The organism is Niabella digestorum (assembly GCF_036409055.1).
Taxonomy (GTDB): Bacteria; Bacteroidota; Bacteroidia; order Chitinophagales; family Chitinophagaceae; genus Niabella; species Niabella composti.
The window spans coordinates 115,344-230,686 of the sequence record NZ_JAZGLY010000005.1 but is presented as its reverse complement, the minus strand read 5'-3'; the positions used below and the strand labels follow the sequence as shown (position 1 = coordinate 230,686).

The 115,343-nt window shown below is 41.0% G+C and carries 87 protein-coding genes, 2 tRNA genes and 2 pseudogenes (2 of these 91 cut by a window edge); 45 read left to right on the top strand and 46 right to left on the bottom strand.

The window, feature by feature from the left end; translation table 11 throughout:
- Positions 1-404, top strand: the 3' end of a protein-coding gene (gene nagA / locus V2H41_RS10350; protein ID WP_330975080.1) for an N-acetylglucosamine-6-phosphate deacetylase. The gene continues 709 nt to the left of window position 1, outside the view; only the last 404 of its 1,113 coding nucleotides appear in the window; the start codon falls outside the window, past its left edge; its stop codon occupies positions 402-404.
- 90 nt (positions 405-494) lie between these two features.
- Entirely contained in the window at positions 495-839 is a 345-nt protein-coding gene (locus V2H41_RS10345; RefSeq protein ID WP_330975079.1) for a hypothetical protein, read from the top strand.
- Here the strand turns inward: V2H41_RS10345 and V2H41_RS10340 are convergent.
- Together V2H41_RS10340 and V2H41_RS10335 are read right to left on the bottom strand one after the other, a co-directional pair.
- Complete coding sequence (locus V2H41_RS10340; protein ID WP_330975078.1) at positions 836-1,894, bottom strand: response regulator; 1,059 nt, start codon at positions 1,892-1,894, stop codon at positions 836-838. The two genes, V2H41_RS10345 and V2H41_RS10340, sit on opposite strands and share 4 nt — an antisense overlap.
- Positions 1,895-1,933: 39 nt before the next feature.
- Positions 1,934-3,199 (bottom strand): PAS domain-containing sensor histidine kinase, encoded by a 1,266-nt coding sequence (locus tag V2H41_RS10335; RefSeq protein WP_330975077.1) that lies wholly within the window; start codon positions 3,197-3,199, stop codon positions 1,934-1,936.
- A gap of 375 nt (positions 3,200-3,574) precedes the next feature.
- Between V2H41_RS10335 and V2H41_RS10330 the strand changes: the two genes are divergently transcribed.
- Entirely contained in the window at positions 3,575-4,015 is a 441-nt protein-coding gene (locus tag V2H41_RS10330; RefSeq protein WP_330975076.1) for a SufE family protein, read from the top strand.
- A gap of 60 nt (positions 4,016-4,075) precedes the next feature.
- Here V2H41_RS10330 and V2H41_RS10325 read toward each other — a convergent pair whose 3' ends face one another.
- The 8 genes and pseudogenes from V2H41_RS10325 to V2H41_RS10300 all read right to left on the bottom strand — a co-directional run bounded on the left by V2H41_RS10325 (position 4,076) and on the right by V2H41_RS10300 (position 11,489).
- Positions 4,076-5,710, bottom strand: coding sequence for a sulfatase family protein (locus V2H41_RS10325; RefSeq protein WP_330975075.1), 1,635 nt, complete (start codon positions 5,708-5,710; stop codon positions 4,076-4,078).
- Positions 5,711-5,761: 51 nt separating this feature from the next.
- A pseudogene (locus V2H41_RS10320) lies at positions 5,762-7,185 on the bottom strand (sulfatase).
- 121 nt (positions 7,186-7,306) lie between these two features.
- Positions 7,307-7,456 (bottom strand): RagB/SusD family nutrient uptake outer membrane protein, encoded by a 150-nt coding sequence (locus V2H41_RS13965; protein WP_409966294.1) that lies wholly within the window; start codon positions 7,454-7,456, stop codon positions 7,307-7,309.
- Positions 7,438-7,746, bottom strand: a complete 309-nt coding sequence (locus V2H41_RS13960) for a RagB/SusD family nutrient uptake outer membrane protein (RefSeq protein WP_419784740.1) — start codon at positions 7,744-7,746, stop codon at positions 7,438-7,440. The genes V2H41_RS13965 and V2H41_RS13960 overlap by 19 nt, the downstream gene beginning before the upstream one ends.
- Before the next feature lie 289 nt (positions 7,747-8,035).
- A tRNA-Cys gene (locus V2H41_RS10315) sits at positions 8,036-8,106 on the bottom strand.
- A gap of 26 nt (positions 8,107-8,132) precedes the next feature.
- Entirely contained in the window at positions 8,133-8,954 is an 822-nt protein-coding gene (locus V2H41_RS10310; RefSeq protein ID WP_330975074.1) for an SDR family NAD(P)-dependent oxidoreductase, read from the bottom strand.
- Between the two features lie 61 nt (positions 8,955-9,015).
- Positions 9,016-9,882: a phytanoyl-CoA dioxygenase family protein gene (locus V2H41_RS10305; RefSeq protein ID WP_330975073.1), complete on the bottom strand. Its 867-nt coding sequence runs from the start codon at positions 9,880-9,882 to the stop codon at positions 9,016-9,018.
- 296 nt (positions 9,883-10,178) lie between these two features.
- Entirely contained in the window at positions 10,179-11,489 is a 1,311-nt protein-coding gene (locus V2H41_RS10300) for a TSUP family transporter (RefSeq protein WP_330975072.1), read from the bottom strand.
- A gap of 148 nt (positions 11,490-11,637) precedes the next feature.
- Between V2H41_RS10300 and V2H41_RS10295 the strand changes: the two genes are divergently transcribed.
- Positions 11,638-13,119 carry a sulfatase gene (locus V2H41_RS10295; protein ID WP_330975071.1) on the top strand — a complete coding sequence of 494 codons (1,482 nt, stop codon included), beginning with the start codon at positions 11,638-11,640 and terminating at the stop codon, positions 13,117-13,119.
- A gap of 42 nt (positions 13,120-13,161) precedes the next feature.
- Here the strand turns inward: V2H41_RS10295 and V2H41_RS10290 are convergent.
- The 3 genes from V2H41_RS10290 to V2H41_RS10280 form a co-directional block, all read right to left on the bottom strand.
- A tRNA-Pro gene (locus tag V2H41_RS10290) sits at positions 13,162-13,235 on the bottom strand.
- Positions 13,236-13,335: 100 nt separating this feature from the next.
- Positions 13,336-14,160 carry a TerC family protein gene (locus tag V2H41_RS10285; protein WP_330975070.1) on the bottom strand — a complete coding sequence of 275 codons (825 nt, stop codon included), beginning with the start codon at positions 14,158-14,160 and terminating at the stop codon, positions 13,336-13,338.
- Between the two features lie 8 nt (positions 14,161-14,168).
- On the bottom strand, positions 14,169-15,212 hold the full coding sequence (locus tag V2H41_RS10280; RefSeq protein WP_330975069.1) for a quinone-dependent dihydroorotate dehydrogenase: 1,044 nt from the start codon (positions 15,210-15,212) through the stop codon (positions 14,169-14,171).
- Between the two features lie 222 nt (positions 15,213-15,434).
- Between V2H41_RS10280 and V2H41_RS10275 the strand changes: the two genes are divergently transcribed.
- The 5 genes from V2H41_RS10275 to V2H41_RS10255 all read left to right on the top strand — a co-directional run bounded on the left by V2H41_RS10275 (position 15,435) and on the right by V2H41_RS10255 (position 22,345).
- Positions 15,435-16,610, top strand: a complete 1,176-nt coding sequence (locus V2H41_RS10275) for an acetyl-CoA C-acyltransferase (RefSeq protein ID WP_330975068.1) — start codon at positions 15,435-15,437, stop codon at positions 16,608-16,610.
- 52 nt (positions 16,611-16,662) lie between these two features.
- On the top strand, positions 16,663-18,468 hold the full coding sequence (locus V2H41_RS10270) for an ABC transporter ATP-binding protein (RefSeq protein WP_330975067.1): 1,806 nt from the start codon (positions 16,663-16,665) through the stop codon (positions 18,466-18,468).
- A gap of 525 nt (positions 18,469-18,993) precedes the next feature.
- Entirely contained in the window at positions 18,994-19,911 is a 918-nt protein-coding gene (locus tag V2H41_RS10265; RefSeq protein WP_330975066.1) for a sugar phosphate isomerase/epimerase family protein, read from the top strand.
- Positions 19,908-21,206, top strand: a complete 1,299-nt coding sequence (locus V2H41_RS10260; RefSeq protein ID WP_330975065.1) for a Gfo/Idh/MocA family protein — start codon at positions 19,908-19,910, stop codon at positions 21,204-21,206. Before V2H41_RS10265 ends, V2H41_RS10260 begins: the two co-directional genes overlap by 4 nt.
- Before the next feature lie 53 nt (positions 21,207-21,259).
- Positions 21,260-22,345 (top strand): metallophosphoesterase, encoded by a 1,086-nt coding sequence (locus tag V2H41_RS10255; RefSeq protein ID WP_330975064.1) that lies wholly within the window; start codon positions 21,260-21,262, stop codon positions 22,343-22,345.
- 94 nt (positions 22,346-22,439) lie between these two features.
- Here V2H41_RS10255 and V2H41_RS10250 read toward each other — a convergent pair whose 3' ends face one another.
- Together V2H41_RS10250 and V2H41_RS10245 are read right to left on the bottom strand one after the other, a co-directional pair.
- On the bottom strand, positions 22,440-23,066 hold the full coding sequence (locus tag V2H41_RS10250) for a 7-carboxy-7-deazaguanine synthase QueE (RefSeq protein WP_330975063.1): 627 nt from the start codon (positions 23,064-23,066) through the stop codon (positions 22,440-22,442).
- A gap of 75 nt (positions 23,067-23,141) precedes the next feature.
- Positions 23,142-24,020, bottom strand: coding sequence for a bifunctional 5,10-methylenetetrahydrofolate dehydrogenase/5,10-methenyltetrahydrofolate cyclohydrolase (locus tag V2H41_RS10245; protein ID WP_330975062.1), 879 nt, complete (start codon positions 24,018-24,020; stop codon positions 23,142-23,144).
- Positions 24,021-24,316: 296 nt separating this feature from the next.
- Between V2H41_RS10245 and V2H41_RS10240 the strand changes: the two genes are divergently transcribed.
- The 19 genes from V2H41_RS10240 to V2H41_RS10150 all read left to right on the top strand — a co-directional run bounded on the left by V2H41_RS10240 (position 24,317) and on the right by V2H41_RS10150 (position 59,233).
- On the top strand, positions 24,317-27,487 hold the full coding sequence (locus tag V2H41_RS10240) for a SusC/RagA family TonB-linked outer membrane protein (RefSeq protein WP_330975061.1): 3,171 nt from the start codon (positions 24,317-24,319) through the stop codon (positions 27,485-27,487).
- A gap of 15 nt (positions 27,488-27,502) precedes the next feature.
- Positions 27,503-28,993 carry a RagB/SusD family nutrient uptake outer membrane protein gene (locus tag V2H41_RS10235; RefSeq protein ID WP_330975060.1) on the top strand — a complete coding sequence of 497 codons (1,491 nt, stop codon included), beginning with the start codon at positions 27,503-27,505 and terminating at the stop codon, positions 28,991-28,993.
- Positions 28,994-29,752: 759 nt separating this feature from the next.
- The gene (locus V2H41_RS10230; RefSeq protein WP_330975059.1) at positions 29,753-32,905 is read left to right on the top strand and encodes a SusC/RagA family TonB-linked outer membrane protein; all 3,153 of its coding nucleotides are present in this window, start codon (positions 29,753-29,755) and stop codon (positions 32,903-32,905) included.
- A gap of 33 nt (positions 32,906-32,938) precedes the next feature.
- Positions 32,939-34,330: a SusD/RagB family nutrient-binding outer membrane lipoprotein gene (locus V2H41_RS10225; protein WP_330975058.1), complete on the top strand. Its 1,392-nt coding sequence runs from the start codon at positions 32,939-32,941 to the stop codon at positions 34,328-34,330.
- Between the two features lie 14 nt (positions 34,331-34,344).
- A complete protein-coding gene (locus V2H41_RS10220) occupies positions 34,345-35,067 on the top strand; it encodes a BT_2262 family domain-containing protein (RefSeq protein ID WP_330975057.1) in 723 nt (240 codons plus the stop codon).
- A gap of 42 nt (positions 35,068-35,109) precedes the next feature.
- Positions 35,110-35,568, top strand: a complete 459-nt coding sequence (locus tag V2H41_RS10215) for a lipid-binding protein (protein WP_330975056.1) — start codon at positions 35,110-35,112, stop codon at positions 35,566-35,568.
- Positions 35,569-35,791: 223 nt separating this feature from the next.
- The gene (locus V2H41_RS10210) at positions 35,792-36,097 is read left to right on the top strand and encodes a DUF3467 domain-containing protein (RefSeq protein WP_330975055.1); all 306 of its coding nucleotides are present in this window, start codon (positions 35,792-35,794) and stop codon (positions 36,095-36,097) included.
- A gap of 186 nt (positions 36,098-36,283) precedes the next feature.
- Positions 36,284-37,390 (top strand): glutamine-hydrolyzing carbamoyl-phosphate synthase small subunit, encoded by a 1,107-nt coding sequence (carA, locus tag V2H41_RS10205; protein ID WP_330975054.1) that lies wholly within the window; start codon positions 36,284-36,286, stop codon positions 37,388-37,390.
- Positions 37,391-37,607: 217 nt separating this feature from the next.
- The gene (locus tag V2H41_RS10200; RefSeq protein ID WP_330975053.1) at positions 37,608-38,357 is read left to right on the top strand and encodes a DeoR/GlpR family DNA-binding transcription regulator; all 750 of its coding nucleotides are present in this window, start codon (positions 37,608-37,610) and stop codon (positions 38,355-38,357) included.
- Positions 38,358-38,392: 35 nt separating this feature from the next.
- Entirely contained in the window at positions 38,393-41,809 is a 3,417-nt protein-coding gene (locus V2H41_RS10195; protein ID WP_330975052.1) for a SusC/RagA family TonB-linked outer membrane protein, read from the top strand.
- A 20-nt stretch (positions 41,810-41,829) separates the two neighbouring features.
- Positions 41,830-43,629, top strand: a complete 1,800-nt coding sequence (locus V2H41_RS10190) for a RagB/SusD family nutrient uptake outer membrane protein (protein ID WP_330975051.1) — start codon at positions 41,830-41,832, stop codon at positions 43,627-43,629.
- A gap of 26 nt (positions 43,630-43,655) precedes the next feature.
- Positions 43,656-45,083, top strand: a complete 1,428-nt coding sequence (locus V2H41_RS10185; RefSeq protein ID WP_330975050.1) for a DUF4623 domain-containing protein — start codon at positions 43,656-43,658, stop codon at positions 45,081-45,083.
- Between the two features lie 97 nt (positions 45,084-45,180).
- Positions 45,181-46,605, top strand: a complete 1,425-nt coding sequence (locus V2H41_RS10180) for a glycoside hydrolase family 10-like protein (RefSeq protein WP_330975049.1) — start codon at positions 45,181-45,183, stop codon at positions 46,603-46,605.
- A 177-nt stretch (positions 46,606-46,782) separates the two neighbouring features.
- The gene (locus tag V2H41_RS10175) at positions 46,783-47,532 is read left to right on the top strand and encodes a DeoR/GlpR family DNA-binding transcription regulator (RefSeq protein WP_330975048.1); all 750 of its coding nucleotides are present in this window, start codon (positions 46,783-46,785) and stop codon (positions 47,530-47,532) included.
- Positions 47,533-47,553: 21 nt separating this feature from the next.
- Positions 47,554-50,652 (top strand): SusC/RagA family TonB-linked outer membrane protein, encoded by a 3,099-nt coding sequence (locus tag V2H41_RS10170; RefSeq protein WP_330975047.1) that lies wholly within the window; start codon positions 47,554-47,556, stop codon positions 50,650-50,652.
- An 11-nt stretch (positions 50,653-50,663) separates the two neighbouring features.
- Complete coding sequence (locus tag V2H41_RS10165; protein ID WP_330975046.1) at positions 50,664-52,529, top strand: SusD/RagB family nutrient-binding outer membrane lipoprotein; 1,866 nt, start codon at positions 50,664-50,666, stop codon at positions 52,527-52,529.
- A gap of 31 nt (positions 52,530-52,560) precedes the next feature.
- Positions 52,561-53,427 carry a hypothetical protein gene (locus V2H41_RS10160; RefSeq protein WP_330975045.1) on the top strand — a complete coding sequence of 289 codons (867 nt, stop codon included), beginning with the start codon at positions 52,561-52,563 and terminating at the stop codon, positions 53,425-53,427.
- Positions 53,428-54,048: 621 nt separating this feature from the next.
- A complete protein-coding gene (locus tag V2H41_RS10155) occupies positions 54,049-57,216 on the top strand; it encodes a SusC/RagA family TonB-linked outer membrane protein (RefSeq protein WP_330975044.1) in 3,168 nt (1,055 codons plus the stop codon).
- A 19-nt stretch (positions 57,217-57,235) separates the two neighbouring features.
- Positions 57,236-59,233: a SusD/RagB family nutrient-binding outer membrane lipoprotein gene (locus V2H41_RS10150; protein WP_330975043.1), complete on the top strand. Its 1,998-nt coding sequence runs from the start codon at positions 57,236-57,238 to the stop codon at positions 59,231-59,233.
- Positions 59,234-59,390: 157 nt separating this feature from the next.
- Here V2H41_RS10150 and V2H41_RS10145 read toward each other — a convergent pair whose 3' ends face one another.
- The 7 genes and pseudogenes from V2H41_RS10145 to ispG form a co-directional block, all read right to left on the bottom strand.
- Complete coding sequence (locus V2H41_RS10145; RefSeq protein WP_330975042.1) at positions 59,391-59,768, bottom strand: nuclear transport factor 2 family protein; 378 nt, start codon at positions 59,766-59,768, stop codon at positions 59,391-59,393.
- Between the two features lie 3 nt (positions 59,769-59,771).
- Positions 59,772-60,173, bottom strand: a complete 402-nt coding sequence (locus tag V2H41_RS10140; protein WP_330975041.1) for a hypothetical protein — start codon at positions 60,171-60,173, stop codon at positions 59,772-59,774.
- A 27-nt stretch (positions 60,174-60,200) separates the two neighbouring features.
- Positions 60,201-60,974, bottom strand: a complete 774-nt coding sequence (locus V2H41_RS10135; protein WP_330975040.1) for an MBL fold metallo-hydrolase — start codon at positions 60,972-60,974, stop codon at positions 60,201-60,203.
- Between the two features lie 152 nt (positions 60,975-61,126).
- Positions 61,127-61,639: pseudogene (locus V2H41_RS10130) on the bottom strand (DUF4872 domain-containing protein).
- Positions 61,640-61,692: 53 nt separating this feature from the next.
- Positions 61,693-62,106 carry a BtrH N-terminal domain-containing protein gene (locus tag V2H41_RS10125; RefSeq protein WP_330975039.1) on the bottom strand — a complete coding sequence of 138 codons (414 nt, stop codon included), beginning with the start codon at positions 62,104-62,106 and terminating at the stop codon, positions 61,693-61,695.
- Positions 62,107-62,191: 85 nt separating this feature from the next.
- Positions 62,192-62,872 carry a lysoplasmalogenase gene (locus V2H41_RS10120; RefSeq protein ID WP_330975038.1) on the bottom strand — a complete coding sequence of 227 codons (681 nt, stop codon included), beginning with the start codon at positions 62,870-62,872 and terminating at the stop codon, positions 62,192-62,194.
- Between the two features lie 40 nt (positions 62,873-62,912).
- On the bottom strand, positions 62,913-64,943 hold the full coding sequence (gene ispG, locus V2H41_RS10115) for a (E)-4-hydroxy-3-methylbut-2-enyl-diphosphate synthase (protein ID WP_330975037.1): 2,031 nt from the start codon (positions 64,941-64,943) through the stop codon (positions 62,913-62,915).
- A 107-nt stretch (positions 64,944-65,050) separates the two neighbouring features.
- On the opposite strand from ispG, the gene V2H41_RS10110 reads away from it, so the two are divergent.
- The 6 genes from V2H41_RS10110 (at position 65,051) to V2H41_RS10085 (ending at position 68,251) form a co-directional block, all read left to right on the top strand.
- Entirely contained in the window at positions 65,051-65,623 is a 573-nt protein-coding gene (locus tag V2H41_RS10110) for a Crp/Fnr family transcriptional regulator (RefSeq protein WP_330975036.1), read from the top strand.
- 154 nt (positions 65,624-65,777) lie between these two features.
- Complete coding sequence (locus V2H41_RS10105; protein ID WP_330975035.1) at positions 65,778-66,167, top strand: VOC family protein; 390 nt, start codon at positions 65,778-65,780, stop codon at positions 66,165-66,167.
- 7 nt (positions 66,168-66,174) lie between these two features.
- On the top strand, positions 66,175-66,600 hold the full coding sequence (locus V2H41_RS10100; protein ID WP_330975034.1) for an SRPBCC domain-containing protein: 426 nt from the start codon (positions 66,175-66,177) through the stop codon (positions 66,598-66,600).
- Positions 66,601-66,630: 30 nt separating this feature from the next.
- Complete coding sequence (locus V2H41_RS10095) at positions 66,631-67,002, top strand: DoxX family membrane protein (protein WP_330975033.1); 372 nt, start codon at positions 66,631-66,633, stop codon at positions 67,000-67,002.
- 30 nt (positions 67,003-67,032) lie between these two features.
- Positions 67,033-67,461, top strand: a complete 429-nt coding sequence (locus V2H41_RS10090) for a VOC family protein (protein ID WP_330975032.1) — start codon at positions 67,033-67,035, stop codon at positions 67,459-67,461.
- 217 nt (positions 67,462-67,678) lie between these two features.
- A complete protein-coding gene (locus V2H41_RS10085) occupies positions 67,679-68,251 on the top strand; it encodes a dihydrofolate reductase family protein (RefSeq protein ID WP_330975031.1) in 573 nt (190 codons plus the stop codon).
- Positions 68,252-68,868: 617 nt separating this feature from the next.
- On the opposite strand, the gene mnhG is transcribed toward V2H41_RS10085, so the two are convergent.
- The 9 genes from mnhG to V2H41_RS10040 form a co-directional block, all read right to left on the bottom strand.
- A complete protein-coding gene (gene mnhG / locus V2H41_RS10080; protein ID WP_330975030.1) occupies positions 68,869-69,297 on the bottom strand; it encodes a monovalent cation/H(+) antiporter subunit G in 429 nt (142 codons plus the stop codon).
- Positions 69,290-69,562, bottom strand: a complete 273-nt coding sequence (locus V2H41_RS10075; RefSeq protein WP_330975029.1) for a monovalent cation/H+ antiporter complex subunit F — start codon at positions 69,560-69,562, stop codon at positions 69,290-69,292. The genes mnhG and V2H41_RS10075 overlap by 8 nt, the downstream gene beginning before the upstream one ends.
- Positions 69,559-70,038, bottom strand: coding sequence for a Na+/H+ antiporter subunit E (locus V2H41_RS10070; RefSeq protein ID WP_330975028.1), 480 nt, complete (start codon positions 70,036-70,038; stop codon positions 69,559-69,561). The genes V2H41_RS10075 and V2H41_RS10070 overlap by 4 nt, the downstream gene beginning before the upstream one ends.
- A gap of 11 nt (positions 70,039-70,049) precedes the next feature.
- Positions 70,050-71,552, bottom strand: a complete 1,503-nt coding sequence (locus V2H41_RS10065; protein WP_330975027.1) for a proton-conducting transporter transmembrane domain-containing protein — start codon at positions 71,550-71,552, stop codon at positions 70,050-70,052.
- Positions 71,549-71,902 (bottom strand): Na+/H+ antiporter subunit C, encoded by a 354-nt coding sequence (locus V2H41_RS10060; RefSeq protein ID WP_330975026.1) that lies wholly within the window; start codon positions 71,900-71,902, stop codon positions 71,549-71,551. The genes V2H41_RS10065 and V2H41_RS10060 overlap by 4 nt, the downstream gene beginning before the upstream one ends.
- Positions 71,903-71,904: 2 nt before the next feature.
- Entirely contained in the window at positions 71,905-72,318 is a 414-nt protein-coding gene (locus tag V2H41_RS10055; RefSeq protein WP_330975025.1) for a Na+/H+ antiporter subunit B, read from the bottom strand.
- 2 nt (positions 72,319-72,320) lie between these two features.
- Entirely contained in the window at positions 72,321-74,627 is a 2,307-nt protein-coding gene (locus V2H41_RS10050; RefSeq protein ID WP_330975024.1) for a putative monovalent cation/H+ antiporter subunit A, read from the bottom strand.
- Positions 74,628-74,716: 89 nt separating this feature from the next.
- The gene (locus tag V2H41_RS10045) at positions 74,717-76,630 is read right to left on the bottom strand and encodes a RecQ family ATP-dependent DNA helicase (RefSeq protein WP_330975023.1); all 1,914 of its coding nucleotides are present in this window, start codon (positions 76,628-76,630) and stop codon (positions 74,717-74,719) included.
- An 84-nt stretch (positions 76,631-76,714) separates the two neighbouring features.
- Entirely contained in the window at positions 76,715-77,566 is an 852-nt protein-coding gene (locus tag V2H41_RS10040; protein WP_330975022.1) for an AraC family transcriptional regulator, read from the bottom strand.
- A gap of 140 nt (positions 77,567-77,706) precedes the next feature.
- Between V2H41_RS10040 and V2H41_RS10035 the strand changes: the two genes are divergently transcribed.
- The 5 genes from V2H41_RS10035 (at position 77,707) to V2H41_RS10015 (ending at position 87,225) form a co-directional block, all read left to right on the top strand.
- The gene (locus tag V2H41_RS10035; RefSeq protein ID WP_330975021.1) at positions 77,707-79,224 is read left to right on the top strand and encodes a trehalase family glycosidase; all 1,518 of its coding nucleotides are present in this window, start codon (positions 77,707-77,709) and stop codon (positions 79,222-79,224) included.
- A 44-nt stretch (positions 79,225-79,268) separates the two neighbouring features.
- Complete coding sequence (locus V2H41_RS10030) at positions 79,269-82,289, top strand: SusC/RagA family TonB-linked outer membrane protein (RefSeq protein WP_330975020.1); 3,021 nt, start codon at positions 79,269-79,271, stop codon at positions 82,287-82,289.
- 11 nt (positions 82,290-82,300) lie between these two features.
- Positions 82,301-83,884 (top strand): RagB/SusD family nutrient uptake outer membrane protein, encoded by a 1,584-nt coding sequence (locus tag V2H41_RS10025; protein ID WP_330975019.1) that lies wholly within the window; start codon positions 82,301-82,303, stop codon positions 83,882-83,884.
- 68 nt (positions 83,885-83,952) lie between these two features.
- Positions 83,953-85,980, top strand: coding sequence for a kojibiose hydrolase (locus V2H41_RS10020; RefSeq protein WP_330975018.1), 2,028 nt, complete (start codon positions 83,953-83,955; stop codon positions 85,978-85,980).
- Positions 85,981-85,986: 6 nt separating this feature from the next.
- Entirely contained in the window at positions 85,987-87,225 is a 1,239-nt protein-coding gene (locus tag V2H41_RS10015) for an MFS transporter (RefSeq protein WP_330975017.1), read from the top strand.
- Positions 87,226-87,237: 12 nt separating this feature from the next.
- Here the strand turns inward: V2H41_RS10015 and V2H41_RS10010 are convergent, their stop codons facing one another.
- Entirely contained in the window at positions 87,238-89,379 is a 2,142-nt protein-coding gene (locus V2H41_RS10010; RefSeq protein ID WP_330975016.1) for a heavy metal translocating P-type ATPase, read from the bottom strand.
- A gap of 234 nt (positions 89,380-89,613) precedes the next feature.
- Between V2H41_RS10010 and fumC the strand changes: the two genes are divergently transcribed.
- Entirely contained in the window at positions 89,614-91,014 is a 1,401-nt protein-coding gene (fumC, locus tag V2H41_RS10005) for a class II fumarate hydratase (RefSeq protein WP_330975015.1), read from the top strand.
- A 62-nt stretch (positions 91,015-91,076) separates the two neighbouring features.
- Here fumC and trmD read toward each other — a convergent pair whose 3' ends face one another.
- Positions 91,077-91,757, bottom strand: a complete 681-nt coding sequence (gene trmD, locus V2H41_RS10000; protein ID WP_330975014.1) for a tRNA (guanosine(37)-N1)-methyltransferase TrmD — start codon at positions 91,755-91,757, stop codon at positions 91,077-91,079.
- 90 nt (positions 91,758-91,847) lie between these two features.
- On the bottom strand, positions 91,848-92,246 hold the full coding sequence (locus V2H41_RS09995; protein ID WP_330975013.1) for an RNA-binding S4 domain-containing protein: 399 nt from the start codon (positions 92,244-92,246) through the stop codon (positions 91,848-91,850).
- 203 nt (positions 92,247-92,449) lie between these two features.
- Between V2H41_RS09995 and V2H41_RS09990 the strand changes: the two genes are divergently transcribed.
- From V2H41_RS09990 to V2H41_RS09975, 4 genes are read left to right on the top strand one after another with little or no spacing between them, the layout of a single operon-like run.
- Positions 92,450-95,419, top strand: coding sequence for a TonB-dependent receptor (locus V2H41_RS09990; protein WP_330975012.1), 2,970 nt, complete (start codon positions 92,450-92,452; stop codon positions 95,417-95,419).
- Between the two features lie 23 nt (positions 95,420-95,442).
- Entirely contained in the window at positions 95,443-96,774 is a 1,332-nt protein-coding gene (locus V2H41_RS09985) for a DUF4876 domain-containing protein (protein WP_330975011.1), read from the top strand.
- Positions 96,775-96,780: 6 nt separating this feature from the next.
- Positions 96,781-98,382 carry a DUF6850 family outer membrane beta-barrel protein gene (locus V2H41_RS09980; protein WP_330975010.1) on the top strand — a complete coding sequence of 534 codons (1,602 nt, stop codon included), beginning with the start codon at positions 96,781-96,783 and terminating at the stop codon, positions 98,380-98,382.
- A gap of 17 nt (positions 98,383-98,399) precedes the next feature.
- On the top strand, positions 98,400-99,539 hold the full coding sequence (locus V2H41_RS09975) for a cytochrome-c peroxidase (protein ID WP_330975009.1): 1,140 nt from the start codon (positions 98,400-98,402) through the stop codon (positions 99,537-99,539).
- Between the two features lie 58 nt (positions 99,540-99,597).
- Here the strand turns inward: V2H41_RS09975 and V2H41_RS09970 are convergent, their stop codons facing one another.
- The 5 genes from V2H41_RS09970 to V2H41_RS09950 all read right to left on the bottom strand — a co-directional run bounded on the left by V2H41_RS09970 (position 99,598) and on the right by V2H41_RS09950 (position 104,636).
- On the bottom strand, positions 99,598-100,962 hold the full coding sequence (locus tag V2H41_RS09970; protein ID WP_330975008.1) for a dipeptidase: 1,365 nt from the start codon (positions 100,960-100,962) through the stop codon (positions 99,598-99,600).
- A 127-nt stretch (positions 100,963-101,089) separates the two neighbouring features.
- Positions 101,090-102,265, bottom strand: a complete 1,176-nt coding sequence (locus tag V2H41_RS09965) for an IscS subfamily cysteine desulfurase (RefSeq protein ID WP_330975007.1) — start codon at positions 102,263-102,265, stop codon at positions 101,090-101,092.
- Between the two features lie 30 nt (positions 102,266-102,295).
- Positions 102,296-103,012: a ribonuclease III gene (gene rnc, locus V2H41_RS09960; RefSeq protein ID WP_330975006.1), complete on the bottom strand. Its 717-nt coding sequence runs from the start codon at positions 103,010-103,012 to the stop codon at positions 102,296-102,298.
- A 4-nt stretch (positions 103,013-103,016) separates the two neighbouring features.
- A complete protein-coding gene (fabF, locus tag V2H41_RS09955) occupies positions 103,017-104,267 on the bottom strand; it encodes a beta-ketoacyl-ACP synthase II (RefSeq protein WP_330975005.1) in 1,251 nt (416 codons plus the stop codon).
- Between the two features lie 132 nt (positions 104,268-104,399).
- Positions 104,400-104,636, bottom strand: coding sequence for an acyl carrier protein (locus V2H41_RS09950; RefSeq protein WP_039135252.1), 237 nt, complete (start codon positions 104,634-104,636; stop codon positions 104,400-104,402).
- 150 nt (positions 104,637-104,786) lie between these two features.
- Here V2H41_RS09950 and V2H41_RS09945 point away from each other — a divergent pair, with 150 nt between their 5' ends.
- Complete coding sequence (locus V2H41_RS09945; protein ID WP_330975004.1) at positions 104,787-105,215, top strand: GNAT family N-acetyltransferase; 429 nt, start codon at positions 104,787-104,789, stop codon at positions 105,213-105,215.
- Between the two features lie 11 nt (positions 105,216-105,226).
- On the opposite strand, the gene V2H41_RS09940 is transcribed toward V2H41_RS09945, so the two are convergent.
- The 7 genes from V2H41_RS09940 to V2H41_RS09910 form a co-directional block, all read right to left on the bottom strand.
- On the bottom strand, positions 105,227-105,700 hold the full coding sequence (locus tag V2H41_RS09940) for a YcxB family protein (RefSeq protein ID WP_330975003.1): 474 nt from the start codon (positions 105,698-105,700) through the stop codon (positions 105,227-105,229).
- A 127-nt stretch (positions 105,701-105,827) separates the two neighbouring features.
- A complete protein-coding gene (locus V2H41_RS09935; RefSeq protein WP_330975002.1) occupies positions 105,828-106,688 on the bottom strand; it encodes a TraR/DksA family transcriptional regulator in 861 nt (286 codons plus the stop codon).
- A 5-nt stretch (positions 106,689-106,693) separates the two neighbouring features.
- The gene (gene ileS / locus V2H41_RS09930; RefSeq protein ID WP_330975001.1) at positions 106,694-110,056 is read right to left on the bottom strand and encodes an isoleucine--tRNA ligase; all 3,363 of its coding nucleotides are present in this window, start codon (positions 110,054-110,056) and stop codon (positions 106,694-106,696) included.
- A gap of 285 nt (positions 110,057-110,341) precedes the next feature.
- Entirely contained in the window at positions 110,342-112,051 is a 1,710-nt protein-coding gene (locus V2H41_RS09925; RefSeq protein WP_330975000.1) for a hypothetical protein, read from the bottom strand.
- Between the two features lie 50 nt (positions 112,052-112,101).
- Positions 112,102-113,352, bottom strand: coding sequence for an MFS transporter (locus V2H41_RS09920; RefSeq protein ID WP_330974999.1), 1,251 nt, complete (start codon positions 113,350-113,352; stop codon positions 112,102-112,104).
- Positions 113,353-113,356: 4 nt separating this feature from the next.
- Entirely contained in the window at positions 113,357-114,409 is a 1,053-nt protein-coding gene (locus V2H41_RS09915; RefSeq protein ID WP_330974998.1) for a glycoside hydrolase family 130 protein, read from the bottom strand.
- A 102-nt stretch (positions 114,410-114,511) separates the two neighbouring features.
- Positions 114,512-115,343, bottom strand: partial view of a RagB/SusD family nutrient uptake outer membrane protein gene (locus V2H41_RS09910; protein ID WP_330974997.1) — the 3' portion only. It continues 647 nt past the right edge of the window; the window shows 832 of its 1,479 coding nt (coding positions 648-1,479); the start codon falls outside the window, past its right edge; the stop codon is at positions 114,512-114,514.

Below are 115,343 nucleotides of genomic sequence, written 5' to 3'. Positions count from 1 at the left end.
TGTATGCGCCACTGATATTGGATGGAGGACATTGTCATTATGCAGCAGCTAGAATAGCATACAAACAAAAAGGCGACAAACTGATTTTGCTTTCTGATGCTTCTTTTCTGGGTAGAAAAAAACAACGCTTCGACTGGGAACATCTTAGTATCACCATGATTGATGGCTTTTATAGAGATGCCTATGGCAATCTGGGTGGCGCAGCAATATCCATGGTTGATGCTGTACGAAATGCCGTAACGCATTTGCATGTTACCATTCAAGAAGCTGTGGAAATGTCCAGTAGTCGCGTAGCTAAGGCTATACGCATGAATGATAAGCTGGGGTATATCAAACCCGGTTATCCGGCTAGGCTTGTGTGCTTTGACAACCATTTACAAAACTTTAAGACTATCATTTTATAGGGGCAGCCTGATGATAATCATTTCGTCAATTGATGATGATCATTACGTGCTTCTGGGCGGAGCAATAGTTTTACAGCAATATTGGTTATAATGAAGCTGTATATTGCAAAAGATATTAAGCCGGAAGAGATAAAGAAGCAGTTTTCAGCCTATTATCCCTATTTGCGAATAGAGCTGTACAAGCTCCTCGGTAATGATATAGGCAAGAAAGAAGCCCGTGCCATACTGCATTTTGCCAATCTTAAACAGGACGGTTATATAAACATTGGAAAATTGGTAACGGTATCCGAACTCGAAGCCCAATTTGCTAAGCTGGGTTTGAGAGCCGAAGTATTTCGACGTTGTGGGAATGTATGGGTAGAAACATCATTAACTAACAACTGGACACTGGAACAGCAAAATACTGCTGCGGAGGAGGTCAGCAATCACTTTTAATACGGGAGTTGCCGCAGTTTTTCTTCATTCAAAATTATAATAGTCGTTCCTTTTATATCGATGAGTTTTTCCGATTTGAAATCTGATAACGTGCGAATCAATGATTCGGTAGCAATGCCGGTAACCTGAGCCAATGTATCTCTCGATAATCTAATTTCATTAGTACCGGGTGTTTCACTTTTGAATTTATCCAGCATTACAGTGAGCTGGTAGGCGACTTTTTTTCGAAGTGTATTGTAAGCTAAGTTGAGCAGTGCTTCTTCCTTTTCCAGTACATTGCTACTCATCAAATGTATAAACTGCTGGGCTACCTGGATATTAGAAGAAATAAGCGATAAGAACTCTTCTTTAGGAATAATCATAATCTCCGCATCTTCTAATGTTTCGGCGGTTTCTTTGTAGGGCAAATTTTCGAGGATATAGGTATAACCCAGAAAATCGCCGGCGCCTAATATGTTGGTGATAAATTCCTTTCCGTCCTCATTGGTTTTATAAATCTTCACTTTCCCCGATTTGATATAATACACGGCTTTTGGACGCTGCCCTTCGTTATACAGGATTTGTTTCTTCCGATAATCGTAAGCTTCCCTGTTGCCGGAGATAAGCGGGTTTTCATTGGGGCTCGCTGTAGTTTTATTAAACGGTACATTGTTCGTATTCCCTGCTGAAAAGTGTTGTTTAGTCAGCTCTGCTTTTTGAAGGCGGGTTTCTACGGCTTTTAGTAATTCTATGCCCTCAAAAGGTTTGGTAATATAATCGTCCGCACCAAGTTCCATGCCTTTTCTGAAATCAGATTTTTCAGATTTAGCTGTAAGGAATATAAAGGGGATATGACGGGTTTCGGGCTGCTGATGCAACAAGTACACGACGCCGTAACCATCCAGCACGGGCATCATCACATCGCAAATGATAAGGTCTGGTTTTTCTTTTATAGCCATTTCGGCTCCCATCTTCCCATTGGCAGCAGTAACTACCTCATAGTTGGAAAGCTCCAGTATTTCGGCAATATTTTCTCTTACCTCTTCGTTATCTTCAATGACAAGAATTTTTTTCATTAGATTGATTTCAGTCTTTGAATTGTACTGCAAAAATATTTAAGATGATGGTAGTTGCGGAATAAAGACCGTGAATGTAGAGCCCTCATCTAATTTACTACTAAAGGTGATGCGTCCGTTCATCAGTTCCAAATACTTGACGATGATATGTAATCCCAAGCCTGTACCTTGAATATTGACGGCATTTCTGGCACGGAAAAATCTTTCAAATAAATGCTGCTGATCCTCTTCAGAAATGCCGATGCCGTTATCTTCTACCGACACAGAAAGCTCGTGCGGCTGAATGCGACAATGCACTTTTATAATCCCATTTTCTTGGGAAAATTTGATAGCGTTAGAAATCAGGTTGATGCAGATATTTTTTAAAAGACGATCATCAACATAGATATCATTATTGCCTTCGTGCGTAAACTCGATGATCTGACCGGGTTTACAATTGATTTGCATATCCTGAATGATGTCGGCAATTTCTTCAATGCATTTTTTTGCCGTGAGATGTATGGGATAACATTGTACCACCCCTTCATCTAGTTTATCAAGCGAAAGAAAATCATCCAAAATCATTTTCATGTCATTCGCAGCGTTTTTAATGCGATTGATATGCTTGATACGCTTCGCAGGCTCGTTTGATTCGTTGTATTGTTCTAATAAATAGGCAGAAGATAAAATGGTGCTGAGGGGTGTTTTAAATTCGTGCGAAGCCATCGATACAAATTTGGACTTTAACTCGCCTAAATCTTTTTCAGCTTTAAGAGCTTCGCTTAATTCGGCTTTAGACTGCTCCAGAGCAGACAGGGTTTCGCGCAGCATACGCGTACGGTCGTCAATCTTTTTTTCGAGTGTGGCATTAAGTGTTTTGATTTCTTCAGTAACACGTTCCAATTCTTCCTTCTGCTGCACTAAAGTTATTTCCTGCTTTTTACGTACCGTAATGTCTATTACAAAAGCAATAACATAAATTTTGTTTTCGATATAATAATGGCTGAGGCTTACTTCCACAGGGAAAACGCTACCATCTTTTCGCTGTCCGTACAAATCCCGTCCGTGCCCCATATTACGAGGGGAAGGTTTATGATAGAATTCTTGTCGGTAGGAAATATGTTTTTCTCGAGCTCCCGGAGGAAGTAGAATTTCAATAGGTTGATGGATAATTTCTTCCTTGCTATAACCAAAATATTTTTCCGCCTGTCGATTGAAATTGGTGATTTCCCCTTTTTCATTAGTAACGATTATTCCAATAGTGGCATAATCAAACATTGCCTTAAACCATTGAGATTCATCCTGAGTATGTTCCACTGAAGCCATAAAATGCAGTAATTACCTAAAGGTATAAAACTTTGTAATTGGGCAAAAGGTAAATTAGAATAGTTGCAACAAATTTTCTTATATTTAATAGTTCTAACGCAGCCCTAATAGGTGAAGATTGTTGCAGTTGCAGCTGCAATGGAGGCGATTATTTAACGTTAATTTTTTATAATAAAATTACAATCGCTGATGCACTAAAAAGAGTGCATTGTACGTTTATAATACAGTTTGTTGCTGACCCAAGCCTTCTGAATAATTAGAGTATTTATCACAGAATTGAAGAGACTTCGAACGGATATCATTGCTTGCGCTGATATACAATATTTTAGAAGATAGCATGTTCCGATCATTTCTTAACGTTCAAATCTTTTAGCTATGCATTTGAATAAAGCTCAGGACATTATCATTGAGGAGTTTGAAGCCCTCTTTGACAATTTGAAGAACAAGCGGCAATATTTCCGCTATCTGGCTGATTTAGGTGCACAGCTGCCTACGGATACGTCCATTCGCACAGATGAAAAACTTATTCATCTGTCCAAGTCCAGGATATGGCTGGATGCAGAATGTCGCGACGGAAAAGTATATTACAGCGGCGATAGTGACAACAGCATCATGAGGGGAATTTTATTCTTATTCCTGAAAGTTTTTTCAGGAAGAACACCTCAAGAAATCATTGATTCTGATATTTATTTTACTAATGAAATTGAGCTGTTTGAAAATCTTTCGCCTGAAAGACGTAAAGAAGTTTCGTCTATACTGGTACGTATACGGTCGTTGGCAGCGGGGCTCCAGGCCCATATGTTGAAGAGCGCCTGATTAGTCTTTGTCAAAAAATTAATGCCTGCTGATTCAAGAAGATGCAGCAGGCATTTTTCATTAGATGGGTGTGTTGAAAATGTCTAGAGCCTCTTTATCGTCATAATGTATGATGAGTTCTTTTAGTCTGGATTTTAACTGAGCGATAATGGGTGCGTATTCTTTCTGGTTATAAACATTGTACAGTTGCTTTGGATCTTTCTTCAGATCAAAAAACTCCCATCCTTCTACTCCTTTATAGAATCGTATTAACAGATAATCCTTCGTTCTTATGCCAAGATGAGGTGATACGTGATGCGGCTGTGGATATTCGTAATAGTGGTAATAAATGTCTTTCTTCCAGTTGTGAGGTGTTTGTTGTTTTAGTATAGGAAGAAAGGAGGCTCCCTGCATTTCGGAAGGGGTTTTAATTCCTGCGATATCGAGAAGAGTAGGAGCCCAGTCTACATTGGAAACAAATTCTTTAATGCGTGTGCCGGGTTTAATAACACCGGGATAACGGATTACAAAAGCAGTTTTTAAAGACTGATCATAAATAAATCTTTTATCGAACCAACCATGTTCACCCAAATAAAAACCCTGGTCGGATGCGTAGATAACTACTGTGTTTTTGCTAAGACCGGTGCTGTCCAGATAGCTCAAAATTCTTCCGATATTCCGATCCATGGAGCGAGCTGTTGCATAATAGTCTTTGAGATAACGTTGAAACTTCCATTTAGCAAGATCTTTACCATTTAATTTTTGAGCCTCGAATTTTTTGGTGATCTCTCCGTAATACTTTTGGTAAGCTGCTGCTTGCTCTGCATCTAGTGAGCTGTAGTCGCTATTGCGGGCAAAGTTTCGCAACTCTTTATCGGTAAATTTTTTGTTGGGATAATATTCTTTTAAGCGTTTACGAATTTCATTTAAGTCTGTATTTCGGTTAATGCCGAAGATCTGACCGATTTTCAGATCTTCTTTAAGTCGCATTGTTTTATCAATAGTCATGTCTTGTTGTTGGGCCGCAGGTCTACTTTCATAATTGTCAAAAAAGTCGTCGGGAAGCGGAAAATCAATAGCGTCATATGCTCCTAAGTCGGGTAAGTCTGGCAGCCATGACCTATGCGTAGCTTTTTCCCCAATTACAGCAAAAAAAGGTTTGTTGGGATCGCGCTGCTCCATCCATTCAAAGAAGAAATCGGTGATGAGGTTGGTAACATAGCCTTTGTATGTCGAAGTATCATTATTGATGTTTACAAATGTTGGATTAAAATAATGTCCTTGTCCTCCCGCACTGGCTAATACGTTCAGATAGTTGAAGCCTTTAGGTAACGCGTTCAAATGCATTTTGCCAATCCATGCAGTTTGATATCCGTTTTGTTGCAACAGTTGAGGAAATACGAGCTGTGCAGTATTGAATGGCGTCCCGCCATTATCGTAATAACCATTTTTATGACTATATTTTCCTGTAAGCAATGTAGCACGGCTGGGGCCACAAATAGAGTTAGTTACAAAATTGTTTTCCAGTAGTGCCCCTTCTTTTGCGATGCGATCGATATGAGGTGTTTGTACCAGGTTGTTGCCGTATGCGCTTATAGCTTGATACGCATGATCATCAGAAAAGATGAGAATAATATTGGGATGTTGTTGATGTTGTGCATTGATAATGGCTGTACCTATGAACAAGCCAAGTAAAAGTAATTTTATTTTTTTCATAACTAGATGAAGTTTGTTGAGTCAAAAAGTGGAATCACTTCAGTAAGCTTATTATTCAGCATCTGCCGGATAAGGAAGGGGTTTACCCGAAACTTTATCTTTAGGCATTGGTGCATTATAAGCTTTCAACAATTTGCCCAATAGAGCTACCAGTTCTTTTGTTTTATGAGGATAAATGGTCGAGAGGTCTTTCTGCTCGCCAATATCCGTCGAAAGGTCATATAATTCTGCATTTCTAGTCTGTTGGTTATAAACTAATTTCCAATTATGCTGGCGTAGGGCACTGTGATAATTGGTGCCTGGAAAATTGCTCGGTCTCCAATAATTGGGATAATGCCATAATAGAATTCTAGACGTATCCGCAAGAGAGGGTTCTTTCAATTGTGGAACTAAAGATCTGCCGTCGATTTTTTGAATAGTCTTGTAATTTTTCATGCCTGTAATATCAAGCAATGTAGGGAAAAGATCTTCTGTGATTATGGGGGTATGGGATACCTGACCTTTTTTGACAAGCTTCGGATAGCTTACAATAAACGGGATTCTAATACCTCCTTCATACACTGATCCTTTTCCTGCTTTTAAAGGGGCGTTGTGCGTTAAAGGTTTATCGCCTCTTGGAGGTAAAGACAGACCACCGTTATCGGATAGGAAAAAGATTACGGTATTGTTCTTAATTCCTTTTTGCTCGATAAAATCTATAACATCGCCCAGACTTTTATCCATTCCTTCGATAAGCGATGCGTATTTTGCCTCGGCGGAGTCTAATCCACGGTCTAAATACTTTTGAAAGTACCGAACGTCTGCCATAAGTGGTGTGTGTACTGCATAATGAGCGAAATGAAGAAAGAACGGTTGTTTTTTGGCACGGGGTACTCCAGACTTTTTAAAGCTTCTCGTGTAAGTGCTTCTGTGAGGAATGTACCGGTTTGATAATATTCTTCTAAGTCCGGAACCGCTTGTGCAGCTACTTTTGAGCCAGGTATATTTCCATAGTTGTCTTCGGAAAGATAGCTCTGCGGATGACCTGCCGCATGTCCTGCTACATTTACAATAAATCCAAGATTATATGGATTCGCTCCGGGAGTACCTTGTGCACCCCAGTGAGCTTTTCCTACGTGAATCGTAAAGTATCCGGCGGCTTTTAATAACTGAGGTAATGCCGTAGCATGAACTGTTTTTTCTATGCCAGCTATGGGACTAAAGCCATTAATGTTCCAGTCGGCATAATCGTAGGGAGGATTTTTGGCATCGGCGACAGTGTTCTTAAGAGGATGTGTCCAGTTGGTTACATGATGGTGGGCAACATTCATGCCTGTCATCAAGCTTACACGCGAGGGGGTACAAACCGGTGCTGCATAGGCGTCGGTAAAGATCATCCCCTCTTTAGCCAGTCGTTCCATATTGGGAGTATGATGCTTCTTGTTATTAGCTGTAACACTTCCCGCAAAAGGAACCGAAGTGTCGAGCCACCCCATATCGTCCACAATAAAAACAATAATATTGGGTGCATTAGGAGATTGCGCACGCGACACGATTGTCAATAGAAGTATTGAGGCAATCAATAATAGTCTGCCATACACGTGTTTCGATGTTAAGTTAATATCCATCATTTTGTTTAAGATTTGGATTTTTATCTATTTCTTCTTGTGGAATCGGGAAAAGAACCTGATAATGTTGAGCATTATGTCCTCTTTGTCGAGCTTCACCGATAAAAGTACCTTTTATTATTAGATCCTGCCGATGCATTTCTTCTGCATGAAGCTCCCACACTCTTTCTTGAAATATCGCATGGCGCTACGATTCTGCACTCGGCATGCAGATAGCTGTAAAGATGTAATACCTGCTTTTGCCCTCACTTCATTTACTAAGTTAATACTTGTTGCATTAGGATCGTAGTGTTTGATTAGTGCTTCTGCAGATGCGAGGATTATATCAGCATGTCTAATAACAGGCAAATCGTTTCCTCTATTAGCTACAGTAGCGATTAAATCTACCTTGAATTTCAAATTGCATATATTATCTACTCCTAATTGCACTAATGCACCGCAGGTGTTATAAATAATAATGTGTTATGAATGCATGCTGCGGGTATCATTTTGAGCAAATGAATTATAGAAACTGGTGTATGTTTTGAATTGTTTCGTATAAATAGTGTGAGAAAAAAGGGAGGATTTAATGGTGGTGAGTGCTTGTTTGTAGAAAAGCTTAATCGTAATGAGGGGAAACGACCAATAATTGATTATCTCTGATATGTTGCCAATCCTCCCTTTATGGTAGTTGCGATGTAAAACTATACGGAGTACAATACAATATTTAATTTCGTTGACGCCACGGAAGGATTCGAACCTTCGTAGTAGGTTTTGCAGACCTCTGCCTATCCACTCGGCCACGTGGCTTTAAGGTGTAAGGTATGGTTGATGGGTTAGTATTGTAGTGCTACTGCTTTTTTATCTTCCTGCTCTCCGGGTCGGGGTTTGTAGATCTGTGCCGCTACATGCTCTACAATACGCGGAGGCACAAATTTTGTAACGACCGCATTGAGCTTATTGATAAAGCCTGGAACGATTTCGGCCTTACCTTTAAACAATCCTTTAACGGCCACTTGTGCTACTTCTTGCGGTGTCATATTAAACTTTGCTGCGGTTTTTAAAGTATGTGTTTTCATGCCTGCTCTTTCTACGAAAGCGGTATCGGTAGGACCTGGTATCAAACAGCTAACCGATACAGTGCTGTCTTTTAATTCATATCTCAAGCTGCGCGTAAAGGAGCGCACGAACGCTTTCGACGCTGCATATACTGATAAATAGGGCACGGATTGATAACAGGTAGTACTTCCTACATTCAGCAGATACGATTCTGAGAATCGTTTTAAAACAGGAACGAAAGTATGAACAATGCGTAATTGCGCTTTTACATTTACATCAATGATATTCAGCTGATCGTCTAATGAGCCTTCGGTAAAAGGAGTATTTAAGCCGAAGCCTGCATTGTTGACTACAATATTCAAATACAGATGATACCATTTTGTTTTTTCAAAAATTTGCTGTGCGGCATCCGGTTGTGATAGATCCTGTACTATAGGAAACACGTCTCCATAGTATTTATCTTGAATGTATTGAGCTACTTCGTGTAAGGATCTTTCATCCACATCTACTAGAATAAGCCCTTTTTTGAGTTTTGCCAACTCTATGGCTATTGCTGCGCCTATACCTTTTGCTGCGCCTGTAACAAGTGCGTATGACATATTCAGTTTATTGTTTTCTTTTTTAAAAAGTTTTGAATAATTGATAGGATCAATAGTGGGATCATATTGTTGGATTTAACTGCGGTTCGTATTGCGGCACTTTTTTCTTTGCTTGTTTTTTAAATACCAGCGAAGCCAGTCTGTGATATAGCGGTGTTTTGCTATCGGCTGTTTTGGGCTGATAAGCGCCCGTTATTACCGGTATATACATCACACGACGTCTACTTTTTTCTCCGATATAAGGAGATTGCTGCACACGATGCCATAAACGTCCGTCGTGTATGGTAAGATCTCCGGCCTGAATATCCAATCCCACTTCATTTTGATCGGGCTCGTGATCGATGAAATATTTCTTCTTAAAGAAAAGGGTGAAAAATCCTTTATTATGGGTACCGGGCAATACTCTTAACCCTCCGTTGCTTTGAGGGCAATCGTCTAAATGTAGTCCTACATTCAGCATAGGCTTGATTCTTGATCCTAGAAAAAGATCTCTGGGACTATCCGTATGCCAGCCCAGTCTTGTAAAGGAACTGTCACTGGTATTCAGATAGTGATTTACTACTAGCCCATCTTTTTCCAATTCTCCTATGCGTCCTTCGTAAGGCGTGAGTAATTTAGTCAATTCCTGCACCTGATCACTTTTCAAAAAATTACTGAGTGTACTGCTGAACAACGAAGCAAAGGCTATGCGTTGAATAAGCGGAGCGCCATCCACATTATAACCAAACTTTAAAGGAATGCCATTGACTTGTTGAATGCCTTTGTTTAATAAATGCTGCTCCACTTGATAGATTTCGTACAAAAACTCTTTTACGGTATGATAAGATATAAATTGTTTAAAGTGGATAATGCCATGTTGTTTCAAATGTTCAATATGTAAAGATGTTATCTGACCATTGAAGTGAAATTGCTGTGTGGGTGTGCTCATGTGATTACAGTATTTAGTGGTGAAGAAATGTAAAGAGTATCCGGTATTGCTATAGCGAAAAGCAATGTAAGCTAGCGGCAACACATGACAGGTATGTGTATGCAACAACACATGTCGGAAATGTAGAAGTAATATGTTGCAGAATGCCTCATAGGTTATATTCTGATGCAAACATATAAAGTACTTATTAGTCTACCAAATGAGTAGACTAATAAATTGTAAAATTTTTTTTAAAGCAAAAAGCTCACTGTAAATAGTGAGCTTTTTTTATAGATAGCAATTATGAAGAAGTAATTTTATAAAAGCTTTATCAATATTCGAATGCTCCAAATAATTACTAATACACCTACTAATATGAATGCTGTTTTTCTGGGAAGTCTACCGGCGAGTTTAGCTGCTATCGGAGCTGCTATCAGTCCACCTAAAATCAGACCCAGTATGGTTTGCCAGTGACTTACACCTAGCAATATAAAAAATGTAAAGGCGCTGGATAGGGTAACAAAGAACTCGGTAATACTTACAGAGCCTATTACGTATCTGGGGCTACGGCCTTTGGTTATTAATGTAGTAGTAACGATAGGCCCCCATCCACCTCCACCGAATGAATCAAAGAACCCCCCGGCACCGGCTAATAGTCTGTAATGTTTGAATTTCTTTTTTCTAATTTGCTTTTTGAAAGCGTTGTATAAAATCTTTATTCCTAGGAAAAGCGTGTAGCAAGCCAATAGAGGACGTACCCAGTCACTATATTGTTTTCCTAGCCATACTAACAATATTGCACCACCAATAGCACCAATTACCCCAGGAATCAGTAATGTTTTAAACAATTTTTTGTTGACATTGCCGAATTTGTAGTGGCTGTAACCCGATGCACCACTAGCGAACATTTCAGCAGTATGTATACTACCACTAATAGCAGCAGGGTTTACACCGGCAGACAATAATATAGTGGCGCTGGTTACACCATAACCCATACCCAGCGCTCCATCCACCAGCTGTGCAGCAAATCCTGCAGCCAGCATGATCAAGAAGGAGCTTCCCAGCGAGTCGTAAAGTGTTACTAGCTGTTGCTTAATTGCATCAAAGGGCCAGAAAGAAAAAATAATATGACCAATGAGCATTAAAGCAAAAACACCCAATGCGTAGGAAGCAATTTTTTTATAGGAAAGCTTTTTACGTTTTGTATTTCCATTGAGCGGCACGCCGCGATTTGCAAAAATATTCATAGGGGCATCTCCTTGCAGAATATGCACATCGGTTAATCCCAGTTGGGAGGCATCCAGCTGTATACGTTGCATCAATTGTTGCTGATTCCCCGCAATAATAACCAAATTGGCATTTTCCAAATCCTTTTTTTCATAGGGTCTTTCTTCTACAGTTACATAATCAAACTCGCTTTCGAGCTGTCGTATCGATTCGTCTATTTTTTCAGCCTGAATTCTTATAGTAGCTTGGGGTAAATTTTTTAATAAAGTTTTTAGTAGTACTACCTCTCTATCTCGAGCTCCTACAATGAGCACATCCATCTCCTCTGTTTTGAGAAACACAGGAAAACCCTTTGTTACTACCTCCGTGCCACTATCAAATTTTGATAAAACTTCACTCATAAAATACACACAACGATTAAAAATATTCGCGAAGATAGGCTTTTTACATTTATCCTACTAAATTAGTGGACTATCAATTAAACCATTGGTTCGCAAATGATGTCTTAATTTTAATGCGTTAACATTGCTCGACACAATAAAGATTTGCATGATAAAGAGAGGAATACTGTTTTTTCTAGGAATCTGGTCTACTTTTTTAGTTACAGCCCAATCTTCTTCTAACAAGTGGAACGTATTATTTATAGCAGTGGATGATCTGCGTCCCGAGCTGGGTTGTTATGGTAATAAATACGTTTATTCACCCAATATCGATGCTCTAGCTTCGGGCGGTGTGGTATTTATGAATCATTATGTAACTGTGCCTACTTGCGGTGCTTCCAGAGCTAGCATACTTACCGGAAAATTACCTCGTACTGTGCAGGACCTGAGTAACGAAGCGATGGAACACAAATTGAAAGGAGTGCCCTCCGATTTTAACCCGGAAACTTTTGTGCATGCATTCAGGCTAAACGGCTATTACACGGTAGGTATTGGAAAAATCAGCCATGCACCAGATGGATATATTTATAAGTATCAGGAGCCCAAAAGCAATCGGCTGGAGCTGCCCCAAAGCTGGGACGAAATGTTGTTTAACGCTGGCAAATGGGGTACTGGCTGGAATGCATTTTTCGGGTATACTGATGGAACAAACAGAAATGCGCTAAATGGTGAAGTAAAACCTTATGAAGCAGCCCATGTTTCGGATGATGCATATCCTGATGGGTTGACCGCAGCATTGGCAGTGCAAAAACTGCAGGAGCTTGCCAGCCGCAATCAGCCATTCTTTTTGGCCGTGGGCTTTTTTAAACCGCATCTTCCGTTCAATGCCCCTAAAAAATATTGGGATCTTTATGAAGAAGAGCAAATACCTCTTGCACCGTTTTCCGATATTCCTGAGGGCGTGAATGAGGCAAGCCTGCACAACAGTGCAGAGTTTAATGGGTATAAGAAAGGCGAAGAAAAGGCATCGCTCCGGCAAGCTGTATCCGATGCCTATGCGCTAAAACTCCGACATGCTTATTTAGCTGGGGTTAGCTATGTAGATGCTCAGATAGGTAAAGTACTAGATGCTCTGAAAAAATTGCATCTTGAAGAAAACACGATTGTCATTGTGTGGGGGGATCATGGCTGGCATCTAGGCGACCAAAGAGTATGGGGAAAACATACACTATCGGAATGGTCCTTAAGAAGCCCGTTAATCATCAAAGTACCAAGTGTTACAAAAGCCTATTCTTGTAAGAAGATTGTAAGCAGCGTAGATATTTATCCTACATTAACGGAGTTGTGCGATGTTAAAGTAAAACATCAATCTGATGGTCGAAGCTTAATTCCGTTATTAAAGAATCTTAAGGATAAAAATTGGGAAAATGTGGCGTACAGTTATTTTAGGCGCGGCATTAGTATGCGTACGGAACGATACAGACTCACCAAATATTTCAGAACCGAAACACCGACAGTTGAATTATTCGATTATGACAGCGACCCTTTTGAAAGAAAGAATATGGCAGCAGAACACCCCGAAATTGTAGAACGTTTGACGAAATTGTGGGAGAAAGGTAATACAGGAATATGGAAAGCCAAGGGCGGGTAAAGCTATCCGAAACAGTTTTCTAATGCATCAGAGAAAGTAAAGTCGGGATGACTGGATTCGAACCAGCGACCTCTTCGTCCCGAACGAAGCGCGCTACCGGGCTGCGCTACATCCCGTGTGATATTACCCCGTTTTTTTGGGGGGGTAAAAATATAGCTTTTGCATCAAGCTGCTAAAATTTTGCAGAAAAAAATTTATAAGCAGCTGCCATGTTGTTTAAATGGTCTCAGACGTTTCATCACGCTCTTTCTTCAATCGGGGTGCATTTAGTTGTACTACTCGTTTATCGGTTCGTTTGCGCATAATCATATTCAGCACTTCCACCACAAAGGAAAAGGCCATGGCAAAGTAGATGTAGTTTTTCAGGTGTAGCTCGTGGGCTTTTTCGGAGTTCCAACCCTCTACTATCAGGCTTACGCCTATCATTACTAGAAACGAAAGAGCCAGTATTTTCAGTGTAGGATGCTTTTCAATAAAATCCGCAATCTTCGGACTGAAGGTAAACATCACAATCATCGCCACAATTACTGCCGCTATCATAATTTCCAGATGTTTGGCCGTACCTCCGGCAGTAATTACACTATCGAACGAGAACACCGCATCGATAAGCAAAATCTGTGCAATGGCTACACCAAAGGTTAAGGTTTTACGGTTTTGTGGATTCGCCATGGGGTCTTCTCCCTCTAGCTTATGATGGATTTCTTTTACCGATTTATATATCAAAAAAATGCCTCCCGCCAGCATTACTAAGCTGGCCAGGTCAAATCCTTTTCCAAACCAGCTATCAGGGATAATATATTTGCCTTTTTGTGACAACAGCCAGCTGAGTGCGGCCAATAACAAACAGCGGCTGATGATGCCGGTAATCATCCATGTAACACGCCCTCTCTTCTGTAAATTACGGGGAAGGCGGCTCAAGATAATGCTTACGAAAATTACATTATCGATACCCAATACGATTTCCAGTATTGCGAGTATGATGAAGCTTACCAGCGAATCGAAGGTAAAAAGCTCCGGTGCGGAGATAAATAATGTTTCCATGTCAGGGTTTATAAAGCGTCGCAAATTTGCTTAACGATGGTAGGTCCCTGATAAATAAACCCTGTCCATACCTGCACCAAAGTGGCGCCTGCAGCCAATTTTTCCCGGGCATCTACCGCGCTAAAGATGCCTCCCGAACCGATAATGGGAATGCATCCTTGTGTTTGTTTATGCACATACTCTATAATGGCCGTACTTCTGGCTCTTACGGGTTTTCCGCTTAAGCCTCCATTTCCAATTTTTTCTAGTTCTGTTACGGGTGTTACCAATCCGTTACGGTCAATAGTGGTATTGCTGATGACCAACCCATCCAGTTTTACTTCATCGGCCAGCTCAATCACATCATCAATCTGCGCCTGGTTCAGGTCGGGTGCTATTTTTAACAGTATAGGTTTGGCTACGGCCTTACCATTGTTAATCATGGCAAGGTTCCAAATAATTTTTCTAAGCGATTCTTTATCCTGCAATGCGCGTAGGCCGGGTGTGTTCGGACTGCTCACATTCACCACAAAATAATCTACATAATGATGCAGTTTGTTAAAGCAGGTGGCATAGTCTTTCCACGCATCTTCGTTAGGCGTTACTTTGTTTTTACCAATGTTACCACCAATAATGAGCGGATATTTTTCTTTGACGGCAGCTTTTTTTTCTCTCCATTGCCGAAGTCGCTCTGCAATTGCATCTGCACCGTCGTTGTTAAAGCCCATTCGATTGATTAAAGCCCTATCGGCCGGCAATCTGAATAGGCGTGGTTGCGGATTGCCGGATTGCGGTAATGGGGTAACGGTGCCTATTTCCACAAATCCAAATCCCAATGCTTCCAGTTCGTTCAGAAATACGGCATTCTTATCAAAACCGGCAGCTAGTCCCACCGGATTTTTGAATACCATATTCAGAAAACGCGTCTCAATGGTTTTAGAAGGTGCTGTAATGGCACTTACCAGCTTCTTGCCGGCCTGTGTAGCCGTAAGCAGGTGTAAGTGGCTCATTGCCATATAATGAGCCCTCTCCGCAGGAAACAAAAAGTATAATCTTCTCAGTAGGGAATACATCGATTGCAAATATAGGTGATGTTAAGGTTGTATAATGATGTTTATGTTACTGGCTGTGGTACGGTTACGCATCGCTCTTGTGTCACTCACTTGTACTGCGGTGCATAGCTCGTCATTTATTGATGGCAGACAAATCCATGGTTCATGCAATTTTCGTAAGTTTGAAATACACGGTTGCTTATGCAACTATTTAATCATTTTTCCAGTTTAAATTCTATGCTCATGACAGAAGCATATATCGTAGCCGGATATCGAACTGCAGTGGCCAAAGCCAAGCGCGGCGGTTTTCGCTTTTATCGTCCGGATGATTTGGCCATCGAAGTTATAAAAGGATTAATGGCGAGTGTGCCACAACTAGAGCCCGCTTTGATAGATGATGTAATTGTGGGCAATGCCGTACCCGAAGCGGAGCAGGGCCTACAAATGGGACGTATTATCGCTGCGCGTGCATTAGGTATCGAAACACCCGGGGTTACGGTCAACCGCTATTGTGCTTCGGGATTGGAAACCATCGCCATCGCCACTGCTAAAATTAGATGTGGCATGGCCGATTGTATTATCGCAGGCGGAACCGAGAGTATGAGTATGGTGCCTGCTTCCGGATGGAAAACCGTTCCTTCTTACAATATTGCCAGCGATGCCCCCGATTATTATTTGAATATGGGCCTCACAGCCGAAGCTGTGGCTAAGGAATACCATATCAGTCGCGATGACCAAGATGAGTATAGCTACCATTCGCATCAAAAGGCATTAGCTGCTATAAAAAACGGTGTGTTCAAAGACGGAATCTTACCCATAACCGTGGAGCAAGTTTATCTGGATGAAAAAGGAAAAAAACAAAAGCGCACTTATGTGGTGGATACGGATGAGGGACCACGTGCGGACACTTCTATAGAAGCGCTGCGCAAGCTGAAACCGGTATTTGCTGCCAATGGTACTGTTACGGCGGGGAATGCTTCTCAAACCAGCGACGGAGCCGCCTTTGTGATTGTGATGAGCGAGAAGCTTATGAATCAACTCCAACTGCAACCAATAGGTAGACTTGTGGTATCGGCAGTAGCAGGAGTGGAGCCCCGAATTATGGGTATTGGCCCTGTAGCTGCTATTCCAAAGGCTTTAAAGCAAGCAGGTATGAACTTAGCTGATATTGATTTGATAGAACTAAATGAAGCTTTTGCTTCACAGACATTGGCTGTTATACGCGAAGCCGGTTTGGATGCTACCAAAGTAAATATCAACGGGGGTGCTATTGCCTTAGGACACCCATTGGGTTGTACCGGTACCAAGCTCACCGTGCAAATCTTAAACGACTTGAAAAGACTAAACAAAAAGTACGGCATGGTCACCGCTTGTGTGGGTGGTGGACAGGGGATTGCAGGCATCATCGAAAGGTTGTAATGTATATCCATTAGTTATAACAGATCATCTCTCCAACCCAGAATAAATTCGAATGGCCAAACCATTTTCCAAAACACTTAACCTCGTCAATATTGTAAAGCAGCTTTGGCCTTTCGTAAAGCCTTATCGTACCATGGTGATGGGCACTCTCACGCTCACACTCATTGGTGCAATGGCGGCACAGGTCAATCCGTTAATCCTCAAGTATACAGTGGATCATGTGGATGTGCTATTGCATCATCCCGACCCCATGAAAGAGGGTGTAAAATTGCTGGGTGTTATTTCCGCCATATTATTTGCTAAAGAATTATTGAATATTTTCATTCAGTTCGGGCAGAAATACTACGGCGAAAAGATCCGCATCAATGTCAGTAACACACTAGCACAAAAAGCCATCAGCCGTATTCTTACTTATCGCATGCATTTTTTTGCATTGCCCGAAAATCAATCTGGTAAATTACAGACGCGTATTGATCGAGGTGTGGAAAGTCTTACACGACTGGTACAAAACTTTTTCATCGATATATTACCATTATTCTGTAATGCGATACTGGCATTGGTAATCATGTTTACGGCCAATGTATATGTAGGCTTAATAGCGATAACTATATTGCCGGCTTATTTTCTGGTAAGTGCCAAGCAGGCTAAGAAACTGCAGGGGGTGAGGCGACAGCTTAGATCGGGACGAGAGAATAAAAGTAACGGATTATTGAATCTTATTGATTCCATTACGGTTATCAAAAGCTTTGTTAGAGAAGATATTGAAGAAAAAAAACAATTAGCTATCCAGCAGGAGCTTACGGATAATCAGCTATACACTCGTAAAACGAATTTTACTTACGATGGTGTTAAAAGCTTTATCGAACAGATTGGGGTAGTATTGATTATCATTTTAACCGCCTATCTGGTGTTGAACCATCAAATTAGTATCGGTGCTATTATGTTGCACATCATGCTGTTTAATAATGTGTCCGCTCCGATACGGCAACTGCACAGGATCTACGATGAAATTAACGATGCCTTTATCTATGCCGAAGCCTATTTTCAAATTATCGAAGATGATGAGGAAATTGAGGCTAATGGTGGATATGTGGTTACTGAAGCAGAGGGCACTTTCGAGATGCGCGATGTAAGCTTTACTTACCCCAATGGCACCAAGGCGTTACATAATGTAAGTCTGAAAATTCAAAAAGGTAAAACTACAGCCCTTGTAGGTCTCAGCGGTGCGGGCAAAAGTACTATACTCAATCTCCTCAATAAATTTTATGAGCCCGATAGTGGTACCATTTTACTGGATGGTGTTGATTTGAAAGAATATGATAATAGTTCATTGCGTAGCGAGATAGGATTGGTATTGCAACGTAATCACATTTTCAAAGGAACTATTGAAGAAAATATTCGGTATGGTAAAATTGATGCTACGGAAGCGGAAATTGTTGAAGCGGCTAAAAAAGCTTATCTGCACGATCAGATTATGGATCTTCCGTTGCGATATAAAAGTGATGCACAGCTCTTAAGTGGTGGCCAGCAACAACGTATTGCGATTGCTAGGTTATTTTTAAAAGATCCACCTATTATCTTTTTGGATGAACCCACAGCGAGCCTAGATGCTATCGCCACCGAGCAAATTAAAAACAGTATTGATGCCATCAAGCAAAACCGTACTGTAGTGATTATTTCGCATTCCATCTCACAGATTGTAGATGCAGATGTGATTTATGTGCTGAAACAGGGACGTCTGGTAGAGAGCGGCAAGCATGAAGAGCTGATTAAACGTGAGGGGGTGTACAAGGAAATCTTCGAAGCCTCGGCTCGTAGCTTAAATATTGCTAGATTGGCCCAAACTTTTAAGAGCTAATACTTCCTATTTTCCGCATTTCGCAAATGCTTTTTCCCGATTTCGATAATAAAGTAATACGGCATGCTTATACTTTTGTTATCACAAAAGCCTGTGGCTCCTTTGGCTTTTGCTTACTGAGTAAGTTTTTCTGAAAGGTGCCAACAATTTTGCCTTCACATCTTTCCTAAAAGCAGATAGTTTTCGAGAATTACACCATTTATGTCTATAAGTGGTGTTTTTTTTATGCGGGTACACTTCAGTGGCGCTTCCTGAAGGCATCTCTAATAAACTGATAAAAAAGAATTAATACAGAAATAGTTGGAACTTATTAAATTTGAGGAACGTGTAATGGGGAAGATTCGGAACGTGGTAAGGATGTTATTTCTTGAATGTGATGAGATTGCTCTAAGCACTTGGTGTTTTAAAGGTCAATAGCTTTTTTACGATTGCTTATTTGGTTTTTATAACGGGATGCTTGCATATTGATATTTCTGAAATTGGATAAGGATTCTATTAGGAGTTTACTGCATAAATTATAATACCATGTCAACAATATCTCGTAGGGAATGGTGTAAGATATCTTTGGCCGGAATGACTGGCATGTTGATATCGCCTTCGCTACAACACTTTTCTTTAATCGAAGAACAATATAAGGAGGTGATTATAGGTGTGCAAAGCTACAGCTTTCGCGACCGGAATTTGGACGAGGCTATCGCAGCCATGCAACAGTTAGGATTTACGAGTTGTGAATTATGGACAGGCCATGTAGAACCCCGCGAGTTTATGTGGAAGCGTGATGCCACCCCGGAGGAACGGAAGCGCAATGCCGAAGGATTAAAACGATGGCGCGAAACAGTAACAATGGATCAGATTGAAGCGATTGCCGAAAAATTTAAAAAAGCCGGTATTCGTATTCAGGCGTTCAACGGTACGTTTAATAAAAGAGATTCAGAAAAGGAGTTTGAACTGGTATTCAAAATAGCAAAAACATTGGGAACCGATACGATTACCACTTCCACCACAGTAGATCAGATGGGCAGAATAGATGTGTTGGCCCGAAAATATCAGATAAAAGTGGGGATGCATAATCACTCCCATGTAGAGGATCCCAATCAATTCGCCACGCCTGAAAGTTTTATGCGTGGTATGGAGGGTAAGTCGGACTTTATACGCATTAATTTAGATATCGGGCACTTCACTGCTGCGAATTATGATCCTGTAGATTTTATTAAAAAGTATCACGATAAAATTGTTTGTCTTCATATTAAAGACCGCAAAAAGAATCAAGGACGTGTGGTGCCTTTTGGACAAGGCGACACACCTATTGTGGATGTATTGCAATTGATAAGAGATAAAGGCTGGCCGATTCCTTGTAATATCGAATATGAATATGCTGCAACTGACGCACTCACCGAAATAAAAAAATGTATTGATTATTGTAAAAACGCACTCAAAGCATGAACAAAAAAAACGTTATTTCTCGCAGAAAATTTCTTGCCCAATCGGCCATATTGTCGTCTGTTTTTATTGTACCGCGTCGTGTATTGGGTAGAGGCTATACGCCCCCCAGCGATATGATTAATTTCGGCTTTATTGGAACCGGAAGACAAGCTTTTTATCTAAAACAATCTTTCTTAAATACCGGTGAGGCACAAATTGCAGCAGCTTGTGATGTATACAAACGAAAAGTAGATACTTTTGTTAGGGAAGTAAACGAGTATTACGCAAAATTCACCGGTAAATCATCCTATAACGGTTGTGTAGCCTATAGCAATTTCACAGAACTGCTCCAACGAAAAGATATAGACGCCGTAGTGATCGCTACTCCCGATGCTTGGCATGCAACTATGACTGTAATGGCAGCCAAAGCCGGAAAAGATATTTACTGTGAAAAACCACTGTCGCTTACTGTGACCGAAGGACGCGCTATGGTGAATGCGGTAAAAAAATACAAGAGAGTATTTCAAACCGGTAGTATGCAGCGTTCCTGGCCAGAGTTCAGGCAGGCGGTGGAATTGGTACGTAACGGCTATCTTGGTGAAATTACCAAGGTGCAGGTAAGTGTGGGAGCTCCCCCCGTTCCTTATGATTTACCCGAAGAGCAGTTGCCTGCAGATCTGGATTGGAATATGTGGTTAGGCCCCAATACGGAATATGTGCATTATAACAATTTGCTGAATCCGGCCTTAGATAATCCAGTATGGGCTAAATGGCGCAATTATAAAGGTCTTGGTGGCGGTGATATGACAGATTGGGGGGCACACATGTTTGATATTGCACAATGGGCGCTAGATATGGACAGAAGCGGTCCCGTAGACATTACACCACCAGGCGTAAATGGTGCTACCGCTTTAACCTATCGCTATGCTAATGGTATTGTGATGACCAAAGAAAACTTTGGAAAAAATCATGCCGTAAGATTTATCGGTACTAAAGGCACTTTGGACGTACAAAGAAGAAAGCTAGAAACCAATCCCGAACAGTTGCGCGATCATAAAATAGGCTCCAATGAAAAAAGAGTGTATTATAGTGAAGATCATTATAAAGATTTCATAAATGCTATGCGTATGCGTACAGAACCGGTGGCAGATATTGAAACAGGCCATCGTACCGCTACGGTGTGCAATATTGGTAACATTGCATTCGAAGTAAAAGAATATCTAAAGTGGGATCCTGTAAAAGAACGATTCACCAATAATGAGACAGCCAATCAATTATTAACGAGACCCATGAAGAAGGAGTGGTCTGTTTTCTAGAAGGAAAAGAACGAAAGACTTAGGTCTAAATTCACTTAAAAGAAAATATAATCATGAATAAATACTTTCGTCAATTCTGGTTATTTGCGTTATTGATTGTTTGCTTTAAGTTAGCTGTTCATGCTCAGCAGAAGCAATATGAACCTCCGGCTTTATCGGACCCAAATTCCTGGACTATGATTTTACTGCCGGATCCTCAGACTTATCAGAAGTTTGAACGTAATCAGCCCATCTTTGAACTTATGACGGCATGGATTAGTGAAAATATCGATAAGCTGAATATTAAACTGGTAATGTGTACAGGAGATTTGGTGGAGCAAAACGAAATTATCAATCCTAATGGTGTTTCGGTAAATCAGCCCAGTAAGAAGCAATGGGAAGCTGTTGCAAGAGGATTTAGCAGGTTGGATGGTAAGGTACCTTATATGCTTGCAGCCGGCAATCATGATTATGGTTATAGCAATATTAGTGTTCGCCGCACGCAATACAATAAGTATTTTCCGGTGGATAAAAACTTCTTAACTCAGAAAGGTATTCGTGAGGTGGCGCTCAACGCCGAGGGGGTACCCACGCTGGAAAATGCAGTATTTGAATTTACATCACCGCAGGGTAGAAAGTTTTTGCTGATGACATTGGAGTTTGCTCCACGCGACACTATCTTAAGCTGGGCCAAACACACGCTAGCGCAGGATAAATACAAAGACCATACGGCTATTATTCTTACGCATTCTTATCTCAATTCCAAAAATGAGCATATTGAGAAAGAGAACTATAAAATCAGCGAAGGCAATTATGGTGCTGCTATCTGGCGTAAACTGGTACAGCCATCTTCCAATATTCAGCTGGTATTTTCCGGACATATCGGCGCTCCTGATAATGTAAAGGCGCATGTAGGTTTCAGGCAGGATAAAAATGCAGCCGGAAAGAATGTAAGTCAGATGGTGTTTAATGCCCAAGCTTTAGGAGGTGGCTGGCATGGCAACGGTGGCGATGGGTGGTTGCGGATATTGGAGTTTTTACCCGATAAGAAAACAGTGAAAGTGAAAACCTTTTCACCCTTGTTTGCGATTTCCCCTTCAACCCAACATCTAGCATGGAGAACCGAATCGTACGATCAGTTTGAGTTCAGCATTGATTAAAGGATAGATCCGTCTAATCCTATGCTTTTAGAATTTTAGAAGCACGCTGTTTTATTTTTAAGCAGTGTGCTTTTTTATTGAGTATAAAAAGTTGTTATGGAACATTAATGTACTTATGAATTTGCAGACTAAGCTCCCATTTGGGATTTTTCTTGATGTAGTCGACAATAAGAGGTGTAACCTGTGCGGCCTTACTCCATTCGGGTTGCAAGTATAATTTGCAGGTAGGGCTTACTTGTGCGGCAAATTGCTCCCCCCATTCAAAATCACTCTTATTATATACAATGATTTTGAGTTCATGGGCCAAGGGTAGTATTTCGGGGAGGGGTTGTTTAAACTTTTTGGGTGAAAGGCAGATCCAGTTCCAGTAACCACTTAGCGGGGAGGAACCCGATGTTTCGATATTGGTTTGGATACCTTCTTTTTGAATCGCTGTAGTAAGCTCGTTTAAGTTATGTAGCAGCGGCTCTCCACCGGTGATCACGGCAATAGGAGCTCCGGACTGTTTTATATGCGATACAATTGTTTCTATGGACAGCAGAGGATGTCCTTCAAAAGCCCAGCTTTCTTTTACATCGCACCATACGCAGCCCACGTCACATCCTCCAAGACGTACAAAATAAGCGGCACGTCCTTGATGGAAGCCTTCTCCTTGCAAGGTATAAAAGTGCTCCATCACGGGTAAATATGTTTCGGCTTGTAAAGAAGGGGTGTTAGACATACGCTACAGAGTCGGGCATTGCTAGATAAAAGCAGGTAACGGAAACACTCTGTTACCTGCTGTACCATCAGGTTATTAATCTTTTTGTGTACAGGATTTGTAAGTATTCTTCATCAACGCGGCGATGGTCATAGGGCCCACTCCTCCTGGCACTGGGGTGATGTAAGAGCACTTGGGCGCCACATTAGCAAAATCAACATCTCCCACCAGACGATAACCGGATTTTTTAGAAGCATCCGGGAGGCGTGTAATTCCCACATCTATTACCACAGCACCTTCTTTTACCATGTCTGCTTTAAGAAATTCAGGCTGACCAATAGCTGCCACAATAATATCGGCTTGCAGGCAGACGTCCTTCAGATTTTGAGTTTTTGAGTGACACACAGTAACGGTACAGTTACCGGGCTGTGTATTATTACTCAACAGGATGCTCATAGGGCGTCCTACTATATGGCTGCGGCCGAGCACTACAGCATGCTTGCCTTTAGTCTGGATATTATAGTGCTCCAACAACAACATGATGCCGTAAGGGGTTGCCGGTATAAAAGCCTCCTCTTCACCCATAATCAACCTACCCATATTCTCGGGATGAAACCCGTCAACGTCCTTTTGAACTGCAATAGCTTCAATGACTTTTTTCTCGGATATATGAGCGGGTAAGGGAAGCTGCACCAGAATCCCGTCTACCGAGTAATCTTCATTCAGTTCTTCTATTTTTTCGAGAAGTTTTACCTCGCTGATGTCTTCTTCGTATTGGATAAGGGTCGATATAAAACCAATTTGGTTACAGGTTTTGACCTTAGAATTGACATAGGTTTGGCTGGCACCATTATTTCCTACCAAAATTGCAGCCAGATGAGGTATCTTTTTGCCCGCTGCTGCACGTTGTGCTACGCCTAGTTTCAGTTCATTTAAAATTGTTTGGGCTGTATTCTTTCCGTCTAGTAATTGCATGTGCAAATATGCGTTAATTTTTCTAGACTAAAGCAAACACATGAATAACAAAGTAATAATTAATATAATTGATTTCAATCAATATTCTGATTTTGCATTAGGTCATTTCTAATATATAACTAATAAAAATTTCAATTATTTATCAGATCTACATGGGTTTTTTCTTAAAAATTGGTAAAGACCAAGTCAATTTTTTGTTAAAAAATTATAACTTAGCGCTAACTGCTAAAGTACCCTGACACCCAGTATCACAGGAAATTTAGCTGCTTTATTGTTTAAAATACAAATAGTTTTACATGAGAAAAATTCTATTGCTCTTTGCAATGCTAATGGGCTTATTAAGCTCTGCTTTGGCACAAACGAAGACGGTTACAGGGCGGGTTGTTGACGAGACAGGAGCTCCTGTACCTTATGCTACTGTAGTTGTAAAAGGCACTGTAAGTGGGGTTGCTGCTGATGAAGATGGTGTTTTTTCTATCACTTTTGTCGGTAATCGCCAACTAGAAATTAGTGCTACTAATTTTGAAACAGTAACTATAACTCCTGTTGTTGGTGAAAATGTAGTTACTCTTAAACATCTGGGAGCTGCAATTGATGAAGTAGTGATAACAGCTTATGGGACTGCTAAAAAATCGTCCTATACTGGCTCTATAGCAACCATCGATGCTTCCAAAATTGGTAAGTTTCAGGCTCCGGATGTGGCTAAAGCTTTAGAGGGTGCTGTTGCAGGTTTAACTGTTGTTAATACAACAGGTCAGCCTGGTTCTTCCTCAACTTTAAGAATTAGAGGTATTGGTTCCATTAATGCTTCGAGCGCTCCCTTAATTATATTAGATGGAGTACCTTACAGTGGTTCTATCAATTCTATTAATCCATACGACATTCAGTCGGTAAACGTATTGAAAGATGCGGCATCCGCAGCCTTATATGGAGCACGAGGTGCAAACGGAGTGATTATTATTACTACTAAAAAAGGTAAAGCCGGCGCACCTAACATCTCTGTAGATATTAAAGGTGGTGTAAACTCCCGAGCAATACCTGATTATGATCGAATAACTGATGTAGGTCAGTATTATGAAACTTTCTGGCTCGCATTATATAATAGTGCGCTTTTCAGCTTATTGAAATCTGATGGTACACGTTATACTGAAGCAGAGGCGAGAGCGTATGCATCAAGAAATCTTTACACAGTATTAGGATATAACGCTTATAAGGTTCCTAACGATCAAATTGTGCTGGAAAACGGTAAATTGAATCCTGATGCAGTTATAAAATATAAAGACAAAGATTGGAATAATTGGGATAAAGCATTATTTAAGCCTTCTGCTCGTCAGGAGTATAATATCACATTGAATGAGGTAAATGATAAATCCAAGTTCTATTTATCATTAGGATATCTGGACGATCAGGGCTATGCGAAAAACTCCTATTTCAAGAGATTTTCCTCCAGAATGGGTTATGATTCTAAGCTTTTCCCCTGGCTGGATTTTGGAGCCGGAGTGCAATACTCAAATACTAAGTCCAATTGGTTGTCTTCAGGATCAGCCTATTCTAACCCATTTCAGTGGGTGCGTTCTATTTCGCCAATCTATCCTATTTATAAAACAGATGCTGATGGAAATACACTGTATGATCAAAACGGCAACCCAATTTATGACTTTGGTGAAGCTGTGGCTGGTGTAAATGGAGGTCGTGCATATGGAGCACAAACCAACCCTGTGGCAACTCAGCTTCATGATCTGGAATTGTACAAAAATGATTTCTTTATAGGCAATACGAGATTTGACGTAGCTTTGCCGTTTAATCTAACTTTCAATACCAATTTTGCCCTTACCGGAATATGGGGTCAAGCGGATGATTTTATTACTCCATTAGGAGGTTCAGGGGCTACCTATAACGGTATTGGGTCTAAAAGCCGTGAAAATAGTAAGGCTATCACTTGGAACCAGATTTTGAAATGGGATAAAAGCTTTAATCTCGTAACCCTCCAGGCAATGATTGGTCATGAAACTTACAATTATAAGTATAACTATCTATATGGTCAGAAGCAAAACTTTCTTGATCCGGAGAATATAGAGTTTGCTAATGCAGCTCAGATTACCGAGCTGACCTCTTATACTAGAGATTATCTGCTGGAAGGTTATTTCGGACAAGTAACTTCTGATATTGCTAAAAAATACTTCTTTTCTGCAAGTATTCGTAGAGATGGCTCATCCGTATTCCATCCAGATCACAGATGGGGAACCTTCTGGTCAGTGGGCGCATCATGGTTGTTAAATAAGGAATCGTTCTTAGCCTCTTCTACTATAGTAGATGTATTAAAACTGAAAGCCAGCTATGGATTACAGGGTAATGATTATCTGTATTTGCCAAATTCAACCACCAGAAGTTATACTCCCTATCATACCCTGTTTCAGATTACCAGTGATGGAACAAATGCAGGTTTAAGCCCCCGTTATAAAGGACGTAAAGAGGTGACTTGGGAGAAGAACTACAATTTCAATGTGGGTATTGAATTCTCTTTACTGCGTGGTGTAGTATCAGGAGAAATAGAATACTTTCAAAGACGAACAAAAGATCTTTTGTTTAATTTGCCGGTGTCTACAGCTACCGGGTTCACAACAGAACCATGGAATATTGGTGATATGAGAAACCGTGGTATTGAAGTTACTCTGAGCTCTGATATTATTAATCGTGCGGATGTATTGTGGAATGTATCTGTAAATGCTACTCATTACAAAAACAAAGTTACTTATCTACCTGAGCAGTTTAGAGAAAACGGTATTACGAGAGGAAGCCAGATTATTAAAGTAGGAGGTAGTATCTACGATTTCTATTTGATAAAATACAGAGGGGTAAACCCCACTAATGGTGCAGCTATTTATCAGTTGAAAAATACTGCTGGTCAGTTTGTGGATAGCACTCTTACTGGTACTATCGATGCTTCTTCTAACAGACAATATGCCGGATCTGCATTGCCTAAGCTTGCAGGAGGGTTTTCTACCAACTTCCGTTACAAAACATTTGATGCCAGCGTGACATTCTCATATCAGATTGGCGGTAAAATTTTGGACCAACAATATGCCAATCTGATGAATGTGAACAATAATGACGGTAGAAGTTGGAGTCCTGATATTTTAAACACCTGGACTCCTACTAACACAAACACTAGCGTTCCAAGAATAGAATATAACAACCAGTACATGGTTCCTTCTTTCTCTGACAGATTTTTAACTGACGCATCATTCCTTTCATTAAGAAATGTGAATGTGGGATACAATTTTGGTTCTAAATTCTTCGGGGGCAGAATCGTTAAGAATGCTAGACTGTACATTGCTGCTGATAATGTATGGCTAGGTTCTAAACGCAAGGGCCTAGACCCCAGAACTAATTTGGATGGTTTGAATAACGGTGCATTATACAGTGCTATAAGAACAGTGGTGGCGGGCTTAACCATTAACTTATAATTAAAAATCATTAAGATGAAGAACAAGTTTAATATATTATTTCTTCTGGCTTTAACAGTAGGGTTACTGTTTAGCTCTGGTTGTAAGAAGGATTATCTTGATGCTGATGTTGATCAGTATTTAACTCAGCAACGTCTCGAAGAACTGTTGCGCACTAATCCTGCAGCTGCAGCCCGTCTGGTCGAGTCTTCATTGAGCGGTATTTACAATGTGCTCGTTCAGTTCAACTTTAACGGAAATACTGCTCATGACTATTTTGGTCTAAAATCAATACATCTAGCGTTGGATCTTACCGGTGAGGATATGGTGCAGGAAGTACATCATCACTTCGGTTTCGATTACAACATGGATAACCGGGAAGCCACATATAGAAGAACCACATTAATGTGGCAGCTATTTTATAGAATTATTAGTTCTGCAAACCTTACTCTCGATCAGTTTTTTAAGGAAGAGCCTGCCGACGCCAATTTGAAAGCTCTTAAGGCCAAAACCCTTGGCCTTAGAGGGGTTGCTTACTACTATTTGATTAATCTGTATCAACATACTTATAAAGGGAACGAAACAGCATTAGGAGTCCCTTTAGTACTTACACCACTCGATGAGAATATGCCTCGTGTGCCTGTAAAGGATGTGTATGAGAGAATTATTGCCGATCTGCAATATAGCGTAGAGAACGGTGTAGTAACTGCTGATAAGGGTGATGTAGATAAAAGGGTAGCAGCTGCCTATTTAGCAAAGACTTATGCTACAATGGAAGTTTGGGATAAAACCGAGGAGTATGCAAAAATAGCTTTTGACGGTGTTGCATTACTGGATGGTCAGACTTTATTAAACGGTATGGGAGACATCTCAAGCTCAGAGTGGCTTTGGGGATACGACATTAATGCTCAGACATCTACATTGTATGCATCTTTCTATTCTCATGCAGACAATACAATTGATGGTTATACAGGTGCATTGGGCGTGTATAAAAGCATTCACAATAAGCTTTATGAAAAAATTCCTGCTGATGATAGCAGAAGAAGAATGTTTGTGAACTTTACTGATTATCCTGATATCGCAGCAAAATTTCCTAAAATCAATAAAAACTATGTAGGGTTAAAATATCAAACTCCGGGTGATTTCAGTGGTGATTATTGCTTCCTTCGTGCAGAGGATCCTTATTTGCTGTATGTAGAAGCACTAGTTGAGCAAAACAAATTGTCGGAAGCGAGAACTGCTCTGAATAATTTTGTGAAAACTAGACAACCCTCTTATAATGCTGATGCATTCACTACTCAGGCAGCATTGAGAGAAGAAGTGCGCTTCCAGAGAAGAATTGAACTTTGGTGTGAAGGCACTACCTTCTTTGACTTTAAGCGTTGGAAACTGGGTGTGAATCGGGCTCAGCCAGGAACGAATCACCGTGTAATTTTGACCTTCCCTGCTGGGGATAAAATATTTGTTTATCAGGTTCCTCAGTCCGAAGTTGATGCTAATCCTAACTTAGGTGGTCAGAACCCTTAAGGATAGTGTACATTTAAAAAAAAGAGGATATGTCTTAACCGATATATCCTCTTTTTTATTTTTTATACAAGCATTATTGAATTCAACCCTAAGAATGTCTATATCAATAATTACCCTAGGTAAATTATGATACAATTAGATATAAAATCAATGGTGATTTCATTCCAGAATTAGATTCTTTAGCCTCCTGATTCGGAGGAGTTTATAAGGGCCCCTTAGTTAATATTCTTAAATCTCGATCACTCTAAAAAATGTGGGTTATATAAATCGGCAAATTGACACTTTTTTTAAACTTCTGTCAAACCCAGATACAAATCAGGTGTAAAATTTTTGAATTTGCTGATCTATATGCATAATTGAATGATTAAATAGATGGTCCTAATAAATACTCTTTATAAAAAGGCATTGTTAACTTTTTCATTATTGGTTTGAATTTTTCTAATTAGCAGCATTTTTTCTGACTGTTTTTCAACATTTTTTAATAAAAGCGGTGATTCCTAAATATGATTTAAATCAATATTTTTTAAACATATTTTATTTTTTTATATTTCATAAACGGGTGTTGTACACTTATAAATCATTATTTTCAAAAGTAAAGCTCCATTTTAGTATTTTAACGAAAAAATAAAAAAAACACCCCCTTTTGTTAAAAAAAATCTAACTTGCCCTTTCCTTGTCAGAAAAGGAGAGTGTGATCTGTACTGATTTCCGTACTAATCCGTAAGTCAATTATTAATTTTTTTAACAAAAAGGTTTTAAATGAGACAGGTTTTATTGCTCTTTGCAATGTTTTTAGGTTTCTCGTTCCTGGCATTTTCACAAACAGGTACGATAACCGGGACAGTCCTTGATGAATCTGCTGCCCCAGTGCCCTTTGCTACTATCAGTGTCAAGGGGACCAATGTCGCTGTATCGGCGAATGCCGAGGGTAGCTTCAGCGTACAAGCTGCTCCTGGAAATGTTTTAGTAGTTTCTGCAACCGGCTACACCTCTAAAGAAGTAAAAGTAGAGGGAACTACGGTTACTGTTGTACTTGCCAGAGGCGAGGCACAGATGATCGAGGAAGTGGTGGTAACTGCGGTTGGTGTTAAAAGATCTGAGCGCTCGCTAGGTTATGCTGCTACTCAGATTAATGCCGAAGATATTACTGCTACCGGTAACAGAAGTGCTTTTAATGCATTACAGGGTAAAGTTCCTGGTGTGGATATCACCTCTGCGTCTGGTGCTCCCGGTGCTTCTACCCGTATTATCATGCGTGGTTTTACTTCCTTGGGAGGATCTAACCAACCTCTGTATGTAGTAGACGGTGTTCCCATTAGTAATGGACAAATCGGCTCTACTGATTTGAACGGCGGTTTGGATTTTGGTAATAGAGGAAATGATATCAATCCTAATGATATAGAATCTATCACTATTCTCCAAGGTGGTTCTGCTACTGCTCTATACGGTTCTAGAGCTGCATCTGGTGTTATCGTAATTACTACAAAGAACGGTTCTAGATCTAATAATAAAGTATCTGTTGATATCGTATCCACTACAACATTTGAAACTCCTCTGAGATTGCCATTCATGCAAAATGAATTTGGTCAGGGATGGTACAACCGCACTACAGAAGATGGCGGTGACTTACAGGAAAATGGTAGCTGGGGTCCCAAATTTGATGGAGTGCTTCGTAAATGGGGTTTTGTTGTAGATAACCAACAACTCATTAAACCTTATGTGGCTTTAAAAAATAACGTAAGAGACTTTTTTGAGGTAGGCAAAACATTAAATAATTCTATTGCGATTAAAAATGGAGATGAAAATAAGAGTTATTATCTCTCCTATGGTAATATCTTGGCCGATGGAATTATGCCTACCGATGCCGATTCCTATAAGAGACATAATATCGCGGCAAGAGGGAATGCTAAATTTTTAAAGATTTTTAATGCTTCTGCTAATATTAACTATATTAGAAAGAGCTCAAAGTATGTTCTTACCGGTCAGGATCAATCAGTGCTTGACGGTTTGTGGCAAGCCCCTAGAGATATCAGTTTTGTTGATCAGAAGGATTATAATAATAAGTTCTATAACGTAGATAACTACTATACTTACTACGCACAAAACCCTTACTATGTGCTTCAAGAGCATGGTAATAGGTTTAATGAGAACCGTATGTTTGGTAGTGTATCTCTCGATGCAAAAATTGCTTCTTGGCTGAGTGCCACTTTCCGCGCCGGTAGCGATGTATCAAACAGTACAGCTAAAAGCTGGAGAGCAATTACCAAGTCTGCTCGCGCAAGCTATAATGATGATGTAGGTAGAGTAACTGAAGCATCATATTATTCTTCCGAGTTCAATACGGATTTCTTCTTTAACATTAATCCAAAAATTAGTAGTGATTTCTCCTTAAATGCTATTGTAGGTCATAACTTTAACCAAAGAGATGCACGCACTCAATCAACAACAGTTATAGGACTGGATATTCCAGGATACTATAATCTGTCTAATAGTTCTGCAACGCCTACCGCAACTGCTACCTTGTCTAAGCGCAGATTAGTAGGTGTGTATGCTAGTGCTGACCTAGGTTATAGAAACTTATTGTATTTGACTTTAACAGGAAGAAATGACTGGTCTTCCACTCTGCCAGCATCCAATCGCTCATTCTTTTATCCAAGTGCTAGCTTAAGCTTTATATTCTCTGAGCTGCTCTCATCCAAAGATGTGCTTTCATTTGGTAAACTTAGAATGGGTGTTGCTAGAACCGGTAAAGATGCTGACCCTTATCAGGTTTTTGCAGTACTCACCCAAACATCATTAACCGATGGATACCGTGGGTTTGACTTCCCATTAGCTGGAGGCGTAAATGGTTTTACCGTTTCTAATCTTATTGGAAACCAAAAACTAAAACCAGAGCTTTCTACAGACTATGAAATCGGTACTGATTTGAAATTCTTCAGAAACAGAATTGGTATCAATTTTACAGCTTACAATAAGATTATTACTAATTTAATTTGGACTTCAACCATACCATCTACTACAGGATTTACAGCACAAACTCAAAACCTTGGAAAGATTACCAATAAAGGTATTGAAGTGGCTTTAAATGTAGTTCCTGTAGAAACTACCGATTGGAGATGGGAAGTGTTTGCTAACTACTCTACTAACAAAAACAAACTCGTCGAGTTAGTAGAAGGGTTAGATCAAATATCTCTTGGAGGAACTAGCACTATCGGTTTTGTAGCTCGTCCGGGATATCCTCTAGGATTATTTGAAGGAACCGTTGTTGCAACCGATCCTCAGGGTAGAGTAATAGTGAACGCTCAAGGTTTGCCCACCTTTAAAGATCAAAAAGAAATTTTAGGTTCCTCTCAAAACAAATACAGAATTGGAGGTGGTACCAGTATTTCTTATAAGAACTTGAACTTAAAAGTTGTGGGTGATTATAGGCATGGTGGTTTGATGTACTCTCGTACTGCTGAACTCATGTATTTTACTGGTAATGCTATTCAAACTACTTACAACGATCGTCAACCCTTTATTATCCCTAATTCAGTACAGAAGATTGGAGATAATTATGTTGAGAATACTGTGCCTATTGCAGGTTTCGATCATAATCTCAATCTGTATTATAATCAAACATATAATGCAGGAAAGGGTTCCGCTTATGCATTAGTACCTAAAACTTTCTTTAAACTCAGGGAAGTTAGCTTGTACTATTCTTTACCATCCAAGTTGCTTTCTCGTTCGCAAATTCGTTCTATAGACGTAGGGCTGGTGGGTACCAACCTGCTTTTATGGACTCCAGTAGCTAATTCGTTTACTGATCCAGAGCAAACAACCTTTGGTAATGATTTGGAAGCTGATTATGGTGATTTTGGAGCTACTCCTACTACTAGAGGTTTTGGATTTAGCATTAGACTTGGATTTTAAGAGACGTTTATTACTGATAAAATCATAAATAAAATGAATATAAGAAATTATTTGTTAATTTTTATAACTGTAGCGCTGCTGGCTTCCGGTTGTAAAAAAGGCTTTTTTGATATCAATGTAAGCCCCAATAATCCTTCAGAAGCGACCCCCGCTCTTGTACTACCCAGCGGAATAGCAGGATCTGCTTTTGTTTTGGGCGGTTATTATCATGCTCTCGGTTCATTCTGGGCACAGCATTACGCGCAAGCTGCTGCTGCTTCTCAGTGGGCTGAGTGGGAATCTTATAACTTAACCGACAATGACTTTAACCGTCAATTTACTCTTTTATATGCGGGAGCGTTGTATGATTATAAATATGTAAAAGATAAAGCCAGCGCTACCAACAATTGGAAGTATTATGCCATTGCTACTTTAATGCAAGCGTATACCTTCCACGTACTTGCTGATCTGTATGATAAAATACCTTTTACAGAGGCGTTGATGGGTACAGAGGTAATTCAGCCAAAGTATGATGATGGGCAAACTGTATATGAAGGGTTGCTGAATATGATTGATGATGCAATGTCTAAAGATTTCTCCTCTTCTTCTGCAGAAGATCCAGGAACGGCTGATGTAATTTTTCAGGGAGATATGGAGAAATGGCAAAGGTTTGCTAATACTTTAAAGTTGAAAATCTATTTGCGCTATGTAAACGTTGATCCCAATAAATATAGATCACAAATTTTGGCTCTATTGGATGAAAATAAATTGTTGACCACTGCGGATGCAAAATTCTCATCCTTTAAAGCAGAGCAAACAGGAGCCAATCCATTTTATAACACATTCGTAGATAGGTTAAGTGGTAACGTAATCGCTAATACCACTTTGATGTCCAGACTCACCGACAATAATGATCCTAGAAGAGAAAAACTGTTTGAACCATCAGAGATTGGAGGTTTATGGGCTTCTTTAAGTACAGGTGAAAGTCGTACTACTGTAGGAGCTACCATTAAAAACTACGCTACACCCAAAATTGATGAATTATATCCAGTATATTTTTTCACAAAAGAAGAAGTATACTTCCTCATTGCTGAAGCAGAAGCCAGATATGGTAGTGCTTCTCGCGCAGAAACTGCATACAATAATGGAATCAGAGAATCATTGCTTAGCTTAGGATTAAGTGGTGATGCTATAACTTATCCATACAATGGAATAAAGTCCATAATAGAGCAGAAGTGGTTTGCCGCTACTAATAAAAGAGCATTGGAAGCCTTCTTCGATTATAACAGAACAGGATATCCTGACTTTTTTACAAAGTCTCTTTCCTCTGTTCTGACAGGAGACAACAGGCCGAAACGTTTGCTTTATCCGTCAAGTGAGCGTACTTCCAATATAAATACACCTGCTTTGGTAAGCATTGATGTGCCAGTTTGGTGGGCTAAATAATTAAAACGAATACTATGAAGAAGATATTATCGATATTATCCATTTTTACATTGTCTATCCTGACAATGACATCCTGTAAAAAAGATTCCAAAGGTGTATCTTTCATTACTACTTACGCCGATATGGAATTAGAAGGACCCAGTACACTTTTCTGGCAGCTGAACGAGCCTTATGTAGACCCGGGATGTACTGCTATGGAAGGTGATATTGATCTTACTGATCAAATTACTGTAAAGTCAAATGTGAATACAGCAAAAGGCGGTGTTTATACCGTAACTTACTCGGTGAATAATAGCGACGGCTTCCCTGCATCAGTGAGCCGTACTGTGGTGGTATGTGACAAAAACGCACCTTTAAATGGGTATTACGAGTCTCGCATCACACGCGATTATAACGGTGCTTCTGCAAACAGAGGCCCATACACCTTGTTGGTTTTTGGAGTAGGTGGGGATGATTATTATGTGCAAGATTTATTAGGTCGCTGGTATGATGTAGGAAGTGGTTATGGTGCTGCATATGCCGGTCCGGGTGTGATTAGATTGAAAGGTGATAACACTTTTGAGCTGATCTCTTCTGAAAACTTAGGTTTCTCTGGCGAATCAGCACCGGTGTTCTTCGATGAGTCCACTTACGATCCGGCTACAAAAACTATAAAACTTAATACCATCATGGGGGATACTCCGGATATGTTCTTTAAAGTTACTTTATCCAATCCCTCTCCACTTTTTGAAGAGTAATTTCTAAATTTAATTAGAGTGAATATTACAAAACATTATACAATGAAAAGAATACTTTACTGCATAGCAATTATTTTGGGTGTAGTGATAGCCCTATCTTCTTGTCAGAAAAAGATAGAGAAAGAATATAATTGGGCATACCCGGTTGCAGGAGATTGGAAGCTTAAAGCTTATATAGACGGTGATGAAATATATGGCCCATTTGAAATTAAAATCTATAACACTTCATTTGGACAGGATTCTGTTTGGATAGATGACTACAATGGAAATTTCTGGGATATGAAATTTAAAGCCAAAGTAGATATGTCTACCCTCACATTTCAAACAGCAGGCTCTGTAAATGCTATTCCCGGGTATGACATTACTATTAAGGTGACCGATGGGAAGATTATCAACAAAGACAGCATCTACTTTAACATGGAATTTGAGGATGATCCCGGTACTATATACACTTTAGCTGGTCACAGAGCTGTAGGATATGACGATTATATGCAGGATTAATTACAAGATGGCAAATACACCCAATCGTCGTATTTGTATAATGTAATATGATTTTCTGTTACAAGTTTATCAAAATGCCCCACGATTATCGTGGGGCATTTTGATAATAAGTCCAAGGGCAAAATCATTTAGCAATGCTGCTTGTAGCAATATTTTATAATAGAGGATGACTGCTGCCGGTGGCTTTTTTATTACCTTCGCTTCATAAATAAAAAAGAGGCATATGGAACAACAACCGAATCAAATCAATATTGAAATATCCGAAGAAATTGCAGAAGGAACTTATGCAAATCTGGCAGTGATTACTCACTCTCATGCAGAATTTGTAATTGATTTTGTAAACATTATGCCGGGAACGCCTAAAAGTAAGGTGAAGTCCAGAATTATCTTTACGCCTCAGCATGCCAAACGCTTTATGAAAGCGTTGAAAGAAAATATCGAGAAGTTTGAGGCTGTTCACGGACCCATCAAAGATTTGGACGAGTTGCAAATACCGGTGAACTTTGGAGGACCGGCAGCTCAGGCCTAGTAGGGGACCGTTGTCGAATGCCTAAGTATGTGTGAGTTTTTCACCGTTGTGAAAAATCCTGAAATATATCCGGATTTATCCTTTTGAATCTGAAATTTTGCCCTATTTTTGCGCGATTTTGTTGTGAACTCGCCTCATAACGGTGGAGCCGACATGCACATAAGCTGGTAAATAAAAGGAAATTAAATGTCTGATACACAAGCCCGCGCTATTTTATTATTGCAAGATGGTACTATCGCCGAAGGTTTTGCTTTCGGAGCTATTGGCACTACTAGTGGTGAAATCTGTTTTAATACCGGAATGACCGGTTATCAAGAAGTTTTCACCGATCCCAGTTATTATGGTCAGATCGTTATCATGAATGCCGTACACGTGGGTAACTATGGTGTGGTGCCTGAAGATGTGGAGAGTGATAGCGTGAAAGTACTAGGAGTTATTGCCAAAAACCTCAATGAAAACTACTCTAGAAGTAAAGCCACGGAATCGCTGGATGCCTATTTAAAGAAGAATAATATTGTATCCATCCATGGTGTGGATACCAGAGCGCTGGTGGCCCACATTCGTACCAAGGGCGCAATGAACTGCATCATTTCTTCTGAGATTTTTGATATTGAAGAATTGAAGCGTCGCTTGGCCGAAACACCCGATATGAGCGGGCAGGAATTGGCTTCAAAAGTTTCTACAAAAAAGCCGTATGAGCTGGGCGATCCCAATGCTGATATAAAAATTGCCGTGTTGGATTATGGTACTAAGCAGAATATTTTAAAATGCATGACCGAGCGCGGCGCTTTTGTAAAAGTATTTCCCGCAAAAACTCCTTTAGCGAAAATTAAAAGCTTTAATCCCGACGGTTACTTTATTTCTAATGGTCCTGGCGATCCTGCCGCTATGGATTATGCCATTGATACCGTGAAGGAAATTATGAACGAGAACAAACCGATGTTTGGTATATGCCTAGGACATCAGTTGCTCGCTTTGGCTAATGGTATCAAGACCTTTAAAATGCATCACGGTCACAGAGGATTAAACCACCCGGTAAAAAATATCATTACCGGTAGATCTGAAATTACTACTCAAAACCATGGATTTGGCGTAGATCCCGAGTCTGTCAAGGCTTCCGACAAAGTGGAGATAACACATGTGAACCTCAACGACCATTCTATTGAAGGTATAAGGGTGAAAGGGAAACCGGCTTTTTCGGTACAGTATCACCCCGAAAGTACTCCAGGGCCACATGATTCGCGATACCTCTTCGATGATTTTATCGCTATGATAAAAGAGCACAGACAATAAATTTTTATTGATACACTATATGAAAATCCGGTTTGTTTGGAATAAACGAACCGGATTTTTTTATATATAATTCGTTGTTATGCATGTTTTTGCGTATTTGCTTTCTGAATATTTCAAAAATAATGCAGATTTTATTCTGATTTTTGCGGTTTTTTGCGGAAAAACACCTTAACTTTATTATAACATTTTCGCCGAAACAGAGAAAGTGATTGTTGCCATGCTTAAAAAGGAAAGACACGCATACATACTACACCAACTCAATCTGCATAACAAAGTTCTGAGTGTAGACCTGTGTAATGAGATGGCGGTATCGGAAGATACGATTCGTAGAGACCTTCAAGAACTTTCAGACGCAGGACAACTTATTCGGGTGCACGGTGGCGCATTGTCAATGGCTTTTAACGAAGTGCGGTTTGACTCGGCAAATGTGTATTCACAGGCACATAAAAAGCTAATCGCGAATAAGGCACTGGGACTGATAAAGAGCGGAATGTTTATCCTCACAACTGGAGGTACTACCATATTGGAGATGATTCGGTCTTTGCCACATCATTTGAAAATTACGGTGATGACCGGTAGCATACCGGTGGTAAATGCATGCATGGCTCATCCCAATGTAGAAGTAGTGGTAATAGGCGATAAACTGCTGAAGGATTCCAAAATAACTGTAGGGGTAAATGCTATAGAGAAAATTAACCATGTAAATGCCGATATATGCTTCCTAGGTACGAATGCCATAGATGTACAACATGGATATACCGATAACGACTGGGATGTAGTTCAGGTGAAAAAAGCAATGGTCAATTCTGCTGCACAAGTAGTATGCATGACTATTTCGGAAAAGCTGGGAACTTATCAGCCCATCAGCGTGTGCAGCCTTGATAAAATAGACTATCTGATTACGGAACTCGAGACTACAGACGAGATCTTGAAGCCTTTTATAGACGCAGGCGTGAGAGTGATATAACTCAGCATCCAACTTTTATTTATAAATCACATATTATGAGGAAAGCAATTGTAAGTACTGTTTTGCTGTGGTTGCTATGCTGCATGATTCCTGGCGTAGCATTTACCCAGACCCGTACAATAACGGGTACCGTTACTGATGATGGCGGAAATGCCATTCAAGGAGCTACTGTTTCCGTGAAGGGAACAGCTAGAGCCACCTCTACAAATCAAGAAGGAGCTTTTTCCATTATGGCTCATACGGGCGACGTATTGGAAGTTACTATGGTGGGGTATGGAACGCAAAGTGTAGTGGTGGGTAGCTCGGATTATGTGACTGTTGTACTGAAGCTTGCAGATTCTAATCTCGACGAAGTAGTGGTTGTAGGTTACGGTACACAAAAGAAAAGTAATATTACCGGCGCCATTACCAATGTGGATGTAGACAAGGTGTTGGGGAGTCGTCCTATTCCGGATGTGGGTAGGGGCTTACAAGGTGCAGTGCCCGGTTTATCAGTTCGTATTCCTAGTGGTGAAGTAGGGTCCGATCCTTTAATCCGTATCAGAGGCTTTGTGGGATCCATACAAGGATCCAGTGCTCCATTAATACTGGTGGACAACGTGGAAGTTCCCAGTATCCAACTCATCAACCCCAATGATGTGGAAAGCATCTCAATTCTAAAAGATGCTTCTGCTGCATCTATATATGGTGCCAAAGCAGCATTTGGGGTAATTCTTATTACCACTAAAAAGGGCTCAAAAAAAGAAGGAGCTGATCTTACTTATTCGAATAACTTCTCTTGGCAAATGCCCTTTAAAAAATTGGAGCTGGCTGGGATAGATGGTTTGCAATACACACTGGATGCTCATAATAATATGGGTAGCTCCGGTCCTGCAGGTGGCTTCTGGCGTATCGATAGTGCCAGTCTTGAAAAAGCAAAAGAATGGCAACGTTTATACGGCAAAACAGTAAAACCAACCGATCCTGTGGTGTATGGTCGTGACTGGTATTGGGATGGTATTCAAAAATTCGGTTACCGAATTTATGATCCCATCAGCGTAATGATTAAGGATTATACTTTCACTCAGAATCACAACCTATCTTTAAACGGTAGATCTAACAAAACACTTTACAATATAGGCTTTGGTTATCTGAACCAAACCGGTATGATGAAGCCGGCTAAGCATGATGATTTCAACAGATTTACTGCCAACTTTAAAGTATCTAATCAGGTTAACGACTTCATTTCGGTGAGAGCCGGAGGCTTATACTCCGATCGTCTCAAACGATATCCCAACTCTACCAATTCTTCCGGCTTTGCTGCTGACCCGTGGTTGTATTTATATCGCTGGAGTCTGTTGTTCCCAACCGGTGTGAAGGAGCTGGGAGAAGAAATCCGCGACCCTTACTGGGATACAAAAAACACCAATACTGTTTATGACCAAAGAAGATATTTGAACCTCACTTTCGGAACTACTATCGATCTTACCAAAAACTGGCAAATCATTGCTGATTACACGTATGATTTCCGCAATGAAACATTGAACTCTTCTTTGCCTGAAATTACCCTGAGAGAACATTGGTATTCTGCCATTCCCTGGGTAGATGAAAATGGAGATCGGGTATATGTGGACAGTGCAGGAAATATTGTAGACGTAGGCGGTATGCCGGGATGGCGTTTTCCATTGTCTAACTATGTAACTAAAGAAAACAGTTATGTATACCAATCTTCTTGGAATGCATTCAGACACACTGTAAACGCCTATTCTACTTATAACTGGCGCCCGGGATTAAAGAACGCATTTAAGTTTACCCTTGGGACAAATATTGTAGCGAATAGATGGAAAAGTCATTCGTCCAAAAAAACACAATTGTTTAATAAAGACAATCCACAGTTCAACTTTGCTGACGGTATAGAAACCGTAACCGGAGGAGAGAACTGGGATTCACAGTTAGGTTATTTTGGTCGTATTAACTACGCTTATGCCGATAAGTACCTGTTCGAGGGTAATCTGCGGTATGATGCTACTTCTATTTTCCCTGCACACATGCGCTGGAAATGGTATCCTTCTTTCTCTGCCGGTTGGGTACTCACCGAAGAGCAGTTTATGGAAGGTGTTCGTCCGGTGCTGAGCTATGCTAAGCTGCGGGGTTCTTGGGGTACTATTGGAGATCAGTCTGTAGCTAACAGTTTGTATATCTCTACCATGAACTACTCTAAGAACAGCTGGTTGAATAGTAACGGTGAGCAGTCGCTACAATTGGGTACTCCTGCTCCTGTTTCAGCTAACCTAACTTGGCAAGATATCGAAACACTGGATTTGGGTACCGATTTACGTTTCTTTAAAAACAAATTCGGTATTGTGTTTGACTGGTATCAGCGTAAAACCAAAAACATGATCATCCCTGGGTTAGCACTGCCTGCCACATTCGGCGCTTCTGCTCCTCAAGGTAACTACGGAAACTTAAGAACAAGAGGATGGGAAGTGGCTGTTGACTTTAATCATAGATTCGAAAGCGGCCTGGGCATTAACGTAATGGCTAATCTCTCCGATGCGGTTACCTATGTTACAAAAGGTCCTGATTGGAATATTCCCTGGGAGGACAGGAATGTGGATGGAACTTTTACTACCGGAAAACGCTATGGAGATGTGTATGGTTATGTAACAGACCGACTTTTCCAGAAAGACGATTTTGTGTATGACGCCAACGGCAACTTTGTATACGAATACATCATCTTCCAAGGAACTACCAAACGAGTACATAAACTGGCCGGCAATAACCCGGTATATCAAACAATTTTTGAAGATGGTGCAGTTCGTATGATTAGCCCCGGTGATGTAAAGTTTGTAGATATAGATGGAGATGGTTATATCACTCCGGGTAGAGGTACATTCGGTGATCCGGGCGACCGCGTAGTGATCGGTAACGTACTGCCTCGTTATGAATACGGATTCCGTATCGGACTCGACTACAAATCATTTGATTTCTCCGTAATGGGACAAGGTGTAGGAAAACGAGCCATATGGGGTTCGGGTCAGTTGGCTATTCCTGGCTATTATGCTAAGGAAGGTGCTATGCCACAGGCGATCGCTGGTAATTATTGGAGACCTGATCGTACTGATGCTTTCTATCCTAGAGCATGGGACTTAGGTGGTGCCAACTCAGGATTTACCATGGTGCCGCAAACGCGCTATATGCTGAATATGGCTTATTTCCGCATCAAAAATATTACCCTAGGATACAATGTGGCGCCCAACATTCTGCAAAGAATAAAGATGAAGAAAGCCAGACTGTATGTGTCGTTTGAAAACTTCATCACATTTGATAAGCTGCGTGGTTTGCCGATCGATCCTGAGGCTATTTCAGGAGAATCCATGTTGCTGACCAACGGTAACTATAACCTGGGACGCACTGGTACCAACAACCCAACATTTAAAATTGCGTCCTTCGGAATGAACATCACATTGTAGAACTTAAACTTACCATTGTTATGAAACATTCATTATATACCTTATTGATCGCATTGGTGGCGTTCGGCTTCCAGGGTTGTAAAAAGTTCCTGGACAGACCACCGCTGACCTCAGAAAATGATGAAACGGCTTGGTCGTCAGAGAATAATCTGAGACTCTATGCCAATAAGTTTTATCCTACATTTTTTACGGGATATGGAACAAACTTTAGTAATGAGGCCGATGCTGCTATGTTAGGCTTTCAGTTTAGCGATGATGTGTTGCTGAGAGGTAACCAAGGAAATTTTACACGCTCTGTGCCTAACAGTAGTATTTGGAGCTATACTACCATTCGGTCCATCAACATTATGTTGGACAGAATTGAAAATAGAATGAAAGGCATTTTGGATGAGGGGGCCTATCGTCATTGGACAGGTATAGGTCGATTCTTCCGTGCGATGGAGTATTCCAATATTGTAACCTCATTTGGGGATGTGCCTTACTATGATTATGTGCCATTGGATACCGATCTGGATGATTTGTACAAACCTCGTACACCACGCAATACCGTTATGGATGCAGTGTACGACGATTTGGTTTATGCCTTGGAAAATGTGAGATTGAATGATGGAAGCCAGCAGGTAAACAGATATGTAGTAGCAGGCTTCGTTACCAGAATTGCATTGAGGGAAGGCTCTTGGCAAAAGTATTACTACAATAACATTCAGCGTGCAAATAAATTCTTCCAACTCGCTGTAACTGCTGGTGACATGCTCATTAGTAGTGGTAAGTATGATATTGTTACCGATTTCCGTTCGCTGTTTGCATCCAATTCTTTAGAAGGTAATAAGGATGTAATTCTCTATCGTCATTACGATCCGGCGGTCGGAGTGACTCATGCCGTTGCTACCTATAATAACCTTTCCGAGTCTATAGCTTTTGGTCCTACTACAGACCTTATAAAAGCATTCATTTGTGTGGATGGCTTGCCTTATCAGCAGTCTACCGTCCCCAATGCTACAAGCTTTAATCTGTCAAACATGATTAAAACCCGGGACTCCAGACTGGAGGCAACTTTTTACGACAAGCCTACACCAAAAAATGTGGCTAGCTACTGGTATATCAACAAGTTTATACCTCGTAGTGTGATTGCTCAGGTAGAAGCTGGTGGCACTCCGCCTACAGAGTTCTCCAGCAGTCGCAACCATACCGATTATCCTGTTTTCAGATATGCTGAAGCTTTGCTCAACTGGATTGAAGCAAAAGCCGAACTAGGAACCGTAACTCAGGGTGATATTGATGTTTCTATCAACAAAATAAGAAACAGACCTCTTGCACCAGAAGCTATAGCTAAAGGGGTACAGAAGACAGCACCGATGGATTTGGGAGCATTACCCAACGATCCGGCAAGAGATCCTTCTGTGAATCCATTATTGTGGGAGATTCGAAGAGAAAGACGTATGGAGTTTGCGTTTGAGTATTCACGTTTCCAAGATTTGAAACGCTGGAAAAAACTCGAGTATATGGATACCGATGCACGTCCGGACCTGCTAACAGGAGGATATGTGGATTTCCCTGCAGAGTCACCTAGCAGTCTTACTGCCTCTAATGCGGGTCAGATTGCAGTGGTAAATGATGGAGTGGTAACTGTGTACAATGGTACCAACAATGCATCAATGCGCGGTTTCTTCCGTACTACCAACACCAATGGTCGTCAACCATTCTTGGGATTGCCTAATGTGAATCCTTATCTGACTCCAGTAGGTAGAAACCAGATGGAAGATTATAGGAAGAATGGTTATGTGCTGGCGCAAACCGAAGGTTGGCCTGAATATGAATAACTGAATAACTCCTAAAAATATTTAACATGAAACGCATTTTGCAATACAAGATAATATTTGTCATACTGGCAGCAGTGCTGTTTGCAACGTCCTGTCAGAAGAAATATCCGGGAAATGTCGACTCCCCCTATGAAGTGGTTTTAAAAGCAATTAAGATCGTCAATGCAGGACCCGGTGGAAATCAGGTTGTGGAGGGTGTGGTGGATGAGGTCACCAAAACCGTATGGTTTCCGCGTATCGATCCGGCAACGGATTTCAGTGCTATCAAGTTTGAGGCCGAAATGTCTGAAGGTGCACAGCTGGATAAAGAAAGCTATGCATTTGAGTTTGAAGAGGGTGAATCGGCAAAATCCATCATTATAAAAGTGGTGAATCAAAAACGCTTCAGAGAGTATTTGGTGACGTTGCGTTTGCTAGTGCCGGTATTTGGTGCCGATTTCGATAAGCCTACCCTTTATGACTTCAGTAATAATGCAACTAAGTATCCTGACTTTACCAGTCAGTTGACTAGATGGACAGGCTTTGACGGAGAATATGTGCTAATTGTTTCCAGAGCCGCTACAGGTCCGCATTTGCTGAAGGTATCCGATTTGAAAAATAATGTTATCAATCCTATTCCACTGAACCTTACCGGTGTGAGTGGCGGTACTTTCGCTTATAGCAGCGGAGCACAAATAAACGGACATACCTATATCTGTAATCTCGCCGGTTCGGCTACTGCCCAGCTGAAAATTTATCATTGGACCGATCCTTCGCAGCCACCAACACTTATCGGAAACATTACACCTGCTGATCATGGAGTTGCCGGCGGAAGATATGGTGATAATATGTCGATGGATCTTGATGAGAATGGAAACGGATACATGTTCTTTGGCGATAATAATGGTGGTGCTGTAAACCCAAGAGATATTCTTCGTGTGAAAGTGACTAATTATACTACATTGTCTGAGCCTACCTCTATTCCAGCTCAGGCAGGTATTACCGCATGGATGACCATGACCAGAGTACCGGGTACTGGCGATTATATTCAGACAGGATATGCGGCTCCTATCAGACTAGTGAATGAAGCCGGTGTAGTAGACTATGCATTAAGCAATACGGCAGTACCGCTCAACGGTGCAGATGCAAGAGTGTTTACATTCAATCAGGAGCGCTATTTGATTATGACAGGTGCAGCTCGTGCAGCATCAGATGCTACAGACTTCTATGTGTACGATATTACCCAGGGAAGTAATACCAAGGAAGCACTGGAAATCTTTAACGAAAAAGCTAGTAAGCCGCAGCTGTACAAATTCTCGTTAAAGGGAGCTAGCAATGCCGCACCAGGTACACAGTCCGGTTTCTTTATTACCAAGGATGGAAGCGGTAATGACGAAAAACTTACTTTGTTTGCGGCTTCTACCGATGCTGGATTTATCATTGTTGAGTTTCCCAAAAAGACACTGGAGGATTAATACTACGCCCTTCAATTGACAGGTATATGTGATAGTAGTCTCCGCCATGTTATCGGGCAGGCGGAGACACTTTTCTTGAATCCTAAAAATATTGCCCATGAAAAAGACGCTTTATGTAATAATTTTTCTACTATTTGTAATACTATTACAAGCATGTAGTAAAGGGGAGGGTGTAGGAAAAGATCCAGGTCCCGACCCTAGCCCCAATCCTAATCCTTCTCCTGAAGGACAAATGATCTTGCCTAAAAAACAGCTTAGAGGTGTATGGATAGTAACTGCTTGGGGATTAGACTGGCCTATTGGTGACTATAATACTGCTAGTCAAAAACAGAAGTATATCAATTATCTGGAAAAGTTTAAGCAGCTAAATATAAATGCTGTTTTTGTTCAAGTGCGAGGCATGGGCGATGCCTTTTATAATTCACCTTACGAACCATGGAGTGCAGCTATTACGGGTACCAGAGGTCAAGATCCGGGATATGATGTATTAAAGTTTATGATTGATGAAGCACATGCACGCGGTTTAGAATTTCATGCATGGATCAATCCTTATCGCATTGCAACCCGTGCTAACAGCTCCACACCTTTCCCGGCCTTGCATCCTTCAGTGAATCCCGATTGGGTGGTGAGTCATGAGCTGATGCAAATTTATAACCCAGCCATTCCGGAAGTGCGTCAGCGACTAGTAGATATCATTAAGGATATCATTACCAAATATGATGTAGATGGTATTCACTTCGATGACTATTTCTATCCTTACCCTTCACAGGCCGGACAAATGGTATCCGACCAAAATGATTATCAGACCTACAAAACCGGTAACGAAAGCATTGAGGATTTCAGGAGATCGAATGTGGACAAGGCTATAAAGGGCGTTAGGGATATGATTGCGGCTACCAAACCCGAAGTGGTATTTTCTATTTCGCCGGGTGCAGATTTTACTACCAACAGAAACACTTTGTATGCCGATATTGAAAAATGGGCAAGAGAGGGGTGGATGGATGTAGTAATTCCGCAGCTCTATAATAATGATGCATTTGCCAATAAGTTAACAGAGTGGGATCGATTTAATAATCTTCCTCCGCTGATGATTGGACACGGCTTTTACTTAATGACGAATAGTTCTCAATTGTCGAATCAGCTAATACTTGCTAAAAACAAGAAAGCTGTGATGGGTAATTTGTTGTATAGCGCAAGATATCTGTATGATAAACCTGATCTTACCAATAAACTTGCAGAACTATGGAGTACTCCTGCTGTCATTCCTTTCCTAGGTCGTGCGGTGGCACCTGATCCGGCTGCACCACAAAATGTAAGGATAGAAGGGAATACCCTTAAATGGAGCTCCAGTGGAAATGTAAGATCGGTAGTGTATTATACATCGAGCTTACAGCAAGAGGGTAAAGTGCTCGCTATTACCCCGTCCAACGAGTTAGCCATTTCGCAAAGCGGGTTTTATGCGGTTTCTACATTAAATGCAGATAATAAGGAAAGTGCCGTTTCAAAACCCATAAAAAAATAACTCATCTTTCCAGCTAATACACATAGCGCCTTCGGGCGCTTTTTTATTTATAGCATATGAGCGCCTGCTATCATTAATTTTTAATTGGTTAGAAGTTATTTAAAAAAAAATATTTGTTTTTGCGGGAATTTGCAGGATTTGTCATTAATTTTAAGTTGTTGTTAAAACACCTGAAAATTGCTTAAGAAAGAAAGACAGGCTTATATTCTTCATCAGCTCAATCTTCATAATAAGGTGTTGAACGTGGATTTGTGCAATGCTATGGGAGTGTCGGAAGACACCATCCGCAGAGATTTACAGGAATTATCAGATGCAGGAAAATTAATAAAGGTACATGGGGGAGCACTTTCTATAGCATTTAGCGAAGTTCAGTTCGAGCCTGGAAATGTTTATTCGCAAAAGCAAAAAAAGATAATCGCTGAAAAAGCACAGAGGCTAATTAAAAGCGGGATGTTCATTCTCACTAGTGGAGGAACAACCATATTGGAAATGGTTAGGGCTTTGCCACCGCAGTTGAAACTCACCATCATGACCGGCAGTATCCCCGTAGTAAATGCTTGTATGTCGCATCCTCATGTGGATGTATTAGTAATCGGCGATAAACTATCGAAAGACTCCAAAATAACCGTTGGTCCAGAAGCAATCGAAAAGATAAGCCATGTTAATGCTGACTTATGTTTTTTAGGCACTAATGCCCTAGACATAAAACATGGACATACAGACAATGATTGGGACGTTGTGCAAGTAAAAAAGGCTATGGTAAATTCAGCTTCGAAAGTTGTGTGCATGACAATTTCCGAAAAGCTTGGGACGTACCAACCGATTAGAGTATGCGGGATAGAGAGAATTGACTATCTGGTTACAGAGTTGGACCCCGAGGATGAACAATTACAGCCCTTTGTGAAAGCAGGAATTAACGTTTTATAATTCTTTCTAAAATACATCGTTATGAGAAAAGCAATTGCAAAAGCCGTTGTGCTTTGGCTGTTGTATTGTTTAGTACCCCATATGGTATTAGGGCAAACCAGGACAATTACGGGAACTGTAACTACACAGGATGGGAAGGCATTACAAGGTGTTACCGTAACAGTAAGGGGGACGTCAACTGCTACAGCCACAGGATCTACGGGAAATTATTCCATTCAAGCTTCTACAGGAGATGTTCTAGAGTTTACTTTTATCGGTTATGAAACAGTATCGGTGACCATAGGTACGGGAAATGTTGTTAATGTTACTATGGTTGAAGGGGTAGGCAAACAAGAGGAGGAGGTAGTAGTAACTACCGAGTTCGGTATGAAGCGTATTGGTCGAGCAGTAGGTTCATCTGTGCAACAAATAGATGGCGCTACTATAGCCGAATCGGGAAGAGATGCATTTATTACGGCCTTACAAGGTAGGGTGCCCGGCTTAAACGTAACGTCGACCAGCGGTGCACCGGGAGCCTCCACCACGGTAATACTCCGAAACATTACCTCTATTTCGGGTAACAATCAGCCTTTGTATGTGGTGGATGGTGTACCTATGAACAACTCTACATTCGATCCTATCGGAATGGCCGGAGCTGAAGTGTATTCCGTTCGAAACCAAGATTATGCTTCGAGAGGAAATGATTTCAATCCAGAGGATATAGAATCTATTACAGTTTTGAAAGGAGCGGCAGCTGCGGCGCTCTATGGTTCCGATGCATCCAATGGTGCAATTATCATTACTACTAAAAAAGGGCGTGTAAGCCGAGGTAGGGTGAGTTATAGCAACTTCTTCCGTTGGGATAAGGCCTATGGCTATCCGGATATGCAAACCAAATATGCTAACGGAGCCTATGGAACTACTAACTATTATTACACTTCTCAGTATGGGAATTTGTTTACAGATAATGTAAAGTTGTACGATAATATTGCTGCCGTATTACAAACTGGATTTTCTCATAGACACAATGTGTCGGTTGAAGCGGGTTCGGAGAAAGCAACCATTAGAGCCGGCTTTTCCTATCTGAATCAGGAGGGAGTGGTTAAAACAACCGATTTCGATCGAGCCAATATCAGCTTATCGGGTCAAGCCACTATTACTCAATGGTTGAAGTTTGAAGGTTCTATGCAATACACTAAAACAGAAAATCATAAAGTGTTGCGTGGAACAGATGGTCCTTTGTATCGAGCTATGTTATGGCCTCAGGCTGATAATATGTTGGAGTATTTGGCATCGGATGGCCTACATATGAAATACCCTTCTTATTATATAGATAGGGACCTGCTTAACCCGCTTTTTGCGATGTATAAAAATAAAAACTACGATCGCTCCAATAGGTTTCTGACAAATGTAGCCTTAACATTGACGCCTATCAAGAATACCTTTTTGAGAGGTCAAATAGGCTGGGATGTGGGTATGCAAACTTTTGAAACATCTTGGCATCCCTATTACGCTGCAAATAATAGTCGTGGTGATGGCGGCCGTTACGATTTGGTACATTCGAACTTTTCTGATCCCACAATCAATATTATAGCAGGGTATAACAACAAATTTTTAGATAATAAACTTTCATTTGGTGCACAGGTTGGTTACCACCAACAGGAAAATGGGGTTATTCGGCAAGCCACCAGTGGTACTAGGTTTATTATTCCCGACTTTCAATCCATCAATAATACAGACCCTTTAACCATTGTTTCCTCTCAGAGAAATACAAAGCGTCGTATTCAGGCTATCTCCGCGCAGTTTGAATTTGGGTACAACAATATGGCGTTTATTACACTGAGAGGTCGTAACGACTGGTCCTCCACTTTGCCTATAAATAATAATCGTTATTTCTATCCGGCTATAGAGGGATCTTTAATCTTAACGGATCTGTTGAAAATTGAAAGTGATGTTGTCAACTTCATCAAGTTGAGAGGTTCTATAGCCAGAGTAGGTAAGGATGCCGGTCCTTTGGAAATCTATCCACAGTTGGAGCCCACTAACTTATCCGGAGGAGGCTTTAAATATGGATTTACCGGACCTAACCCGAATCTTAAACCCGAAATGACTACTGCTCGTGAAGTGGGCTTTGATGCACGCTTGTTTAACAACCGTGTAAATGCCATATTCACAGTGTTTGGAACAAGACACGAAGATCAGATTGTAAAATCATTCCGTTTAAGCTATGCAACCGGTTTTGTATTAAATACCATGAACGTGGGTACGTTCAAGACTTGGGGTTGGGAAGGTCTTATCAATGCTGATATTATTAAAACCGGATCTTTTACTTGGAATTTGGGTGTTAATGCTTCTCGCGGTAGATCAAAAGTGCTTTATTTACCGGAGAATGTTACAGAATACTACAACCCATATACCTGGAACTCAGGAAATATACGGAATGGTATATCTGTGGGTAATCCTATTACAACCATATCTGGTAGAGCATATGCACGTAATAAAAACGGGGATATCTTAATTGACCCCAGTACCGGAATTCCTATCGTAAGTGATGAATGGAGTATTTTGGGCGATAGAGAACCCAAACTGCGTTTTGGTATTACTACTGGATTACAGTATAACAACTGGCGTCTATCGGGAGTATTTGCAGGAAGGTATAAAGCTACTGTGGTTAACGGTACCAAACGCTCTATGATGGAAAGAGGAACCAGCTGGGAGTCAGTAGCATTGAGAGAAGGTCCTCCGGTAGTATTTAAAGGGGTGCTGAGAGATGGTAAGGAAAATTCCGATAATCCAACGATTAACAATATTTCAGTTAATTACGACCTATACAGTTCTAGCATATTTGCAGGTGGTGACGAAGACTGGATTGAAAAAGATGTCAATTACCTACGTCTTCAGGAATTGAGATTGTCTTATTCCCTACCGAAAAAGTTTCTTAGCAAAACCAAGATTATTTCTGGGCTCGACTTCTTTGTTGTAGGAAATGATTTATTTACTCTGACCAATTATTCGGGCATCGATGCTGTTGGAAATACCGTGTCAGCAGCGGCAGGTGGTACTGGTGGAGAAGGTTATGATGTATGGTCATTACCTAACCCTCGAGGCATAACAATTGGTCTTAATTTAACCTTGAACTAAATAAGATTATTATGAGAAAGATAATTATACTCATACTTCCTGTTTTTATGCTGGCTGCAGGGTGTAAAAAATATCTGGATGTCAATCGAAATATTGACGCCCCTGATTATGTGGAAGACTACTTATATCTTGCCGGTATATTACAGCAATATCAGGGTATCTATTGGGATATCCGGGCGATTGGTCCATTAACCCAAATGATGGGAACTACCAGTTATACTTCGTTTGCCAATCATTATTACACTGTGGGTAGTGATGCGGGGGGAGAAATTTGGCGTATGGTGTATTGGTTGCAAGGGATGAATCTGGAAAATATGATTAATCAGGCTATGGAGGCAGAACACTGGACCTTAGCCGGTATGGGATATGCCATAAAAGCTTTCTCATGGGACTTGCTTACAAAGGTACATGCAGACTTGCCCATGAAACAGGCTTTTGTACCGGGGCTCTTATCTCACGACTACGATTATCAAGACGAAATATATCCGCAGGTGAGAGAGTGGGCATATAAAGCAATTGAACTTCTGGAGAGAACGGATAATACCGATTACGGCAATAAGATTACTGCAAACGATTTTATGTATGGAGGGGATAAGTCGAAATGGATCAAGTTTGCTTATGCTGTCATTGTACGTAATTTGGCTTCATTGTCGAATAAGCAAAACTTTACTAGCGAATATGCACAGGAGCTCATCAATGCGGCGAATAAATCTTTTCAGAGCTCGAGTGATGATGCTACCATACGTGTGAATGGAGGTTCGCAGCAGGCTGCATATAGTGAATACAATAACTTCTGGGGTACCGCTAGAGGTAATCTCAGTCGTGCTTATTTTCAGCATGAATACGCTGTTCAGGTCTTTACCGGAACTGTGCCGGAATATGATCCATTGACCGGTGATAAAATTCGTGTAGACGGTAATGATTATTATCCCTTTAAGTTGGCTGAGAAACAAATTATCACGGATACACTTATTAATGTACCAGGGCATTTCGATCCTCGCGTAGTTGCTAAATTAGGTACTGCAAGTAATCCCAACTACTTGTACCTAGATGTTGCTGATAGTGTAAAAAAGTACAGATATTACGGAGGTTCATTTACCTCAGTAACTGGGCCTATTGGAAGTGCTCCGTCTTTCTATGGTAGAAACGCTAATTCATTAGTAAGTGGCAGCGTTCATGATGGAATAGGTCGATGGTTGTATAGAGATAATGCACCTTATATCCTAACTACTTGTGCCGAAATAAAATTCTGTCTGGCCGAAGCTTATTGGAAGTTAGGGCAAAAAGATTTGGCTTTTCAGGCGTTTAAGGAAGGGGTGAGAGCCGATATGGAGTTTACAGTAAAATATCTGACTCCGGGAGCTAATGGAAGTCCGACTGGTGGTGATAAGATTACTCCTGCAGTGTTTAATACTTTGGCAGAGGAATATTTAGCGGGCCCTTATGTAGCAGGTTTGAGCATGTCCGATTTTTCTTTATCGCACATCATGATGCAAAAATGGGTAGCATTGTATCCATGGGGAGCTCCTGAGGCATGGGTGGATATGCGTAAATATCATTATGATATTGATTATTCAGGAGAATATCCTTCTAATGGTAATGGATGGAATCTGACTATCCTCAATCAAAAATGGGATACAGATCCTAATAAAGTATATAAAGGCCTTTATTTGCAACCTGCACAGGTACAGAATCGAAAAGGAACATTTAATGTACAAAATGAAGGCTCTCCATGCTATCGCATCAGGCCCAGATATAATTCGGAGTATATGTGGAATAGAAACTCTTTAGATGCATTGAAACCTATATCAGGTCTGGCAGATAATTATCATACTTCAATACCTTGGTTTGCATATCCTAAGGATATGCCCAGATAATTAAATTATTAAACAGCAAATCGTTTAAAGTATGGAAAAGTTAAAAGCGCTTATATTGCTGATTGTTGTTGCCAGTTTGGGGGTGGCTTGTAAAAAGCATGTTATCGAGTTTAAGTCAGAACCCTTGGCGCCTAATGCAGCAGAGTTTCAGCTACATTACTTTGTTCCGGTAGTAGCAGGCGCAGCCAATAATATTACCAAAATTGATCTTAACGGAGTCACTATTTTGGAAGATGCAACTACCTTATCTACGTACAACGCAGTTCCCAGTGGGGGAGTAGGAAGGTTTTATGCAACCAATCCTGGTGTGGCAAACCTTAAACTTTACCGTGGTCCTTCTAAGGAACTGGTATATGATCAGGATATAACTTTTAGGGAGGGTAAGCAAAATATCTTTGTGTATGATTTTAGTAAACCTCCTATCATCATTGATAACGGTTATCCCTATCCTGGTGTAGTTACTGACACTACTGCCAAATCTTCTTGGATTCGGTTTTATAACTTTCTTTTTGAAAGTGGTAATACACCTACTCCTTTACGCCTGCAATATCAGTATCAATACAACATGGATCCGGGCGTAACAGATCAGCGAAGCGAATGGCTTAATGTAGGCAATCCGGTGGCTTTTGGAGAAGCTACTGATTGGATAGAGGTGCCGGTAATTAAACATCCTAATAATTATATTTCTGGCGGTACCGAGCGCATCGATTACCGAATAAGAGTGATAGGTGCTGACGGAACTGATTTAGGACCTTTGCAAGTATTGAACTCTTCCAATGTGATGGTTGACTATAGTGATTGGTGGAATGCAACAATTGGCAGATGTGCGCACCACATATTGGGAGGCTATAGGGTGACTACTCCGATATCTTCTGTACGATTATTCTACGCACGATAGGAAGGGGTAGCCTTCAATTTATCTAAAATAATTTATTCTGTAATACCCGCTAAACACCATAGTTTAGTGGGTATTATAATATGTGTGTAGAGGAACTAGCGAAGTGAATTTCTTTAAAGCGACTAATAGAATAAATCAATATTTTTTTTTGTAATTTATGCAAAAATTTACATTACCTTTAGGGTGTTCCGGTATTAGTAATGGATTGTAATATGCTTAAACCCCTAATATTATATCAACTCATTTTATCAATGAAGAATCATACTAAATCTAACATATCCGGTGCTTACTCTTTATATGAATGTGTTGTGCAAGCTCGTTAACCCTCGAAAACTAAGGGCAACATGATCGTTCTATAATGTGGATTTATGTTGTCAAGAAAAGGAGCCTTCGTGGTGCTAAAACTAAAACTCTTTCAGGTTTTATGGATTGGATATAGGGATGTTGAAATAAGTCGTGTTCTTTGGATGATGCAATGACTAGTCGAAATAACGGGTTATTAGTACAGCTCTGATGAGAGTTAAAAAATATGCCTGGTATTTACCGGTCATTACAAGTTATCATCGCCGACTTCCAACTTACCATCTCAAATGAACATTTATATTTTTAAATACACATAATATGAGAAGGACAATTCTAAGTATGCTTTTGTTTGGGATGGCCTTTTGTTGTCTTCCAAACATTGTATGGGCTCAATCAAGAATCATAACTGGTACGGTAAAAAACCAGGCAGGTGAACCTGTTCCGGGTGCTACTATTGAGCAGCAGGGAACACAAAATGCAACCTCTAGTAATGAAGACGGTAATTTTACATTAAATGCAACAGGATCGGATCCTATTACGCTTGTTGTGACCTCTGTGGGCTACCAGCGTTCGGTAGTGCAAGTGAGCGGCAATACTGCTTCCATTATTATGACACCTGATGCAGATAATGTGATGGGCGAAGTAGTGGTAACCGCCTTGGGTATTAAGAAGGAAAGAAAGGCACTGGGATACTCTGTATCCGAGTTGAATGCCGCTGAGCTTATGAAGAATAAAAACACCAATGTTATCAATTCGCTCGTAGGTAAAGTACCCGGTGTAAATATTACACAATTTAGTGGTGCTGCCGGTGCCGGAGCTTCTATTACCATTCGTGGTGGTAACTCTACATCCGAAAGTAGACAGAATCAGCCTTTGTTTGTGGTTGATGGAGTAATTTATGATAACTCCACTACTGTTACCGGTAATACAGGAACGGATGGTATGAGTCGTAGCAATACTACTTTTTCCAACCGTGTAATGGATATCAACCCTGAAGATATCGAAAGCCTTTCTGTACTGAAAGGTGCGGCTGCTGCAGCATTGTACGGCTCTCGTGCTGCGGATGGTGTGGTAATTATTACTACAAAAAAAGGTTCTGAAGGATCGGCGAGAGTGAATGTGACCAGTAAAATCAGTACTTCATGGGCTAATAAACTTCCCGAAGCACAAACTACATTTGGGCCGGGTACCTACTCCGTAAATGGAATTTTAAATACTCAAAATGTTTATCAGTCTTGGGGTGCCAGAATTACTGATGCGGATACTTTATATGATAATATAGGTGAGTTCTTCCAACATGGTATTATTTACGATAATAATGTAAACGTTTCAGGCGGTTCTAAAAACGGTTCTTTCTATTTGTCGGGATCTAACTTTAATCAGACCGGTATAGTTCCCAAGACCGGATTTCGCAAGACAACTTTCCGTTTTAATGGCGAGCAACGTTATGGTAATCTTACTTTAAATGCTAACGTAGCATACTCTATTGCCGATATCGATAGAACATTAACAACGGCAGGTTTGTATAGTGGTGGCGGTAATGGTACTATGGGAGCGGTATACGGCTGGCCGCAGACTTTCGATATGAAACGTTATATCAACCCTGATGGCTCTCAATACAGAAGATTTGCAGGTACTCTTGCTCTGGAAGATGACATGGATAATCCTTATTGGATTATCAATATGGATAAACTCACTTCTAGAACCCGACGTATCACCGGAGGTATCAGCGGTAATTATAAAGTTACAGACTGGTGGGATGTAGTTGCACGTTTGGGATATGATCAATATATTACCAACGATTATACCTACATCGCTCCGGGTTCTGCTGTTGCCGCTTTATATCAAAATGGGCGCTTAAGTAAACCGTTGTATGATTATACTTATATCTCCACAACCGTAATGACAAATTTCCATAAAACTTTTGGAGATTTTGAAACACGCCTTATGTTAGGTACTACATCGGAAGATACCAAGACGAATAGTCAGAATCATTGGGGATATAATTTCGTAACAGCAGGAACTATCAGTTTTAATAATATCAATAATGATAACAAATTCTTTACTGATGGTACCAGCCGCAAAAGATTGGTAGGAGCTTATGGAGAAATAGGCGTTTCTTATAAGAATATTGCTTTCCTTACTGCCACAGGACGCAATGACTGGTCTTCCACATTACCTATTGAAAACAGATCCTATTTCTATCCTTCATTAAGCGGTTCATTTGTGTTCAGTGAATTATTATCTAGCAACAATGTGCTTTCTTTTGGTAAGTTAAGAGCCAGCTGGGCTCAGGTAGGTAAGGATGCTAACCCTTATGCAACTAATACCTACGTAAACCCACCTTACATGATAGGATCCTATATTTTAGTAGGTAATCAATGGGCGGCCGGTAACCCTAACATCAAACCCGAAATTCAAACTTCATGGGAAGTGGGTGGTGAATTCAGATTCTTAAGAGGACGTATAGGGCTGGATTATACCTATTATCACAGCCAAACCAAAAACCAGATTGCACAACCTCGTTTAGCTCAGTCTGGTGGCTTTATCTTCAGCTCGCTGAATACCGGATCGGTGATCAACAAGGGTATGGAAATTGCCCTTACAGGAAAGCCTATTGCGCAGAAAGATTTTAGCTGGGATGTAACACTGAACTTCTCTTATAATAAAGGTCGTTTGGGTGAATTCCTACCGGGTGTAGCTTATTTCTACCCAACCGATGCTCAGTTTGGAACTGTTAAGGCTGCTTCCATTCCTAACGGAGGGTACTTTCTGGGTATGACCGGTCAGTCTTATCTACGTGAAACTGATGCTGAAGGTAATGAACTGCCCAATGGTCGCTATCTGATCGATCCTAATACAGGTCTATACAAGCTCAATACAACCAACCCTGTAGTAGGTAACAGAGAGCCAGACTTCTTAGGCGGTTTGAACAATTCACTGCGCTTTAAAAATCTGTCAGTGGCCATATTGCTCGACTTCCGTAAAGGAGGTGATGTGTTTAATGGTACAGAATACGCGATGGTGCTAAACGGGTTGAGTAAAAAGACACTGTTGAACGATCGTCAATCGGTAACTGTATCGGGAGTAAACAGTGAGACCGGCGAGCCATATACACAGACTTACGAAGCTGATAAAACTTATACCATTGGAGGTACCACTTATGCCGGTACTAATATGATTCAACGTTATTGGCAGAACTATGCGGCCAACTCTTATCATTTTATTACCTCAGTAAACTGGTTAAAGCTGCGTTCTCTTACCTTATCATATGACTTTTCAGATATGATTAAAAACAAGAGAGTCATAAAAGGTTTGTCCGCAACAGCAGTAGGAACAAACTTGTTTACATGGACCAATTACGATGGTATGGATCCTGAAGTGAGTGCAGCAGGAGGTACAGGAGGTTCCGGATCTACTGGTATCGATTATCTAGGTGTTCCAGCTGTAGCCAGCTTCACATTTGGTATTAACATTACATTTTAATCAGCGAAAAAAGTAAGTTATGAAAAGATTAATATACTTAGTATTGGGGTGTACGCTTCTTTTAGGTGCATCTTCCTGTAAAAAATGGTTAGATATTAACGTTGACCCCGATAATCCTAACAATCAAAGCGTGTTGATTCAAAATCGCTTGCCCTGGATTGAACACTTCTATATGTACTCGGCAGGTGTATCTAACTATCGTACAGCTTTACAGGCGGGCGTATATTATACCACCAACGCCAATGGTAACACATTCAGTACCACATGGGCTCCGTCTAACGGAAACTCTACTACCCCTTACCAAACATGGTTTGTGGCTACTTCGTCGAATGTAGTGGACATGTATAACACGGCAGCAAAGCAAGGGGCTTATCATTACATGGCTGCTGCTAATGTATTCCATGCATTAGGTTTTATGCAAATGCTGGATATCTATGGTGAAATGCCTTATCATGAAGCTGCAACCGGAAATCCCAGTCCAAAGCCTGATGATGGAAAGACTATCTACTACGGTTGTATGGATAAACTGAATGAGGCTATTAGGCTCTTCAGTATGCAACAGGAAGTGGGAGCTCCCGATTTAGCAGCCGGCGACTTTATGAATCAAGGTAATGTGGATAAATGGATTAAGCTGTGTTGGGGACTAAAGGCTCGTTATATGCTGAAGATTTCCAAAAAAGCAGATTTGTTTAATGCCGATTCCGTACTTTACTGTTTATCCAAAGGACCGCAATCTAATGCAGATAATACAGTAGTGCCTTGTTTTAATAATAGTACTGTTACTGATTATCTATTGGGTGATCCTATTGTTACCAACGGTAACTATAACTACGCAGCTTATGGTAGTACACAGCGTATCTCTAAGTACTATTATGATATGCTTACCAACTTGCGTGGTTCGGGCGTAATAGATCCGCGTATGCCTAAAATTGTACCGGCTTCAATGGCTAATGTAAAGCTTGATGCGAATGGTAAGGTGTCTTCTTATACATGGAATCGTTCAATAGGAGTGGATTCTTATGGTCCCGCTACAAGGTTAGTAAAAGGTGGAGGGCCTGCTACTATTGCAACTGCAAGTTATGCAGCTTCCAATACAACCATCAATTACACTATTAATGATGCTACAGAGCGCGCCAATTTTATAGCAGCTCAAGTAGCTGCAGGACGGCAGCATGAGGTGGACGGCAATGTTGTAAAAGTTACTTACCCCGCCGGGTCTATTTATATCAACAGTAATAACTACGTACTTGCTGGAGATACCGTATACGTAAATCTACGCAGTACTTCATTAGCAACCGCAGGAAGTATTCCTCAGCCTGCTACAGACTTGAACTGGTATCCTTCACTGGCTGCCTATAATGCCGGTGTGGTAGGTTCTACTGGTTCTTTCCAGGTACGTCCTGTTTCTGATCATGAAATATTAACCTACCACGAAATGTGCTTTATCAAAGCAGAAGTGTATATGAGAAAAGGAGATAAAGCAAATGCATTCACTGCTTACAAGGAAGGCATTAGAGCGCATATGCAGATGATGCAGGCTAAACTTACCGAGTGGCAAGCCTCAGGTTATACTGCTACCAACCCTGATATGGCACCTATGGATCCCGCGGCCATTGAGGCCTATCTGTCCAGTGCAGCAGTATGTCAAAACGCTGGCGAATTAACCATGTCGGATATCATGTTGCAAAAATATATTGCAATGGGTTGTAGCATTGAAAACTGGAATGATATGCGCCGCTTTAACTTCAGTGCAGGTAATGTAGGCGGGTTTGGTGTAGTATATCCTGGATATCAAAGAGGTGCTTTGTTCTCAGGCGCTTCACAATTAACAGGAGCTTCCCCTACCGACCCTCGCTATTGGATGCGTCGTTGGCAACTACCTCCAGTATATGAGATCAACTATAACTCCGTTAATACATTAGCATTAAATCCGCATGCAGCGGACCCCAATATCTGGAGTATGCCTGTGTGGTGGGATTGTGCTTCAGACGAGGAGTATTATGGATATCTGAAATAGTAATACCGGATTTTATATATAGATACGGGCAGATCACTGCCCGTATTTTTTTATGTATTACACTGCTAATGATATCATATAGTCTCAAACTAAGATCTGATAGCATTCCTATAACCCCCTTTGTACTTAACACAATGATAATGGATAATAATGCACTCTATACAGGAATGATAAAAGAGGTGATGGACGCAATAATGTTTGTTCCTGCACTTTTAAACCTAAACACTTCACAAAATGTGTTTTTTGAACGTTTTGCAGACAATAACTGACCACTTACGGCAGCCTCACGTCCGTGGGTGATAATCGCATCTATTGTTATTTCTTTAGCATTCCAAATGGGGTGTTCAGGAAAGCGCTGTATACAATCAGCCTTTCCTATAATAGATTTTTTCCCTGGAATACACCAGTGCACTTGGTCCGCAATATGATTAGCAATAAAGGTTGCATCACTGCTGGCCAATGCGCTATACCACTCCTTCAAGAACAATTTTTTGGGGGCATTTCCGCAATCGGCCGGCAGGATGATTTTTCCCATAGGTTATTTTGTTTTTACACAATAGGAATATAAAGAAGCAATGGTGTTGTCTTCATTAAAAATATAAATATCGCAAGATGCTACTTCGGAGATAACTACATCTTCTCTTATAAAAGTTGCTGTACCATTCACCACTACCGAATTGTCATTTTCCAATACATGCAGGATTCTGAAATCGGTGGTAATGCTATCGAAATAATCTCTTATTTTTTCACAAAATGGAACAATTTCCGAAGCCCCTTTTAAAGTTTGCTGTCCAGGGGTGTCCCAAACCGTTGCATCGGAAAGATATGGGTAACAGGGTTTAAAATTTCCGGTCGAAAAAGATCTAGCGATTGCCGCTTTTTCCATCGTCTTAGTTTTTGCAGTAAAAATACTTTGTGGAATCACTTCTTGACTTGTCATAAGGCAATAACTTTTGAGTTTGGGCTATTAAAGGTTAATGGGTGTTTTCATTACATTATTGTATTCATGCAGCACTTGTTTAAAGGCCTCTTGTATATTTCCTCTAAACCTGCCACCATGATAGCAAATCAATTCCGCAATTTCATATTGGCTTAGTAAGGCTACCGAATGTACCGCCTGTTCCAAATCTAGGCAATACTGAGGGTTGGCAATATTTAGTTTATTATTTTCAACTACTATAGCATCAGCTGCAATAAGTATCTTTTGGGAGGGAATATATAATGATATATGTCCGGGAGTATGACCAGGTGTGGGTACTACTTGAATAGTACTCCACAAAGTATCACTCATTTGCAGCTTTTTATCTACTTGTACCGGTACTACCGATTGCAAAAACTTAATAAACTGTAGTGCGAATGGTTTTTGCTCTTCATTTAAATACTTTAATGACGCTTCTGCTTGAATTAAGCGTAATGATTTGCGTTTGCCACTGATGTAAGGGGCTTCGATAACGGGGGCCATGACCTGAATGTTGGGATATTTTTGCTTCAGTTCAGCGGCAGCACCCACGTGGTCTATATCATGATGGGTGAGAATCAGGCCTGTGAGATATTGCAAATCAATTCCCTGTTCGCGGGCAGCTTTTTCCAGCAGCTCCAGCTGACCAGGATACCCACAATCGACAAGTATATATTCTTGACCATGCTGAATGATAACCGGCCACAAAGTATCTGCCTTACCGTTAGTGGTAAACGGTATTTCCAGTAGATAGATATTCGTATTTTTTATAGCAGGCGACATTGTCGATTAATGTTGGCTGGACACATTAACTCCACATTACTCTATGATAACGTGCTATTTGACATTTATGCTGCAATCAGATATAAAAAAAAAATTAACAATAACGGACATGAGAAATAATACCCCCACTTTCGTGGATATATAGCTATTCTTTATAGAGAAGACAGCAATTTCATTGCCATTTTTTCTTTCTCTGAAATAGCTTTCATCACAGCCGAAGCTTGTTCTATATAGGCGATGTCTTTGCTTTCGCTCACCTTTTCAAAGCATGCTGATACAGTATTCCACATGTTGGCAATCTCAGTAAACTGTTCATATGCGTCATTTAGTGGTTTCAATCCTAGTAATTCGTAGCTTTCTTTTAAAAAATCGCGATACAGGTTTCTGAATAGAGCTCCTCCGGTTCCGCCTTTTTCCATCAGTCTTGCTGTATGCCTGAACTCTTGTTCAATGTTCTTACTACTATGAAACTATTCAAAAATAGCCTTCGCCGCTTTGAAAATACCTTTATAACCTATATTGGTAATGGGAGGATTGAGATAAGTCTTTGCATTATTACTGATAGCGGTGAGGATGATTTTATTCAAATTATAGGATTGTTGCGTCTTTTGTAAGGTATAATACAAATTTTTTGAAGCCATAGGCCCCTTCTCTGCACGCGCCATTGCTAGGCTTTCCAGACTGGTTTTTACGAGACATCCCTGTTGTTGGGTGTCTACTATAGGTATGCGTAGGTATCATCGTAACCATAGATTGTGGCATAATGTCCGGCAAAATGAAATGGCCTGGAAAAATATTGCAGGTGATAACAGTCTAGCTTTAATCCTACCGGCTGTCCATCATCGATAAGCTGTTTGACACCATCCCAAGCTTTTTGTTTGGAAGAGGTTTCTTTTACGATAAGCTCCAGCTGCAGGTGGTGGGCAATATTTTGTGTGAGTAGATCAGTTTTGATACGTCCTCCCAGAAAAGGATATTCCATCGTTTTCATCTTCCAATAAATAAATCCCAACCCCTCACCAATGCCAAAGAGCATAGGTTCTGATAGCTCTATGCCAATGTGCTTTAGTAAAGTTCCGGTAGCAGTAGTTTCACAATGCTGTCCTTTAAAAGGCGTAATATTAATTATCATAAATGTATTTTTTATGTAAAGATGAGCGCGGATGATGACAAGGGTATGTCAGGAAGATATTTTAGGATTAGGTAAAAGCTAAGTTTTAAACAGCTGCTTTATTATTGATATATCTTATACATCCTCTTACCAATAGCCATTGTGCCAGAATGTAAGTGCTCATAATGATCCAGGAGTTCCACCAGTGTGTTAGATAAAATTTGTTAACAGCCAGTACAGAGTCAGACACCACAAATAAAATGGCTCCCGTAAGAATATGTCGAGCAGTGATGTTATCCTTCAGATCGTAAAGATGCATGGCCAGTAGTAGCATAAAACTGATGACCAGACCGTATATGATAACGGGATATTTCATAGTGCCTAAGTGCGGCATCAGAAAGCCAAGGATCATCAAATAATATACACTAACAATAATACCTATGTACCATTTTCCGCAAATCGCTTCTTGTGTACGAATTGAATGAAAGGTGATGATATAGCAAATATGCGCTATCAGAAAAGCAATCAGTCCGGCTAAAAAATATATTTCGCTTTGTGAGCTGAACAACAGCAGGGTATCTCCGGTTATTGAGCCGAGTAATGCACCAATCATCCATTTCTTTAAGTGAGAACGAACGTCTGATGTTGATTTGAGAAAGTACCCTAGCAAGCTGGTTATCAACAAGGGTTTAAATAGGAAGAGTAATAGGGTATGGTTAAGTGCCAAGCCCAGAAAATAAAAACAGGTTACGGCAATAAAAAGATATCCCCAATATTTTGGTTTCATATGACAAGTTAAGCATCTGTTCTACATAACCGATGTTCTGCTATGGGTCAACCCACACATTATTTTCCTTGAGCAGGTTTATGAGTTCTTCCACTGCTATTTCGCTGTTGACGTTTCGTTTTACAACTTCTTTCCCTTTGTATAAAGTGATTTTTCCTGGCCCGCTTCCTACATATCCAAAATCTGCATCAGCCATTTCTCCAGGACCATTTACGATACAACCCATAATGGCAATCTTCACTCCTTTCAGGTGATGGGTTACGGAACGTATTTTGGTTGTGGTTTCTTGCAGGTCAAATAAAGTGCGACCACAAGAGGGGCAGGAAATGTATTCTGTTTTCGAAATACGCATGCGTGCAGCCTGCAATATGCTGAAGGCGGTATTGTTCAAGAAAGCCTCTGCACGGGCATTTTCTAATGCTGGTGTACTATAACGGCGTCCACTTAATTCAGTATGGGCAAAACCTTCGTAGGCTTCACGACTCATACGAAGGAAGATACCCTCACCAAACCCGTCTAGAAACAGAGCTCCCGTTTCGGTAGCGTAGTGAATGAGGTGTTCGTCTGCCGTGTGCCAGTTGCTTTCGGTAACGAAAATAATCGGAGTTTTAATTTTTTTATAAGCCAGCTTTATACAAAATGCACGTAAGGTTTGAACAGCATTTTGTTGGGTACTACTTAGGCATAACACTACATTAGGCTTGGAAACGATGGCATCAATGTGCGATGCATCTTCCGGACATTGAATTTGTACAAAATGAATATCGCTATTCCGAATAGCGGCGTTTATGAATTCGGTAGCCGTATATATTGGGAAAAATTTCTTTTCACCACTATCGACAGTGTGTGTTTGTAACGTTTTCCATCTTTCGTACGGCAGTATCACCTTTAGCGTTCCGGGCAATGCAAAGTCGATATCGCCTTCGCCGATATAGATATAATCCGCTGCTGCATCGGCAATATTCCACTTATCGTCGGCTTCGTTATAAGCGTAGCCAATACTTTGCAATGTAGCCGGAGTGATTTTTTTCATCTTACTCATGTCTGCAATCACTACCGGAACTTGGCCGCCTCCAATATTGTTTACAGCAACCGTTTCGTGCCGCATTAACTGAAAAGGACTATATGTATGTATAGGCAGTGATTGATGAGAAGATGACGTGGTGTTATATTCTGGTTGTGTAGTAGCAAGAGTGTAACGTTTTACAATATCTCGGCATACAGGAATTTCTAATTCCGGGTCCTCGGTCAGCGAAACGCGAATGGTATCGCCAATGCCGTCTTCCATGAGGGTGCCGATACCTACAGCAGACTTAATGCGGCCTTCCTCGCCGTCACCAGCCTCGGTAACGCCCAAGTGTAGCGGATAAATTTCGCCAAACTCTTCATACATCTGTTTAATCAGTAAGCGATAGGCCTGTACCATCACCTGCGGATTGCTGGCTTTCATGCTCAGTACAATCTGGTGATAATTCTCATCACGTGCGATACGTAAAAACTCCATCGCACTTTCTACCATGCCTATGGGGGTATCGCCATACCGACTCATGATACGGTCGCTAAGGCTACCATGATTCGTACCGATACGCATGGCGGTCCCATATTCTTTGCAGATTTTTACCAGTGGGGTAAATCTTTCGCGGATGCGCTCGATTTCTTCGGCATATTCCACGTCGGTATATTCGATTTTTTCAAATTTTTTCTTATCGGCATAATTACCTGGGTTCACACGAACCTTTTCCACAATACGCGCCGCAATTTCGGCAGCATTGGGGGTAAAATGTATATCTGCCACCAGTGGCGTAAAATATCCGCGTTTGTTTAGTTCTTTTTTGATATTAAGGAGATTTTCCGCTTCTTTTTTAGAAGGAGCCGTAATACGTACCAGTTCTGCACCTGCTTCTATGCAACGAATAGTTTGTTCTACTGTAGCAATGGTGTCCATCGTATCGGTGGTAGTCATCGTTTGTAACCGAATGGGATGAAAATTGCCCAGTAGTAAATCTCCAATTCTTACCTCTTTGGTTTTTAATCTTTTATATTGAGTAAGCGATTCCGCAAATAATTCCATGCTGCAAAGGTAAGCTGATAAGTTGAATGGTGGTTTTCAGAATGAAGAAAGGGGGGCATCAGATGAATTTGACTGAATTCAGTATTTTAGATGTTTAAATCCGCTATATGGAAGAGGTTTTTCAAAAAGTATATCGCCATCCACTGCTTACTGAGGCTGATTTGAAAACACTTGCAGATGCACACGAGCCTGTAGAGGTGCCCAAAGGCACCGTTCTTTTGAGGGAAGGAAAAATTGCTAACGAGTATTACATCTTGCAAAGTGGCATCGCACGTGCCTATGTATACGATTATAATGGGAACGAAATTACCACAGAGTTTTTTTCGGAGAATGAAGTGGTGATTTCTACATCCTCGCTATTTCAGCGTATACCATCACAAGAGAATATTCAAGCTGTAACGGACTGCATTTTATGGAAGTTGAACTTTGAAGTTTTTCAGCCACTGTTTCACAGCATGCCCGGATTTAGAGAGTGGGGACGGTTATGGTTTACCACTCAGCTGTTTTTTATTAAACAACGCTCTCTGGATATGATACGCGAAACCGCAACTGCACGCTACCTAAAATTACTTCAGGAGAAGCCGGAGATTATTCAGTATGTACCTCTCAAACAAATTGCTTCTTACTTAGGTGTTACTGATACCTCTCTCAGTAGGATTCGAAAAGAGATCTCGGCATAATTCCCTATGCTAATGAGCTGCTGAAGACTTACCAGTTACAATAATATTTTATCCAAAACCTGCATGTTTTCTTATCATATGACAAGTGAATTCTTGCCATATGATAAGTGATGTGTTACTCACGTCGTACTACTTTTGAGTAAAAGTCAATGTCATGGCGAATTTAAAATTCAATCCTGTCGTATGGTTTGAAATTTATGTTGAAGACATAGACCGGGCGACGAGGTTTTATGAAAACGTCTTGAGCATTAGGCTGGAAGATGCCTCTGACCCTACTAACGAGGAAACTCAAATGCGATTTTTCCCGGGGAATATGGAATGGCATGGAACGGGTGGAGCCTTGGTTAAAATGAAAGGCGTAAAAGCAGGTGGTGGAAATGTATTGGTTTATTTCGCGTGTGAAGACTGTGGTGTGGAGGAAGGTAGAGTAGAAGCGGCTGGTGGTAAAATCATCCAACCTAAAACCTCAATAGGAGAACATGGATTTTGCGCCATAGTGCAGGATACGGAAGGTAATGTTTTTGGACTGCACTCCATGAAATAAGCGTTTTATGGAAGTAAAAAGCATTGTTGCGGTAACATTAATTGAACGTCCTGTGAACGTAGTGTGGGAATACTTTATCAATCCATCCGATATCCAAAAATGGTTGATAAATGCGCAGGGTTACTGCTGTATAGATGCTGTCAATGATGTGCGGGAAAATGGAGTGTATCATTTTCAAATGCAACATCCGCAAACCCAAGCGTTGTTTGAAATAAAAGGAACGTATGTCCAGGTAATTCCGCAGCAAATTTTAGTAGCTACTACGGAGCAGGGAAAGAAGATTACTACAGAGTTTCAGCAAATAGATGAGAATACAATTGTGAGAGAGACTTCTGCACTCCAGGATGGGGCATCGCATTCAGTGTTAAAAGAGGAGCGCGAATACATACTGAATAGCTTTAAAAAATATGTCGAATCGCAGCCAATTGTTTAAATCGGAACTAATATTATAAAATCCCTTTTTATGAAAATCGTTAAAAATATCTTATGTGTACTATTTGCTCTGATGTTCATTAATGCGGGGCTGGATAAGTTTTTTCATTATATGCCTGTACCACCGGCGGATGAAGCTACTACTAAATTATATGAAGCAATTGGCACCATCAGTTGGTTAATGCCACTGGTAGGAACGGTTGAAGTAGTGGGAGGTTTGTTGTTCCTCTTCCCCAAAACACGTGCACTGGCCGCATTGATAATTCTTCCTGTGATGGTAGGTATTCTGGTACATACCGCTACTTTCTTTCCCTCAGGACTTTTGATTGTCATCTTAATGTTTGTTGTTCTTTTATGGGTAATTGCAAGTAACTGGAATAGATACAAAATTTTGATAAACTAATTTTTTTATAAAATTCAAAAACCTACAAGTATGCCGAAGCTAAATCCCTATCTGAATTTTGACGGTAAAGCCGAAGAGGCTTTTAACTTTTATAAGTCTGTTTTTGGAGGAGAATTTCTAGGACCTGTTACACGTATGAGTGAGCTCCCAGGGACCGAAAATCTTCCTGAAAATGAAAAAAACCGAATTGTACATATAGCTCTGCCTATCGGTAATGACATACTGATGGCTTCTGATATACTTCCTTCTGCAGGACATAAGTTAATTGAAGGCAATAATAATTATATCTCTATTTTCCCTGATTCCAGAGAAGAGGCCGATCGTTTATTCAATGCGCTTTCTGAGGGAGGTGTTGTAGAAATGCCTATGGCAGATCAATTTTGGGGAGCCTATTACGGCAGCTTCACTGATAAGTTCGGTGTAAGATGGATGATTAACTATTCAACCAATCCCCAGTAATTAAAAGTACATATCTTTTATACAGCACAGCCGAGGAAGCCTTTAAGAAAATAAGGTGGTGCTGACTCATAAATGATCTATAATGAACGCACTGATGATGCTAATAGGGAATAAATTATCAGTGCGTTCGTATGGATCGGATGATTAAGCCAAAGATTTGCTACAACCCATCAATTAATAGAGCAACAGATATGACGATGAATCAATCCCTAACAATATGAGGAAGATAATTTCTTTCATGCACATGACATTGGACGGATTTGTTGCAGGACCGCAGGGAGAACTTCAGTGGGCTCAAGTGGATGAGGAGCTTTTTGATTATATAGGCAAGCGCATCCAAACTGGCGATACAGCCCTTTATGGACGCAAAACTTATCAAATGATGGAAGACTATTGGCCTACAGCTGGTGAAAAACCCAATGCTACTAAGCATGAGGTAGAACATTCTACCTGGTATAAGAATGTGCATAAAGTGGTATTGTCAAAATCATTGCAGGGAGCCAATTTGAAAAATACGACTATCATTAGCGATAACTTAGCTGATGAATTAGCCAAAGTGAAACAACAAGCAGGATCAGATATCTTATTGTTTGGGAGCCCAACAGCTACACATTGTTTAATAGAACAAAATTTAATTGACGGTTTTTGGCTCTTCTTAAACCCTATTATTTTGGGACAAGGCATCCCTTTATTTAAAAATATTGAGAATAAAATAAATCTGCAACTGTTACCTACTACTAGACAGTTTAGTAACGGTGTGACAGAATTGAATTACGAAGTAGTGCGATAAATTATAATTGTAAGAACTAAGACCTGTGAGGAAGAATTGCTAACTGCCCCTATAATGATGTTGAATCGTTTTCTGCCCACTGGTGTGCATTTGGTAAAATCTTAGAATAGAGTCAGCATTTAGTTGCATCTTTTCTTTATATCATTGGACATTGTTAAAGATGGCTGCTTGATGATATTGACTTCTTGAACCAGATTTTAGTAAGATTTGGCAGTAGTTATAAACATTGTGAATCGTTGGTTGTAGTAATTATTAGAGTAAAATAAATGGTATAAGCTAGTTGATAGAGTAATACAGTGTATACGGCGAAAATATCAACATCTCAATTCAAAAGCCCAAAGAGTTGGAGGATGATGATGCTTCCCATCTCGATAACTTTCCGGAATGAGTAGGCTTTATCAAATTGGTAGCAGCTTCTACCGAGCAAAGAATTTGAATGCAATTCTTCTTAGAAACCTGTTACCGATAGTATTATTGGGGAGATTTTCTTGACAGTTTTCTTATGGCTAGTAATAACCGTTTCATTCTCGAAAATATTGCATTTAGGATGCAATAACAAGAACACAGCAACGGCAGCCTTCGGGCTGCCATTTTTTGTAAATGATATTTACCTATTATTATTTTGTCTCTTCTTCAGTATCGGCAATTTGGTCATTGTATGGGGAGGTAGATTTATCAATAGCATCTTTTGGGTCACTAAGTAGTTCGTGAGTTTCTTTATTATACATGCCATCTAACTCATCTACTACAGTGCCTTTCCATAAAGGGGTACCTGTGAAATAGGCGGTTCTGCCAATCATATGTGCTGCTATGGGTGCCGTAATGATTAAGAAGAACAGGATGGCAATCGATTTTGTAGTAACCGAAGCGTCTCCAGGGAACATGATGGCTGCACATATTAGAAACAAACCTACTCCCAAACTGGATGCTTTTACCGTAACGGACAACCGTAAATAAAAATCGGGCATTCTTAAGATACCTATCGAGGCAAATAATATCGCTAAAGCGCCCACAGTACTGAGTATGGCTAAAATTACGTTAATCATCTTTTTGTTTTTCTATATAGTAAGAAAATGCAATAGTTCCTAAAAATGCAATAAGCGCCAAGATGATGGCCACATCCAATAGAATCTTCTGATTCTCTCTGATGCTGTAAACCGTAATAATACCAATACCTATGGTAATAATAAGGTCCAATGCTATTACGCGGTCTACTATCGCTGGCCCTTTTATTAGGCGCAAGAATACCAATATGACGGAAATCGTCAGTATCGGCATTATTACAAAGTCAAAATAATTGGCTAGTGTCATCTTAATATCTCTAATAAACGTTTTTCAATACCAGTTTTCACCGAATGAACAAATTGCTCAGGGCTTTTGATATACATTACATGAATGTACAAGGCTTTTTTATCTTCACTTACATCAAGGATCAATGTGCCGGGTGTAAGCGAAATGAATGTAGATAGTACATTGATTTCAAAATCGGACATGTCATCGCTGAGCGGATAACGTACCACGCCAGGAGTAAAAAAATATTTTGGGGTAATAACATCATACGCCACCTGAACGTTTGCCTTCAGCAACAGATACAAGAAATAAAAGAAAAAGCTAAATATTTTCGGAAGACGATAAAAATACCGCCGGTCTTCTTCGTGCCGGTTCATGATCCATAGTACGAAGAAGCCCAGTATAAATCCTATTGCAAAGCCCGAATAGGACAGAGCTCCTGTGAGCGCTACCCAAATAAAGGAAAGCAATAAGTTCATCAAAAAGTTCCTTATCATGGACTTCTTTTTTATTTTCTAAATACAGCTTTAACGTAGGAATCGGTATTCACCAACTCTTCTGCAATTCTATCTGCGACTTGAGCTATTACTTCAGCATTTAAGCCGATATACAGTGTTACACATGCTAGTATACCCACCGGTAGAATCAACAATAGTTTTCTGAGAAACGATGAAGATTCGAATTTATTATCTATTTCCGACTCGGCCGGTACATCTTTCCAGAACACTTCGGCCCATAATCTTATAATGACATATAATGTAACGAGGCTGCCTGCGATTAATGCAACAATATAGAAGAATTGATGTTCGGCAAAAGCCTCTTTGAATAAATATAATTTCGGCCAGAAACCAGATAACGGTGGAACACCCACTAGTGAAAACAATACTAGCGCTATCAATAATGATATTTTGGGATATTCTTTATAAAGGCCACCCAATCTTTCCATCGTCATTACTCCCCGCAGCTGCATAATCACCCCGGCAATAAGGAAGAGATTGGTTTTTACCATAATGTCATGTATGAGATAAAACACGGTTCCCATCAGGGCTATCTTTGTAAACATCGATATGCCCCCAATCATAAAACCGATATGACACACGATAAGATAAGAAAACAGTCTGCGTAGATTAGTTTTGATAAGAGCGCCGAATGCACCGGTGACGATGGTGAGCACGGCAATTACCATTAGCAGTTTTTGCGTAAAACTATCCGGAATAAAAATGAGACTATGCACGCGTAGCATGGCATAAATACCCACTTTGGTAAGTAACCCTCCAAAAGTAGCTGCTACGGCCGACGGCGGAGTATGATAAGAAGAAGGTAGCCAGAAATAAAGTGGAAATACAGCCGATTTAATCCCAAATCCCAGAATGAAAAAGATGGAAGTAATACCCGCCAGTGAAGGATTTTGAATGTTACTCATTTTAGTAGCCAGGTCGGCCATATTTAATGACCCCGTCATTCCGTACAAAATACCGATGCCGGCAAGGAAAAACATGGAGGCCAGAATATTCATCGACATATATTTCAAAGCCCCCTCCAGCTGTGTTTTACGCCCCCCTAGTGTCATTAGTACAAATGAGGAAATAATAATTACCTCAAACCATACATAAAGGTTAAAGATATCACCCGTCAAGAAGGCGCCGTTTAATCCCATAAGAAGGAAATGGAAAATGGGAAAATATCCGTACAACATTCGCTGACGGCTAAGACCTGTTGCAGAAAATAGCGACACGGCAAATCCTGCAATAGATGTAAGCAGTACCATGGTGCAGGCCAATAAATCGGCTACAAATACAATTCCAAAAGGGGCTTCCCAATTGGAGGCATTTACAGTAATGGTACCATTTTTATAAACATAAGAGAAGAGGGATATCGCAGCAATTAAAGCAGCTAAAGTTCCGGTTGCAGATAGTATTCTTTGAGTAATAGTTTTTCTCCAAGCAGTGAGCTGAAGAACTGCTATTACCAGATGAATAAATATAGGAGCCAATAACAAGTTTCCAATCATATATCTTCTTCAGGTGTATTTAAATTATCTAGGTCATCCGTTTCTAAAAGGGCATATACTCTTTTTAGCAATACAATTGCAAAAGCAGTCAAACCGAAGCTGATTACAATAGCTGTAAGAATCAACGCCTGAGGCACAGGGTCTGCATAGGATTTGTCCAGCACTTCACTCATCGAATCGATGATGGGAGGTTTTGCTTTTACAATGCCACCCACAATAAAGATGAGAATATTGGTGGCTGTGCCCAGAAGCATAATGCCCAATAAAAGTTTTACCATACTTCTTCTCAGGATAAAGTATACGCCTCCTGCGTACAACAGCCCCATTACTAATATTAATAATAACTCCATAATTAATCGTCGGTTAAGGAAATGGTGAATAATATGGTGAGTACCACACCGATTACAACCAGATACACCCCTAAGTCGAAAAATAGTGCAGTTCCCAATGAGCCCACAATGGGATATTTCCCATCTAACCACATACCTGTCATTGGTGGAAGCCCAAACAACATGGGAAGAATTACACTGGCGCCAGAAATGCCCAATCCTATGGGAAGCAACGATAAAGGTTTTCTTCCCAGCAGTTTCATGGTAGCATCGGTGCCATTAGCAAAACTATGCAGCACGAAGGCGATGGAAGCTACCAGTCCTCCCACGAATCCTCCTCCGGGATAATAATGTCCACGTAGAAGTAAGAAAACAGAGAACAACAATAAGATAGGCAACAGATAACGCGTTGCTGTAAGTAATATGTTACTTCTCATACTTATTCTTTTTCCGATGGTTTTAATCTTAATCTTAAGAGATTATATACTCCAATTGCCGCAATACTCAAAACTACTGTTTCAAAAAGGGTATCAATACCTCTGAAGTCTACCAGAATTACGTTTACTACGTTTTTACCTTTACCTGCAGTATAGGCATTGGTACCATAAAAATCACTGATAGCAGTAACAATAGGCTCGTGATGCGCCTGAAGAGCAATGAGACAGAGAATAAGTCCAAATCCCAGAGCGATAGCCATATCGCGATAACGCTCTTTCTTGGTGCCCAGATTGAGAAACGGGGGCAGCTTATACAGCACCAATACAAACAGTACGGTAGTGAGTGTGTCGATGGTGAACTGTGTCATGGCTAGGTCTGGAGCACTATAAAACACAAACATCAAACAGATACAATATCCAATAACACTCATGCATACTACCGCCGTTAGTCGGGAGCGTGTAACAAGCATCATCGCTAATGCACCAATCAAAATACCAATAATGACTACTTCATAAATGGTAAGCATGGTGAGGGAGTAGAAGTCGATTTCAACCGGTCCGCTCAGCCATAGTTTATAAGCTAACAAGGCTTCTGCAAAAAGAATGATCCTAATATGGTAAGAGCGCAGATACCCATTATGAAATTTTGTAGTATACCATTCTGAAAAGCGGAACAATGCTCCCACACATCTATCCATCAGCGATGCCGGACTCAGAGGTTTAAATTTGTTGATGAAAGATGTACCACCACCGGGTTTATTAATAAGATAGACAAGTGTACCCAGCACGATCGTGACCGCACTAAGCGCTAATATATGATTAAAGCCGTGCCATATTTTTAAATGTGTGGGAACACTCACCCCGGCAATGGCGTTAGCAGCCTGTGCTGAAAAAAGATGACCGGCTGTCCCCGGAATAATACCCAAGATCACACTAAGAACGCCCAGTATCAGCGGAGCTATCCACATTGATATAGGAGGAAGATGTATTTTTTCAAATTGATTGGGTAGGTATCCTGCAAATGGTTTGATACCAGCCATGAACCCCGCCGCTACCAGACATATATTTGTGGCTACAGCTAGTACAGTTGTGATGATTGCTACACCTGGGCCTGAGTGCAAGGTGGCTTCGTAAATAAGATCTTTCCCTATAAAGCCAATTGTAAGCGGAATACCGGCACTGGAACATGCTGCCAGTATGCCTGCAATAGCTACGGGCAATAACACTTTGCGCAATCCTGATAACTGGATAATATCGCGTGTATGGGTTTCATGATCGATAATGCCGGTTACTAAAAATAGCGTTGCTTTATATAAAGCGTGTACCAAAATGAACACACTGGCTGCAATGATGGCCTGCTGTGTTCCGTTTCCTATCAGGAAGGTGAGTATACCTAAAGCCGAAATAGTAGAATATGCAAGAATACTTTTTAGGTCGGTACGTAATAATGAATGAAACGCTGCGTACAGCATGGTGATACCCCCTACAATCATTAATGTATTGCTCCACAGATCCGTATTGCCCAGTATAGGATTGAATCGGGCTAGCAGATAAATACCTGCCTTCACCATAGTGGCTGAGTGTAGATATGCTGAAACAGGTGTAGGTGCTTTCATGGCATCCGGGAGCCAAAAATGAAAGGGGAATTGTGCCGACTTAGTAAAGGCGCCCATCAGGATGAGTCCTAATGCAAGGGGATAGGACGAATGGTGAACAATGATATCGCGCGATTGCACCAGTTCAGAAATAGAATAAGTGCCTGCGATATTGCCTAACAGTAATAACCCTGCCAATAGAAAGAAACCTCCTAGCCCGGTAATACTTAATGCGGTGAGGGCGCTTTTGCGGGAAGAAACCTGATCGTTGTTAAATCCAATCAGAAAAAACGAACTAATGCTGGTGAGCTCCCAGAATATGAACAGTAACAGCGCATTGTCTGCAAGTACCAATCCCAACATGGCTGACATGAACAGGAACAAGTAGCCAAAGAACCGGTCAAAGTAGACATGCCCTTTAAGATAGGTTCTAGCGTAGAAAAAAATACCCGTACCAATGCCCGTGACTAAAAGTGCAAATAAATAGGAAAGCCCATCCAGTCTGAAATCCAAATCAACCCCGAGAGAAGGTACCCAGCTTACGGATTGGTACAATGTATTACCTCCTGATATGCCGGGCAGAAATTGTAGATAATATATAAATAGTGCAAGGGGAATAAATGGTAGTAAAATACTCCATCTTCCTTTCAGTAATCTACCTAAAGGAACTAATAGTATAGATGTAATAAATCCGGTCAGAATACTGTATAGCATGGAAATAGCCGTTTGTTCGCGATTGCGCTAAATGTAATGAAAAGGAGTGATTTTTTGTAATAAACCCGAATGTTTTTTTACAAAAAAATCTATTTCACCAAAGAAATACTCCCGTCGCTCGTTAAATGAATTTTGCCTTCATCCACCAGAAAATCAATGACGGTCCAAATGTGTTCTTTGTTATAATCCCGAAGGGTTTCAAATAGTTCGTCAACTATTACGGGCCGGGTATATGTGCTCAGTAAGACAGTAATCTTTTCAAATAGATCCTGTGAAACTAAAGTTTTTCTCTTTCTAAGACAGTTGTCACATATACCGCATTCGCTGATTTTGTGATCACCAAAGTAATTGCCGATAATTTTACTACGGCAATTGACCGTTTCGTGGATGTATTCGAGAATTTTATGAATTCTCTCTGTAAAGAGAGTTTTTCTTTCTTTATGTTTTTTCAGATTAATCTCCAGTAGAGAAGTTTTAATGCGTGTACGTGTTAGCGTCACCTGAGGGTCTTCCTTTTGAGGTTCGTACACAATAATTCTGTCGCGGTGGAGCCGTAGCAGTTGCTCCTTTACTGTGGTTGTATCGCAACGTAACAAATAGGCCAGATAATTTTCGGATATAGGCACAGGATAATCGTAGATACCTTCATAGGTGCGTAATAATGTTTTAATAAGTGGTTCGAACTCAGGATGGTTGTTTTCATAATGGTACAAATCATCTTTGTAACTACTGAAGCACACTGTAGCAGCACTAAATACCTGTTCATTAAAACTCAGCCATCCATCCTGCTCCAAGGCTTTTAATCCGTAAATAGTGGTTTGCACGTCGAGTCCGAATTTTTTTACAAAATCTTTTAAGATGAAATCATAGCTTTCACCCGGGGCTTCTCCCTCAGGTAACTGAAGATAATTAACGACACTACTATATACGGTTCGGATAGTTTCCGGAGAAGGATATCTAATTTCGGGAAGTTGTTTCAGATCTTCCAGTTCATTATCGTTATAGAGTAATACTGCATAAGCACGTTGCCCGTCACGTCCCGCACGTCCGGCTTCTTGATAATAGTTTTCTAAGCAGTCCGGTACATCGGCATGAATAACAACGCGTACATCGGGTTTATCAATACCCATACCAAATGCATTGGTACAAACTATGATGCGGATTTTGTTCTCAATCCACTGTTGTTGCTTTGTGTTTCTTTCCTCAGTACTCAGCCCGGCATGATAGAAATCAGCAGCAAACCCTTGTGCCTGCAGTAATTCGGCAATTTCTTTGGTGCGTTTACGGCTCTTGCAATAAATGATGGCTGCACCTTGTACGCGGTTCAGTATCGATACAATCTTATTTATTTTTGATTCGATCTTGAAAACACTATAGGAGAGGTTCGGCCTCTCAAATGATTGCTGGAAAATTTTAAATCGGTTATCTGAACCTAAAGAAAGTTTTTCACAAATGTCTTGCTGCACCAATGGTGTGGCAGATGCTGTAAGTGCAATAACGGGTACATCGGGTAGCTCTTCTCGCAGTTGAGCGATGCGTAAGTAGGGAGGTCTAAAATCGTAGCCCCATTGTGAGATACAATGCGCTTCATCCACAGCAATAAAGTTTACATGCAGCGCTGGGAGATATTCCTTGAATAATACTGTTTCTAGGCGTTCGGGCGATACATATAGGAATTTACAATTGCTGCGTGCTGCTGTTTCTAAAACTTGGATGATATCCTTGCGCCGCATGCCCGAGTGTATGGCAAATGCAGTAATACTTTTTTTTCGCAGATGCTGTATCTGGTCATTCATTAAAGCAATGAGCGGGGAGATAACTAGACACAGCCCGTCTTTGCAGAGAGCGGGAACCTGATAACAGATGGACTTTCCGCCACCGGTGGGCATAAGCGCTAGCACATCATGGCCTGCCAATGCAGCTTCAACAACTTCCTGCTGCATAGGCCTGAAACTGCTGAAGCCAAAATATTCTTTTAAGGTTTCCAGTGCTTGTATGCTCATAAATGGCTTTAACGCCGCTTCTAAAATAGTATTTTTCAATCAACCTACAGGTTAAATTTTTATATAGTAATTATATAGATCCCATCAGGTTACGGGTTCCATATTCTTTTTAAACTCCGATGGGGTTAGATTCATGATTTTCTTAAACAACTTATTGAAATAAGTGACATGATTGAAGCCGCATTCAAAGCACACCTCTGCAATGCTTTTATCCTGATGCAATAGTATACAGGCTCTTTGAATGCGGTACTGATTCACAAATTCGGAAAAAGTAATGTTGGTTGCTTTTTTGAAGAAATTACAAAACGATGGCACTGATAATCCCACCAGTGCAGCCACCGTTTTAATATCGATTTCATTATGATAATGCTGTTCTACATAGGTGAATACTTTTTGCAGTCGACTTTTATGTTTGGTCAAAAGAGTGGGAGATACAATCGATGTGTTTAAAATATGATATTCATCGGAGGTGGATAAAATATGAAATACTTCCAGCATAGTAAGATAGCGCTGAAACGGCGGTTGGTCAACAATGGCCATCAGTTTTTCTCCTGCCTGTTGTTTGGTATTGCCGTAAAAGGAAAGCCCGTATTGGGATTTGGTCAGGAGCTGTTCCAATGGTCCCGATTCGGTAAGATGTAGGGGGAGCACTTCTTTATGTACCTGCACTACAATTTCCTCGTGAAAGCCGCTACTGTTAATACCGAATCCCGAATGGGGCAAATTGCTTCCAATGAGTACGAGATCTCCGTTGAGATAATTGCTTAAGTGATTTCCTACATGACGTGTCCCGTTTCCATATGGCACATATACAATTTCGTACTCCGGATGATAATGGTATTGCCAGATAAAATCCGTTTTCCGAACTCTCTTATGATGGATAATGCGAAAAGAGCTGCCAGGGTCAGCCCGAACTATTTCGTACTCAATTTTCATAATTATGTTAAAAATATTAAAAAAAGTGATTAATAAAGTATAAGTAATTATGAATAGAGTTCTATTTAGTAACCCTAGTGATCATGAAATTTGCGGGGAGAGTTGGATGTTGCTTACCATATTCTTAATCGGCTTGCTCTATGATTATTAACACTACCGATATTGGATTTTATAAAAGGGATCTGTTTAAGCGCGTACAGTTAGAGCACCTTTTTGAAGATCAGAAAACTTTTGCCGATGCTCTGCCATTGATGGATACCAAAATCATTGAGGCCCGGTATCGCGAAGAGGTGCAGAAGCCGGGTTTTGATCTTAAGGCTTTTATTTACGAGCACTTTGAAATTCCCCGATATCAACCTCGTACCATAGAAGTACAGATAAAGAAATCTATCCGTGAGCATATTATCGGTTTATGGGATGTGCTGACCCGCGTTAATACTGTTCCCAGAGGATCGCTGTTGGGATTGCCATATCCTTATGTGGCACCGGGTGGCCGTTTTGATGAAATGTATTACTGGGACAGTTATTTTACGATGTTGGGTCTTGCCGTGAGTAATCGTATAGACCTTGTAGAGTACATGGTCGAAAACTTCACCTATTTGATTAATACGGTAGGGTTTATTCCCAACGCTACAAGGAATTATTATTTAACCCGTTCCCAGATTCCTTTTTATGCAGCAATGATAAAACTGCTGCAAGGATTAAAAGGTGAGGAAGTTTTGGGTAAGTATCTGCCTGCTTTGGAAAAGGAGTATGCTTTCTGGATGCATGGTGCGGAACATTTAAATCCGAAAGATTATCATTACAAGCGTGTGGTGCGTATGGAAGATGGCACGATTTTAAATCGTTACTGGGATGATGAAGATGCGCCACGTCCTGAAGGCTATGCTTTTGATGTCAAGCTCGATACTCATAAAGAAGGATTCTATCGTCATATCAGAGCAGCCTGCGAATCGGGTTGGGATTTTTCGAGCCGTTGGTTTGAAGATGAAAAGGATGTTCGAACGATTTGCACAACCGATATTATTCCTGTGGATCTGAACTGTATGGTATTACTGCTTGAAAAGACACTTTTAGAAGCCTATGAGTATATAGCCGATACTGAAAAGGCAGATCGATTGCAAAATGTCGTCACCATGCGCATCGAAGCCATCAATAAGTTTATGTGGGATGATGAGCTAGGTGTGTATCGAGATTTCAACTTTAAGAAGAAAAAAAATACTAATGCTTTCACACTTGCGATGTTATTTCCACTCTTTGTAAGAATAAGTAAGCCAGATCGTGCAAAGAGAGTATTAAGTTTTGTAAGTGAAAAAATGTTAAACACCGGCGGTCTGCAAACTACGATGGTGAATAGCGATCAGCAGTGGGATGCTTCTAACGGTTGGGCTCCTTTGCAATGGATCGGTTATAAAAGTGCTTTAAACTATGATGATAAAAAGCTTGCCTATGCTATTAAAAAAAGTTGGATGGATACCCTGGAGGCAGGGTATGAGCGTACAGGAAAACTTATGGAAAAATATCCCGTCAGCGGACTTCCGGTAGTGTTAGATGCCGGAGGTGAATATCTGAATCAGGATGGTTTTGGATGGACCAATGGCGTGTATTTAGGTATGGCCGTTGCCGATATGGAAAACACTGTAATTACACATAACTGAGCACGAGATAAAAAACAATTTTTTTAACCTAAAAATCAACGATTATGGAAAAAACTGCTTTTCTAACAAAGCAGGCCGCGAAGCTGAAAATGCTTTTGCTGTTGCTTGTCATTTTTTCATTCAGTCATGCCTATGCGCAGAATGGCTCCATTACTGGAACAGTGATGAACGACAAAGGAGAAAATCTGCCTGGTGCTACTGTTTCAGTGGAGGAGAAAGGCACAAATGTGATGGTAGACGCTGACGGAAAATATACTATTACAGGATTAGCCCCTGGTACTTATAAATTGTCAGTTTCATTTGTAGGTTATGACTCGGCAGAACGTACTGTAACCGTAGGTGAAAATGAAACACAGACCGTTGACTTCGTATTATTGACAACGGCACGTACCATTGATGAGGTTGTGGTAATCGGGTATGGTACTGCCAGAAAAAGAGACCTTACTGGTTCGATGGTTACCATCGGCGAAAAAGATTTTAACAAAGGTGTTATTACCAACCCCGATCAGCTGATTCAGGGTAAAACGCCCGGTGTGATGATTATTAATAATACCGGACAGCCGGGTGGTTCCGTAACGGTTCGTATTCGTGGTAACTCTTCTATTAGAGCAAGTAACAATCCTCTGTTTGTGCTGGATGGTGTACCTATGTCAGGAAACTCACCGGTTCCGGCAGGACGCGGTGGTTTTACTTCCGACAGAGGTAATCCGCTTACGTACCTTAATCCCGGCGATATTGCCAGTATGGATATTTTGAAAGATGCCTCTGCAACTGCGATCTATGGTTCGCGTGGTGCCAATGGCGTAGTGCTGATCACAACTAAAAAAGGAAAAGCCGGGGAACCTGTAATCTCGGTAGGGGCTTCTGTAGGTTTATCCAATCTTAGAGAAAAACCAAAAGTATTAAGTGCAGCACAATTCAGAGAAGCCTTACAATATTACACACCAAGCGAAGCTGCAGATGCGGATTTTGGAAGTGATGTTGATGCATTTGATGCTATTACCCGCACAGCTGGTACACAAAACTATTATGCCGATGTATCAGGTGGTACTAAACACGGGAAATATCGAGTATCAGGAGGTTTTATGGACCAAAAAGGTATTGTTATTGGTTCAGAACTTAAAAAGTATACTACCAACTTTACTGGAAACTTCCGTTTCCTGGAGAATAGAAGACTGGGACTTGACTTTTCTTTATTCTATACACAAATCAATAACAAGTACGCTCCTATAGACGTGGGCGTAGGAGCAGAGGGAAATGTTATTTCACAGGCGCTGCAATGGAATCCTACACGTCCTCTCAGAGATGCTGCCGGTAATCTTACATACATTAATACCAATACACGTAACCCGCTAGCAAGTATTGAAGCTTATAAAGACCGCTCTGTAACGAATACCGCAGTGATTAATCTGTCGCCTTATTATAAAATCACCGATGATCTGGAATATCGTTTTATTTATAGTGTAATGAGACAAAGCGGTTCTCGTGAAGGTATGTATAGAGCCGGTATCATCGACCCGAGTGCAGATAACAATGAGCAGGCATTTATCTCCAATAGTGCCGAAACCAACCAGCAGGTAACACATACCTTATCTTACAACAAGCAGGTTTCTCCCGATTGGCATATCAATGCTGTTGCGGGTTATGAATATCTGGATTACAATTATAATAACAATCTCATGTTTGGTGGTGGATTCAGATATCTGGGGTTAGACTACTATGATTACATGAACTATTCTGCCATCAACACCAGAGAGGTTACATCTTATAGAAGCCCTACCAATCAGTTGCAGTCGCTATTTATTCGTGGCGGATTTAACTACCTAAATCGTTACTTGCTTACTGCAACTGTAAGAAGGGATGGTTCTACTAAGTTTGGTGCTAATAATAAGTATGCCATCTTCCCTTCGTTAGCTCTAGCATGGAATATTCATGAAGAATCTTTCTTGCAAGAGAGCAGAGGTGTAAATCAGCTGAAACTAAGATTAGGCTGGGGTAAAACCGGTAACCAAGAGTTTCCTTCCGGTGCATCGCTGGATAGATTCGTGTTTGGAACACAAAGTATCAGCCAAGCCAACTATGGTAATCCTGACCTGAAATGGGAAACTTCTATTACACTGAACGCCGGTCTAGACTTTGCCTTTTTCAATAATCGTTTGTATGGTTCTATTGACTTTTTTAATAAGAAAACTACAGATGCACTGTTTGAGCAAACCCTTGCACAGCCTGCACCTGCAGGACGTATTTGGGTGAACCTAGATGGAGAAGTAGTGAACAAAGGTGTTGAAATAGCATTAACCGGAACTGTAATCAGAAACAGCAACTGGACCTGGGATGTTACCGGAAATGTTACTTTCCTGAAAAATAGTGTAAGCGGCTTGTTGGGATATTATGAAACTGGTGCTTTAAGAGGTCAGGGCTTCTCAGGTGTACTGGGACAGAGAATGGTGAACGGACAGCCCCTGAATGTATGGTATCTGGCCATCTATGAAGGTATCGATCCTACCACCGGCATGAGTATGTATCGTGGTTTGGATGGAAGTATCAGTACAGAGAACGACCCGGCTATTAATAAATTCTATGTAAACAGTCCTAACCCCAAAACACTATTGGGTATTTCTACCAATGTTTCTTACAAGAAGTTTACACTCAGTGCCAACATGAACGGCGCTATGGGACATTACTTGTTTAACAACACTGCAGCTACTACACTGGGATTAAGTAACCTTTCTTTAAGAAATATCGGTTCTAAATTCTTTGATAAATCGGTTAAAGAATCTACCTCTAACTCAGCATCGCCTTCTACACGTTATCTTGAAAAAGGTAACTACATGAAAATGGCGAATGCTACTTTGAGCTATAAAGTAGGTGATATCGGAAAAACCATTAAAAACCTCAATATATCTCTTACAGGTCAGAACCTTTTCATTCTTACAAAATATACAGGATTTGATCCAGAGGTTAATACCGATGGTTCTAGCAACGGTATTCCTTCTCTGGGTATCGAATACCTGCCTTATCCACCTGCAAGAACTATATTATTAGGTATTAATTTCTCTTTATAAATTTTAACGACATGAAATCAAGAATCTTAACATACATATTTGCAATAGGCGCTCTGTCAGCAGGTTTTACTGCCTGTACTAAGCTGGAAGAGGAGTTTAGAAGTGAGTTGCAGGAAGGTACTTCTAACAATGTGGATCCTGCAGGCTTGTTAGTAACCGCTTATACTTCGCTCAATACTCCCTATCAACATGATCAACGCTGGGTGTTACAGGAAATTTCTACCGATGCAGCGATGGCGCCCACACGCGGCGGTGACTGGGACGATAATGGTATGCACCGTTCTATTCACCTGCACACTTGGAATCCCGATAATGGATACATGAATAACACTTTTGTGAATTTGGGTAGTGCTATTTATAACGCTACAAACGTACTACGTTATAATCCTAGCGCGCAGCAAGCTGCAGAGGCCAGATTCATCAGGGCTATTGCTATGTTTGATATGCTGGATTTATTTGGCGTGGCAGTATTGCGCGAAGGCGATGCATTGGAAGACTTCAGAACTCCTCCCTCTGTTCTTCAGCCTCAAGAGGCAATAGACTACCTGATTAATGAGCTGAATGGTATTATGGGCGATTTGCCTAATAACGGCCCTACCGGAGCTTATGTTGCTAATAAAAATGCAGCAAGAACACTGCTGATGAAGATTTACCTGAATAAGGGCACATTCCTCAATCGTCAGTCACCTACTTTTGATGCGGCTGATATGAATAAGGTCATCTCTTTGGCGGAAGAGATTATGGGTTCTGGTTTATACTCGGTATCGGCTCCTGGTAAATATTTTGACAACTTCGCTCCGGATAATGATGTGAAATCCACCGAAAACATTTATACACTGCTGAATAAAAACGGCGAAAGAGGAGGAAATATCGACAGAACTTGGAATACAATTGCGCACTACAATATGCTGCCAGGAGGATGGAACGGTTGGTGTACTTTATCAGATTACTACGATAAGTTCTCTGCATCCGACGAAAGAAGGGGCATCTACTATGATTATCCCGCCGATACTACATCTAACAGAACTAAGGGATATCATCGTCAGAATGTAGGATTTCTGGTGGGGCAGCAATACAGCTATGTTACCAATCAGCCTTTGATGGCGCGTAATCCAGCCAATACTCCATTGGTATTTACCAGAGAAGTAACCATTCGTACATCCGGTGCTACAATTGAAACAGCCGGAATTCGTCCAATAAAGTATGCTTTTGATTATAGTGTCACAGGTCAAAGAAATAACGACTGGGTTGTATTTCGCTATTCGGATGTATTGTTGATGTATGCTGAAGCAATTTTAAGAGGTGGTACCGGTGCTTCCACAACACCGCTGGCTTTGGTTAACTCTATTAGAGTGAATCGTGGCGTTCCTGCATTATCTTCCCTGACTTTGGATGAACTTCTGGATGAAAGAGCTAGAGAGCTTTATTGGGAAGGATGGAGGAGACAGGATCTGATTCGCTTTGGAAAATTCCTTCAGGCATGGCAAGAAAAACCAGCCGATCCGGATCCTAAAACATTGGTATATCCGATTCCTAGCCAGCAAATAGCTGTGAATCCTAACTTAACACAAAACCCCGGATACAACGAGCAATAGGCAATACTTTTCGTATAAAAAAGCCACTTGCAAGAGTGGCTTTTTTTACTCTGACAAACCCGTGTAGTATGAAACGATTTGTTTTAATCTGTTGTGCATGTATTGGCTTAACTGCCCTGCAGGCTCAAGACCCGTGGAAGATTACCGCCACGCAAATCAATCCTGCTTCCTACTATGGTGTGACGGTGGCTAATGGTATGATCGGTATTGTATCATCAGCAGTGCCCTTTAAAGTAAAAGAGGTGGTACTGGCAGGAGCCTACGATCGATACGGAAGAGGTAGGGTAAGTAATTTTCTGAGAAGTTTTAACCTTTTGAATAGTTATTTAGAAATTGATGGCAAACGCATCGAAGCAAAGGATATATCAGGCTTTACACAAACGCTGGATATGAAGAGGGCCGCATTTACAACTTCTTTTACTTATGCCAATAAGGCTACGGTTACTTACACTTATTATGCATTGCGTCACTTGCCTTATACCGTTTTGATGGATGTACAAGTTGCGGCTAAGACTAATATCAATATTACTGCTGCAAGTGTAATGGAAGCTCCTGATGCATTACGCGATGTGCAGAATTACTATAATGAAATCGATAGACCTCATGTAACCATCAGTTTGCTAACTTCTTCTGCAAGCAGCCCCACAGGTAAATTGCTGATGTGTGCGAGCAACACCTTTTTGTTTAGTGAACCTCACGGGCAAGAACCGCGTATCATTCATGAAATGTGGGATAACAATATGCATTTGATGAAGTTTTCGAAAATGATAAATGCCGGTACTACGTATAGTTTTTCAATTGCCGGTTCTTCCATCACTTCTGCTCATCATGAAGATCCTTTGAATGAAGCTGAACGCGCTACCATCTTTGCAAAATTGGAAGGTAGAGATAGGCTCGTGCAATTTCATACGAAGGCTTGGGAAAAATTATGGGAAAGTGATATTGTGATAGAAGGCGACCCGCAGAGTCAGCAGGATGTACATAGCATGATGTATCATTTATATTCTTTTTGTAGAGAAGGAAGTGCGTTTTCTCCATCCCCCATGGGATTGAGCGGACTGGGTTATAACGGCCATGTATTTTGGGATACCGAATTATGGATGTATCCGGCAATTTTGGTCTTACATCCCGAAATTGCAAAAAGCCTGATTGAATATCGTTTCCAACGTTTGGAAGCCGCCAAGCGCAATGCATTTAGCAAAGGTTACAAAGGGGCCATGTATCCTTGGGAAAGTGCAGAAACTGGTGTAGAGGAAACTCCTGTATGGGCACTCAGCGGGCCGTTTGAACATCATATCACGGCTTGTGTGGGAATTGCCGCTTGGAACTATTATTGTGTAACACAAGATAAAGAATGGTTACGTGAAAAAGGATGGCCCATTTTGTCAGCAACAGCCGATTTCTGGTCTAGTAGGGTAGAACGTAATGGACCCGGCCAATATGATATCAAAAATGTAGTAGCTGCGGATGAGTGGGCCGAAAATGTAGATAACAACGCTTTTACCAATGCTGCAGCCATTTGTAATTTGAAATATGCAACAGAAGCGGCAAAAGTCTTAGGACTTACTCCTAACCCAGATTGGTTGCATGTGGCGGAGAATATTCCTATATTGAGGTTTGAAAATGGCGTTACGAAAGAGCACGCCACTTATAAAGGTGAAGGCATCAAACAGGCTGATGTGAATTTGCTTGCATATCCCTTGAAAATGATTACACATGCTGAGGACATTCAGCGCGATCTGGAATATTATGAAACCCGTGTGCCCGATGAAGGAACACCGGCCATGACACAGGCAATCTTTTCCTTGCTTTATGCAAGGCTTGGTAATAGAGAAAAAGCGTTTCATTGGTTTCAGGATGCGTATTTGCCTAATCTATTGCCTCCGTTTAGGGTAATTGCAGAAACCAAGGGAGGAGCCAATCCTTATTTCGCTACCGGAGCAGGAGGTGTATTGCAGGCAGTGCTCATGGGGTTCGGAGGATTGGATATTACTGCAAGCGGTATCCGTCAGGTACCGTCTGTGCTACCGTCGCACTGGAAAAAATTAGAGTTGAGAGGCATCGGTCTGGATAAAAAAACTTTCATCATAAAATAAATCATCATGCAGTCTCGTTGGAAAATAAAGCTATCGCTATATTTAAACTATTTCGTATTTGCTGTTTTACTTAATAGCGTGGGTATTGTAATTGCTCGTGCTATTAAACTGTATGGTGTGGATGAGAAACAGGCATCCATACTGGAAGCTTTCAAAGATCTTCCCATCGCTATCGTATCATTTTTTGTAGCCTCTTTTTTACCCAGGTTGGGTTATAAAAGAGCAATGCAGATTGCATTGATGATTGTATTGGTAGGATGTATGGGCATGTATTTTGGTAATAGTTTTCTGGCTGCCAAAATGATGTTCATGTCAGTAGGAGTTAGTTTTGCTTTGATTAAGCTCTCTGTATACAGCCTTGTTGGAATTGTATCAGATAATCCCAAAGAGCATTCATCTTTGTTAAGTTCAATTGAAGGGTTTTTTATGGTAGGCATAGCTTCTGCCTATTTCCTCTTCCCGATTTTTTATTCCGAAACCCAGCCACACAATTGGTTAAAAGTGTATTTGGTATTGAGTGCACTTGTTTTGATATCGCTGTTGTTTCTTAGTATGTCCAATATTCGAATCGAGGCTCCTACGGCCGGGGCAAACTGGAGGGATGATATTAAAAACTCCCTTAAGCTTATATGGAATACGCTAGTGTTGGTGTTCTTGTTTTCTGCTTTTTTCTTTGTGATGATTGAGCAGGGGATTATGACCTGGTTGCCGCGTTTTAATGAGAAGATTTTTTCGGTTTCTGATAAACTAAGTGTACAGATGGCCTCTTTGCTGGCGCTATCATTGGCTCTAGGAAGATTTTTGGCCGGATGGCTGAGTAAACATATTTCCTGGGTAATCATTGTTATTACCTGCTCAATATGCGCTATAGCACTGTTGCTTCTCATACTGCCCCGATTGCAGGGAGGCGATGAGGCGGGGGTAGTACTGAGTAGCTTTACAGAGGTTCCTTTGTCGGGCTTTATGTTGCCTTTAATTGGAGTATTTATTGCACCTATCTACCCATTGCTGAATTCAGCAGTGTTGAGCCATTTACCCAAAAGCCTGCATGCACCTATGTCGGGGCTTATCATTATTTTTTCCGCTTTGGGTGGTACTTTGGGCTCTCGCATTGTCGGCACGCTTTTTAAATCGATCGGAGGTGTCAATGCATTTTATTTTCTGATTGTTCCTGTGGTTTTGCTGATTGTTTCTGTACTATTGATACAGGCTATTATAAGGAAGCAACCAGCACATGCATCTTAGAATAGCTTGTATTTATACCACCTTCTTCACTAATAGGCGACTGCTGTTGATGCCTAATACCACATCGCTAAAGGCCATTACCAGCGCACCGATTTGAGGCGTCAGTAATCCGAATGCAGCTATGGGAATTGCAATGATATTATAGGAAAACGCCCAGAACAGGTTGCCCACAATAGTTTTGTAAGTGTGCTTACCCAGACCCAGAGCCATAGGGAGGTTTTTCAGACCATGGTTCATCAGTACTACTTGTGCGGTTTGCATGGCAATTTGTGTGGCATCGCTCATGCTAATACCGATAGTAGCTTTAGCCAATGCTGGAGCATCATTGATGCCGTCACCAACCATAGCAGTAGGAGTTTCGGCATTCTTGGCGGCTATAATTTGCAGTTTTTCCTCCGGTGTTTTTTCAGCAATCACTTCATCGATACCCAATATGGCGCCAATCTGTACTGCTTTGGATTGCTTGTCGCCACTCAATAAAATAGTTTTGATGTTTTTACTTTTGAAATAGTTGATTACATCTTTAGCTTCAGGGCGTAACTCATCAGCAACATCGATATATCCGATGAGAGTACCATTCTTCAATACATAAATGTTATGTGCATCATCGTTTGTGAAATGTGCAGCAATTTTATAAGAGCCAGCTTGATATTCATTGCCTTCCTTATCTGTAGCGCGCATACCTTCGCCCTTTATTTCTTCTACTTTTTGCCAACGTATTTCATTGTTCGTTTTCCAGGCTTGTACGATAGCTTTGGCAATGGGATGATTAGAATACTTTTCCAGTGAATATACCAAGCGTTTGAAATCATCCTCACTGATGTGCTCTTGTATTGCCTGATAACCGGTAATGGTAAAATTTCCGGTAGTTAATGTGCCGGTCTTATCGAAAACTACTTGTGTAATATTTTTAAAGTTTTCGAGGCTGGTAGCATTTCTGAATAGGATACCATTACGTGCACCACGTCCCAATCCTACTGCAATAGCAGCCGGTGTGGCTAATCCCATGGCACAAGGGCATGCAATCACCAGCACGGCAATGGCTCGCATCAGTGATGGGGTGAAGTCTTTTAATACCATCCAGTTGATGATTAATGTGAGTGCGGCGATGCCCAAAACAATGGGAATAAAAACGGCACTGATCTTATCTGCCATTTGCTGTACCGGAGGTTTTTCGCCCTGAGCTTCTTTCACCATATGAATAATGCCTGACAGTACTGTAGCGTCCCCCACTGCTGTAACCTGGGCTATTACGGTACCATCAGTAAGAACACTACCTCCAATCAGCTTTTCTTTATAACCTCTTTTTACCGGAGTACTTTCTCCGGTAATGATAGATTCGTTTACATAAGCTTCGCCCCACAATATTTTACAATCTGCAGGTACCTGCTCGCCGGATTTAATGAGGATTAAATCTCCCGTGCGCAGGGTATTACTCTCGACAGGGAATATATGCTCGTTATGTTCGTTGTCGTATGCAATCATATTGGCCATTACCACTTGTGTTTCGGCCAGCTTCTTTAACTGCGACTGTGTATTTTCCACTGTTTTATCTTCGATATAGTTTCCGAGAAAAACTAATGTGATGACGGTAGCGGTGGTTTCGAAGAATATGTATTCGTGTTGTCCTGTGATTAGTCCGTACAGGCTGTACACGAATGCAGCGGTAGCACCCAATGCGATAAGCACATTCATATTAGGCATGCCGTTTCTAATACTCTTCCATGCGCTTACGCCAAAGAACGACATTCCTACAATGTACACCGGTAATACCAATATTAACTGAATATGCGGCTGCATAATCCAGCTATGATGCATTGCTGGGATCATGTGCAGCATGAGTACCAATGTGAATGGTAGACAGAACCAGAAACGCTGAGCATTGTTTTTAAGAAAACCTGTTTTGCTTTCTGTATGGCCATGGGCGTGAGAGTGAGCGGCTTCATTCACAACCTTGTATCCCAGATCTTCCAGCCCTTTGGAAATGTGCTCGACAGATTGAGTAGGGTTGATTGAGAAGCTCACGTCTCCTGTGGCGAAATTGACTTTTATTTCTTTGGCACCTTCTTTATCAAGATATTTATTAATGGTCAGTGCGCAAGTAGCACAATCCATTCCCTCAACTTTCCATTGTATTTTATTATTGTCTTCCATAATTAGAACCTGTTACTTTTATAACATGCAAAGTTACCGCAAGGTTTAGGCGGGTAGCAAACGTGGAGCGCAGTATTATTTAAACATTGTTGCAGATTCAGGAGGAATTATTGCAATGATATTGCAAAAATGAAGTGAGGGAGCAGTATGATTTTGGAGGTAATAAATAAAATTATTTACTATGAATTATCTTAAACAATACCTTTGTTATCATCTTAAATAAATTTTTAAAATATGGATTTCAGAATAGAAAAAGATACGATGGGCGAGGTGAAAGTACCTGTCAACGCCTATTATGGTGCGCAAACTCAACGTTCAATTGAAAATTTTAAAATAGCTCGAGACATCAATTTGATGCCTAAAGAAATTATCCGGGCCTTTGCTTATCTAAAGAAAGCAGCTGCTATTACTAACTATAAAGCCAAAGTCCTTCCCCGGAATAAATACCTTTTAATCAGCAAGGTGTGTGATGAAATTCTGGAGGGTAAGCTGGATAATGAGTTCCCGCTGGTAGTATGGCAAACCGGTAGTGGTACCCAGTCCAATATGAATGTAAACGAGGTGATTGCCAATCGTGCGCATGTACTCAACGGTGGTAAACTTACCGATAAAGAAAAAGTACTGCATCCTAACGATGATGTAAATAAAAGTCAAAGCAGTAATGATACTTTTCCTACGGCCATGCACATTGCGGCTTATAAAATCCTGGTGGAAGTGACCATTCCGGGTATTGAGAAACTGCGTAATACACTAAAGAAAAAAAGTAAGCAGTACATGAAGGTGGTGAAAATTGGTCGTACGCATTTCATGGATGCTACCCCTTTAACCCTGGGTCAGGAGTTGAGTGGCTATGTATCGCAACTGGATCACGGCCTAAAGGCTATTAAAAATACATTGCCTCACCTGAGTGAGCTGGCGCTGGGTGGTACTGCCGTTGGTACAGGTATCAATACTCCCGAAGGATATGCTGAAAATGTGGCTGCGGAAATTGCTAAACTTACCAAACTGCCGTTTAAAACTGCCGAGAATAAATTTGAAGCTCTGGCTGCTCACGATGCTATAGTAGAAGCACATGGCGCGCTAAAAACCGTTGCAGTAAGCCTAATGAAGATTGCTAACGACATTCGTATGCTGGCTAGTGGTCCGCGCAGTGGTATTGGGGAAATCTTTATTCCCGACAATGAACCCGGCTCTTCTATTATGCCGGGGAAAGTGAATCCCACTCAATGTGAGGCGTTAACAATGATTGCGGCACAGGTGTTGGGTAATGATGTAGCTATAAATGTAGGTGGTGCCACCGGTCATTTTGAGCTAAATGTGTTCAAGCCGATGATGATTTACAACTTTTTACACAGCGCTAAGTTGATAGGTGAAGGATGCGTGTCCTTCAACGATAAATGTGCAGTAGGTATTGCTCCTATCGAAGCCAATATCAAAAAACATCTGGATAATTCACTGATGCTCGTAACTGCTTTAAACACTAAGATCGGTTACTATAAAGCTGCAGAGATTGCGCAGAAAGCACATAAAGAAGGAACTACCCTTAAGGAGATGGCCGTGAAACTAGGATATCTTACTGCTGAAGAATTTGATAAATGGGTGGATCCTGCCAAGATGGTTGGAAAATTATCATAGGCCGTATTTAAAAAAGTATCAGCCACGGATATCGGTGCGAGCATCGTCTGTCCGTGGCTTTTTTAATGGTCTCTTAGAAGATCCGGTCTTCTTTCTTTAGTACGTTGAAGCGCCTGCTCGTAACGCCAATCTTCGATTTTCTTATGATCGCCACTCATGAGTACATCAGGCACTTTCATACCATTCCATTCTACTGGACGGGTGTATACAGGAGGGGCTAATAAGTTATCCTGAAAAGAATCGGTAAGGGCCGAAGTTTCATCGCCCAGTACACCAGGTATTAATCTGCCTATGGCATCCACCAGTACGGCTGCAGCCAGTTCTCCACCACTCAATACATAATCTCCGATGGATATTTCCAGCGTCACATATTTTTCCCGAATACGTTCGTCAATGCCTTTGTAATGGCCACAAATAAGTAATAGGTTTTGCTTCAGGGAAAGCATGTTGGCGGTTTTCTGATTCAATGTTTTCCCATCAGGGGTGAGGTAGATGATTTCATCGAACTTCCTCTCTGTGGAAAGTTCTTCAATGGCATTGGCCAGCGGCTCACACATCATTACCATGCCGGCACCACCACCATACTGATAGTCGTCTACTTGCCCATATTCGTTAATAGCCCATTTACGTAAGTGATGTACCTGAACCGTTAGTAGGCCTTTGTCCTGCGCACGTTTCATGATGCTGTGCGAAAACGGGCTGGCCAGTAAATCAGGTTGTACGGTAATGATATCGATGTGCATGGAATATCAAATTTGCAATACTCTTCTTCAAAAGTCCTGTTGGTCACGTTTGCGAAGATAAACGGAAACGGGCTGTCATCAGGAATTTTGCTATTCCCATCCCATAAAATTGTCCAAATCTCGGCGGTCTTTTTTTGTGGGGCGCCCTATTTTGCTTAGGCGTTTGCCACTGAAAAAGGCAGCCGCCTGTACTTTGGCTTTTTCAATTTCTTCGGGAGGCGTGAGGTCGGCATAATATTTAATGGCTTCGGAATATTTTAACCGATTGTGCAATAGGCCGGTAACCTTAATTACCCATTTACGACCTTCGGTACGTACTTCATAAATATCACCAAGGTGTACGTTTTTACCAGGTTTAGCTGGTTCTCCCTCATATTTCACTTTGTTAGCATTGCACGCATCAGTGGCCAGTCGCCGGGTTTTGAACAGGCGAATGGACCATAAATATTTATCTAAACGAAGTTTTTCCGATTTTTCGGCTTCTGCCATACACTTCAATGTTTTTACTCTATTACTCTATGCGTTGATAAAAGCACAAATTTACGAAGGATTTAATGAAGTGAATGGTGGAAGGTAACTTGTATAATGTATTGATTTTGATAGGGGTTACATATTTTGGAGGAAATTTTTCCGTATTTCGTAAATACCGGCTCACCGTGGCGGGGTAACTTTGCGCGTTGAAAAATTAAATAGTGCTCGAAAATATTACAACTCGTTTTCATACCATTCTGTTATTGGCTATATGCTTTTTGTGGAGTGATGCAGTATCAGGGCAAAATGTTTTATCTGGATATGTGCTGGATAAACAGAAGCAGCATCCTATTCCCGGAGCCACGATAACGATAGCAGAAACAGATTTGTGGGCAATTGCCGATAAGGAGGGACGCTTTCGCATCGAGAATGTTCCCATAGGTAAGATAGTGGTTCAAGTTACCAGCCTCAATTACGTCAAACTCTCCTCTGAAATCATCATGAGGGAAGCGGTAGATACGGTTTTCTTCATGATCAAAGATGATCTGGCATTGGAGAATGTAGTGGTTACGGCTACTATCCAAAGTGATGAGGCAAACGGAACCACCTATTCCATCGACCGTAAAGCACTGGATCAACTGCAAATGTTGAGCGTGCAAGATGCTATGAGCTTACTACCCGGAGGAAAAACCAACCGGGATCTTACGCTTACTTCAGGACCTCAGAATCTTTATGTGAATGGTCGTTTTAGCGAGAGTGGTAATCCGGCTTTTGGTGTCGGGGTGGAGGTAGATGGCGTTCGTTTATCACCCAATGCGCTACCGGGTATTACTGCCGTAGATGTACGTAATATTAGTACTACCAATATTGAGAGTATTGAGGTAATTACAGGCGTGCCCTCCGTAGAGTATGGCGACGTGGCTAATGGTATGGTAAGAATCCATACCCGTAAAGGTGTTACACCGCTTACACTGGATATGTCTTCCAAACCCAATACTAAGCAGATCGGTCTTAGCAGAGGTTTTAGCATTGGTAAAAAAGGAGGCGTGTTAAATGCCAGTTGGGAATATACCAAATCGGTTTCCAATATTGCTTCTCCATATACCTCCTACGACAGGAACAGTTTGACGCTTAATTATTCCAACACTTTTAATAAAGCCCGAAAACCTTTATTGCTGAATGTAGGATTCTCGGGAGGTTTTGGGGGCATGAGTACCGAAGCCGATCCGGATAAATTTGTAAATACCTATTCTAAATCGAAGGATAATGTGCTACGTACCCACATTTCGGGAAAATGGTTATTGAATAAAAAATGGATCACCAATCTGGAGGCAACAGTAGGAGTAAACTATAATAACAAATTATCCGAAACCAGTCAGAATAAATCTGCTTCCTCATCACAAGTGTCTATCCGAACAAAGGAAGAAGGATACCACGTAGGGCAGACTTATGACCAAAACCCGAATGCAGACATATTGCTGATTCCACCGGGATATTGGTATGAAATAAGTTATGATGATAATAAGGCACTGAACTATTCCGCCGTGCTTAAAGCTAATTGGGCAAAGCGCGTTAAAAACATTACCAATAATCTGATGATTGGTGGTGAATACCGGGGCAGTAAAAATTTTGGTAAAGGTAATTACTATGCCGACATGCGTTATGCTCCTACCTGGAGAGAGTATCGATATGATGAAGAGCCGGCTATTAATAACTACGCTTTTTATGCGGAAGACAGAGTAAAAATAAAAACAGGCACTCATGCTTATCTTCAATGGGTAGTAGGTATGCGTTCCGATTTTACCAGTGTAAAAGGATCCGAGTATGGTACTGTGAGCAGTCTGTCGCCACGCACCAACCTACGTTATACTTTTTGGGAGCGTCAGCCTAAAACCGTGAGCGACTTGAGTATTCGTGCAGGATGGGGAAGATCGGTAAAACTGCCTTCGTTCAATGTTTTATATAAGGTGCCAGGATATAGAGATATACTGACTTTTGCTCCAGGTACCACTTCGGAAGGGGAGACCTTTTACGCTTATTATACCGTGCCATATACAAGGTTATTTAATCCTGATTTAAAATGGCAGTACACAGTACAAAGTGAGCTTGCTGTGGAGATGAAAATTGCAGGTGTGGCATTGACTATTGTGGCATCTCAAGGAAGAACCAAAAACACATTCGAAAGTGTGGGTATTTATACACCATTTACCTATAAGTTTACAGACCAGTCCGATTTGGAAAATTCTAGCATTCCTATTGCCAACAGGATTTATGCGGTGGATAAGTATACCGGTATTGTAACAGTGAAAGATAGAACCGGTACATTACCTTCGGAAACACTGACGTATAGAGAGTTTACTCGGTTCTACAGCAATCCAATGCCTTTTAATAACCGATATCCGGTAGATAGGAAAAGTATCAGCTTTATTGCCGATTTCAAGCAAATAAAATCCTTGCGTACTTCGTTAAGATTAGACGGAGCTTATTACACTTATAAGCATATCGATGAAACATTGCGCATGTATATGCCCAATACTACCCAAAATATGGCCGATGGTAATCCGTACAAATACATTGGCATTTTCGTGGGAGGGGCATCATCAGCCAATGGAGAGAAAAAAAGACAGGCAGACCTTAATGTAACTACCATAACACATATTCCATCCTTACGCATGGTGCTTACAGCAAGATTGGAAGGTTCTTTGCACAATTACTCGCAAAACCTGAGCGAATATGGAAATATAGGTCGCGGGTTTGTATTGGATAGTAGAGATGCTTATATGCCTTCACAAACGCTTACTGATATCTACGGAAGAGATCGTTTTGTTGGAGTGTATCCACTGTATTATATCAGTCTGGATGACATGAATACACCTATTCCTTTTGCCGAAAAGTTTTTGTGGGCGAAGGATAACGATCCGACATTATATAATGAACTGGCAAAAATGGTAATTAAGACTAACACCAATTACTATTTCAATCCTAATAGAACGTCGTTCTATTACAGTGCCAATATTAGCATCACTAAAGAAATAGGAGAACTGGCATCTATATCATTTAATGCCATCAATTTTTTAAACAATATGAGCCGGGTACGTTCTACCTGGTCCGATACTAAGCTTAGTTTATTCGAAAGCAGTTATATACCCAGGTTTTATTACGGTATTTCTTTGCGATTAAAGTTTAATTAGTAAAAAGCTAAATTCAATATAACATGAAAAATGTAATCTATCTGACGTGCTTGTTCGTTTTAGTATTTGCAGCGTGTAGAAAAAAAGATAGTATCACCTATCCTACTTTTGAAGTTGCCGTACAGCTTACTGATACATCAGGGAACAATTTTACGGTTGCCGGAGTCAATGTAAAGTTAACTGCAACCGGTTCTTCAAACGTATTTGAATCACTTACCGATGCAAGTGGTTTGGCTAAGTTTGTAGTACCGGCAGGTGTATACCAGGCCTCTGCTTCTTATACCCAAGCAGACGGTGTACAGAGAACTATATTTAACGGTAATGCTGATGCTAACATTACCGTTTCTTCAGATTGGGATAAAAATAATATCACAAAAATTACATTGATAGAGGCACAACTATCTCAGGTAATAATAAAAGAGATTTTTGTGGGAGGAACGCTGAAGGACGACGGGTCGGGAACGTTTGAGTTTGATAAGTATATCGTTTTGTATAATAATTCCACTACTCCAGCTACTTTGGAGAATGTATGCCTGGGTATGATTGCTCCTTACAATAGTCAGGCTTCTAACGGTTTTTACGATGAATCAGGGAAATTGTCGTACGAGTCAGAAGGATGGATTCCCGCACCCCAAGGCTACTGGTATTTTCAGCAGAGTGTAACCATACAGCCGGGCAAACAAATAGTAATTGCATTGAACAATGCGGTGAATAATACCATTACTTATTCAAAATCCATCAACTTTGATAATCCAGAATATTATTGTACTTATGATATCTTACAGTATAATAATGCCAATTATTATGTAGCCCCTGCGGCCTCTATTCCCACCAATCATTATTTGAAGGCCGTGAAATACGGAACAGGGAATGCTTGGTCTATAAGCGTAACAAGTCCGGGTGTATTTCTTTTTACCACCAAAGGTACAACACCTACTGCTTTCGGAGCCGATGCTGCTCATAATTATAATGCATGGCTTTCTGCTTATAATGGTAAAAAAGTACCTTTTGATTGGGTGCTGGACGGCGTTGAAGTATATCTATTAAATAACGAAAACAATGTAAAACGTTTTACGTCCAATATTGATGCCGGCTATGTATATCATGTCAACAGGCAGGGTTATTCTATTTACCGCAATGTAGATAAAGAAGCTACAGAAGCGATTGCGGAAAATGCTGGTAAATTGGTATATAATTACGCACTGGGTACGGAAGGTGTTGGTGGTAGTACTGATCCTAGCGGCATCGATGCCGAAGCTTCAATTAAAAACGGGGCGATAATTATATACATGGATACTAATAACTCTACCAAAGATTTTCATTTGCGTAGCAAGCCATCTTTGAGAACTAATTAACCAATAATGCAATTCAGTCGTCTGATAATCGGTTTTATGTTGGGCGCAACACTTGGTTGCGCCAACATATCTATTGCTCAAATCACAGATACTTCTTTTTATGATATCAATTACATAAAAAATAATAATCCCTGGCTACAAACTCATAATCCATCGGGGTTACAATATGTAGATGTGGACAAGGTATCTGTGGCCAATGTAGCCTATGAAAAAGCGGACGGTGCATTCAAAAACTATTATCAGTCTGATAATAGTTATAAAATCAGTATCGGTTCTGAGTCATTTTATCGGCTCAATAGAAATGTTATTTTCTATGGTGCGGTAGATTATCAGAATTTTAGAGGTAAAAACATGCAAGGTAGTGCATGGGTCGACCCTTATACATCACCTCTCAATTTTGACGACAATACTGATTCTACAGCCGGTACCAAAAAGCTGGAAGGGTATACCTTATCCGGTAGTGTAAGCGCTGCCGTGTCGCAGAGATTGACATTGGGAGGTGCCATATCTTATGAAGTGGCTGATTATGCCAAGCTCAAAGATTTGCGGCATATCAACAGATTACTGAATATGGATGTTGCTGCGGGTGTAAATTATACATTATCTAAAGCTGTTAAACTAGGACTTAGTTATAATTACGTTCGTCGTATTGAAAGCTTGAAATTTGAGGTACATGGCAATACGGATAAACAATATCTCGTTTTTTTGAACTACGGTAATTTTTATGGAAGAACGGAGTTGTTTGGCGAGGACGGACTTACCGATGAGCGACGTCCTATTGTCAATAATACCCACGGTATGGCTCTTCAGGCGGATATCCGATTTAGTAATACAGTGAGCCTGTTGAATGAATTTTCTTATGCAAGGCGAAGCGGTTATTATGGTAAGAAGGCAACAGCATCTATTGTTTTTACCGAGCACGATGCAGATAGCTATGAATATACAGGGGTACTGAAGATCCAAAAAAATAAAAATCTGCATCTAATACAGTTAAATGCCGGCTATGAGGATCTTATCAATATGGAGAACGTATATAGTAAAGGCAATACCTCCGGTGGCAGTACTATAATTATTTATCATGGTCAGAACGAAGTATTGAATCGACAAATTACAAAAGGTGCTATTAACTATAAAGGATATCTGGGCGTAGCAAACGACAATCCCTTGTGGGTATTGAACGCATCATTTCAATACATGAATCGCTATCACAAAACATCGTTGTATCCTTTCTTGCGTATTCAGGATTTAAATTTATATGAAGCGGATGCGAATGCTTCTCGAAACTTTATCAAAGGAAAAGATATGTATACGGTGTCTTTAGGTGTTGGATATGGAGGTGGTTCGGGAACACTGCATAGTGATGGAACCTACCAGCCTGTCTCATCGGCGCGTCCTCCAGCCTCAAGAGATAGCTATCTGAATCAGGAATATGAATTTCTCACTGCCTCTCGCATTCGTATTACGCCCGCGGTACAATACGCACAACGAGTGAGTACCAAAACTATCGCTTATTTGCGCGGTGCTACTTCTCTCACAAGTGCATTGAATACACAGTATCTTGGCAAATACTATAACATTTTCCATATTACCTTGGGCTGTCTGTTTTAAACTTATTTTTGCAAATCATGCGTAAGATTTATTTGACTTTAGGGGTGATTGTACTGCTGGGTATGATGTCATTTTCATACACGAACCACGCTGCGCGTACTTTCAAAAGCTATGCAGATTCGATAAGAAGCTTGTACAGCAGGCCCATTAGCGAGTGGCCTAAGCCTCATATTGATTCCGGAGCCATTTGGAGCGAGTTAGGCGTAATTCCCAAAGATGACACCTCGTGGTTTAAAGCTGATAAAGATCCTGTGACCCGCCTAGGAATGTTTTTGTTTTTCGATCCGCGTCTTTCGGGCTCTAATCAGATTTCCTGTAGTAGCTGTCATGATCCAGATCTGGCTTGGCAAGACGGAAGAGTAGTGGCTCTGGGTAATGATCATATGCAAGGCAAGCGCAATACCATGAGCCTTTTAAATGTACATATCTATCCCAAATTGTTCTGGGATGGTAGGGCGAATGATTTTGCTTCGCAGATGATAGAACCTTTGAGTGCGCATCACGAAATGAATATGGAAGTGCCTCTGTTGAGCGAGAAGCTTTCAAAGATTCAAGGGTACAGAGATTTATTTGAAAAAGCATACGGTACTCCTGAAATCGATTTTGATAAAATATCTACTGCACTTGCCGCATTTCAGAAAATCATCAAGAGCAGGGCTACACGCTACGATCGTTTCCTGAGTGGAGAATATCATGTATTTACTGATGATGAAGTAGTGGGGCTACATTTGTTCCGCACTAAGGCGCGTTGTATGAACTGTCATAGCGGTCCTTATCTCACAGATACCTCTTTTCATAATATAGGCCTTACTTATTACAAAAGGAAGTATGAGGATTTAGGGCGATATAATGTTACTAAAAATCCGGAAGACGTGGGTCGTTTTCGCACTCCCTCTTTGCGCGAACTGGAAAGAACGCGTCCCTGGATGCATAATGGTTTATTTGATAATCTGGAAGGAATTGTAAATATGTATAACAGCGGAATGCCACAACCTCCAAAAACGGAAGAGCAAAAAAATGATCCGCTATTTCCTAAAACAGACAGATTGATCAAAAAACTGGATTTGACAAAAGAGGAAAAAGCACAGCTAGTGGCTTTTCTGAAGACACTAACCGGAACTCCCTATCGCATGCGTCGTCCGGAGTTGCCAAAATAGCTGATAAAAAGTAAATATTTTGAAATATAAAAGCCGGTACAACTGTACCGGCTTTCTTTTATTCTGCAAAGTATTTGTGGAAATAAGGTATCGTTTCAATACCCTTAAAATAGTTTTCAACATTATATTTTTCGTTGGGACTGTGTAGTCCGTCGTTATCCAGACCAAAGCCCATGAAAATAATCTGAGTGCCTAATTCTTTCTCGAGGGTATGACAGATAGGAATGCTGCCTCCTCCTCTTACGGGAATTGGTGTTTTCCCGAAAGTTGTCTCGAGTGCTTTACTGGCTGCCTGGTATCCCTTACTGTCTATAGGTGTATTATAAGCTTCGCCGCCATGATGTTCAAAAGCATTTACGGTAACACAGGACGGGGCTATTTTTCTGAAGTAATCTAACAACAATTGAGTAATTTTTTCGCTGCTTTGATTAGGTACCAGTCGCGCAGAGATTTTAGCAGTGGCTTTAGCAGGTAGAACAGTTTTAGAACCCTCTCCTGTATAACCACCCCATATACCGTTCAATTCCAGTGTGGGTCTGATACCCGTTCTTTCATAAGTGGTATAACCTTTTTCTCCCCATAGTTCTTTAATGCCGATTTCTTTCTTGTACTCTTCTTCATCAAAGGGCGCTTTGTTAATCAATGCACGTTCTTCATCCGATACTGTAACCACATCATCATAAAACCCGGGTATGGTAATATGATTGTTTTCGTCGTGGCAGCTGGCAATCATTTTAGAAAGCACAACAATGGGGTTTGCTACTGCGCCACCGTAAGAGCCACTGTGCAAATCGCGAGCTGCTGAGGTTACTTCTACTTCTATATAACTTAATCCGCGTACTCCCGTATCGAGGGATGGAGTGTCCATGCTCAATAAAGCACTATCACTGATGAGGATCACATCGGCCTTCAAGAGATCCTTGTTGGCCGCAACAAATTTTGCCAGGTTGGGAGAGCCCACTTCTTCTTCACCCTCGATGATGAATTTAATATTAGTGCACATGGTGTTGGTATTTACCATAGTTTCCAGTGCCTTTAGGTGCATGTAAAACTGTCCTTTGTCATCAGCACTGCCACGAGCATATATTTTGCCATCGATAATAGTGGGTTGAAATGGAGGGGTGTGCCACAGTTCTAGCGGTTCTACAGGTTGTACGTCGTAATGTCCGTATACCAGTACGGTAGGCTTATTGGGATCGATAATTTTTTCGCCGTACACCACCGGATGACCGCCGGTTTCCATTACTTGGGCTTTATCGCAGCCGCTGGCCAGTAAGGCGTCTTTTATAGCTTCGGCGCATTTGATCATATCACTCTTATGTTCGCTTCTGGCACTTACTGAAGGGATGCGTAGCAGCTCCAGCATTTCTTCCAGAAATCTGTCTTTATTTTTTTCTTGGTATTCTTTCCAAACCTGGCTCATAGTACATTGTTTTTTTAGATAAGGACGAATAATAGATAAGAACGAAGGTAACAGAAATTGATGTAAGTTGGGAGGGAACGAGTGGGATAATACCCAATTCGGCAATGCTTTTAACGGAATTATTGCATTAACCGATGAACATACCCTCGTTTCTGAGTTGTGTGACTTTTTCGTTTACTTCACGAATGGCAAAGTCTATCTCTTCTTCGGTAGTGAATCGCCCAATGCTAAACCGCAGAGCTGCGCGTGCATGCGTATCGTCAATGCCCATGGCGGATAAAACATAGGATGGATCCAGACTACCGCTGGTACAGGCTGAGCCCGAAGAAAGCGCAATACTTTTATTTAATGCAGAAAGTAATAATCCGCTGTTCAAAGGAGGGAAAGAGATGTTCAGCACGTTCGGTAGTCGCTGACTGGGATGCCCGTTTAAAGTAGTGTTGGGTATTTGCAATAGACCGTCTTTCAAACGATCGCGCAGTCGTGTTAATCGCTCTTGTTCTGTGGACAACTCCTCCATACAGATGCTACAGGCTTTTCCAAATCCCACAATGCCGGTAACATTTAAGGTGCCACTGCGCAGATTGTTTTCGTGGCCTCCACCAGTTATCTGCGGTGCGATTTTTACACGTGGATTACGGCTTCGGATATATAATGCGCCTACCCCTTTAGGACCATAGATTTTGTGCGAACTAAAGGCCAGTAAGTCTATTTCCGAGGCAAGAACATCTATGGGTATTTTACCTACCGCCTGAGTAGCATCGCAAAAGAATAGTACTTTATGTTGTTTGCAAATTTTTCCAATTTCGGCAACGTTTTGTACCACACCGGTTTCGTTATTGGCTAGCATGATGCTCACTAAAATGGTAGAGGGTGTGATGCTTTGCTCTAGTGCAGTTAAATCGATAAGCCCGTTGGCATCTACATCCAGATAAGTAATAATTGCTCCTTTTTTTTCAAGAGCTTTGCAGGTGTCCAGAACGGCTTTATGTTCGGTCTTTGTGGTGATGATATGATTGCCTTTTACGGCATATAACTCCACTACTCCGCGGAGGGCTAAGTTGCAAGCTTCTGTAGCCCCTGAGGTAAAAACAATTTCTTTAGGCTGTGCATGAATAATTTGGGCTACTTGCTCGCGGGCCAATTCTACTGCGGCTTCGGCCTGCCATCCGTAACTATGAATACGGCTGGCTGTATTGCCAAAGAGCCGGGTAAAATAAGGCAACATAGCGTCAACCACACGCTCATCACAAGGTGTAGTAGCACTGTAATCCATATATACAGGTACGGAAAGTATAGACATACCTTAAAGGTAAATAAAAAAGAAAGGAGACTACTGATTGTTAAGACCTAAAATCTCGATAGCCTTATTGGCTGCAATTTGCGAAGCATCTTTTTTATTAAAAGCTGTAGCCTGGGCGATACTTTCGCCATCTACCACGGCGGCTACCGTAAACAAACGGCGACCGTTCTCCACTTTTTCGTCAACGGTGACAAATTCCAGTGCTTTTCCATTTTTATTGGCCCAGCCGTAGAGCTTGTTTTTATGGTTGATTTCGAGATTTTCGAGCTCATCCATAAACATATGTGGCGTGATGATATAATCCTGCACCCAGCGACGGGTGCGCTCATATCCATAGTCCAGATAGATAGCGCCGACCAGTGCTTCTAGGGTATTACCAAAGATATGGCTGGTTTTCAGGCAGTGGTCGGCCTTATTGTATTTAGTAATTTTTTTCAGCCCCATGCGTACCGCTATATCATTGAGTTGTTGGCGGTTCACCATTTTGCTGCGCATCTCGGTTAAAAATCCTTCACCATGATACGGGTAGCGGCGAAAAAGATAATCAGCCGTAATAGCGCCCAGAATGGCATCGCCCAAATATTCCAATCGCTCGTTATTCTCATCTACATTTTCGCTAACGGAACGATGGGTAAGGGCGGTTTTATATAAAGAGTAGTTCTTAGGAGTGAATCCCAAGATGTTCTTTAACTCCTTAATGAAAGAGCCGTCTGACTTTTTTACAAATAAATTCCTAATGAAACTCACTAACTTATTTGTATTTCTTTACAATGATGCAAGCGTTGTGCCCTCCGAAACCAAAAGTGTTACTGAGTGCCACATTTACCACTCTTTCCTGTGCTTTATTGAATGTAAAGTTAAGATTGGGGTCTAGTTCCGGATCATCAGTAAAGTGATTGATGGTAGGCGGAACGATATCGTGGACTACACTTTTGATGCAGGCTATAGCTTCAATAACTCCTGCGGCACCTAGGCAATGGCCTGTCATACTTTTAGTGGAACTAATATTGAGCTTATAAGCGTGTTCTCCAAATACGTCCAGAATAGCTTTTACTTCGGCAATATCACCCAGCGGGGTGGATGTACCGTGGGTATTGATATAATCTACTGCAGTAACGTCGAGCCCTGCATCTTTCAATGCTGCAAGCATAACGTTTTTCGCTCCTAATCCTTCGGGATGAGGAGCTGTAATATGATAAGCATCGGCTGTGGCTCCGCCACCCACTATTTCACAATAAATTTTGGCGCCACGTGCCAGTGCGTGTTCTAATTCTTCCAATACCAATACACCGGCAGCTTCACCCATTACAAAGCCATCTCTGTCTTTGTCATAAGGTCTGCTGGCTGTAGCGGGATCATCGTTGCGTTCGCTCATGGCTTTCATGGCGTTGAATCCGCCCACACCTGCTTCGCTGATAACGGCTTCGCTACCTCCGGTGAGAATAATATCGGCCTTGCCTAAGCGAATCAGGGTTAAGGCATCAATCATAGCGTTGGTGCTGCTGGCACAGGCACTTACCACGGCGTAGTTCGGACCTCTTAAATTATGTCTCATGCTGATGTGTCCGGCAGCAATATCCAGAATCATCTTAGGGATAAAGAAAGGGTTGAATTTAGGCGTACCATCTCCCTTGGCGAATTCTGCTACCTCGTTTTGGAATGTGATGAGCCCTCCAATTCCGCTTCCTAAAACCACACCCACTCTGTCGGGGTTAATGGTGTCTTTACTAAGACCGGCATCTTTCATAGCCTGGTCGCTGGCTACGAGGGCAAACTGAGAAAAACGATCGAGCTTTCTCGCTTCCTTTTTATCCAGATAATCTGTGGGTTCAAAATTTTTTACCTCACAGGCAAACCGGGTTCTGAATTTTGATGCATCAAACAATGTAATAGGTGCAGCGCCAGAAACTCCGTTTATCAGGCCGTTCCAATATTCATCTATCGTATTGCCGAGCGGTGTTAACGCGCCCATTCCAGTAACTACTACCCTTTTTAATTCCATAAGCCGTGCAGCTCAACGTTAAGAAAAACCGCCTTTGTGAGGGTATACCACTTGCAAAGGCGGATATAAAGTTCGCTAATTTCTGTCAAACTCTATCGGATGAGTGACAGATAAGCTTTTTTGTTCAAATTTTTATTTAGCGTGTTCTTCTAAATATGAAACAGCCTGTCCAACAGTGGTGATGGTTTCAGCCTGTTCGTCGGGAATAGAAATATTAAACTCTTTTTCAAATTCCATAATCAGTTCAACAGTATCTAAAGAATCAGCGCCCAGGTCATTGGTAAAAGACGCTTCGTTAGTTACTTCTGCTTCGTCAACACCTAATTTGTCAACGATGATTTTTTTAACTCTTGTTGCAATGTCTGACATATCTGATTGTTTTTATTGTTGAGTGCAAAAATAGAGTTTTTGACTAAATAACTACCAGAAACAAAAAAAAATGTAAAAATGTTACGCTGCCAATAAAATTTGGTATTTTTCAGTTTATCATACAATATATCGGACCATAAAATTACCACTATGGCCCTAAAAATCATTGATTACGACTCCAAGGAATATTGGAAGATGGTGGAACTGCGCAATGAAATCTTGCGCAAACCGCTGGGCATGACGCTGAATGAACAGGACATTCAGGCCGATAAAGATCATATTCTGATTGGAGCTTTTGAAGATGATGAACTGCTTGGATGCTGCATACTGGTAAGAGGACAGGAAGGTTCTGCCATATTGCGGCAAATGGCCGTTCGAAGTCAATTGCAGGGAAAAGGTATTGGCCGCGCTTTAATAGAATTTGCAGAGACAATTGCGCGCGATTCTGGTTACAGCGAAATTGCTATGGATGCTCGAGCCAGCGCAGTAGGATTTTATGAAAAAATGGGCTATAGACCCTGTAGTGAGCCATTTGAAAAAGTATCTATCCCACACGTATTAATGAAAAAGCGCATTTGATTCGCCTATTATTATCCCACTTTTGCTTTCAAGAGGTTATGTAACTGTAGCATTTGCTCGTTGGTGACGAAGGCGTCTTTGGGAATCAGTAGAAATGAACGTGTGTCAAAATAAAGATGGAAAAAATGGGGCGTTTCGCGGAAGGAATGTAGCGCCGTATAAGGCCAGCTTCTTGAGCCTGTTTCGTGCTCTAATGTAAAATCATCCTCATTAAAATGCATAGAAAAGCCATGCTTAAAAGTTTCCGCCTTGCGATATACAAAGCCCGGTAGTACAAACCATATGGCAATCATCAATACAATCCATAATAGGGAATAGGTAAGAAAAGCCACCGGAGTGATCTTGCCCATCATATACCAGATAAGCGAGGCAATGGCAAATACATTTACCATGATAATCATAATCCGAATTTCCTTCTTAGCTATGAAATGGTAGCGTAGCGCTTGAATTACCTGCTTTTTATTGTATTGAAATGAGATGGTCATGACAATTATGCTTTATTTACCTGCGGATTATAGGAGCTTATCCCCGGTTTGTAATATATAAAGCAATAAAAGCGAAGCGTTTATGCTTCGCTTTTATGCAATGAATGTATTTTACTGTTAAGACCGTTTATTTGTTATTGTTAAGCATTGATTTTGCCTCAATACTCAATGTGGCATGAGGTACGGCACGCAAACGGGCTTTGTCGATAAGATTTCCTGTAACCCGACAGATACCGTAGGTTTTGTTTTCTACACGCATTAAGGCTTTTTCCAAATGGTCGATAAACTGAATTTGGCGGCTGGCTAATTGGCTCAGCTGCTCGCGTTCCATACTTACACTACCATCTTCCATAGTCATATAACGACCTTCATCCATGTCTCCTCCTTCGTCACGGCGTGTAATTAGCCCCTGTAAATAAGCCAGCTCTTTTTTGGCCGCATCTAATTTTTTCAAAATAATTTCCTTAAACTCTTGCAATTCCGCATCTGAATATCTCACTACTGGTTTCACTGGTTCATCTTTAGGGGTGTCTAAAATACTTTTTGTAAACTCCGGTTGGTATTTAACCGAGCTTTTGGTAGAAAGTTTCGGTACTACCGGTGTTGGGGTAGATTGTTCTTTTTTAGGGCTAGTTTTTTGTTGGGTTTTTGATTGGCTACCGGCAGCTTTTACTGCTTGTTTGGGTTCTGCTTTTTTAGTTGCTGTTTTTTGAGGTGCAGCTTTGGCTTTTGCAGCAGTACTTTTTACTGTTGTTTGTTTTTTAGTTGCTGCTTTTTTTGCCGGAGTCGCTTTCGCTGCAGTTTTCTTAGCTGCAGCAGTTTTTGTTTTTGCTGGAGCTGTTTTCTTCTTAGCTGCCGCTTTTGTAGCAGTACTTTTCTTAGTTGCTGTTTTCTTAGCAACTGCTTTTACTGTGGTTTTAGCGACAGTTTTTTTCTGCTTTTTGGCCGGCGTTGCTTTTTTTGCCGGTGTACTTTTTTTTGTAGCCATGTAGTTTACCCTTTTTTAGAAACAATCGTTTGTAAAATGTTATCATTCACATCAATTTCTATACCATCATTTCCCGAAATTGGCTGGAAATTAATATTTTCAGCCAATATTTCCGCGCAAATATAGTCTTTAAACCTGTTTAAAGAACTTTTTAGTGCTTCATTTGCGTCAACAATCACTTCTATTTTATCTGTCAGCTCAAATCCTTTGTCTTTGCGTATCTTCTGAATACGGTTAATGAATTCCCTTGCATCACCCTCTTGTTGTAGCTCGGGGGTGATGGTGATATCCAATGCAACCGTTAGAGCGCCCTTGGAGGATACGGTCCATCCCGGAATATCCTCACTGGTGATTTCCGTTTCCTCTAATTTGATATCAATCGCCTCACCTTCCAAATGTAAGGTATAAACACCATTTCGTTCTAATTGGTTGATATCTTCTTGGGTGAATTGGGCTAGGGCCGCGGAAACCGCTTTCATTTTAGGCCCAAGTTTCTTACCTAATAATACAAAATTAGGTTTAATTCTTTTCTTTATGAATCCGTCGGTTTCGGTTAAATACGCTATTTCTTTAACGTTTACTTCGGATTTTATCAAGTCTTCTACCTTTTCCAGCTGTGTTTTCATTGCCAGATTAAGTACCGGAATGAGCGCTTTCTGTAAAGGCTGACGCACCTTGATGTTGACTTTCTTTCTTAGCGACAAAATGAGTGAGCTGGCATCCTGTGCCAGTTGCATTCTTTCCTCTAATTCTTTATCAATGAACGCGGTATTGGCAGTAGGGAAGAGCGCATGGTGCACCGATTGGTGAGGATGACGGCCGGTAACCTCATTGAGGTTCTGGTAAATAGCATCACTGAAGAATGGTGCGATAGGAGCCATCAAGGTAGCTACAGTTTCCAGACATTCATACAACGTCTGATAAGCTGAAATTTTATCAGCTTCGTACTCTCCTTTCCAGAAACGACGCCGGCACAGGCGCACATACCAGTTGCTTAGCTGTTCATCCACAAAATCTTCAATCAACCTACCCGCCTGTGTGGGCTCGTAATTGTCCATCGCCTGTGTTACGTTTTGAACGAGCGAATGTAGCGAGGAAATAATCCAGCGGTCGATTTCCGGGCGCTCGTTTAACGGCATATAAGGCTCTTTAAAGGTAAAGCCGTCTACATTGGCATATAAAGCGAAGAACTGATAAGTATTGTATAAAGTACCGAAGAATTTACGCTGTACTTCTTTGATTCCGTTGATATCAAATTTTAGATTATCCCAAGGGGATGCATTGGTGATAAGATACCAGCGCGTAGCATCTGCGCCAAATTTTTCAATGGTATCGAAGGGGTCTACCACATTGCCCAGACGTTTACTCATTTTATTGCCGTTCTTATCCAGCACCAAGCCGTTGCTCACGACGGTTTTGAATGCTACACTGCCATACAGCAGCGATGCAATAGCATGCAATGTGTAGAACCATCCTCTGGTTTGGTCTACTCCCTCACAGATAAAGTCTGCAGGGAAGTTGTTTTCGAAAGGATGATTGAAAGGCTGTGGATCTCCTGCCCTAAGCTTTTCGTAGTTGAGTCCCCATTGTGCATAGGGCATCGCTCCGCTATCAAACCAAACATCTATCAGGTCCGGTTCGCGGCGCATAGGTTTGCCGGAGTCGCTTACCAGTATAATTTCGTCTACATAGGGTTTATGTAGGTCTTTAAGGCCTTCTTCAAGGAATTTTTTATTGGTATCTCCCCCTAATACTTCTGCAGCTTTTTTAATTTCTGCGTTCAGCTCTTCTATGGAGCCGATGCATTTTGCTTCTTCACCATCTTCAGTACGCCATACGGGCAGCGGGGTTCCCCAGAAACGGCTGCGACTTAGGTTCCAATCCACCATATTTTCCAACCAGTTGCCAAAACGGCCTTCCCCTGTAGATTTGGGTTTCCAGTGGATGGTTTTGTTTAGTTCTACCATTTTATCCCTAAGTGCTGTGGTTCTAATAAACCAAGCATCTAGAGGATAGTACAAAATAGGTTTATCGGTACGCCAGCAATGTGGATAGCTGTGCTCGTATTTTTCTACTTTAAAGGCACGACCTTTTAGTTTCAGATCTACCGATATGTCTACATTTACGTCTACGTAGTTCGGATCGTCTTTATAGTTCTTAACAAAGCGGCCACTGTACTCACCTACACCGTCAATAAACTTTCCTTCGCGGTCTACGAGCGTAATAATACCTAGATTATTTTTCTGTCCTACTTTGTAGTCGTCGGCACCAAATGCTGGAGCTGTGTGTACAATACCGGTACCGTCTTCGGTTGTTACGAAGTCGCCTATTACTACTTTGAAGGGATCTGCATCAGGAGTAATAGCGCGAATAGCTTCCAAGTTATTAGCCTCAAAAGGCATGAGTTGTTCGTAACGCAGGCCTTCTAAGTCCTTACCTTTGAAGGTTGCCAGTACTTTCCAGGGAATAATTTTATCTTCTTTTTGATAAGCTTCAAAATTGCCGTCTTTTCCTTCGGGTTTGAAGTATTTGTGGAGCAGCGCTGTAGCTAGAATTACATTTTGGCGCTCTTGTGTATAAGGATTGAAAGAGGCTACCAAGCTGTACTCGATATCGGCACCTACGGTCAACCCCAAATTGGAAGGCAATGTCCAAGGGGTAGTAGTCCAGGCCATGAAGTAGATATCTTCTTCAAACTCTTTCAACACGCCATCTTTGATGGCCTTAAAGAGCACTGTAGCACTGGTGTCTTTAACATCTTTGTAAGTACCGGGCTGATTCAGCTCGTGCGAGCTTAACCCTGTTCCGGCTGCCGGAGAATAAGGTTGAATACTTACACTTTTGTAAAGTAATCCTTTATTAAATAGTTGTTTTAATAAATACCATAGCGTTTCGATGTATTCATTGGTAAAAGTGATGTAAGGGTCGTTCAAATCCACCCAGTATCCCATTTTGCGGGTAAGGTCGTCCCACTGATTTTTGAAACGCAATACTGCCTCGCGGCATTTTTTGTTGTATTCTTCTACAGATATTTTCTTTCCAATATCTTCTTTGGTAATGCCTAATTCTTTTTCCACTCCCAACTCTACAGGCAGGCCGTGCGTATCCCATCCACCTTTGCGTTTTACCTGATAACCACGCATGGTTTTGTAACGGCATACGAGGTCTTTCAGAGTTCGGGAAATTACGTGGTGAATACCGGGCATACCATTAGCACTGGGCGGTCCTTCGTAAAAAACAAATGGTGTTGCCCCTTCTCTTAAGGAAACGCTTTTTTCAAAGGCTTCCTGCTCTGTCCATTTCTGTAAGATTGCTTTCTCTATCTCGGGTAAATTCAACCCTTGGAACTCATGGTATTTTACGCTCATACTCTACTAAAAATGAGTGCAAAGGTAAGGAATATAAGAGGTTTTGTTTTTATATAGGTGCCTTTGTTCCGAATCTGTATCCAAAATCTTTAAAATTCAGTCGGATATAAACCTCAGAAATGGTTTCATCTAATGGTTTTTTATAATATTTTATATTGATAAATGTGTTTCTTAGTATATGTACCCTCAAATGGGAATGTATAAATACCCAAGTAGTCGCAGGAATAAAAACGCCGCGATGAAGGTCTAATTCATACGCGGCATTTGGATGGTATGTTACACGTCTTATCTGGAGGCGTTATAGTTGATGACTATTCCATCGGCATATAGCTTTCCATTCTGCTTGGTAATGGAGGCGCCGGAAGGCACTTGTACCAATACCATCGCTTCCTTAGCGGGTATACTGATTTTCTTTTTGCCTTTGATATTTCGGGCAATGAATTGACCCGATACGCAATCGTACAAATCGATTTTATGTGTGCCGGCATTGTGGATTTGCACCTTCTTGGCTTTCGAATGTGAATTGTAATACAGGTACGAAGGATAAGCTTTGTCGCGGAAGAAATCGGTAGCTAATAAGTCTAATTCCAAAATACCTTCTACATTGGTGCGGCGTATAATACTGCCGAAAATTCCTACGTGACTGCTGCCGTACACGCTAAATTGCGATACATCAGGGTTTTTGTCGGGCACCCAAAGCGGGCCATCGCCTTGCGCTAAAGGACCGGGCTTATCGGCGTATTCGGGATAGGATGATTTGCGAATGATACCTTCGTAAGCAATCACGCCTTTGGTAACCTCGGCTTTGTGCGGCAATGCTTGAAATGCTTTGGGCATGTACTGCGGATAAAACAGCTTGGCGGCATTGGCGGCATTGAGCATCCATTTGCCGATGGCTTTGGCATAAGAGACATCGTAACGCACCATCGGTACTAAGGGCCAGGCGGCATCGTAAGTGTTCATTAAAAATGCATAGCCGCCTCTATCCACAGTGCTGCCGAAAGTCCCTGAAATATCGATACCGTTCCAACGGCCGTGCAAGGCACCCCAACCTTCGCGGCAAACAGCGGTACCGTCGAAGCTCCACTCCACGAACTTGCGGGTATCGAATTGCTGATGTTGTTCGGCATTGATGCGGGCAGCAATATAGGCTCCGAACGGCATCAAAACTTCGTAATTCGGGTTTTCTTTTACGGCCTGCAACGCTTTTAAAGCACTGAGTGCACCTTTCAGATATTTTTCATCGCCGAATTTTTTATACGCCATATACAACACCCAAGCATGACCAGCCGCTGCATCGGGCTGTATGCAGATTTCTGTAGTATGGGGTTGCAGGGTTCCGTAATTGAAATAAGTATAATTGTAGTTGCCTTTCAATACTGAGTCGGCCCGATAGAACTGGTCAGCAATGGTACGGGCTATCCAGTCGAAATCTTTTTCGTTGGGGTATAGATCGTAAATAGCATAAAAAAGCAGATTGGGATAAACATCGTACCACCAGTCGCGACCATATCCGCCACCCAACAACGCTACTTCGGGGCAGGTGTTATTCATCATGATGTTCCAACCTGTTTCGCGGTTGAAGTAGTTTTTCAGCATGGCCACATAGTTGTAGGTTTGCTTGCTTTTATCAATACCAACCAGTGAAGCGCCCAATATAGCGCCCATGCTGCCCAGAGATTCATGGAACATGCCTCTGTTGTTGGTCCCCTGACGGGCATCACCGATAGCGGTATAGATACCTACAACAGGTTGGTTGAAATTTTTACCACTACTATCCCACCATACCAAAGGCCAGTAATCGCCAGTGGCATTAAAATCGTATACTTTTTTATCGAAATCTTTGGCCAGTTGCCGGAAATCGATGATGCCGAAAGGCTGTGGGCAATCGGGCATTGAATCAATTTTTGGCAGTGACTGTTGTATCACTTGAGCTTTATTGATGGTAGCCCATGTCAGGCATATCCATATCAAGCAAATCGTTCTCACCTTCATGACTTTAGTTTTATTTTTGAAGTAATAGACACTTTTAGTTATTGTTTGTTTTAAAGTGTCTCTGTTGTTTTTCCCAGTTCGTTACCCTGTTTTATAATTTGCTTTGCTACCACAATAGATAGTAATTGCAACATGGCAATAATGATAATGGCATAACGCAAAGCTACTTCATTCGATACCATGTAGGCCAGTAGTAAAAAGGTAAAAGCCCCGGTAAAGCGCCCAACATACAATCCGGCTTCATGGTTGAGTATATAGGCAAACTCGCTTCTGTTCTCAATTTTTGAGACTATATCGATTACCTTAAATTGAATAGGGAAGTAAGCCAAATCCATCAACGGTTTTGCAATTAGCAGCACTAAGATAAATATCACTACACCTGTTTGATTAAACAATGCACCGTTTACAATTGCACCCAAAGCAAATAATGATAATCCCAAAGCAAAAATTTTGACACGATCTTCAGGCTTCGATATACGACCTACTATGTACATTATAATGGCCGAAAGTATGGCGCCTATGGATTGTGCTGTTCCCAATGCCCCTTCTTTACCTACTAACAACATAATAAGCATGGCCGGTGCCGTTACTAGAAAACCCTGAGCCAAGCCTTTTAGTGCAGCCAGCACCAGTAACCGGTTCCATAGCGGATGAAACTTGAAGTAAATAAATTTTTTCTGCTCAGGATTTTTGAAATTACCTCTGAAGCATACTATTGATGCTAATAGTGTAACAATAAATACGGCTACAGTAATGGTAAGATAACCTGATTTTACAGCTGCATGCTCTGTTCCTCTCGATTCCAAAAACCACCCAATGGTTACGGGTACCGCTACAGCTATGATGGTATAAAAAAAAGTTTCAAGTCCGTAGTAATAATTACGATTTGCATCACTGGTGATTGATAACGCCAAAAAATCTCGGTTGGCCCAATAAAAACCGAAAGACATGCCCATGGTGAGTCCTGCCATACCAATGCCCACTAAATTGAGTTCCTTCAATGACATCATAATAATCATGGACACGGCACTCAACATCATCCCAATCGAATACAGGCCTCGAATGTTGAAGCGAGCCAACAGAAAGCCGTTTAATAGAAACGTAAGGGGAATGCCGGTATAAATGGTTAATTGATAAATCACCACTTTGGTGGGATCGTTGGAGCTGCGCATTACGTAAGCTGCCACGAAAATGTCTATAACAGGCAGTACAAAAGCATATACCAAATTGGTCAGCACCAGTATTTTGAAATTATGTGGTTGCGACCGGAAGTAACGGATTTCGTTGAGTAGTTTTTTCATAAACTCATTTTAAATAGGAGCAGATTTCTTGAATAGAAAACCGAGCGCCGCAGATGAACTCATCGGCAGCTCCATAGTAAACGGTTATGGTATCTTCATCGTCGTGAGCGATGTGCCCGTTGGTAAACACCACTTTTCCGAAAAAGCCATGCAGTTCATAATCTTCGGTGGGCATCATGATGGGTTCTTCGGTACGTGCCAATACTTTTCCGGGGTTGTGTAAATCCAATAAGAAAGCACCGAGGCAATACACGTGTTCTTTATTGGCGCCATGATAAATGGCCAACCATCCGTCTTTAGTCTTGATAGGAGCCGCACCGGCACCTACTCTTGCCGAATCCCACATGCCTTCGCGTGTTTTAACGATGCATTGGTGTTGACCCCAATGGATGCCATCTGGAGAAGAAGCTAACCATATATAGTTGCCGCCAATTTCTACACTGCTGGGTCGATGAAAAGCATAGTATTTTCCATTGATGCGCTCTTCGAATATGGCGCAGTCTTTATTATGCGGCGGAAAAATCAATCCTTTTTGTTCAAATTGTTTCCAATTCTTTGTGGTACGCAATCCCACCGCCACACCATTTTCAGAAACCGCGGTGTAAGTGAGATAGTAAGTATCGTCCAATTTGCTCACTCTACAGTCTTCTATACCGAAGGTTTCCCATTTGCCAGAACCTAATAACAAAGGATAGTTTTCGGGTTGTGAGAAATGCACACCATCTTCGCTGCATACCAATCTCAAATGCGAGAGGGTAGTTAAATAATCAGAACCTTTATATCGAATCACTCGCGGATCATCGGCCATCAATTCCGGATCATCTTTTTTAATTTCGATGATCTCCATCGTTCCGGTTTCTTTTAGAATCGGAAACGAGATGGTATCCTCTTTTTGAACAGGGCGCTCTGCTACCCTAATCAGCATCCAGGTTTTATTGTCGTAAGTAAATACACCTGGATTTAAAAGACAGGCAATTTTCATCCCTTCGATGCTGGGTTGCAGATCCGAGGGTTTTAACAACGGATTTTGTGCAAAACGCTTTGCGATGTCGCTCATAAGGATTTTTATTAGTGCATTTAAAGTTGATGTTTCGATATAAGACTCACCCATGCCGAGCCATAAGCTCGGCTTATACTGGGGAATCTTGTAGAGTAGAAACTAATATTTAGGGTTTTGTTTTAGTGTTTGTGCGGATGCATCTATTTCGCTTTGCGGAATGGGATATAAATAGTGATGATCCTGAAAGTTTTTGCCTAATGCATTCAATACTTGTTTTGCAATACCCCATCTTCTCAAATCGTAAAAGCGATGATTTTCGAATCCCAGTTCGGCACGTCTTTCTGCAATCAGCCAATTTTTAACGGTTGCTTTATCGGTAGAACTAGGACGGTCGGGTAATGTACCGGCCGGAGCGTAATTCCCTTCTGCCGTAATGGTGTTACGTGCTCTTTGACGAATTTTATTAATGTACGCTATAGCGTTGGCATAGTCGCCGGTTTCCAAATATGCCTCGGCTTTCCAAAGCAACACATCGGCATACCGAATTAAGATTTTGTTGTTGGGGGCATCATCGTTGCCTTTGTTGGTACCGTCTAATGAACCTAATAGCTTATTAGGATTTTGAGTAACGGTGTTTACAGTGTAGAGTTTTCTGGGATCGTTAGGCTCGAAAGAGTTTAAGAAATCTGTACTAGGCGCAAAGAACCCCCAACCAATTACGGCACAGTATCCGTTGCCGTTTCGGGGTATTTCGTTGGATGTGTGATCGTATGCAAAAATCACTTCATTGTCGGTAAACTCAGTATTAAAACTGCTGAAGTAATTTGTGTTTAAATCATAGAAGTGCGTATCCTCCAATTCTTTCACATAAGTGATCACATCGTTCCATTGTTGGGTATATAGGGCTGCTTTCGCTTGGAGTGCAATGACGGCACCTTTAGAAACGCGCCACCGTTCTGTGTCGGAGCTGTATTTAGTATTTGGCAATAAC

Coding starts and splice junctions, on each gene's coding strand:
- V2H41_RS10345 (WP_330975079.1), top strand. CDS start 495: ATGAAGCTGTATATTGCAAAAGATATTAAGCCGGAAGAGATAAAGAAG.
- V2H41_RS10340 (WP_330975078.1), bottom strand. CDS start 1,894: ATGAAAAAAATTCTTGTCATTGAAGATAACGAAGAGGTAAGAGAAAAT.
- V2H41_RS10335 (WP_330975077.1), bottom strand. CDS start 3,199: ATGGCTTCAGTGGAACATACTCAGGATGAATCTCAATGGTTTAAGGCA.
- V2H41_RS10330 (WP_330975076.1), top strand. CDS start 3,575: ATGCATTTGAATAAAGCTCAGGACATTATCATTGAGGAGTTTGAAGCC.
- V2H41_RS10325 (WP_330975075.1), bottom strand. CDS start 5,710: ATGAAAAAAATAAAATTACTTTTACTTGGCTTGTTCATAGGTACAGCC.
- V2H41_RS13965 (WP_409966294.1), bottom strand. CDS start 7,456: ATGCATCGGCAGGATCTAATAATAAAAGGTACTTTTATCGGTGAAGCT.
- V2H41_RS10310 (WP_330975074.1), bottom strand. CDS start 8,954: ATGTCATACGCACTTGTTACAGGCGCAGCAAAAGGTATAGGCGCAGCA.
- V2H41_RS10305 (WP_330975073.1), bottom strand. CDS start 9,882: ATGAGCACACCCACACAGCAATTTCACTTCAATGGTCAGATAACATCT.
- V2H41_RS10300 (WP_330975072.1), bottom strand. CDS start 11,489: ATGAGTGAAGTTTTATCAAAATTTGATAGTGGCACGGAGGTAGTAACA.
- V2H41_RS10295 (WP_330975071.1), top strand. CDS start 11,638: ATGATAAAGAGAGGAATACTGTTTTTTCTAGGAATCTGGTCTACTTTT.
- V2H41_RS10285 (WP_330975070.1), bottom strand. CDS start 14,160: ATGGAAACATTATTTATCTCCGCACCGGAGCTTTTTACCTTCGATTCG.
- V2H41_RS10280 (WP_330975069.1), bottom strand. CDS start 15,212: ATGTATTCCCTACTGAGAAGATTATACTTTTTGTTTCCTGCGGAGAGG.
- V2H41_RS10275 (WP_330975068.1), top strand. CDS start 15,435: ATGACAGAAGCATATATCGTAGCCGGATATCGAACTGCAGTGGCCAAA.
- V2H41_RS10270 (WP_330975067.1), top strand. CDS start 16,663: ATGGCCAAACCATTTTCCAAAACACTTAACCTCGTCAATATTGTAAAG.
- V2H41_RS10265 (WP_330975066.1), top strand. CDS start 18,994: ATGTCAACAATATCTCGTAGGGAATGGTGTAAGATATCTTTGGCCGGA.
- V2H41_RS10260 (WP_330975065.1), top strand. CDS start 19,908: ATGAACAAAAAAAACGTTATTTCTCGCAGAAAATTTCTTGCCCAATCG.
- V2H41_RS10255 (WP_330975064.1), top strand. CDS start 21,260: ATGAATAAATACTTTCGTCAATTCTGGTTATTTGCGTTATTGATTGTT.
- V2H41_RS10250 (WP_330975063.1), bottom strand. CDS start 23,066: ATGTCTAACACCCCTTCTTTACAAGCCGAAACATATTTACCCGTGATG.
- V2H41_RS10245 (WP_330975062.1), bottom strand. CDS start 24,020: ATGCAATTACTAGACGGAAAGAATACAGCCCAAACAATTTTAAATGAA.
- V2H41_RS10240 (WP_330975061.1), top strand. CDS start 24,317: ATGAGAAAAATTCTATTGCTCTTTGCAATGCTAATGGGCTTATTAAGC.
- V2H41_RS10235 (WP_330975060.1), top strand. CDS start 27,503: ATGAAGAACAAGTTTAATATATTATTTCTTCTGGCTTTAACAGTAGGG.
- V2H41_RS10230 (WP_330975059.1), top strand. CDS start 29,753: ATGAGACAGGTTTTATTGCTCTTTGCAATGTTTTTAGGTTTCTCGTTC.
- V2H41_RS10225 (WP_330975058.1), top strand. CDS start 32,939: ATGAATATAAGAAATTATTTGTTAATTTTTATAACTGTAGCGCTGCTG.
- V2H41_RS10220 (WP_330975057.1), top strand. CDS start 34,345: ATGAAGAAGATATTATCGATATTATCCATTTTTACATTGTCTATCCTG.
- V2H41_RS10215 (WP_330975056.1), top strand. CDS start 35,110: ATGAAAAGAATACTTTACTGCATAGCAATTATTTTGGGTGTAGTGATA.
- V2H41_RS10210 (WP_330975055.1), top strand. CDS start 35,792: ATGGAACAACAACCGAATCAAATCAATATTGAAATATCCGAAGAAATT.
- carA (WP_330975054.1), top strand. CDS start 36,284: ATGTCTGATACACAAGCCCGCGCTATTTTATTATTGCAAGATGGTACT.
- V2H41_RS10200 (WP_330975053.1), top strand. CDS start 37,608: ATGCTTAAAAAGGAAAGACACGCATACATACTACACCAACTCAATCTG.
- V2H41_RS10195 (WP_330975052.1), top strand. CDS start 38,393: ATGAGGAAAGCAATTGTAAGTACTGTTTTGCTGTGGTTGCTATGCTGC.
- V2H41_RS10190 (WP_330975051.1), top strand. CDS start 41,830: ATGAAACATTCATTATATACCTTATTGATCGCATTGGTGGCGTTCGGC.
- V2H41_RS10185 (WP_330975050.1), top strand. CDS start 43,656: ATGAAACGCATTTTGCAATACAAGATAATATTTGTCATACTGGCAGCA.
- V2H41_RS10180 (WP_330975049.1), top strand. CDS start 45,181: ATGAAAAAGACGCTTTATGTAATAATTTTTCTACTATTTGTAATACTA.
- V2H41_RS10170 (WP_330975047.1), top strand. CDS start 47,554: ATGAGAAAAGCAATTGCAAAAGCCGTTGTGCTTTGGCTGTTGTATTGT.
- V2H41_RS10165 (WP_330975046.1), top strand. CDS start 50,664: ATGAGAAAGATAATTATACTCATACTTCCTGTTTTTATGCTGGCTGCA.
- V2H41_RS10160 (WP_330975045.1), top strand. CDS start 52,561: ATGGAAAAGTTAAAAGCGCTTATATTGCTGATTGTTGTTGCCAGTTTG.
- V2H41_RS10155 (WP_330975044.1), top strand. CDS start 54,049: ATGAGAAGGACAATTCTAAGTATGCTTTTGTTTGGGATGGCCTTTTGT.
- V2H41_RS10150 (WP_330975043.1), top strand. CDS start 57,236: ATGAAAAGATTAATATACTTAGTATTGGGGTGTACGCTTCTTTTAGGT.
- V2H41_RS10145 (WP_330975042.1), bottom strand. CDS start 59,768: ATGGGAAAAATCATCCTGCCGGCCGATTGCGGAAATGCCCCCAAAAAA.
- V2H41_RS10140 (WP_330975041.1), bottom strand. CDS start 60,173: ATGACAAGTCAAGAAGTGATTCCACAAAGTATTTTTACTGCAAAAACT.
- V2H41_RS10135 (WP_330975040.1), bottom strand. CDS start 60,974: ATGTCGCCTGCTATAAAAAATACGAATATCTATCTACTGGAAATACCG.
- V2H41_RS10125 (WP_330975039.1), bottom strand. CDS start 62,106: ATGATAATTAATATTACGCCTTTTAAAGGACAGCATTGTGAAACTACT.
- V2H41_RS10120 (WP_330975038.1), bottom strand. CDS start 62,872: ATGAAACCAAAATATTGGGGATATCTTTTTATTGCCGTAACCTGTTTT.
- ispG (WP_330975037.1), bottom strand. CDS start 64,943: ATGGAATTATTTGCGGAATCGCTTACTCAATATAAAAGATTAAAAACC.
- V2H41_RS10110 (WP_330975036.1), top strand. CDS start 65,051: ATGGAAGAGGTTTTTCAAAAAGTATATCGCCATCCACTGCTTACTGAG.
- V2H41_RS10105 (WP_330975035.1), top strand. CDS start 65,778: ATGGCGAATTTAAAATTCAATCCTGTCGTATGGTTTGAAATTTATGTT.
- V2H41_RS10100 (WP_330975034.1), top strand. CDS start 66,175: ATGGAAGTAAAAAGCATTGTTGCGGTAACATTAATTGAACGTCCTGTG.
- V2H41_RS10095 (WP_330975033.1), top strand. CDS start 66,631: ATGAAAATCGTTAAAAATATCTTATGTGTACTATTTGCTCTGATGTTC.
- V2H41_RS10090 (WP_330975032.1), top strand. CDS start 67,033: ATGCCGAAGCTAAATCCCTATCTGAATTTTGACGGTAAAGCCGAAGAG.
- V2H41_RS10085 (WP_330975031.1), top strand. CDS start 67,679: ATGAGGAAGATAATTTCTTTCATGCACATGACATTGGACGGATTTGTT.
- mnhG (WP_330975030.1), bottom strand. CDS start 69,297: ATGATTAACGTAATTTTAGCCATACTCAGTACTGTGGGCGCTTTAGCG.
- V2H41_RS10075 (WP_330975029.1), bottom strand. CDS start 69,562: ATGACACTAGCCAATTATTTTGACTTTGTAATAATGCCGATACTGACG.
- V2H41_RS10070 (WP_330975028.1), bottom strand. CDS start 70,038: ATGATAAGGAACTTTTTGATGAACTTATTGCTTTCCTTTATTTGGGTA.
- V2H41_RS10065 (WP_330975027.1), bottom strand. CDS start 71,552: ATGATTGGAAACTTGTTATTGGCTCCTATATTTATTCATCTGGTAATA.
- V2H41_RS10060 (WP_330975026.1), bottom strand. CDS start 71,902: ATGGAGTTATTATTAATATTAGTAATGGGGCTGTTGTACGCAGGAGGC.
- V2H41_RS10055 (WP_330975025.1), bottom strand. CDS start 72,318: ATGAGAAGTAACATATTACTTACAGCAACGCGTTATCTGTTGCCTATC.
- V2H41_RS10050 (WP_330975024.1), bottom strand. CDS start 74,627: ATGCTATACAGTATTCTGACCGGATTTATTACATCTATACTATTAGTT.
- V2H41_RS10045 (WP_330975023.1), bottom strand. CDS start 76,630: ATGAGCATACAAGCACTGGAAACCTTAAAAGAATATTTTGGCTTCAGC.
- V2H41_RS10040 (WP_330975022.1), bottom strand. CDS start 77,566: ATGAAAATTGAGTACGAAATAGTTCGGGCTGACCCTGGCAGCTCTTTT.
- V2H41_RS10035 (WP_330975021.1), top strand. CDS start 77,707: ATGATTATTAACACTACCGATATTGGATTTTATAAAAGGGATCTGTTT.
- V2H41_RS10030 (WP_330975020.1), top strand. CDS start 79,269: ATGGAAAAAACTGCTTTTCTAACAAAGCAGGCCGCGAAGCTGAAAATG.
- V2H41_RS10025 (WP_330975019.1), top strand. CDS start 82,301: ATGAAATCAAGAATCTTAACATACATATTTGCAATAGGCGCTCTGTCA.
- V2H41_RS10020 (WP_330975018.1), top strand. CDS start 83,953: ATGAAACGATTTGTTTTAATCTGTTGTGCATGTATTGGCTTAACTGCC.
- V2H41_RS10015 (WP_330975017.1), top strand. CDS start 85,987: ATGCAGTCTCGTTGGAAAATAAAGCTATCGCTATATTTAAACTATTTC.
- V2H41_RS10010 (WP_330975016.1), bottom strand. CDS start 89,379: ATGGAAGACAATAATAAAATACAATGGAAAGTTGAGGGAATGGATTGT.
- fumC (WP_330975015.1), top strand. CDS start 89,614: ATGGATTTCAGAATAGAAAAAGATACGATGGGCGAGGTGAAAGTACCT.
- trmD (WP_330975014.1), bottom strand. CDS start 91,757: ATGCACATCGATATCATTACCGTACAACCTGATTTACTGGCCAGCCCG.
- V2H41_RS09995 (WP_330975013.1), bottom strand. CDS start 92,246: ATGGCAGAAGCCGAAAAATCGGAAAAACTTCGTTTAGATAAATATTTA.
- V2H41_RS09985 (WP_330975011.1), top strand. CDS start 95,443: ATGAAAAATGTAATCTATCTGACGTGCTTGTTCGTTTTAGTATTTGCA.
- V2H41_RS09980 (WP_330975010.1), top strand. CDS start 96,781: ATGCAATTCAGTCGTCTGATAATCGGTTTTATGTTGGGCGCAACACTT.
- V2H41_RS09975 (WP_330975009.1), top strand. CDS start 98,400: ATGCGTAAGATTTATTTGACTTTAGGGGTGATTGTACTGCTGGGTATG.
- V2H41_RS09970 (WP_330975008.1), bottom strand. CDS start 100,962: ATGAGCCAGGTTTGGAAAGAATACCAAGAAAAAAATAAAGACAGATTT.
- V2H41_RS09965 (WP_330975007.1), bottom strand. CDS start 102,265: ATGTCTATACTTTCCGTACCTGTATATATGGATTACAGTGCTACTACA.
- fabF (WP_330975005.1), bottom strand. CDS start 104,267: ATGGAATTAAAAAGGGTAGTAGTTACTGGAATGGGCGCGTTAACACCG.
- V2H41_RS09950 (WP_039135252.1), bottom strand. CDS start 104,636: ATGTCAGACATTGCAACAAGAGTTAAAAAAATCATCGTTGACAAATTA.
- V2H41_RS09945 (WP_330975004.1), top strand. CDS start 104,787: ATGGCCCTAAAAATCATTGATTACGACTCCAAGGAATATTGGAAGATG.
- V2H41_RS09940 (WP_330975003.1), bottom strand. CDS start 105,700: ATGACCATCTCATTTCAATACAATAAAAAGCAGGTAATTCAAGCGCTA.
- V2H41_RS09935 (WP_330975002.1), bottom strand. CDS start 106,688: ATGGCTACAAAAAAAAGTACACCGGCAAAAAAAGCAACGCCGGCCAAA.
- ileS (WP_330975001.1), bottom strand. CDS start 110,056: ATGAGCGTAAAATACCATGAGTTCCAAGGGTTGAATTTACCCGAGATA.
- V2H41_RS09925 (WP_330975000.1), bottom strand. CDS start 112,051: ATGAAGGTGAGAACGATTTGCTTGATATGGATATGCCTGACATGGGCT.
- V2H41_RS09920 (WP_330974999.1), bottom strand. CDS start 113,352: ATGAAAAAACTACTCAACGAAATCCGTTACTTCCGGTCGCAACCACAT.
- V2H41_RS09915 (WP_330974998.1), bottom strand. CDS start 114,409: ATGAGCGACATCGCAAAGCGTTTTGCACAAAATCCGTTGTTAAAACCC.